Here is a 111,595-nt window from a genome sequence, read left to right as displayed (position 1 = left end):
GCCACCAAGGATAACCTCCAGGTTTCGTCGGCCACTCTGGTATTCCTGGGCCGAAACCGCCCAGTTGGCATCGGTCAGCAACAGCAAGAGACCATAGCGCTTGCCCGGCGATACATCTTTCAGCATCGGGTATAGCGAAGCGCCCATAAGCAGATGGCGGGAATTGATGGCAAAGACCACCGCGATCATCGGAAGTACAGATACCTCGGTGCCCCACATATCGACGGCGGCAAACTGGGAGGCCCCGGCAAACACCGTCGCACTCATCAGCACCGCCTGGAGCGGCTCAAGGCCTTTCTGGGTAGCTGCCAATCCAAAGGCAGCGCCAAACGCCACCACGAATAACGAGATGGGAAGCAGCCGGAAAAACTCCACCCGTACCCGGGCCGGCTGTAGCTGATAAGAATAGGAAGCGACAGACATCCGGGGAAACTAGGTCAGTTTCCCCGATCCGCGTATAGGTAGTTTCCGCAGAAAGGGGCACATCTGCGACTAATGGACCAGATCCGCGCAACGCATGAGGGCATTTAACCTCATGATTGCCTCAAATGTTTACCGGGGAGGCGCCCGAATCCGGGGATGAGCCTTGTATCGGATAGTTCACATTCGCATGTTGACGTTAACGTCAATTGCCGCTAGTTTGTTTTTCGTCCAGCCCCAAAAGGGCACTTTCGGTGGGCCACCCCCAGCGGATATACCGGACACCTGAAATCGGAACGCCGGCCACAAGCCGGCAGACAAGAACAAGATACCCGCTCATGCCGAGATCCGGCCGGTGGGAGAGGATTTCACAATGCTATTCAGCCATCCCGAGTTCGATAACCACGAACATCTTTCCTTTTTCTGCGATCCCGAAACCGGCCTGAAGGCCATCGTTGCCATACATAACACTTCCCGCGGCCCCGCATTGGGAGGCTGCCGAATGTTTCCCTATGCCTCCGATGAAGAGGCGGTTCGCGATGTCTTGCGGCTTTCGCGGGGTATGACCTACAAATCGGCCCTCGCCAACCTGGATCTGGGTGGCGGCAAGTCCGTGATTATTGGCGACCCGCGCAAACAGAAAACCGAAGCGATGATGGAGGCCATGGGCCGCCATCTGGAAAGTCTTGGCGGGCAGTACATTGCGGCAGAAGACTCGGGCACCAGCGTCCCCGACCTCAAGGTCATGGGCCGACACACCAGCCACGTTGCGGGAATTGCCTCGCGCACCGGCTTCGACGGCAACCCAAGCAACGGCGACCCGTCACCGGCGACAGCCTACGGCACCTTTATCGGCCTCAAAGCAGCGGTAAAACACAAACTTGGGCGGGACGACCTCAACGGTTTGAAAGTAGCCATTCAGGGCATCGGTAATGTCGGTTTCCGGTTGGCCAGACACCTGAAGGACGCCGGCGCTGATCTCTGGGTCTATGACATCCATGACGACAATATGCGGCGGGCCGTGGATCAGCTGGGAGCCAAGCCAGCGGCTGCCGAGGACATATTGTCACTGCCTGTGGACGTGGTAGCGCCCTGTGCCATGGGGGCAGTACTGAACGATGACAGCATTCCCCAACTGAAGGCCCGGATCGTCGCCGGCGCCGCCAACAATCTGCTGGAACACCCTGAGCACGTTGCCATGCTGCGGGACCGGGGCGTTCTCTATGCACCGGACTTTGCCATCAATGCCGGCGGCATCATCGATGTGTTCTACGAGCGCACCGGGGCCACACCGGAAACGGTTCGTGCCCATGTCGAGACCATCGGCGACACCCTGACCGAAATCTTCAACCGTTCCGACCGCTCGGGTCGCCCCACCGGGGAGATTGCCAACGAGCTTGCCGAGGAACGGTTCAAAAAGCACACCGCCGGAGCCGGACAGGCGTCCGAGCGATTGGCCCGCACCGGCTGAGCTGACACCGGCGCACCCTCAGGAAGCTGCAGACAGCTGCGGCTTCCCTCTTAAACCCTGACACAAAAACAAATACTTCGGGAGATAGTTATGTCCGTCACTTCTTCAGATTCCGCCGCTTATTCCGGGGCGCTTGAAGGTTCAAACGCCCAACGCGGGCTCTGGTCATCACGTCTGGCCTTTATTCTTGCCGCTACCGGCTCTGCCGTGGGCCTGGGCAATATCTGGAAATTTCCTTATGTCACCGGTGAGAACGGTGGCGGCGCCTTCGTGCTGGTGTATCTGCTGTGCATCGCGGTCGTCGGGATTCCTATCATGATGGCGGAAGTCATGATCGGTCGTCGCGGTGGCAGGAGCCCCGTCAAGAGTCTGAGCCTGATCGCCGAGCATGACCGACTCAAGCCGGCCTGGAAGCTGGTCGGTGCCATCGGCATTCTGGCGGGTTTTCTGATTCTGTCGTTCTACTCGGTCATCGGCGGCTGGGCCATTTCCTACGTAGGCACAACCGCCAGCGGCCAGCTTGCCGGGCAGTCTGCCGATGCCGTAGGCGCGATATTCTCGGGCCTTCTAAGCGATCCCACCAAACTGCTGGCCTGGCATACCCTGTTCATGGCTATGGTGATGGTTGTGGTAGTGCGAGGCGTTCGCTCGGGGCTTGAGCGGGCTGTCAGCATTCTCATGCCGGCCCTGTTCGTACTGCTGCTGATCGTGGTCGGCTATGCAATGACAACCGGGCACTTCGGGCAAGCCGCCGCATTCCTGTTCCAGCCCGATTTCTCCAAGCTCACAACATCCGGAATACTGGTAGCCCTGGGGCACGCGTTCTTCACCCTGAGCCTTGGTATGGCGGTCATGATGGCTTATGGCTCTTACCTGCCTAAGAACATTTCCATTGCCAAGACCTCGATCAGCGTATCGGTCATCGACACCGGCGTGGCGCTGCTCGCAGGCCTGGCCATCTTCCCGATTGTGTTCGCGAACGGCCTTGAGCCGGGAGCGGGGCCGGGGCTGATCTTCCAGACCCTGCCGCTGGCCTTCGGTCAGATGCCCATGGGTTCCCTGTTCGGCACCCTGTTCTTTGTACTTCTGATCTTTGCCGCCTGGACGTCGGGGATTTCGCTTCTGGAGCCGACTGTGGAATGGCTGGAAGAGCGTAAAGGCATGAACCGCACCGTCAGCACACTGGGCGCCGGTTTTGTCTGCTGGGGACTGGGCATTGCCTCGATTCTGTCCCTGAACCTCTGGTCCGACTTCGCACCGCTTGGCTTTGTCCCCATGCTGGAAGGCAAGACCATTTTCGACCTGCTGGACTTCTTCACCGCCAACATAATGCTGCCCCTGGGCGGACTGCTGGTGGCCCTGTTTGCGGGCTGGGTGATGTCACGTCAGGCCATGGAGCGTGAACTGGCACTGTCACCGGCCATGTTTAACCTGTGGCTGATCACCGTGCGTTTCATCACTCCGGTTGCCGTGGCAGTGGTGTTTATCTACAACCTGATGTAAGCCGCCGCTAAAGCTGATCGAGGGAGGCCTTCAGGGTCTCCCCGATCCTCGCGTTCAACTTCAAATCTACCAGATCTTCAGCCCGCGTCCGCCCCAGGTTCAGGGTGGCAATGGGCTTGTTCCATTCGTTGGCGTACCGGCAGAAACGGAACCCGGAATACACCATCAACGACGAACCGATTACCAAGAGGCCATCACTGGCCTTCAGCGTATCCAGGGCCGAATACACCCGGTCTTTTGGAACATAGTCACCAAAGAACACCACATCCGGCTTCAGAATCCCTTCGCACTTCGGACAATCCGCCAGCCGGAAATCCTCGAAATCCACATCCAGATCGGCATCGCCATCCGGCGCTGTCTCGGCGGTGTATTTCTGGAACCCCGGGTTCAGATCGGCGCAACGGTCGTGCACCTCATCCCGCGGGCAACGGTAGCCGCAACTCATGCACACCACCTGATCGGCCCGCCCGTGCAGGTCCGTCACCCCCCGGGTGCCTGCCTTCTGGTGCAACCGATCCACGTTCTGGGTAACCACCAGACTGCTGTGGTTGAGCAGTTCCAGGTCAGAGATGTAATGGTGGGAAGGATTGGGCCTGGCATTACGCATGACCGGCCAGCCAATCAGGCTCCGGCCCCAGTAGCGCTGGCGGGTGTAGACGTCTTCCATGAACGCCTTGTGCTGAACCGGCTGCTTGCGCTTCCAGGCGCCATCGCCGTCCCGGTAGTCCGGGATGCCCGAATCGGTACTGACCCCTGCGCCAGTCAGGATCAGCAAGCGAGGATGGCGCTGGATAAACTCCGCCAGCAACGCCCCGGCCTCCTCCGGCTCATGCAACACCGGCGGCTGCTCCGGCTCGGGCAGGCGCTGGCTGGAGCTGAAAGGTCGGCTGCGGTGCGTGGTTAAAGACATACAGGCTCCGGTTTCTCAGCCCGGCTTACGGGCCACATACACGGTGTTGAACGATTCCCTGTTCTGAAATGGATTGAAGAAGGATACGACATGGCAGGCCACATCGGTGAACACCTCGTTGAGAACGGCCATGAACTCGTCATCTTCGCCCTCGTTCGACCACATGGCAAACACCCCTCGGGGCTTCAGTTGCCGCGCCATCAGCCGCAGGTTGTTGGCGGTGTAGAAGCTGGCACTGGAATCGTGCAGCAGCGCCCGGGGGGAATGGTCGATATCCAGAAGAATGGCATCGAATGGCTTGCCGGGGTTCTTCGGATCGAAACCACCCTCTGCCGGATCGGCAATTGCCAGGTCGAAGAAACTGCCATGGACGTAGCGGTTCCGGGGATCGGCATTCAGATCTTTACCAAGAGGCACCAGCTCCTGCTGATGCCATCCGATAACGGGTTTCAGATACTCAACCACCAGCAGTTCGGCAACACGCTCGTGCCTGAGCGCCGCCACCGCGGTGTAACCCAGGCCCAGGCCACCAACAACTACCCGGAGATCATCGCCCTCGGTTTCGCCCAGCCCGATATCAGAGAGAGCCACTTCGGCATCCACGAACATGCTGGACATCAGGAATTCCTCGCCCAGCTTCACCTCGTAGATATCCCTGTCGCCAATCGCCGGAATCCGGCGTCTGCGAAGCGTGATCTCACCAATCACCGAAGGCTGGCTGTCAATCTGTTCGAAAAGCAGTCCCATCTGTTCAGACCTTGCGAGTGGATTCATCAAGACAGGAACGCAGAATACTCCGCATCTTCTCCGAGCCCAGCTCGTTCATCAGTTCAATGTTTCTCTGCGGGATCCCATCCACATCAGGATAACTGTCAATCGCCGCTTCCAGACTGGCTTCCCGCAAGAGGTGCAGCATGGGAAATGGCGAACGATTGGTGTAGTTCTCCGCCGCATCGGGCTCGGTGCCCGCAAACTGGTAATCCGGGTGGAAACTGGCGATTTGGTAAACGCCTTCCATATCCAGATACGCCAGCAAACCATCAGCCGCATCAAGGAATTCATTGTAGGGCCCGAAGTCCTGCAATACACCCGGATGGATCAAAAGCGTGGTTTCAATCTCCGGCTCGTCTTCAAGTCGTTGAAGCTCCGAGTGCAGGGCCTGCAGCAGCTCGTCTTCCGTTTCGGCTTCAGAAACCACAAACCGTACCCGGTTCCGCACCAGTTCCCGTTTGGCGAACGGGCACAAGTTGTAGCCGACCACGACGTCTTCAACCCATTTGCGGGTAGCACTAATGACTTCAGTCTCGCCCATTTTTCCGTATCCGTTGTTTTGTTTGAGGCTCACTCACAGGTAAGAGCGGGCGTGTGGGACTGGCTTTCCAAAACTGTGCGGAGCCAGGGGTGAAGAGCGAAAAGCTCTTCACGGGCAGGCCATGGACGGCCTGCCCAGGACCCTCTGCGCGACGCAGGAGCAATAAGCGCAGAGGGGCGGAGCCCAAGCGCCCCATGGATGGGCCGCAAGGAGCGTGTTTTGGAAAGCCAGTCCCACATGACCGCCTGCACCCAACCCTGAGCCTTAGAAGTACCCCTGGCTCCGAAGATAATCATCATAAGAGCCACTGAAATCAGTCACCCCATCAGCCTTAAGCTCAATAATTCGAGTCGCAAGGGAAGAAACAAACTCCCGATCATGGCTGACGAAAATCAGTGTACCCGGATAGTTCTCCAGCGCCAGGTTCAATGCCTCGATGGACTCCATATCCAGGTGGTTCGTGGGCTCATCCATCAGCATCACATTGGGCTTCTGCAGAATCAGCTTGCCGAACAGCATCCTGCCCTGCTCTCCGCCCGAGATCACCCGCACCGATTTCCCGATATCGTCACCGGAGAACAGCATGCGGCCCAGGGTGCCGCGCACCAGCTGTTCGCCACCCTTGGTCCACTGGGCCATCCAGTCGGTCAGGGTTTCATCCTCGGCAAAGTCCGCCGTGTGGTCCTGGGCGAAGTAGCCCACTTCCGCGCTGTCGGTCCACTTCACCTCGCCACTGTCGGGCGTGTAGGCCCCTGACATGCATTGCAGAAGCGTGGTTTTGCCGATGCCGTTGGGACCAATGATGGCGATTCGCTCACCGGCTTCGACCTGCAGGTTCAGATTCTTAAACAGGGGCTTATCATCAAAGCCCTTGGTCATGTTCTTGAGAGTCACCGCCTGACGGTGAAGTTTCTTGCCCTGTTCAAAACGGATAAACGGGCTCACCCGACTTGAGGGCTTCACCTCTTCCAGCTGGATCTTGTCGATCTGGCGGGCACGGGAGGTAGCCTGCTTGGCCTTGGAGGCGTTGGCCGAAAAGCGGCTGACAAACTGCTGCAGTTCGGCAATCTGCGCCTTTTTCTTGGCGTTGTCCGACAGCATACGCTCGCGAGCCTGGGTGGCGGCGGTCATGTATTCGTCGTAGTTGCCCGGGAACAGGCGCAGTTCGCCATAGTCCAGATCCGCCATGTGGGTGCACACGCTGTTCAGGAAGTGGCGGTCGTGGGAAATGATAATCATGGTGCTGTTGCGGGCCACCAGTATGTTTTCCAGCCAGCGGATGGTGTTGATGTCCAGGTGGTTGGTGGGCTCGTCCAACAGCAACACATCAGGATCGGAGAACAGCGCCTGGGCCAGCAACACCCGCAGCTTCCAGCCCGGTGCCAGCGCGCTCATTGGGCCGTTGTGTTGCTCCAGCGGAATATCCAGGCCAAGCAACAGCTCGCCGGCGCGGGCATCGGCGGTATAGCCGTCCATTTCAGCGAACTGGACTTCCAGGTCCGCGACCGCCATCCCGTCTTCTTCGCTCATCTCGGGCAGGGAATAGATCCGATCACGCTCTTTCTTGACGTTCCAGAGTTCCTCATGGCCCATGATCACGGTATCGATCACCGAGCAATCCTCATAGGCAAACTGGTCCTGGCGCAGTTTACCCAGACGGACATTGGGCTCCAGCATGACCTGGCCGGCGGAGGGCTCGAGATCGCCACCCAGGATTTTCATCAGTGTGGACTTGCCACAGCCATTGGCCCCGATCAGGCCATAGCGATTACCGTTACCAAATTTGGCGGAGACGTTTTCAAACAGGGGTTTAGCCCCGAATTGCATGGTGATATTGGCGGTGGAGATCAAGAAACAAACCTGTCGATGTGGGGCCGGGCATGCGCCGGCGAAAAGAAAGCCGGCATTGTACAGGTTTGCCCGGTGGACTGTGAGGCCGCAGAAACACGGATAAAAAGGGCTTGCCTCTGACGAGCTCTGCGGGCAGCATTCCGGTTCTGATGTATACATTCATCCGACACAAGGACATTGATCATGGCACAGGCTACAGCGCGTCACATTCTGGTAGACAGCGAAGCGAAATGCGAAGAACTGAAAAAGGCGATTGAAGGCGGACAGGACTTTGCCGAAGTGGCAAAGCAGCACTCCTCCTGCCCCTCCGGTCGCAACGGCGGAGATCTTGGCTCCTTTGGCCCGGGCCAGATGGTTCCCGAGTTCGACAAGGCGGTTTTCAACGGTGAACTGAACACCGTTATCGGTCCGGTCAAGACCCAGTTTGGTTATCACCTGCTGGAAGTGACCAGCCGCAGCTGATGATTCCTGGTTCCATACCGGGACTGCAAACCACCGGCCGGCGGCTACCGCTGCTGGCCGGTGCCGCTTCTCTGCTCATCGCGCCTTTCCTGTTTGTCGGCGGGCCTGACTGGGCCTCGGGGCCACTCCTCAAATCGGCCTGGAACCTTGGCCACATCCTTCTGTTTGCACTACTCACTCTGGCGGTCAGACCCTGGCAGTGGCTAAGTGGCTGGCGTCTCTGGCTCGCGGTTACCGTCGTCTTGCTGGTGCTCGGAATTGGTATCGAGTTGATCCAGGGCGGACACAATCGCGACATGGATGGGCGGGACCTCCTGCGCAACCTGATTGGCAGTTGGCTGGTTATCGCATGGCGCCCCTTGCTTACATCAGAGCGGCGAAACTCTCTCGGCGAAGGCCTGGTGGCCGCATCCGTTGCGCTGCTACTGTGTTTTGAGCTGGGAGCTACCGGCATGGTGGCTGCCCGGCAATGGCAGGTACACCAACAACTTCCTCTGCTGTACGATTTCACCCATCAGGATCCCGGCGCATTCTGGACCGGCAGGCTCACGGTCTCTGCCGACCACTCGCTGAATAATGCGCAGAGCCTGAAACTTGATCTGGGCACTGAAACCTACTCGGGGGTCTCACTCAACAATCTCCCGGCCGATTGGCATGATTACGAAACACTGAGCATCACCCTGTTCAATCCCTCAACCGCTCCCCTGACGCTGACGCTTCGAATCAATGACGTAGCCCATGACCGCAGCGATCATGCCTACAACGACCGCTACAACACCCGCCTGACACTGGGTCCTGGTTCCAATACCTTCACCCTGAAACTGGCCGACATCGAAAACGCTCCCGATGGCCGGTCCATGGATATGTCCCAAGTCAGAAGAATGGGGCTTTTTGCGGTTCGCCTGCCCGAGCCACGCACTGTTTGTCTGTTGGATCTGAGACTGGACTAACCGAGCGTCCAGGGATTATCGGTTATCGGTTCGGCGCCAGCGTCGGTGACCAGAATCGTTTCGCTACACCCAATGCCCCATTGCCCGGGAATACGCAAACAGATGGGCAGGTGGAAAACCATGCCCGGTCGAAATTCCACATTGCCACCCCTGGCGATGAACCCCGAGCCCTCAACCCAGGATGGCGGGAACTGGGCGCCCACCGTGTAGCCAAATACCCCGGAGAAAAATACCTTTCCGGCCAATGGCTGGAGCGCCTTCTCAGCGTTCTGGGCAGCCTGGTCGAAAGTAACTCCCGGGCAGATCGACGTCAGCAGGGTGTCCACAATCCGACGGCAGCCGTCATGGACCCGACGCATTTCAGTCGATGGGTCGCCACCAGCAACCACGGTCTGCATCATGGGTGCGGTGTAGCGGTTCCAGGCCGAGCCGAATTCCAGAAAAACAGGGTCGCCTTTCTGCACCACCGTACGTTTGTGATTGCAGTGGATCACGCTGCTGCGACGGCCGGTAACAACAATTGGCTGCATGCTCATGAATTCACTGCCGGCCGCCAGCAGCGCCCTCGCGCCTTCGGCGGCTATGTCATTATCAGTGACGCCCGGCTGGACCGCGGCCACGGCCGCCCTGAAACCTTCGGCTGTTATCCGGGCGCTTTCACGCAGGCAACGGATTTCGGCATCGGACTTGACGATCCGGATCTGCTTCAACAGACCGCCGTTATTCAGAAATCTTACTCCGGGCATCCGAGCTTGCAGGCCTTCCAGCACGCCCTGGCGCAGAGAGCCATGCCAGGCATCAATACCCACGGTCTCCACGCCGTCGTTCAGGGCCTGAACCAGTGGTTCCAATACCTCGCCGATGCCTTCCCACCGGTATCCGCTGACCCGGGCGACCCGGGTTGTCATCATCGCAGGCCCCATCTCGATAGACGGCACCTGCAAAAGCAGGTCCTCCTGGGTAACCACCAGGGCCACGTGAACGGATACTTCAAAAGTGCTATAGCCGGTCAGGTAAAAAATATCCGAAGGATCGGTCAACAGCAGGGCGCCAAAATCCTCCCGGGCCATCCCATCCCGGACACGAGCAAGTCGCTCGTCGAACTCCTGCTCCGGAAACGGACACTCCAGCCCCCTCAGTTGTGAGGACAAGGCTTTCTGATAGGCATTGAAATCCATAACGACACTCCTCACTCGCATATACTAGGGAGATTGGACCCTATTCTGGCTTTGCACAAACCCCGAGCAAGAAATTATTCCAGCATCACATTGACTCAGAACGGCAACCGAGGGGATTCACTGACCGCCTGGTGATTCCGGACTGAAGAACCGCGACATCTGCTTGCCTATGCTTTCCACCGGCTCGGTAATCGCCTGCTGGATGCTGTTGGTTACAACTTTCGAGAAAGCCGAGCCGGCAGAGCTCTCCAGGAACTCCAGGTAGAGATCCATCTCCTGGCCACCAATGTTCTGGTAGGTATACAGATAGCTGTCGTAAACCTGCTGACCTACCACGCCCCTGAGCATGCTGCGCTGGCTTTCAATGCGTTGGCGCAGCTGCTCGTAATTGGCCGAATCACTGCTGAACGCCGCCATTGCCGTTGCCAGGCCGAGCTGCACTGCGATCGTTGTATCCACCGCGCTTTCTGTGGCCCGCGCAGCCCGATCAAACCGATCGAACATTTCCGCTTTGCGCGTGCCCTTGTAACGGCTGTTCAATTCCATGGCACTGGACTGGATTTTCGGCCAGGCCGAGGGTTCCGAAGCTGCAATCTCGGCCGAAGAAATCTTTCTGGCCACAGGGGTTTCGTACCAGTCATGAACTGCCTGGAGCTGCGAATCCGTGAGTTTGGCTTGCAGATCTTTAATGATCTGCTGCTCGATATCCACGGAATTGAAACCGCTGCTCACGATGTTCCCGATGGTATTGGCCATCATTGGAGGAAGCTGACCATTCTGTTTGAGTCCTTCCCGGATTCCCTGGCTCATCATGGCCGGGTAACGGGCCACGATATCGTCAACAGGCGATACTTCCAGCACCTGGCGGGCATCCGGCGCTGCCTGGGCATTACCAGTAATAAGAAGTGCTGTGATTAAAAGAGGTTTAATTATGGGAAATCGCGTCATTTACCTATCATCCCGAGTGAATCATTGATTCCCTTATGCCATGGGTTCGAGGCAGGCAGCAAGCAATCCCGCGGCCCTGGAGATGACGGTTTGGTAGGAATGCGAAAGAAACGTACCCGCAAGACCAAAAGTCGGCAACTGGCTCTGGAAACCTGGAAAAGCCGGGCAAGATGGTATGGGCTTCCAATGCTGGGGCTGCTGATGGGTCTCTGGGCAACGCTCCGCTTCAGCCTGTTGGCACCGGATCCTCCGGCAAACCCGGAGAACATCTGTGAAATCTTCCGGGAACACCCGGTGTGGTATGACTACGCCAACGACTCCAGGCAACGCTGGGGCACACCCATCGCCACCCAGTTAGCGTTTGTCTATTACGAGTCGTCATTCCGCAGCCATGCGCGTCCACCACGCACACTGCTCTGGGGCTTTATTCCCTGGACCAGGCCCACAACCGCATACGGTTATGCCCAGGCCCTCGACCCGGCGTGGCGGGAATACCTGCAGGCCAATGGCGAAGGCTGGTTCACCGTTCGCACCGACATGGAACACGCGCTGGATTTCGTGGGCTGGTACAACCAGCTAAGCCACCGGCAGCTTGGCATTCCCTTCTCGGCCCCCAGAAAGCTGTACCTTGCCTACCACGAAGGCCGGGGCGGATATGCCCGCAGAAGCTTCGAAGAGAAACCGGACGTGATGGATCTGGCCGCCCGGGTACAGACCCGGGCTTTCCGATACGACAATCAGCTGAAAACCTGCGAGCAGGAATTCCAGTGCTGGCGCTGGTACCAGTTCTGGCCGTTCTGCGGCTGACGCTCGTCAGAAAGCGGAAGAAATCTCCATCTGGGACTCCAGTGACTGCAGGCGCTCCACCAGATACTCCATAACGATACGGACCCGGGCCATTTGCTGGGTATCCTGGTTGACGTGCAGCCAGAGATCCACGCTCTCACCCTCCAGCGGGTCCGACAGGCGGCGGAGTTCACGAGTGCTCTCCCCCAGGTAGCAGGGCAAAACCGCCAGGCCGGCACCGGCTTTCGCCAGCGCGTGCATGGATTGCAGGCTGTTGCAGCGAATGAAAGAGGTAACGTTCTTCAACTGTTTTCTGTACCACCGGCCCGTCGCCAGATGGCTGAAGGTTTCATCCGGTATGATCCAGAGGCAACCTTCCGGACGGTTTTCCACGTCCATGTCACGATGCCGCCGGCAATAGCGGGCCGACCCGTAAACGGCGGATTCGATGGAGGCGATTCGCTCGCCTTCCAGAGTTGCCTGCGGCTTGTTCTCGGGCCGCAAGGTGAGATCCGCTTCCCGATGGCTGAGGTTCGCCACATCGTTATCAGTAAGCGTCTCCAGCTCGATATCCGGGAACTCCCGAACCAGCTCGGCCAGGATCGGGCTAAGCAGCGCGCTCATCATTGCGTCTTCAGCCGCCAGCCTGACTTTACCCACCGGCGCCGAATCCTGCCCGACCAGTTTGCGCTCGAGATTTTCCATCTCGATGGCCAGCCGATCCGCCTCCCGGAACGCGGTCTCCCCCACGGGGGTGAGCTGTAGTCCATCCCGGCTGCGTTCAAAAAACTGTACACCCATCGACTCTTCCATCTGGTCGAGTCGCCGTAAAACTGTGGTTTGGTGCACACCCAGTAATTCGCCGGCCTTGGCTAGCGTTCCGCCTATTGCCAGCGCCCGTATATATCGAAGATAATCCCAATCCATAGTTACTGCATATTTGCAACGTGAGTACGGATTTTAACGTATTCAAACTGCAAATAAGAACCCTTAGAATCGCTTTTAAATTAAAGGTAGATCCCTAACTAACCTACCTACCAAAATCAATACACTCATTAAAAAGGAGGAAGGCGCTATGACTCAGAACCATATCGCAACCGTAAACCCGCTGCCGTCCAGTATCCTCCACAACAGTGCTGAGGTCAGGCGCCAGTATACCCGTGCTGCGGCAAAGCAGGCGGTACAGTTTTTCAGTCGCAAGATGCGGAGCTTCAACCGGAAAGCAGCAAACGTTGCTCCGGACATGAGCCAGATGCAGGGCGGCCACTAAAACGGCAGCCGAATCTGGCATGAGCGGGGAGATCGCTCAGGCTGAGAACAGAAAGAACATAAGGATTTGAAAACGCCGTTGGCTCCCAGGGAACCAACGGCGTTTTACGTTAGCGGATCAGAATTCCCAAACGACTTTTTTCTTCTGGCTGAACCAGTCGTCCATCTTCTGGTTGTAGAAATCTTCTATCACATTCCGCTTGATCTTCATGGTCGGCGTCAGCATGCCGTTTTCCATAGTCCAGGGCTCCCGAACCACCACGACAAAAGCTACCTTCTCGTGGGACTCGCACTCCGCGTTCACCGCCTCCAGTTCGGCCGCAAGTTCCTGCTCGAGCTCACCGCGATCCATTCCGGTCTCCAGTTCATCCCTGGCCTCTTCCGACAGCAGGACCATCAGGCAAGGCTGCGGCTGGTTGGCACCGGCCACACAGACCACTTCGGCCTTTGGATGATTAAACCGGTTTTCGATGGGCACCGGCACCACGTATTTGCCTTTGGAGGTTTTGAACAGATCCTTTACCCGGCCTGTGATACGGAGGGTGCCGTCCCGATCGATCTCGCCCATATCTCCGGTTTTCAGGAAGCCATCCTCGGTGAGGTCTTCCTTGGTTTTCTCCTCATTCTTGTAGTAACCCAGCATCTGGCCCGGGCTTTTCACCTGGACTTCTCCGCCCTCTCCGATGCGGTGCTCAACCCCTGGATTCGCCATACCTACCGAACCGGCGCGAGCCTGGCCTGGTCGGTTGGCGTGAGAATAGCCGAAGTTTTCCGACATCCCGTACACTTCCAGCAGCTCGAGCCCAAGGTTGCGGTACCAGTTAACGATGTCCGCTGACAGCGGCGCTGCGCCGGTCAGGGCTGCCCGACAATAATCCAGCCCCAGCTGTTTCAAGACCTTCTTCTTCACCAGGCCGCTGATAATGGGGAGACTGAAGAGCAGCTTCTGCTTTTTTGGCGGCAGTTTGGCGTTTACACCAAGATAGAACTTCATCCACAGGCGCGGGACCGAGAAAAACAGCGTCGGCCTTGCCCGCTGCAGGTCCTCCTGGAAAGTATCCAGGGAATTCGCAAAATAGAGATGAAAGCCATAGTAGAGGGACTGCGTTTCGACGGCTGCCCGCTCAGCCACGTGAGCCAGGGGCAGGTAAGAAAGCATGCGCTCGTCAGAGGAAACCGGGAACAGCTGCTGCAGGCCATCAGCTACTGAAATCATGGTCCGGAAGCTGTGCATGACGCCCTTGGGGCGACCGGTGCTGCCGGAGGTATAGACAATCGTGGCCAAGTTGTCCGGATCCGGCAACTTGGGCTGCGCAGGCGACTGTTCGGCCACAATCTCCGACCACTTGGGCGTATCGTCCCGTGGCGACAGGGGCAGGGAAATGAGCGGCAAGTCTGCCGGAATGTGGTTCTTGATGTCGTTCCAGCCGTCCGCGGTCCCGTCCAGTTTTCCGAGGAACAGGAGCTTTGCCTCACTGTGCTCGAGAACGTAGGCAGCAGTATCTCCGTTGAGCGTGGGATAAAGTGGCACCGAAACATGGCCTGCCGCCCAGATCGCCAGATCGGCCAGGATCCAGTGCGCGCTGTTTTTGCCGAGGATACTGATATTGCTGGGTTCCGGAAGCTTCAGGCTGTCCAGGTAAGCCGCCATGCGGGATACCTGATCGGCTGCTTCTCTCCAGGTAATATCTTCCACCCGGCCATCCGGGTAAGGCTGAGTAAGGTAAACGTTGTCGGGGGTTTCCTCTGCCCAGTAATACAGGCAATGGAGTGAGGTCTGCTTCCGGGGGTCTACCGCCATAAACGGCTCCTTTTTGTTATTGTCCTTCGTGTTTAGGTCATGCCATTGCGATTCATACTAGCGTCATTTCAGACCCGCTCAATAGCAATTAGTGCCCGCGCCATTGGCAAATTAATCCTCGCCCGAGAACTGTTACTCAAAATTTTTCGTAACATTTGTCAAGTTTGAGCTAGTGTGAAGGGTGTACACCCTCCTTTTCGAGCAAATTGGATGTAGCCATGAGCAAACCAAAACGTTCGTTTTTAATCTTTCCGGCCTGGGGCATCATTCTTCTGGGTTCCGGTGCCTTTTTCTACAGCGCCTATGCGGGCATGCTGGGCACCTGACCCGGGAAAACCGTTTTAACGCCGAAACCGGGTTTCGAGGACAACGGCAGAGTTGGTCCTCTCAACTCCCTCAAGGTTGCCAATGTCATCCAGTACGGCGCTCAGTTCCTCCAGGGACTGAGCTTGAACAATGGCAATTAGGTCGTACTCCCCACTGACGGAAAACAGCTGCGATACCTGGCTGATTTGCTCCAGGGCAGCATTGGTTCTGCCGGTGAGCTTCTGGAACACCTTGATCGATACGTGAGCCTCCACCTGGCTCGCCGAAAACTCACCCCCCAACTGAACCGAGTAACCACGGATGACACCGCTGGCCTCCAGCCGCGCGATACGGTTCTGCACCGTCGACCGTGACACATGCATGGCTTTGGCGAGCTCGGTGACACTGGTCCGGGCATTCTGCCGCAGCAGCATTAGCAGTTTCTGGTCCCGTGAATTGATCATATTGCCAAACCTACTTTACAATTTGCATCCATTGTAGATCATTTCGATCATTCTGCAGCTGCATTATGGCGCTGACGGCTTTCATACTGGGCCCAAAACAATTCCCAGGAAGATCGCCATGATTATTCGACCGATTACCCCCAAAGATCTTGACGCCCTGATGCAGATCGCAGTGGAATCCGGCCCCGGCTTCACCTCGCTGATGCCGGATCGCGATGCCCTGAGCCGCAAGATCGATCATTCGGTTGAGAGCTTCGCACGGACTGTGACCACTCCCGGCGATGAGCATTATCTTTTTGTGCTTGAAGACAGTGCGACCGGCCAGATTATGGGGACCACCGGCATAGAAGCTGCTGCTGGCTTATCCCGCCCGCTCGAGCATTTCCGCCGTAACGCGGTTATCCATCACGAGGAAGATCCCCGGAAACGTCACGTCGAGGAAAGCCTTACCCGATGCCAGCATTACACCGGCTGCACCGAGGTATGCTCGCTGTATCTTCGGCCCGGATTTCGCCGGGCCAATGCGGGCAAGCTCCTGTCACGGGTTCGCTTTCTGTTCATGGCACTGCACCCGGAGCGTTTTGCGGACACCGTTATTGCAGAAATGCGCGGCGTTTCAGACCATGCCGGCCAATCCCCGTTCTGGGACTGGCTCAAACATCACGTAGCAGATCTTGATTTCATGTCTGCCACACAGCTGGCCTGCTGTGGCCAGAGCGGTTTTGTTGAACGCTTTATCCCCGCAACGCCATTGTTTACCCGGCAGATGACCGATGCAGCCCGGGCGGTTATCGGCCAGGTCCATGAAGATACGCGCCCTGCCCGGCACATGCTGGAGCGCGAAGGTTTTCGCCACCGGGGCTTAGTGGATCTTCTGGACGGGGGGCCAACACTGGAGTGCGCCAGATCGGACATCGCCAGCGTGCGCGATACCCTTCTTACCCGCGCAAGGCTACAGAAAGGCAACCGGAGTTCCTGGAATATTGCTGGAAACACCGCTGGATCCGCTATAGTTGCCAATGCTGGCTGTTCAGGCTTCAGGGCTACGGTAACCGAGCAGGTCCTGCCGAACCCCGATGCCAATAGCCTGTCAGTGCCAGAGCAACTGGCGAACGAACTGAACCTTGGCGGATATAGCCTGGCCTGCTATCTGCCACTGAGCCAGTCCAGGGAAGAGTCACAGGGGCGTCAACAGCCCTGCCAAAAACCGGTTACTGAGGAGATTCGCTATGCACACTGATCCGGACACCCTGTTTGCGAGACTCTGGGAGTCGTACCGCCAGGTAACCCCTTCGGCCGATCGCATACATAAAATCCTGGGCGCCGAAGAGGGGCAGGCCATCGTCAACGACCACATTGCGCTTCGCACCTTCAACCTGGACCCTGTTCGGCTGGACGCTCTGGCAGAGCATTTTCTCAGCCTCGGCTATGAAGAAGGTGGCGAATACCACTTCGAGGCCAAAAAGCTTTATGCCCGCCACTATGAGCACCCCTCCCGGGAACTGCCCAAGGTGTTTATTTCCGAGCTGCTTGTAGAGCAATGCTCGCCGGAGCTGCAATCGGTGGTTAAAAGTCTTGTCGGCCAGGTAAAGCCGGAGGCGGTTACTGCCGATGATTTTCTCTATTCGGGTCGCCATTGGGCGGTCGACTACGACACCTACCGCCAGCTGATGAAGGAAAGCGAGTACGCCGCCTGGATGGCCGCCTGGGGCTACCGCGCAAACCATTTCACGGTCAGCATCAACCATCTGGAACAGTTCGGTTCGGTTCCGGAAATCAATCAGTTGCTGAAAGATCATGGCTATACGGTGAATTCATCCGGCGGTGAAGTAAAAGGCTCCCCGGAAGACTTGCTGGAGCAGTCCTCAACCATGGCCGACCGGGTGCCGGTTACCTTTACCGACGAGACGGTAACCATACCCAGTTGTTTCTACGAATTTGCCCTGCGTTATCCGAAACCGGATGGCCGGCTCTACTCGGGCTTCGTAGCGGCATCGGCCGACAAGATCTTCGAGAGCACGAACGCCGGCAGCTGAGTCTGCGTGCAAAGACTCGCGGTCACGACCACCCCTGTTCACCGATCAGGGGAACGAACCGGACTGCGCCGAGGTCCTCGGTCCGGAATTCGTTCTCTGTCAGCCGGGTAATACGTTCCAGCGACTGAACCGAATGCTCCGACCCCACCGGTATGACCAGGTGCCCGCCAACCGCCAGCTGATGCTTCAATGAGTCCGGCACCGCTGGCGCACCGGCAGCCACGATGATGCCATCGAAAGGCTGGTGCTCGGGCCAACCTATCGTGCCATCGCCACAGCGAACCCGGACATTGTCAAAACCCTCGGCGGCCAGCGTTCGGGCTGCGCGATCGGCCAGTTCCTGAACCCGTTCGATGCTGAACACCTCGCTTGCAATACAGCTCAGAACGGCAGCCGCATAACCCGAACCTGTGCCGATATCCAGAACCCTTTCTCCACCCTCCAGATCCAGGGCTTCCGTCATCAACGCCACGATGTAAGGCTGCGAAATGGTCTGCCCCGCGCCTATCGGAAGAGGACCATCATCGTAGGCGCAGTCCTTCATACGTTCTGGAATGAAGCGCTCACGCGGCACCCGACCCATGGCCTCCAGCACCAGCGGCGACCCGATTCCACGGGCTCGAAGCTGATAATCCACCATGGACGCTCTCTGCAACTCGAAGCCATTGTCCTGATTCATGACGCTCTTCCTTCCCCTGGTCCGGCTGCTTACCGGCCGTTACAAAGCAGTAACTTTTTTACAACGGCGCGCTTGAGATTATCTGTCTACTTTTTAGACATCGGTAATGACACATACAACCACCGAATGCCAAAAACAACAAACGGACAACGGGTCCACGAACCGGCCAACCCGTTGCCGAGGAGGAGAAATGTCGACATCCGTAAACCACCTCGACGAACGCACGCGGGACTCCGCAGAGCTGCTCGAGGAGATCATGCCCTCTGCCATTACCCTGGCCATGATGCTTCGTCACCGTAAAATGGCGGCCTGGCTACGCACCGAATTTGATGGATATCAGGATGTTGCTGCCGCCCCACCTTATCGTAGGCAGCTACACGGGCACATTGTTGCCAAATCCCCCCAGTATGGTTGGATCCCCGCTCCGGTCGATGATCAGCAAAAAGAGGAGTTCGGCTACATGGATCTGCTCGAGGGCGTGAAAGCTCTTGAGAAAACCTGTGTGAGTTGCAAAAAGGGCAACGGCAACCGGGTTTTGCTGGAAAAAGACGAGATGGCCGTGTTGCAGAAGCAGATCAACCTGACCGCCGAGCTGGCCATCAACCTGAGTCGCGACGTTTATTGCCGGCTCCTCAGGACCGTTCGGGCTGCGATCTACCTCTGGACCCAGGAACTGATGGCCGAGGGCATTGCCGGGGAGCACAACCACTACAGTCCGGACGAGCGCGCCAAAGTTGCGCATCTGGACGACCCCGAGAAGTTCTGGCGACGGGCCATGGACGAAGTCGACAGCCTGCCAATACCAGACGTGCGGGTGACCGGTTTCTTTGAACGGGTATTCGGGCGCGCAGGCTGAGCCTCGCGCCCTGGCTGCTACCAGAGCACGCTGACAATACCGACGCTGCTCACCAGCAGCAGCACGGTTCCCAGCAGACGGAAGAACACCGGAGTCTCCGCCTGGAGAATACGGTCATGGGCGTAGAGCCCGATGACGTGGCCGATGGCTGCGCATGGCAGCAGCCAGAGGTGATGGATAAGTTGCAGATCGATGCCGGCCCAGACGAAAGCGGCCATCTTGATCAGCACCAGAATGAACCAGAGCGCGAACAAGGTATCCCGCAGTTTTTCTTTGGGCAGGTGCTGGGCTGCCACGGCAATGATCAGGGGCGCACCGATCAGGGAAGTGCCACTGATGTATCCGCCCACCATGAGGAATATCGCGTCGACCGTTTTGCTGCCACTGCGAAAAGGTCGGTTGATGATGTAGGAAACAGAATAAAGCGCCACGATAACGAAAATGATGGCACTCAGGATGTCACTGGGCATGGTAATCAACCCGAATACACCAATCAGCTTGGGCACAATCATGATGGCGAGGATCCGCCACAAGTATTGCCAGTCGACAGTGCCCGAGCCCGCCTCACGTTGCTTGCCTGCCCCGGTGCGATTGTTCATCCAGATTGTCAGGGATGAAAACACCAGAAGGTGGACCGCAATAATCGGCAGAAAGACGAGCGGTTGATCAAGAACCAGCAACAGAAATGGCAGGGACAGAACGGCGCCACCGAATCCCAGCCCTGAGCGGACAAAACCACTCCAGACGAAAATCAGGGCAATCAGCAGATATTGGTAAATCGCGAGATCAGACATGGATTCCCGGTTGTCGTCAAAAGGGCCGTCGTTTATCCGGAACTGGTCTAAGCTCAGTTAGTTGCGAAGAAAAACAACATTCCCCGGAGGATGTGAATGGCCTTGTCATGGAAACAAAAGTTCCTGCTGTTGATTGTTGCAACGCTGATTGGTCTGGCGATTGCCACTCTGGCCTCCCTGAGCGGGCTCGGCAAGGTATCTGACGCTTATGAGGCCCGAAGCGAAGCAAGAGCCTATGAATCCGCGTCCCTGACCCTGCTGAACGACTGGCTGGCACTCGAGAGAACGAGTGAGAATCTGGAACCGAACCAGGTTGAGAACTATCAGGAGAGACTGGCGTCGCTCGCGGTCCAGTCGTCGGCGCTCAGTGAATCCGCCGGAACCCTGCCGGGTGACGCGGTAAAGACCACTGCACAACAAATCCAGGAGCAGGTTGCGGAGTATACCCGACTTCGCACCGAATGGCTGGCCCTGAATCAACAGCTAGGCCTCACTCCGTCCAGCGGTCTGAGAGCAACAATGTCCGAAGCCATAAACGACAGGCTTCGGCAAATCAGCATTTCCATCTTCAACGACGACATCAACACCATCGCCTCCACCTACCGCGACTACCTGTCTACCTTCGATGCGACCTACGCCGAGTCAACCCGTGAGGCCCTGGCGCGGATGCAGACCACCGTCACCGAGATGGACTGGCAGGAAATTGACATCGGCCAGGCTGTCCAGGCGTTCGCCAATGCCTTTTCCGATGCCGAATCGCTCATCGCCAACCTGTCTGCCATTGAGAACCAACTGTCAGCCACCGGCACCCGTATTCGCGATCTGATTGCCGAGCAGAACACCCTCCTCCGCCAGGACATTATTGTGGCAACCAGCCAGCAGGCCGAAGAGGCCCGCGCCGCCTCAACCTGGCTGATCATTGCAACCGCTGCTGCGGTGGTGATTATCCTTATCCTGACCCTGACGACCGCCTCAAGAACACTGGTGAAACGACTCAATGAGACCGTAAACCTGCTCACCCGGGTCGCCGGCGGTGACCTCAGTCAGCGCCTTGAGCCAGGCAGGAATCCGAACGATGAATTTAATCGCCTGGGCGAAGCGGCCAACAAGATGCTGGACGATGTCTCGGACGTTATCGGGCAAGTCGTCGAGGGTAACCGCACGCTGTCATCGCTTCAGGTTGAACTGGATGCTCTAGTAGAGCAGATGGGCAGAAACGGCGAGCAAGTTGAAGACGAGACCGAGCAGACCGCCACTGCGGTTCAGGAAATCTCCCACACGGCGGTCGATATTGCCCAGTACACCCAGTCAGTCAATGACGCTGTTCAGAGCGCCAACGGTGCCGCCCATTCCGGTGCCGAGGTGGTCAGGCAAAGCGCGAAAACCATGACCGAACTGGCTGAAAGAATCCAGAAAACCCACGATCAGGTCAGCCAGCTGAGCAAAACCGGCGAGAAGGTCAATTCCATCGTTGGCGTAATCAACGGCCTGGCTGAACAGACTAACCTGCTGGCCTTGAATGCTGCGATTGAGGCGGCAAGAGCCGGCGAGGCCGGACGCGGTTTCTCGGTTGTTGCCGACGAAGTTCGGTCCCTCGCAGAGAAGACCGTATCGGCAACCAACGGGATTGCCGAGATCGTGGAATCCCTCAACCGTGAAACCCAGGCCATTTCCAGACTGATGAAAGAGGGCCTGACTTCCGCAGGTGAGGGAGAGGAAAGCTCGAGAGAGGCGGCGCACTCGATCGAACAGATCACCGGCTCGATACAACAACTGGCTGGCGACATGAATCAGGTGGTGTCCTCTGTTGAGGGGATATCAACGACCACCGAGGAAATCGCCCAGAAGGTGGAGCAGATCCACGGGCACACCCGGGAAACCTCGGATATCCGCCAGAAGCTCAACGCCCATATCGGACGACTATCATCCCAGGTAACCACCCTGACCCAGGCATCACAGGGCTTCCGTCTGTAACAGTGGGCCCTGGACAGGTTGCACGGCAGGGTTCCAGGCGTTAGCATGCTCGATACTGTACATTTAAACAGTATCGAGCATGCCCATGAAAACTCGCGCCACGGCCCTGAATCCCCACAACCGGTTCCAGCCCATTGTCACTGACCGGGAGGCAGACCATGACTGGTATCACGACCCCGAAGACGACCTGAACCCCGATACGCTCGCTACGGAAGTCGTCCTTGAGACCGCAAAATCCATAATCAGTCGAAATACGTCACCGGACGTACCGTTCGACCAATCGATCAATCCATACCGTGGCTGCGAGCATGCCTGCATTTACTGTTTCGCCCGCCCTACCCACGCCTATTGGGACATGTCACCGGGGCTGGATTTCGAAACCCGGCTGATCGCCAAACCCAACGCCGCCGCCCGCCTGAGAGAAGAGCTCGACAGGCCCGGCTACCGGGTGTTGCCCATCGCCCTGGGCGTCAATACGGATGCCTACCAGCCACTGGAGCGGGACCAGAGGATTACCCGCCAGGTGCTGGAAGTTCTGGCCGAGTATCGCCACCCGGTGTCGATCATTACCAAGGGCGCGCTCATCCTCAGAGACCTTGATCTGCTCCGCGAAATGGCTTCTGATGGGCTCTGCTCTGTGCGGATCAGCCTCACCAGCCTGAGCAACGATCTGAAACGACGCATGGAGCCGAGGACAGCCGCACCGGGCACCCGCCTCAAGATGATCAGGCAGCTCTCGGAGGCCGGCATTCCGACCGGTATCATCCTCGGGCCGGTAATCCCCTTCATCAACGATCACGAAATCGAGTCAATTCTGGAAGCCGCGGCAGAGGCGGGCGCCACCCGTGCCAGCTGGATCATGCTGCGTTTACCCCATGAACTGGACGAGCTGTTCCAGGACTGGCTGCAGCGGCACTTCCCGCAAAGGGCCGAGCATGTGATGAACCGAATGAGCGACCTCAGGGGCGGCAAGAGTTATGACGCCACCTTCGGCCGCAGAATGACGGGCACGGGCCCTTACTCGGACCTGATTCGCCAGCGTTTCACCAAAAAAGCACGGCGTTTGGGGCTGAACCTCCATGCAGAAGAACCGCTGCGAGGTGATCTTTTCCGGCGGCCAGGTGGGGAACAAATGCCGCTGTGGTAGCATCAGACTATTGCACTTTACCACCGCGATTAACGCCTCTCAGGGAAGAGGTGGAGAACACCCATGCATGGATTCAGACGTTTTTCCCTCGCCACAACATTGTTTGCCCTGCTGGGCACCCTCTGGCACCCCGTTTGCCTGGCAGCCGATGAAGCCATTGTTGCCGGGATTGAGGCCATGGAAGCCGGCTTCCCGGTTCAGGTGCTCGGAAGCCGGTTAATGGCCCACCAGGCACTGTCAGCCTTTTACGGGGCCAACGGATACCAGCCAGCATGGAAATCGGCTGAGCTTCGCCGGCAGTTGATTGATTCGGTTGAACAAGCCAGTCATGACGGTCTGAACCCGGCTGACTATCACGCGGATATTCTCTCGGGCCTGGCACTCAGACCCATGAGCGATTTCTCTGAAGACCTGAGGGCCGATCTGGATCTGCTGTTCTCTGATGCTTTTCTGATGCTCAGCTCACACATGCTGGTCGGCAAGGTCAACCCGCAGACGGTTCACGCCGAATGGACCGCCAACAGGCGCCAGCGCCAGATGGAATCCGTTTTAAAGGATGCGTTGCAGCGCTCGGATATAACCGGCACGCTGGATTCGCTGCGTCCGGCCGATCCCGCTTACCGGAAGTTGATGGCTGCAAGGCAGGACCTGACCAGACTGCTGGGCCAGCCCTGGTTACCTCTGGCCTTGCGCCCGACCATTCGGCCCGGCGACAGGGATGAGCGGCTGAATGAGGTCCGCCGACGACTCTCTCTATTGGGAGAGCTTGCAGAATCACCGGCAACAGTCACAGATCCGCGTGACTACGACGCGGAGCTTGAATCTGCGGTCATGCGCTTCCAGGCCCGACATGGGCTTGAAGCCGATGGCCTTATCGGGAAGGACACCCTGACAGCACTGAACCTGATACCGGTGGAACGCCTGCGCCACATTGACGCCACGCTCGAACGATGGCGGTGGCTGCCGGAATCCCTCGGCGACACCTATGTCCTGGTCAATATCGCCGGATTTGAACTGAAAATGGTGGAAAACGGCGAAGAAGTACTGCGCAAACGAGTGATCGTCGGCCAGCCCTTCCGCCAAACGCCGGTGTTCTCCGATCGCATCCGGTATCTGGTGTTCAATCCCACCTGGACCGTACCGCGAACGCTGATGATTCAGGATCAATTGCCCCGGATTCTCCGCGATCCGGACTATCTCTCCCGACTCAATATCAGCGTTTACCGTGGCTGGGGCACTGACCGGGAAAGAGTGGACCCGCTGGAGGTTAACTGGCCGTCACTGAATCGGAACAACTTCCCGTACCAGTTGGTGCAGGAACCCGGCCCTCAGAATGCCCTGGGTCAGATCAAGTTCATGTTTCCGAACCAGTACGATGTTTACCTGCACGATACGCCGGGGCGCGGCCTGTTTTCCCGGGCCGAGCGTTCATTCAGCTCTGGCTGCATCCGGGTTGAGCAACCTTTTGATCTTGCAGAGCGACTTCTGGCGTCGGCGCCCGACTGGTCCCGGGAAAAGATTGACCGGGTGGTTTCCGAGGCACAACCCCAGACTGTCGTGCTCCCGGAGCCGGTGCCTGTGCACATCCAATACTGGACCTCCTGGGTAGATAACGAGGGCAGGCTGCAGTTCCGCAATGATTTATACAACCGCGATGCCCGCCTGATTGATCAGCTCCGTGGAACCGCCGAGGGGGATACGCGCTACAATACTCCGGTAGCCGGCTCGGGCCCGGCACAGGACAAGCTCTGAAACAGGATACGCGCATCAGTTGAGGAGATATCATGAAACAGACCCTGCTATTGGTTTTCGGGATACTCTTACTGCAGGGATGTCAGTCGCTGCCGCCCGCCGAAGACGAAATTGACGGAGACACGGTTTTCGTCAGCGCCAACCATTGTCTCAACGAATACCTGGATGATCTTGAAAAGGTTCACTACGGTCCCTGTCTCAAGGTCATTGCGATAAATGGCAATGAGCCGGCTGTAAGAGAAGACGGATTCATTGAACTACCGGCAGCGACAGCGCTGACCATTGGCGTGAGCTGCGTTTATCGCCACGCCGACGGCTCGCCTATTCCGGCAACCATGGAAAACGTAGACTTTGCCGTGAGCAAAAACACGTTCGCAAAAGCCGGCCAACGCTGGTATCTCCACGCTCACAAACAGGCCCGTAGAGTTGTCGGCTGTGAACCCACCCTGTCTCGCTCGGTCTATCCCACCAACGACACGGACTGATTCTTCATGACTAACAAAATCGATATCCACTATTGCACCGGTTGCCGCTGGCTTCTGCGCTCGGCCTGGATGGCGCAGGAGCTGCTGACAACCTTCGAAGGCGAGATCAGTGAATTGAGCCTGCACCCCGGCACTGGCGGTATTTTCGAGGTGTGGGTCAATGGCAAGCGGGTCTGGTCCCGCAAGCAAGACGGCGGCTTCCCGGAAATTACCAAACTCAAGCAATTGGTTCGCGACCAGGTTGCACCGGAACGCTCCCTTGGCCATTCCGACAGCAAAACCGGCACCTCAGAATAATCATTCAAAAATACTGACAGGCTGTGTCGATATTCTTCGCTTTTAGAGAAGGCGCTGCGCCCCGATAGTATCCCTCGTCCAATTCAACAACATGAAAGGGTATCTATGAGCGACGTGATGCAATCCATCAAATTCAACACCATCGAGGTACCTAATCGATTCGCCCTGGCACCAATGACACGCACCAGTGCGGAGCCGGACGGCACCCCGAATGCCCTGATGGCAGACCATTACGAACGCTACGCGAGGGGCGGCTTTGGTCTGGTGATCACCGAGGGAACCTATACCGATGGCAAGGCAAGCCAGGGCTATGCCAACCAGCCCGGCATCATCAACGAAGCGCAGATAGATGGCTGGAAGACCATTGTCGAACGGGTACACGCCGCAGGCAGCAAGATCATCGTTCAGTTGATGCACGCCGGCGCGCAGTTCCAGGCCAACCGTTTCACCGACCAGCCACAGGCGCCCAGCGAAGTTACCCCAAAAGGCGCCCCGCTTGGTTTCTATGGCGACCAGACTGAGTGGCAAACGCCCAGCGCCATGACCAGGACCGACATTCAGGCGGCGGTTGAAGGTTTTGCACATTCCGCCGCCAATGCGAAAGCCGCCGGCTTCGATGGCATTGAGATTCACGGGGCCAACGGCTATCTGTTGAATCAGTTCCTGAGCACCTACTTTAACCAACGCGACGATGAGTACGGTGGTTCACTGGAAAACCGGCTGCGCCTGGTGGTTGAAGTGGTCCGTGCGATTCGCGAGGCCGTTGGCGAGGACTTCACCGTAGGCATCCGCCTGTCTCAGGGCACGGTCACTGATCCAGACCACCAGCTGCCGGAGGGTGAAGCCGGATTCCGTCAGATTGTGGAAGCGGTCCGCGATGCAGGTGCCGATTTCGTCCATACAACCGACGGTGACGTTAACCGGAAGCATTTTGTAGAGGGTGATGAGAGCCTGGCTGGCGTGGCCGCCAGCGTTGAAGGGATCGGTCTTATCCTCAATGGCAACATTGATGAAACCAACTGCCAGGATGTGGCCAACCAGTTCCCGGACGCGTTGCTTGCGGTGGGCAAGAAGGCGCTCGCAAACCCGGACTTCGTGCAGCGCCTCAAAGACGGCAAAGAGATTGCAGACATCGATTTCGCGATGCTGCAACCGAAGGCCACCATTTCCAACGAGCTGGCCTGGCGCGAGCAGAACGCCGCCTGATCGCTTTTCTCTCCCGAGAAATGCAGCCGGAGGAACCCACAGCGGGGCCTCCGGCGTAGCTACTTCAAGCTGCTATGCTGACATTACAAGTCAACGGGAGACTGAATGACTTCTGACATCAGTATTGTCTGGCTGGGAACCATTGCCAGCCTGCTGGCGGGCCTTGCCAGTGGCGTGGGCGCCCTGGGTGTGTTTCTTGTCCGTACCCTCACCCATAAACTGCAGGACGGTATGCTGGCTTCAGCCGCAGGCGTGATGTTGGCGGCGTCATTTTTTTCTCTGTTACTACCTGGCCTCGAGTACGGCGAACAGATTACTGGCGAAACCTGGACCGCCGCGCTGATTGTCATTTTCGGCCTGCTCTCCGGTGCCGCTGCCCTCTACTTTGTGCACCAGAAGCTGCCGCATCAGCACTTCGAACTGGGCCGGGAAGGATCGGACGCTTCTTACATCCGCGGCATTTGGCTCTTTATTGTCGCTATAACCCTCCACAACTTCCCCGAAGGCATGGCGGTGGGCGTCGGTTTCGCCGGCGGCGATGTCAATAATGGCTATGTTCTTGCCACCGGTATCGGACTCCAGAACATTCCGGAGGGGCTGGCCGTCGCTTTTTCGCTATTGGCCATCAACTACTCGCGAATCAAGGCCTTCAGCATTGCCCTGATGACTGGATTGGCCGAGCCACTGGGTGGTCTCTTCGGAGCGACGCTTGTCTGGCTTGCCGAGCCAATAATGCCCTGGACCCTTGGCTTCGCAGCAGGCGCCATGCTGTTCATCATCAGCAATGAAATTATCCCCGAAACCCATCACCGGCAATGGAAAATCATGTCCACCTTCTGCCTGATGGGCGGTTTTGCCGTAATGATGTTCCTGGATGCTACGTTGGGCTAACCGCCCAGACACCCGCCAGGGCTTCCAGAGCCTCCGCGATCAGAGGCTCGCCCTGTCGGTCCTGGTGCCATACGAAACTGAGCGCGCAAGGCAACTGCAACCCCTCAACAATTTCCAGGCCGGTTTCCTGGCGCTCAGCCATCGCCAATGCATCCCGCGCGAGACTCAAACCCACACCTGCCCTGACCAGGTCCAGCATGCACGCCTCCTGATCGACCTGGGCTACGCCCCGCGGCATTAACCCCATGGGTTCCAGAGCGCCTTTAAGCAGCCGGTGATGAACGGAGTCTTCTGGGGTCACAATCCAGGGCATAGCTGCCAAGTCGGACCACTGGGCCGACCGAAGCCTCGGCCCCCAACCCGCCGGCGCAACCACATAGTAGTGAAACCGGGTCAGCTCACGGTGAACCACATCCGGCGCCAGTGCACCCGGCCCGACGCCGGGCGGCGCCAGAAAAAAACCGACATCGAGGCGGCCATCCCTGACCTGTTCCAACACGCTGCCACTCATACCCTGACGCAGCTCGGTTTCCAGTTGTGGCGCCCGTTCCACCAGGCGGTGCAGAAACGCCCCGAGACGGATAAATTCCGGATCCACGATGGTACCAATCCGCAACCGCCCTCGAAGTGTGTTATGCAATGCCCGGGCGCTCTGCGCAAACGCCGCCATGGCAGCGAGTGCTTTTTCAGCCGAAGGCAAGAGAGCCTGACCATCGGGGGTCAACACCAGACCCTGGGGCTTGCGCAGGAACAGTTTGAGTTCCAGTTCGTCCTGCAGTTGCTTGAGCTTGAGGCTGACGGCGGGCTGAGTCAGATGGAGGCGAGTGGCGGCGCGGCTTACACTGCCCTCACGGGCGACAGTAACGAACGCCCGAAGGCTCTGAAGGGGGTACATAAGCGTCTCGTTTCAGGTTCTCGATATAAGATTACCTTATATCTGGCTTTTGAAAATCTCAATTGCTTTCCCCCTTTGCCACACCTAACCTGTATGGTCAGAAATTACCCAAAGCTCCTTAAGGGCCCTTAGCAGAATGCATTTCTGCCATTTCGAGCGGCCAATCGCGAAAAGACAGAGGCATCCATGACCAACGCAACCATCCAGCATTATATCAATGGCGAAATATCTCTCGGCACATCCAGCCAGTCCCAGGACGTGTTCAATCCGGCCACCGGACAGGTCACAGGCCGCGTAGCTCTGGCCGGCCGTGAGGACGTAGACGCCGCTGTTGCTGCCGCCGATGCTGCATTCCCCGCCTGGGCCGACACACCGCCCATTCGCCGGGCCAGGGTCATGTTCAAGTTTCTGGAACTGTTGAACACTCACAAGGATGACCTGGCCCGCGCCATCACCGCGGAGCATGGCAAGGTATTCACGGACGCCCAGGGCGAAGTAGCCCGGGGCATCGACATCGTCGAGTTCGCCTGCGGCATTCCCCAGCTTCTGAAAGGCGATTACACCGAGCAGGTCAGCACGGGTATCGATAACTGGACCACCCGCCAGCCCCTGGGCGTGGTCGCCGGCGTTACCCCGTTCAACTTCCCGGCGATGGTGCCCATGTGGATGTTTCCGGTAGCCATTGCGGCAGGCAACACCTTTGTCCTGAAGCCCAGCCCGCTCGACCCGAGCGCTTCCCTGATGATTGCCGACCTGCTCAAACAGGCCGGCCTGCCCGATGGCGTATTTAACGTGGTGCAGGGCGACAAGGACGCGGTGAACGCCCTGATCGAGCATCCGGATGTCCAGGCCCTGAGTTTTGTCGGATCCACCCCGATTGCCAACCTGCTTTACGAGAAAGGCGCCAAGCACGGCAAGCGTATTCAGGCGCTGGGCGGCGCCAAGAACCACATGGTGGTGATGCCGGACGCCGATCTCGACAAAGCGGTCGATGCCCTGATCGGTGCCGCTTATGGTAGTGCCGGCGAGCGCTGCATGGCCATCAGTGTGGCGGTGCTTGTCGGGGATGTTGCGGACAAGATCGTGCCAAGACTGGCCGAGCGGGCCCGAAGCCTGAAAGTGAAAAACGGCGAACAGCTGGATGCCGAGATGGGCCCGATTGTTACCGCCGCCGCACACCAGCGCATTACCGGCTACATTGACAAGGGTATGGCAGAAGGTGCCGAGCTGGTCGTGGATGGCCGGGAGTTCGATGCCTCGAACACCGGCGATGGCTGCGCCGATGGTTTCTGGATGGGCGGTTCACTGTTTGATCACGTCACGCCCGATATGACGATCTATCGTGAAGAAATCTTCGGACCGGTTCTGGCCTGTGTCCGGGTACCCGATATCGCAACGGCGATTCGTCTGATCAACGACCACGAATTCGGCAACGGTGTCAGCTGCTTCACCGAGAGCGGCAGCGTGGCCCGGGAATTTGGCCGCCGAATCCAGGTCGGCATGGTCGGGATTAACGTACCCATTCCCGTACCCATGGCGTGGCACGGCTTTGGCGGCTGGAAGCGCTCGATGTTTGGCGACACCCACGCTTACGGCGAAGAGGGCGTGAAGTTCTACACGCGCCAGAAATCCATCATGCAGCGCTGGTCCGATTCCATTGATGCCGGTGCGGAATTTGTGATGCCGACCGCCAAGTAACTAGAAAACCAGCAGCGGAGAAAACGCCATGTCCGACAACAACAATGCGACGGGACATCAGGAGTTCGATTACATCATTATCGGCGCCGGCACTGCCGGCTGCCTGCTGGCCAACCGGCTGAGCGCAAACCCGGAGAATCGGGTGCTACTGATCGAGGCTGGCGGACGGGATAACTACCACTGGATTCATATCCCGGTGGGCTACCTGTACTGCATCGACAATCCGCGAACAGACTGGCGTTTCCGTACCGAGCCCGATCCTGGCCTGAACGGCCGATCCCTCATCTACCCCCGCGGCAAGACTCTGGGTGGCTGCTCCAGCATCAACGGGATGCTCTATATTCGTGGTCAGGCCCGTGATTACCAGCAGTGGGCCGAAATTACCGGCGAGGACGCCTGGAACTGGGACAACTGTCTTCCCGATTTCATGCGCCATGAAGATCACTACCGCCTTGATGAGGGCGGCGATGCCGATCCGGAGCACCGCAAGTACCACGGTCACGGCGGGGAATGGCGTGTGGAGCATCAGCGCCTGAAGTGGAAAGTGCTGGAGGACTTTGCCACTGCCTGCGTCGAGGCGGGCATACCCCGGACCCGGGATTTCAACCGCGGCGACAACGAGGGCGTGGATTACTTTGAGGTGAATCAGCGCTCCGGCTGGCGCTGGAATACGTCCAAAGCGTTCCTGAGGAACGCGGAAAAGCGTTCCAACCTGACCCTGTGGCACTCAACCCATGTATTAGGGCTCGAGACAGAAAACGCCGGCTCCGGACCTCGCTGTGTCGGCGTTCGGGTCGAGCGGTCTGGCGGAGATGACGTTATCGCCAGGGCAAAACGGGAAGTCATCCTGTCCGCTGGCGCCATTGGCTCCCCGCAGCTTCTGCAACTCTCGGGCATTGGTCCCGCCGACCTCCTCAAGGAACACGGAATTGATGTAGTTGCCGACCTGCCCGGCGTTGGCGAGAACCTCCAGGATCACTTGCAGATCCGGTCTGTGTACAAGGTGAAAGGGGTCACAACGCTGAACACCATGGCCAATTCCCTGATCGGCAAGGCCAGGATCGGCCTGGAATACCTGCTTACACGCTCGGGGCCGATGAGTATGGCGCCCTCACAGCTGTGTCTGTTTACCCGCAGTTCCGAGGAATACGATTACGCCAACATCGAATACCATGTGCAGCCCCTTAGCCTGGACGCCTTCGGGCAGCCGCTTCACAATTTCCCGGCCATCACCGCCAGCGTCTGCAATCTGAACCCCACCAGCCGGGGTACGGTGCGCATCCGCAGCAACGATCCAAAACAGGCACCGGCGATATCCCCCAATTACCTGAGCACGCCGGAAGACCGGAAAGTTGCGGCAGACTCGTTGCGAGTGACGCGTCGTATTGCCGAGCAGCCTGCGTTCATGCAGTACCAGCCGGAGGAATTCAAACCCGGCCTTGAGTACCAGACCGACGACGAGCTGGCGAAGCTGGCGGGCGACATCGGCACCACGATCTTTCACCCGGTGGGCACTACCCGTATGGGGCGAGCCGATGATGAACAGGCAGTAGTGGACCCGCACCTGAGGGTCCGGGGTGTGGCGGGATTGCGCGTGGTGGATGCTGGGGTAATGCCCACGATCACCAGCGGCAACACCAATTCGCCAACCCTGATGATTGCCGAGAAGGCCGCCAGGTGGATTCTGGCGGGTGATTGAGCATTGAACTGATTGCAGTTTCCAGGTTTTTACCGGCGGACAGGCTGCTAGAATCGGCAGCCTGTTTCAATTGCAAAGGACTGATCCACCATGACGCTTGCAACCTGGCTGACCGTGGTCACCATCTGCATTCTGGGCGCTATGTCCCCGGGACCCTCGCTGGCACTGGTGCTCAAGCAGACGCTCACCGGTGGTCGGCGCAATGGCATCATGACCGCTCTTAGCCATGGCATCGGTGTCGGCATCTATGCCTTTCTGAGCATCCTCGGGCTCGCCGCCATCATCACCGCCTCGCCAACGGCGTTTTCAATTCTGCAATGGGGCGGCGCCCTGTACCTGGCCTGGCTGGGCGTGAAAGGACTGATGGCAAAGCGGCAGGCGGATGACGAACTGCCCGAGCCGCCCACCACCAAAAGTGCGGCCCGTGACGGTTTTCTGATTGCCTTCTTCAACCCGAAAATCGCGGTATTCTTCCTGGCCCTGTTCAGCCAGGTCGTGGGCACCGACACCAGCCTGATGGCCAAGTTCGGCTATGCCGCAACCGCCCTTGTCATTGATACCAGCTGGTACCTGATCGTCGCCTGGCTGTTCTCCAACCCGAAATGGCTGACCCTGCTCAGACAGAAAGCCGTGTGGTTCGAGCGTATCTTCGGGGCCATTCTCATTGGACTGGCCGGCCGTCTGGTTGTCGGCATTCTGAACGGGAAATAACCGGCTCAGCCCGCCAGCTGGACAATCTCATCGTACTCGCGCGTCTGGACCACCTGCTCGGCAGCAGGCTCTGAGGCCAGCCTACACGCCTCATTGACCATGGCATTGGCCACCGTTTGCGCCTCGATGCCGCGGTACTTATCCAGGGGACCGATCAGCAGACGGTTCACCAGTGGCATCGCTTTTATGCCCAGGGCCTCGGCGGTGCGCTGTTCTTTGCGATCGCCCAACAACAGACTCGGGTGATAGATGGACAGGTAGGGATAGTCGAGATCTCTCAGGGCGTCTTCAAGCTCGCCCTTTACCCGGTTATAGAAAATAGTCGACGACGACGAGGCTCCAATCGCAGACATCAGGATGAACGCTCGTACTCCACGGGAGCGACCCAGCTCACCGGCTTTCATCGGGTAGCCCAGATCCACCTTCCGGAACTGATCCTGTGAGCCCGCTTTTTTGATGGTGGTGCCCAGGCAGCAGATAATCACATCCACATCGAACAGTTCGGCGTGATCCTCCAAGCGATCGAAATCGACTTCATGCTGTGCCAGTTTGTCATGCAGCGTCGGCAGCTTGTGTCTCACCAGCGCCACCACCTGCGAAACTTCCTCCCTTCCCAGCAAACCCTGTAGCACTTTGCCACCAGTCAGGCCGGTAGCGCCCAGCAACATCACCCTCATAATCGTCTTTCCCCCATAACCGACTTACCATCCTACCAAAGACCCGCAACAAACGCTGACAGGATGGCGTAAGTCTCCCCGACCGCGAATACTAACGATAGAATCAGAGTTTTACTTTACGGGTAACGGAGACCTGCTTGAAATCGCTTTTGCTTATCCTCGTGACTGTCATCTTCCTTACCGGCTGCCAGGAATCCCCTACCGGCCGGAACCGCCTGGCCCTGGTTCCCGAAGCTGTTCTGGCTGATATGGGCCAGGAAAGCTTCGCGCAGATAAAGCAGCAAAATGCCGTAATCAGAAGGCCTGACATCAACCGCTTAGTACAGTGTATTACGGAAGCTCTGGTCAGCGCCGCCCACACCCGATATCCGGACGCTCCAATGCCACAGTCCTGGGAGATTGCCGTCTTTGAAAATGCCACACCCAACGCTTTTGCCCTGCCCGGAGGCAAGATCGGCGTGCATTCAGGGCTACTTGAACTGGCCGAAAATCAGGCCCAGCTGGCCACGGTGATTGGTCACGAAATAGCCCATGTTCTTGCCGACCACGGCAATGAACGCCTGACCCAGGAACTGGGCCTGCAAGCAGGAATGCTGCTGGTGGGCCTGTTCACCGAAAGTGAAATTGCGGAGAACCAGATACAGCAGGCTCTGGGCATTGGCGCCCAACTGGGTATTACGCTGCCGTTCAGTCGTGCCCATGAGGAGGAGGCCGATTTGATGGGCCTGGAAATCATGGCCCGGGCCGGTTTTGAACCGGGCCAGAGTGTCAGGCTCTGGCAGAACATGGCGCAGGCTTCGGGCGCACAACCGCTGGAATTTCTATCCACCCATCCGAATCACGACACCCGCATTGCCTCCCTGCAAAATCAGCTGGAGACTGCCCGCTCGGTTTTCGAAACGGTTCCTCCAGCCAACTGTCAGATCTGATCAAGTCGCACTCACCGTATAATTGACTATCATCAAGTCTAGCGGCGCGTTAAAACTGAGGCAGATTCCATGGTGGAACGCTTGCCACATCCGGATGGTTTCCGGCTGGTCCTGACACCCAACCGTTCCCTCAGCTGGCATGGCAATGTCCGGATATGGGCCGCCCTGTTCGTGCTTTCAGCCCTTATCGCAACGGGCTTTACGCTTATGGGCGCCTGGGTGATTATTCCGTTTGCCGGGCTGGAGCTGATTGCGCTCGCTTGCGGCATCTACCTGACCTCGCGGGAGTGCCAGCGGCAGGAGGTGCTGTCCATCGACGATGAGGACATTCATCTGGAGAAAGGCAGAAAGCGCAAGCAGGCCGAGTGGACCCTTCCCACCCGTTATGCGCGGCTCAGGGTTGCCTCACCGCCGCACCCGTTCACACCGGCGAAGCTCTCTCTGACCCATCGGGATACTGAAGTATCAATTGGCGGCTTCCTGAACATCGAGGATACCGAAAAGCTCATTGGCATGCTTGAGAAGAACGGGTTGCTGATCGAACGCAAAGAGCCCGATCCGCAGATCGGGCTCTGGTTCTGAAAATTCCGCCCATCCCTGATTGCTTATTCGTAGCTGGCAGCGATTCTTTCGATCTCTCCAGCCTCACGAGCCTCGTCCAGAGCCTGCTGGAGATCCTCGATCACAGCCGGATCGGTATTGTTACTGAATGCCAGATACATGGGCGTCTCCCGGAATACCAGCACCGGCTGCAGCCCGGTGATACCGTGCTCTTCCTCTGCCATCAGGGGGCCCACCAGGCCGTCGGTAACCCACAGGTCGGCCTGGCCGAGGGTAAGGCGACGAGTGTTCACATCACCTGAAACCCCCATCACCACGTTGAATCCCTGGTCAACCAGGTACTCGGACATCACATCGCCCTTGTACCCGGCGATTCTCAGGTCTTTGGCTTCTTCCAGGGAGTCCAGAGAGATATCGGAGTCTGGCGCGGCGAACAACGTCCACTTGATTGATGCCAGGGGACCTACCCATTGAAACTGATCTTCCCGCTCGTCGGTGCGCGCGGTGCAGAACAGACCATGATTTTCGCGATCCTGTACCCAGTTGTAGGCATAGCTCCAGTCCCGCATTTTCATCACGTAGTCATAGTCGACCCGGGACAGCATCGCCTTGACCATATCCGCACAGATACCGGTTATGTCGTCTTCATTGTGGGCGAACCCTTTCCCGGTTTCAGAGGCATTATAGGGAGGGTAGTTTTCCGTAAAGATATACAGGCGCTCGGCCGCAAGGGCCGGGAGGCCAATGGCCGACAGGGTCAACGCGATGAGGCCGGTTTTAATGCCTGTGATTAACTTCGAGGAGACCGGTGCAGTTTCTGTGGGCATTCTCTAGTCCTTTTCGACGATTCAGCTGGAACGGAAGTCAGGCGGCCGCATTGAGTGGCCATAAACCAGGGACATGATTGCAAAAGCGACATACTGGCATTTAATGTCAGCCTTTCTGGTTGATTATGCCAGCAAAACCCATGATTGCGCTTCCTGCGGAAAAAGTCAGTGACAAAACGTATCTGGAAAACCTGCCATCTTTCTGTGGAGCTCAGGCGCCACCAGAGATAACGTCTCCGGCGTCACCGTCGGCAGTACTGACAATCCTGTCACTAATCACACGCAGGCAGCCGCTCTTGCAGACTACGTTGAGAGGCGTTCTGGAGACCACATCCCCGTCGGCCGTAACGGTTTTAGGTTTGCCGGTGTGTACCAGGCAGCGTTGGCTCCTGATATGGACCAGCGTGCTGGTGCGCCGAGGAGTCTGCCGGTTCAGGCGAACCATCAGAAACGTGAACAAAAGCTGAAGAATGGGGCGTGGCCGGACCGCGACAATAGCCAGCTGGCCATCGCTGACGGATGCCTCGGGAATCTCGTTGCCACCGCCAAAAAAAGCGCCATTGGCCACCGCGATGGAAAGCCACCGGCCCTTCACGACGCCCCGATCGCAACGGATGGTTGCCCTGAAGCCTCGCTTCGCATTCAGCCGGCGTAATAATTCGACCACATAGCTGAAACGCCCGAAGAGCTTTTTCCCGGTATCGCGGGATTCCCGTGCAGGGAGGGTTCCCATGCCGACATGGGCAACGTTCAAAAACATACCGTCACCATAATCCGCGACATCCACAATTTGCGTTCGGCCGCTGGCAATCGACTTACACAGCGCTCCCGGCTGGTGGGGAAGCCCCAGATTCCGGGCAAAGTCGTTGGCTGTACCAGACGGCAGGACAGCAAGGGTGGCCCCCTTCTCCAGGCAAACGGCGGCGGCCCGGCTTACCGAACCGTCTCCGCCCGCGACTATAAGCGTGTCCCGGTCGTCGATCCTGGTGCTCCAGTCGGATTCCTCAAAGTCACAGCATCGAGGATCGTGGATACCGGCAGTTGCCAGGTGCTCCAGCCAGAAGTCCCGGCCTCGCTCACCATCGCCAGCACCGGAATTGCATATCAGCCAATAAGTCATGGCGCTTGTCTCTGCTCCCCTGCTCCAGCACAATCCTGTCGACCATTCCCTCACAATAATGAACAACAAGGCAAGCTCGATGGATTTTGTCAGAACCCCGGAAAAACGCTTTGAACGACTCCTGGATTACCCGTTTGAGCCCCACTACGTGGAGGTAGACGGGCTGCGTATGCACTACTTGGACGAAGGGCCGGCCAACGAAAGTCCCGTTCTGATGATGCATGGCGAACCTTCCTGGTCTTACCTCTACCGGCATATGATTCCGATCTGCGCGGCGGCCGGCCACCGGGTTATCGCCCCGGACCTGATCGGTTTCGGCAAGTCCGACAAACCCACGTCCCTTGACGACTATTCCTACCAGCAGCACATGGACTGGATGCAATCGTTCCTCGATCAGCTCGGACTCACCAACATCACTCTGGTATGCCAGGATTGGGGCTCATTGCTTGGGCTGCGGCTGGCGGCAGAGAATCCCGAGCGGTTCCGGGCCATTGTGGTGGGCAACGGCATGTTACCTACCGGCGATCAGACAGCCCCGCCGGCCTTCAAGATCTGGAAGAATTTTGCCCTGCACAGTCCCTGGTTTCCCATTGCACGGATCATCAACACCGGCTCTTTCCGCAAGCTGGGCCCCGATGAAATGCGGGCCTACGACGCGCCCTTCCCTGGCAAAAAGTACAAAGCCGGCGCCCGGGCCTTCCCCAGACTGGTGCCGATGCACCCGGACGATCCCGCCAGTGAGGCTAACCGGAACGCCTGGAAAGTGCTCGAACGTTGGGAAAAGCCGTTTCTGACCACCTTCAGCAATGGCGATCCGATCACTCGGGGCGGCGACGCCTATATGCAGAAGCGGATTCCAGGTGCAAAAGACCAGCCCCACGTAACCCTCAAGGGCGGTCATTTTCTTCAGGAAGATTCACCCGTGCCCTTCGCCCGGGCCATCAATGATCTGCTCGCGACACTCTCCTGAGCGGTGTAGTCCTGAGGGTGGCAAACTCAATCCTGGCCCACCGGCACCCGCGGCCGGTAGTGCCAGGAAGACCAGCTGTACAGGCCCAGTGCAATCCAGATCACCACAAAGCTCGTCAGTTGGGCATCACTCAAAGGCTCGCCGAACACGAGCAGGGCAATAAAGAACTGCAGGGTGGGATTGATGTACATCAGGAAGCCGACGGTCGCCAACCGCAGGCGCCGGGCGGCACCGGCAAAAAGTAGCAGCGGAATGGCTGTCACAATGCCGCTGGCCATCAGCAGGCTGCCAATGTAGGCACTGTCGGCGAAGTGCGACATTCCCTCGCTCGCCAGCCATCCAAAGGTCAGCAGGCCGACCGGCAACAGCAGCATGGTTTCAACGAACAGGCCGGAAAGCCCATCGAGCACCACCTGTTTTCGAACGAGGCCATAAGTACCGAAACTCATGGCAAGGGCGAGTGAAATCCACGGCAGTTCACCAAGCATCGCAAGCTGGATCAGAATACCAACGCCTGCGAGCATCACCGCAGCCATCTGCCACGGCCCCATGCGTTCGCGAAGCACGAGCATGCCCAGGGCGACATTCACCAGTGGCGTCAGGAAATAGCCCAGGCTGGCCTGGAGAACATGGCGGGTTTCCACGGAATAAATGTAGATGCCCCAGTTGGCGGCAATGAGCAGCGCACAGGCAAGAACGCGCCAGAGCTGCTTCGGATTCGCCAATGCCGCTCTCACAGCAGGCCAGCGACGGAGGCCACTTATGACCACAGCGAGAAAAACACAGGACCAGATGATCCGGTGAATCAAGATTTCAAAGGCCGGCACACCCTCAAACAGGGCAAAGAACAGAGGAAAACAGCCCCAGATGGTATAGGCGCTCAAGCCATACCAGACGCCCTTGGTCACTTCCGTCATGTGTTAACCACCCCTGGGAACAGTTTTAAGCCGGTTTTTTCTGGGTAACCACCAGCGCGACACCCACGATGGCAATCAGACCACCCGTCATGGCCAGCCCACCGAGGCGCTCATCAAACAGCAGGTACGCCTCCAGTGCAGTGACCGGTGGCACCAGGTAGAACAGGCTGGCGACCTGGGAAGCCGCACCCTGGCGGATCAGCCACATCAATAGCAGGACGGCACCAGTGGATAAGCCGATGACAAGCCAGGCCATGGACAGCTGCAGTTGCAGGCTCCACTCGACCTCCCGGGTTTCCAGGGCAAAGGCGCCAATGGCAAACAGGACGGCCGCTGCCGAAAACTGAATTAACGTGCCAGCAACCAGATCCGCGCTGGCGCCGTAGCGTTTCTGATAGACGGTGCCCATTGATATGCCGGCAAGTGCAAAAACGGCCCAGAGCAGACTCCAGGGTGAGAACATTGAGTCTGAGCCGCTGACGCCGAATTTTTCAAGAAGCACCAGCGCAACACCGATGAGGCCGAGGGCGAGCCCGGCCCATTGGCGACCACTGACGGACTCCTTGAGGAAGGCAACGGCCGCAGCTGCGGTTACAAGCGGCTGCAAGCCAACGATCAGGGAAACAATCCCGGACGCCATGCCGTCCTGAATCGCGTAGTAAACGCCACCCAGGTAGCAGCCATGCACCAGCATGCCGGTGACCGCAAGATGTCCGGCACCGCGCCAGCCCGGCCAGCGGGTTTTCATGACCCAGGCCAGGGCTCCAAGCACCACCAGTGTCAGCAGCATGCGGATCAGCAGCAGCGTAAACGGCTCCGCAAAGGGCAGACCGTACTTGGCGCCGATAAAACCAGTACTCCACAGCCAGACGAACAGCGCGGGCACGAAAAACGAGTAAAACAGTGAGCGCATGAAACTCAACCGGATTCGATGTATTTGTCAGTCAGCTTACTTTATAAGTTAGCAGGCAAACAAAACAGATACAGAAATCCGGTTTCGTGACCAGTACAGTTTGTCAGGCGCGGGTCTCCGGCAGCCTTACTTCGATAGCCGGCTCGGAATCGTGCCAGTTACCCTCCCAGGTGACTTCGGGTGCTGCGCCCGGCCGGGGCGTAATGGTGACGGACACGGATCCGAAACTGGTCGGTGCCGGCCCGAAGCGGATTGGTTTGTCCTGCTCCAGCCACCGGGGAGGGATACCAGCTCCGAGAATGAGACGATCTCCCTCCTCCCGGACAAAGCAGTTGCGGACCATCAACACCCACTCGGCCGACGCCCAGACATGGTGACCATCGCCCATACAGCCGCCCTCGGTCGCCGGATGTATGGCTTCCGGCCATTGCCCGGTGGGCGATGCCAGGCCAGCCACCGCATCCACCAGATCCAGGAATCGAGCATCGCCCGCACGCAGGAGGACCTGAGCCACGTGCAGGGTGAGGTAGGCGTTAAGACCCGAGTGAATCATGTCCTGATAGAACGCCCCTTTCACAAAGCATTTTTCGAGCAGGAATTCGGCACAGTCCAGCAACCTGGGATCATCCGGCTCACACAGCTGGGTCGGATAACCCATCGCCAGTGAGCCTATGGCGCCCGCATCCAGGCGGCGATAGGGCGAGGCCGGCATTCCCGGTCGTTTGAGTCGCTGCTCGCAGGTTGCCAGGCTGCGATCCACCGTCTGGCTGAACTCCCGGGCACCGGCGCCGAAATGCTCGCCGATTTCCCGGTCAATCGTGGCAAACAGTGATTCGGCGGCCTTCAGGCCGGCGATGCCCCAGAAGTCGTCCCAGTAGTAATAGTCATTGGGCCCCAGGTGTTCGGCGCTGAATCCGGCGGGCAAAAGGCCAGCGTGAGGCCCTTCGATATTTTCACTCAGGCGTTTATTCTCGATCCAGCGAGCGCCCTTGCGCACCGGCTCCTGCCACTCCGGGTGCAGAGGTCGACCCGTAAGCTCATGGAACCGCCTCAGAATCCAGAGCACTTCTCCATTGGCATCCCATTCCCCTTCCTGGGAGCGGAAATAGCCGTTTTTCAGTTGCCGCGCCGGGAACTGGTAGAGCGCCCGCTCAGCGCGATCTGTAAGACCTGCACAGAGCAAGGCATGGATAATGAACGCGGCATCGCGAAACCAGAAACGCTTGTAGGTATAGGGCCCGGGGTACACATCTTCCGGAGAGTGCAGCACCAGGGAATTCAGGGCGGCGTCATAGAGGAACTGCCAGTTTTCGTCGGGGCACTCCAGGCGGGCATGGCCATGAAGGGCGGCCGCCCAGCCGTCAGAGCGAATAACTGGCGCCGACTCATCCTGCAGCGGCACCCTGAGCCTGAGCTCCGACTCCTCACCTGCTTCGACCCGGAACAGGGCCGCTGCGGTGACCATGCCGACGTCGCACTGCCCTTCGCACTGGTCTTCCTTGTCCTGCAGATGAATCCGAACATCACCCTCGCGATAGTTCGACACATGATGACGCTCTGCCGGGCGACTGAAAAACACCGCCTGCTTGCCATCTATGGTCCAGGCGTCTCTCTGCTCGGACAGCCGGACCTTGTTGATAAAGCTGATTCCTTCAGGATTGGCGGGGCGCAAGGATATGACCAGAGAGCCGGAAGTCTCGGCCCGGGCCTTCACGACCATTTCGCAAACCGCCCGGCCGTTTTCGACTACCACCCGGGAACGACTGGTCAGGGCCAGCCCGTCCAGTTCGGACTCTGTGACCACGCAGGGACCACCCTCAAGTTCCTGGCGTTGCCGGGCCGTTTTGCAACGAGAGGGCAGAAGGCACCGGCCATCGTCCGCCAGCAGCCACGCATCCAGTGACCAGCCGTCATGGAGCGGTGTCAGCAACCCCCGGGGATCCACCACGGGCAACTCATCCACATCCGGCTGGCCGATGGCCGTCCAGTTACGGTTACTGAGATTGATGTGGGTAATCGAGAATGCCCGGGGAATGAAGGCAATGTCTTCGGGGTCGAACTGGCGCTCCACCCAGTAAGGCCAGACCCAATCGAGGTTGTGCTGGATGACCCGACTGTTGATCAGCCCCCGCGCATGGAAAACCACGCCGGCCCGGAGCAGTTCGATGGGCTCGCCGACTTCCGAAGGCTGGGCAAAACTGTGAAGTTTCCCGAGCAGCGCGATCGGATCGAGGAAACCATGGCGGTGGGCCACGCGTTTTACCAGGTAACGCCAGGGCAGCCACTTCATCCAGCTCATTCGTTTGCCTCCTGTTCTGTTGGCTCAGTCTCGACCTTGTAACGGGCGAGTGCCCGCCGGGCGAGACGATTGAGAAACACCACGGCCATTACCGTGCCTACGAAACCGGCACCGTAAATGGCCCACTCCAGGGGTGAACGGCCGGTTTCCCGCACACCCAGAGTTGACAGGTCGGCGGCAAGCGAGCCGAGATACACGTTATGCAGGGAAAAGGGAATCACACCGAAAAAGGTGCCGACAACGAAACCGCCAAACGAGAAGTTGGTGAGACCGAACAGAAAATTGGACAGCTTGCCGGGGAAGAAAGGGATCAGACGGGTCAGGAGTACGATTTTCCAGCCGTGAGGCGCCATTTCGTTGCTGACGACAGACAATCGCGCGCGGCTGCGAATGTACACACGGGCGTGCTCACCCAGAAAATGCCGGGCAACCAGAAAGGCAATGGCCGAGCCCAACGTAGTGCCCACCACCACGTAGGCTGTGCCTTCCAACACGCCGAACACGAAACCCGCTCCGGTGGTCAACAACACCCCGGGCAGAAGCAGCACCATGGCCAGCACCATGATGCCGACAAAGAGGAGAGCCGCCCAGGCCCCCTGGGTATCAAACCAGCGCAGAAGCTCAACGACCTGCTGATGCACACCGAAGGCGTAAAGCAGACCGACTATCAGCCCAACGGCGGCAATGCTCCCGCCCATCCAGAGGACGGGCGACTTCTTCCAGTTGCTCATGGCCTCACCCTAACGCGGGAGGGCACCGGGTCTCAAAGGCCGGACAGGTCATCCGCGCTTTATGAGCTACTGAGAATCGACTGGAGCTTCTGGGTCAGATCCACTGCCTCTGCCCCCAACGGCGTGAGGTAGCCGCCATCTTTCTGGCTGATCAGCCCCTTGGCATGCAGGTTTTCGGCGGCCTTCACAGTTTCCGGAGCCGCCGAATGGGCATGAACCTTGAGCCCTTCCTGAGTCGAGGTGGAAGGAAATTGGCCCAGCAAATTGAGTTCGGCAAGGTGATCAACAGAGAATGGCATGGCATTTCCTCGTATTATTATCGGGGGTTTACATTCAGCATAGCCGATTCACACCATGAAGCTTTCACGAATTCTCAGCAACCGGAATGACATCAGTCGCCGTCAGGCCAATTTTCTGATTGCTTCCGGTCGGGTGGCCGTAAATGACGTCACCTGCCGCGATGCTGCTGCCGAGGTGGATCGGTTTTCATGCGTACGGATGGACGGCGATATCATTCAAGAGGCGGAAGCCTGCCATTACCTCATGCTCCACAAACCTGCAGGTTTTCTGAGTGCAACGCTCGACGACACCCATCGGACCGTGATGGAGCTGATCTCGCCAGAACTGCGCGAGGATCTGCACATTGCCGGACGACTCGACCGCGCCAGCACGGGCCTGCTGATTCTCACCAATGATGGCCGCTGGTCACGCCAGCTTACCGAGCCCCGAATCAAGATCCCGAAAGTCTACCGGGTCAGCACCGCCTATCCGATTTCTCCAGAGACCCCTCATCGATTCGCGGAGGGCATCTGGTTTGAGTTCGAGCAACTCACCACCTCACCTGCTGACCTGGATCTTCTGAGCCCCTGTGAAGCCAGAGTGACCATTTACGAAGGCCGTTACCATCAGGTGAAGCGCATGTTCCATGCCGTCGGTAATCGCGTAACGGCCCTGCATCGGGAACGGATGGGAAATATCCTGTTGGACGATGACCTGGCGGCCGGCGAATACCGCTCACTGACTGCCGAAGAAATCAACCTGATGCCGGATTGATCTGCCTCACAAACGCAGAGCCAGCATGGGCTATGCTTTCAGGGTAGCTCCAACAGAAACAGGGAAGATTCAAGGCAATGCCAAACCAGACGAGCGATTTTTACCCACGGCCACTGCGTCATCTCAGCAGCTACCTCTCGGGGCTGGTGCAGGGAAAGCTCTGGCTGAAGGTGCTCATTGGCATGTTCCTCGGGTTGATTACAGGCACGCTCCTGGGACCGTCGGTGGGACTCGTGGAACCGGAAACCGGGACGTTGATCGGTAACTGGCTGGCTTTCCCGGGGCAACTGTTTCTGGCCACCATCCAGATGATCGTAATCCCCCTGGTAATTGCCTCGGTGGTTCGCGGGCTCGCCGCCAGCGAAGACCTTGAACAGTTGCGAAAGCTGGGCCTGAGGGTAACCGGCTTTTTCGTAATCACGACGGCCATGGCAGCATCGATAGGTCTCTGGATCGGCGACCTGATCAACCCCGGCAGAATGATGGCAGGGCTCGGCACTCCCGTTGAGGCCGGGGAAAACAGTGTGCCTGTTGCCTCCATGCCGGGTGTGGATGAGCTGCCCAAGACCCTGATCGGGCTGCTACCGGGCAACCCGCTCGATGCCATGGTTGAAGGCCAGATGCTCCAGGTGGTGATCTTCTCCATCATTGTCGGCATTGCCCTGGTGAGCATGGCCCCGGAAAAATCCAGGCCCATGCTGGACCTGCTCGATTCCCTCTAGCAAATCTGCATGACGGTCGTACGCTGGGCAATGCGTCTTGCCCCCATTGCCGTGTTCGGCCTGATGGCCCAACTCACAACCACGCTGGGATTCCGGGCAATGCTGGGCATGGCATCCTACGTCGCAACCGTCATTGCGGGCTTGCTGGTGCTTCTGGGTGTTTACATGCTGATCCTGAAGCTGCTCGCCGGCCAATCCCCCGTCCGGTTCCTGAAAGACACCCGGGATGTACTGTTGCTGGCCTTTTCCACATCCAGCTCGGCGGCCGTCATGCCGCTTTCCATAAGAACCGCCGAAGACAAGCTCGGTGTCCGGCCGTCGGTTTCCCAGTTCGTGATTCCCCTGGGCGCCACCATCAACATGAACGGCACGGCACTCTACCAGGCCGTTGCAACCATCTTTCTGGCACAGGTCTACGGCATTGATCTCAGCATGGGCAGTATGGCGCTCGTGGTCGCCATGGCTGTGGGCGCGTCCATCGGCTCACCGGCCACGCCCGGGGTAGGCATCGTGATCCTTGCCATGGTGCTGCAAACCGTGGGCATTCCTCCCAGCGGCATCGCACTGATCATGGGTGTGGATCGAATCCTGGATATGTGCCGTACGGCCATCAACGTGACGGGCGATCTGGTGACCTGCCGGCTGATGGAGAATCTGGCGGGAAAGAGACTGCCGCCCGAACCAGTACCGGAACAAACGTCTTGATCGGGCGGAGATGACTTGACCAGCGCTGGGCCAGCTCAGATGCTGTCGGAGCGTTTTTCCGAGTCCTGCAACTCCTCCTCGGTGTTGTTCCATTGCTCTGAAAGCGCTTCATAGGCATCGGAGAATCCCTTTCGAGCCCTCTCCCAGGCGGATGCTGAGCTGTCTTTCAGTTCCTGATACCAGTTTTGGACACGAGCTCTCTGTTCCCGCAACGACTCGAGGCTCTTCTGGGACCGCTCCCGGGCGGTATCGCTCATATCGTCCCAGTTTTTCGAGAGCTGTTGCTCAAGCTCCTGGATGCGTTTATCCAGGGCCGACAATGTTTTGTTGATCGAATCCTCGGCCTGCTCTTTCTGATCAGAACCATACTCCTGAAGCGCCTCACCCAACTCACGGGTTTCCTGCTTAAGCGACTCCACGGAAGAATCCTCGGGTGATGTTTCAGCCAGAGCCGTCCCTGAAAACAGTCCGACAAATACGATCGCAAGTACGTAAGTCCAGTTCTTCATCATTAAGTCCTCCCAACACATCCTCGGACTGTAGCAGTGAGGTCTGGCTGGATGCACCTTAACTTGAGCTAATACTGGAGCTCAGTATTGCGGTGAAACAAGGCTCTCGACAACCGCCTCGCAGACCTGATCCTGATTAAGACCCTCCCCTTTCACCGTCACGTCCGCATACCGGGAATACAGCTCAAAACGCTCTTCGAACAGGGCTTCCAAAGATTGATCCGGCCTCCGGGAAATGCCCCGCATGCTGTGATCGCCGATTCGCTCGATAACCAGTTCAAGCGGGATGTCGAGAAACACGACGGTGCCGTTGCTTTTGAGGTGTTCCATGGCACGTTCACTGTAGACGGCGCTGCCTCCCGTGCTGATCACCTTGTGCCGGACATCCAGCTTGAGAAGCACCTGTTCTTCTATTCGACGCAGGGCTATGTAGCCATCCTGGTCTACAATTGCCTGGAGAGTACGACCGGCTTCTTCCTGAATGAGCAGATCGGTGTCGATAAACCCGAGGCCCAGACGTTTGGCCAGCAGCACACCCACCGTGCTCTTGCCACTGCCGGGCATGCCGATGAGAACGAGGTTGCCTGTGTCGGTCGGGTTAACCATGATGCTTTAAAGGGACCTCTCCATAGAATGAGAACTGGCCGGCATTAAACGCAGAACGTAACATTTTTACGACACAGCGCGCGCTTTATTCCGACCCGCAAGCCCGTATAATTCAGCCAACGGCGGTATTCAAAGAATACCTGAAGCCGGCCACAGACGGCATCTTTCGCGAGTGAGTAATGACCAACGGCAGAGCATTTCTGATCCCATCCATCGCAGCGCTTTTGCTCTTTCTGTCGGCACCCGCCATGGCAGACGGCATCAAGCGTATTGTGCATCCGGATGGCACCGTGGAATTCACCAACGTGAAAAACGCCAGCCAGCCCAGGGCCTCCTCCGGCACCGATACCGTCTACCGCTACACCGATAACAATGGCGTGGTGGCGTATAGCAGCGTACAACCTGCCGGTGCCGAGTTCGACGTTATCCGCTTCCACTGTTACGCCTGTGACCCGGAATCCAGCGTCGACTGGCGCAAGACGCCACTGTTCACCAAGCCATTCGATTCCGAGATCCAGACGGCGGCACAGGAATTCGGGGTTGATCCCGCGCTTGTTCGCGCTGTGATCCACGCCGAATCGGCCTTCAATGAAAAGGCCCTGTCCCCGGTGGGCGCGCAAGGGCTGATGCAACTGATGCCAGGTACTGCCGAAGAACTGGGTGTGCGCAATGCGTTGGCGGCGGCCGAGAACATCCGTGGCGGGGTGCATTATCTGGCCAAGATGCTCAACCGGTTCAATGGCGACATCCGGCTGGCCACCGCCGCCTACAACGCAGGGCCCGGTGCCGTGAGCCGCTACCAGGGCGTACCGCCCTACGCCGAAACAAAGGCCTATGTTGAACGGGTTGGCATCCTTCACGAGCGCTATGCTGCGCTGTAGGCCCCTCTGAGGTCCGGGAATCAATGAACTTCAAGCGTCTGGAGACCTTTATCTGGGTTGCGACGCTGGGTAGCTTTCGCAAGGCTGCCGAGCACCAGCACACCACCCAGCCGGCCATTTCCAACCGTATCGCAGCTCTTGAAGACGAGTTGGGCGTCAGGCTGTTCGAGCGCGAGTCCGGCCACAGCAAACTGACCAGCAAGGGCCAGGAACTCCTGCCCTACGCTGAGAAGATCGTCTTTATGGCCCAGCAGCTGCGCAAGCGCGCAGACCGTGGGGCCTCGCTGTCAGGCATCCTTCGACTGGGCGTTTCCGAAACCATCGTTCACTCCTGGCTGCCGCGTTTTTTCCGGGAACTGCATGAAACGGCCCCCAATCTGGATGTGGAAATAACGGTGGATGTCTCCGGCAACCTCCGATCCGGCTTGCTGGATCGGAGCCTGGATCTGGCTTTTTTGATGGGCCCCGTGTCGGAGCCGAAAATTGAGAATCGGGCACTGTGCAGTTTCCCGCTGATTTGGGTAGCCAGCCCGGAGCTGAATCTTCCAGACAGGCTTCTGAAACTCGAAGAGCTCGCCGAGTGGCCCGTCATTACCTATGCCAGAAACACCAAACCCTTTGCGGAAATCAGCCAGAAATTCAGTGAGCTGGATGACTTGCCGGCGCGCTTCTATTCGTCAAGCTCGCTGGCAGCCTGCCGGCAGCTGACTCTGGATGGCATTGGTATCTCCACGCTCCCGCTAAGCGTGATCAAGCACGAACTGGAAAGCGGCCGCCTGGTCCAGCTCAATACCTCATGGACGCCCTCAGAACTCGCCTTCACAGCCTCCTATTCCGGGGCACCCTTCAACCCGATTGCAGAGCTGGCAGCAAACCTTGGAGTGATGGTCTCCGACGAATACGACCGGGCAACACATCACGAAAAGTTATCACAAGGCCTAAAAAACGATAATTAGACTTTTTCACCAGCCGGTATACCCTGAAATTTAGTTGTAAAAGACAATTTCAATCAGGGGTTACCGTCATGCACACCGGTGCGTATTCCGATTTCAAGAACAACCTGCTTGATCAGGCCTCAGAATTACGCGCTCGCATTCGTTCGGGCGACCACACAGCGCCTACAAGTGGCCAGGCCAACAGCCTGCTCCAGGGGAACGTGGTCATCCTGCCGTCCGAATGGGCCGGAGATTTTCTCCTATACTGTCAGAATAACCCGGTTGCCTGCCCCCTGATCGGCATGTCTCAACCCGGGGATCCGGCCCTTCCCGACCTGGGGCACGATCTGGATATCCGGACCGATGTACCTGAATACCAGGTATTCCGGAATGGCGAGCGGGCGGAGAAAGTCACGGATCTCAAAAGCCTCTGGCAGGACGACCTGGTGACCTTTGTCCTGGGTTGCTCGTTCTCGTTTGAAGATGCCCTGATCAGGGCCGGCCTCTCAGTCCGGAACGTGGACGAAGGGCGGAACGTTTCCATGTTCCGCTCGAACATCGCTACCCGGCCCGCGGGCCGGTTCAGCGGCAACATGGTGGTTTCCATGCGCCCGTTCAACGGTGCGGATGCCATCCGCGCGATACAGATCACGACCCGCCTGCCAAAGGCCCACGGTGCACCGGTTCACATCGGCGATCCGGCGCTCATTGGCATCCAGGACGTTAACCAGCCTGATTTTGGAGATCCGGTAACGATCAGGCCGGGCGAGCTTCCGCTGTTCTGGGCCTGCGGGGTTACCCCGCAACTGGCCCTCGAGAACGCTCGCCTGCCTTTCGCAATAACCCATGTACCGGGAAAAATGCTGCTTACCGAGCGGCTGAATGAAGAACTGGCGGTACTCTGAAGCCGCCGTTCAACTGAAACGATAAAAAAACAGAAACACGGGAGATTCGTTATGTTCAAAAAACTCGCCACAGCCACCCTGGTTACCGGGGCGCTGCTGACTTCATCCGTTCAGGCTCAGCAATGGCACATGCCAACGCCTTACGGCGATGCCAACCTGCCTACCCAGATTGCCTACGGTTTTGCCGAGGACATTAAAAACGGCACCGATGGTGACCTCACCATCACCGTTCATTCCGGTGCCTCCCTGGTCAAGCACCCGGAAATTCCCCGGGCAGTAAGAACCGGTCAGGTGCAGCTGGGTGAAATCTTCATCGGCATCATGGGCAACACCCATCCGGTGTTCAAACACGACAACATTCCGTTCCTGGCAACCAGCTTCGAAGATGCCAAAAGACTCTGGGAAGCCGCCAAGCCCCAGATCGAAAAGCAGCTGGACAAGGAAGGCATGACCCTGCTTTACACCGTGCCATGGCCCGCCCAGAGCCTGTATACCAAAGCCCCGGTCAACACCCTGGAAGACCTGCAAGGCCTGAAGATGCGGGCTTACAGCCCTTCCACTTCGCGTCTCGCTGACCTGATGAACACAACCCCGACAACGGTTCAGGTGCCCGAGATCCCGCAGGCGTTCAGCACCGGCATTATTGATGCCATGATCACCTCACCGTCGACAGGCGCCAACGGGCAGGCCTGGGATTACCTTTCCCACTACACCGATATCAAGGCCTGGATTCCCAAGAACGTTGTGGTCGTCAACAAGCGTGCTTTCCGTCGCCTGAGCGATGAACAGCGCCAGGTGATCCTGGATGCGGCCGCTGCGGCCGAGGCCAAAGGCTGGGAAGGCGTTCGCAAGACCGCCGCTGAAGACACCGCCACTCTGGCGGAAAATGGCATCACGGTTTCCGAGCCGTCTGAGGAACTGATGGCCGAGCTCCAGAAGATCGGCGACATCATGGTGAAAGAGTGGGAACAGGAAGCACCGGAGGAAGTCGGCGCTATCCTGTCCAACTACCGCTAAAAGTTCACTCAACGGAAGCCTCCTGAGTGTTCAGGAGGCTGTTCCGGGAGGCATCCGTTATGAACTCTCTTCGAGAGAAATTTTATCTGGCATCCGGTTACGCTGCTGGTTTCTGCATCGCCCTGATCATGGTCGTCATCCTGGCGCAGATCGTGGGCCGCCTGTTCGGCTTTATCATTCCCTCAGCGGAAGACGTGTCCGGCTGGGCTCTTGCCGCCTCCACCTTCTTCGGTCTTGCCTACACCTTTCATAACGGCGGCCATATCCGGGTGACCCTGGTTATCCAGAAGTGGTCGGCACGGCCAAGGTTCTGGCAGGAGCTTGTCGTCCTCATTTTCGGGTTCGGGCTCGCCTGCTACATGACGTTCTATGGCTGGCACATGGTGTGGGAATCCTACATCTTCGAGGAGGTGTCCCACGGCTATATCCCGATCCCCATCTGGATACCGCAGGTTCCGGTTGCACTGGGAATGACGGCACTCAACATTGCCATCCTGGACGACCTGGTTGCCGTGATTCGCAAGCGCACTCCTTCCTACCAGCAGCATGAAGACGAGATCAATCTGGAGGAAGTGTAATGGATATCGCATTTCTCTCGATTGTCCTGGCAGTTGCGATGATCCTGATGCTCGCCGTAGGCGTGTGGGTCTCCCTGACCCTGGTTGGGGTCGGCATTCTGGGCCTGCTGCTCTCCGGCAATGATCAGATCGGCCTGTTGTTCGCCACATCGAGCTGGGGCGCAAGCACCAGTTGGTCCCTGACGGCCCTGCCCATGTTCATCTGGATGGGCGAGGTTCTGTTTCGTACCCGACTTTCCGAGGATCTGTTCAAGGGTCTGGCGCCCTGGATGGGCGGACTGCCCGGCAAGCTCCTCCATGTGAATATTCTGAGCTGTGGCATTTTTGCGGCAGTTTCCGGCTCCTCAGCTGCCACGGCCGCAACCATTGGCCGAATGACCCTGCCGGAACTGAAGGCCCAGGGTTACAGCGACAAGATGGCGGTAGGCACCCTGGCCGGCTCCGGCACGCTGGGGCTGTTGATTCCACCCTCCATTATTCTGATTGTTTATGGCGTGGCCGCGGAAGTTTCCATTGGCCGCCTGTTTATTGCCGGTGCTCTGCCCGGCCTGATGCTGGTTGCCATGTTCATGGGCTACACCATGATCTGGGCCAAGCTCAACAAAGATCAGCTGCCAACCACCAAAAAGGAAAACCTGGCGTTCTCGGTCAAGATCAAGGCCCTGAAGATGCTGCTCCCGATCGTTGGCCTGATCATTTTCGTACTCGGTTCTATCTATACCGGTTTTGCCACGCCAACCGAAGCCGCTGCACTGGGCGTGTTCGGCGCGCTGATCATCGCGGCCGCAACCGGTTCACTCAGCATCCAGAGTTTCAAGGACAGTCTGTTGGGCGCTGTGAAAAGCTCCTGCATGATCGGCCTGATTCTCGTCGGTGCCCACTTTCTGACCCTGGCCATGGGCTTCCTGGGTATTCCGCGGGAGCTGGCTGCCTGGATCGGCAGCATGTCCCTGTCACCGTTCGAGCTGCTGATCGGCCTGACAGTGCTGTTCGTCCTGCTTGGCTGTTTCCTCGACGGGATTTCGGTTGTGGTTCTGACCGTGGCGGTTGTCATGCCGATGGTTCAGCAGGCCGGCATCGACTTGCTCTGGTTCGGGATCTTTATTGTGCTGGTGGTAGAGATGGCACAGATTACGCCCCCGGTGGGCTTCAACCTGTTTGTCATCCAGGCTCTGACAGGTAAAGACATACTGTACGTGGCCCGGGCAGCCCTGCCGTTCTTCCTGCTGATCATGGCAGCACTTTTCCTGATCGGCTGGTTCCCTGAGATTGTCACCTACCTGCCCCAGACCATGAGCCAGGGATAATGCAGGACACAACGTTTTTCGGAGGTACACAATGAAACTCAACTGCGACATGGGCGAGAGCTTCGGCACCTGGACCAAGGGCATGGATGCCGAAGTCATGCCCTACATTGATATGGCCAGTATTGCCTGCGGGTTTCACGCATCCGACCCGCTGACCATGGATCACACGGTCAAGCTGGCCCTGGCCCAGAACGTTACCATCGGCGCCCACCCCGGCTACCCGGACCTGCTCGGTTTCGGCCGTCGGGACATGGACTGCCGCCCGGACGAGCTCAAGGCTATCCTGGTTTACCAGATGGCGGCGCTCAACGGCATCTGCCAGGTACATGGCACTTCCATCTCCTACGTGAAGCCCCACGGCGCCCTGTATAACCGGATGATGGTCGATAACACCACCTTGTCCGTGGTTATGTCCGCTGTTCGCTCCTACGCACCAAAGTGCCCCCTGGTGGTCATGGCAACGCCGGACTGGCAACAGGTCAAGGATCGCGCGGACGAATATGGTATCGAGGTCTGGTTCGAGGCGTTCTCTGATCGCGCCTACAGCGACGAGGGCAGACTGGTAAAACGGTCGGTTCGTGGTGCCGTGCACGAGACAACCGAAGCCATTGAGGCGCAGGTCACCCAGATTATCCGCGAAGGAACGGTCACCTCGATCTCGGGCAAACCTATTCCGATCAAGGCCGATACCATCTGTATTCACGGCGACAGCTACCATGCCGTCGACGCTGCACGGCATATGCGACAGGTCGTGGAAGCGCTATGAGGATCGAGTCGGTCAACGAAAACACCTGCATGGTGTATTTTGGCGACCAGATCGGTGCGGAATCCGCAGGCCTGGTCAAGCGGGCCACGGACCGGCTGCGGCGCGACATGTCCGACCTCATTGTTGACCTGGTCCCCTCATACACCTCAATTCTGGTGACCTGGGATCTGGAACAGGCTGACCGGTTTGCCATCGTCCGCAGGGTGCGCGCAGCGATCGACTCCGAGGATGATGGTTCCACCGAGGGCGACTCTGCCCGCATCGTCGAGCTGCCCGTCTACTATGATCGCGAAGTGGGTCTGGACCTGGAGGATGTCTGCGAGCATGCCGGCCTGTCCCGGGACGAGGTCGTTCGCATTCACAGTGAACAGCTTTATCAGGTCTACGCCATCGGCTTCGCTCCGGGGTTTGCCTACCTGGGAAGTACCGACGAACGGATTGCCATTCCGCGGAAATCCACGCCCCGACTGAAAGTCCCTACCGGCAGCGTCGGTATCGCAGGCACCCAAACCGCAATCTACCCGAGCTGCACACCGGGTGGCTGGCAAATCATTGGCCGCACGCCGCAGAAAATGGTGGATTGGGACAGCGACTCTCTGGCCCTGGTACAGGTCGGCGATCAGGTGCGCTTTCGCGCCATAAGCCGGGACGAATTCCTGGAGCTGGGAGGCAACCTCGATGAGCTTTGAAGTCCTCGAACCCGGAATGCTGGCCCTTGTTCAGGATGCCGGCCGCCACGGCTACCAGCATATGGGCGTGACCACCGGCGGCCCCATGGACGAGTTTGCATTTTTCTGGGCGAACCGCCTGCTGGGCAATGATCTCGATGCCCCACAGATCGAAATCACCTTTGGCAGGTTCAGCCTGAAGGCGAACCATGAGGCCTGCATTGCCATTACCGGCGGCGATCTGGGCGCCCGTATCAACGATCAGGCCATTGCGCCCTGGCGCACCCATCACATCAATAAGGGCGACAGACTGGACTTCACCACGCCTGTGAGCGGCTTGCGGGCCTACCTGGCGGTCAGCGGCGGATTCAAGCCAGCCATGAAGCTTGGCAGTTGCGCCACCGTGGCACGCGAGGGCCTGGGCGGCCTGGATGGCAAAGGCGCGAAACTGGCCAAGGGCGATACGCTGGAGTTTGAGAAAAACGCATCGTTTGTTGAAGCTTTTCTTCCCGAGCCGGAAGTCCCCGATTATCAACAACACCTGCGCCTGGGGGTTATTCCCGGCTATCAGTATCGGAGCTTCTCTATAGTTCAGCGGGAGAAGTTTTTCTCGTGCGATTACGAAATCAGCCAGAATATTGATCGCATGGGCTATCGCCTGAAGGGCGATGCGATTCATTCGGATCTGGACGGGATTATTTCGGAAGGGATTGCCTACGGAGCTATTCAGGTGCCTAAAGATGGCCAGCCAATCGTTCTGATGAAAGACCGGCAAACCATCGGCGGCTACCCGAAAATCGGCTGCCTGAGCGCGCTGGATGCAGGCCTTCTGGCCCAGCGTGGGCCGGGATCATCGGTGAGCTTCTTCCTCTCGGACGTTGCCGAGGCCGAAGGCCGCCGAATGCTGTTTAACCAGAGACTGAAAACAGGCGCGCCCGGCGTCAGGTAGACCTGACGCCGGGCGCGTTTTGCACCGATTGTCGCCGCTTATTCCGAGGCGGCAATCAGACTGGCGTTACCGCCCGCGGCCGTTGTGTCGACACATAGGTGGCGTTCGATCACAAATCGCTGATCCAGCGTGTGCTCAGTGATCAGCGGTAGCAACGCACCATCACGCTTGGCCAGTGCCTCGCGATAGGCTTTCAGCAGGGGCTGATCGCCACAGCTGACTACCGCCTCGAAGCCATCGATGGTTGCCAGTGCTTCCGGCTCCAACAGACCCTCGGCGCCAACAATCGGCAGCCCGGCCTTATTCGCTTGATCGACCACATCCTGGGTGCCCGGTGCAATCACCACCACCTTGTTGCCCTGTGACAACGCGGTACCCGCCTGCTCCAGAGCGGTTTCCTTGTCCGGTCCCAGACACAGCACCACGCCACGGGCATGGTTGGACAGGCGGTTGGTCTCACCCGTTGGCCCGGGTAGCGCTTCCACGTGAGCGTCCAGTGGCTCCGGAACATTGCCAAAGATGGGCCGGATTGCGTCCATACGAGCTTCAGGCCTGGACGTCTTCAGTTTGTCCAGCTGCCCGATGAGCTTCTGCAACTGCTTGGCATCCACCTTCCTGGCGTTCGAATCCGCCTCGCGCTCGACCGTTTCACCTTTCAGGAAACGACGGACGTACTGCGGACCACCGGCCTTTGGACCGGTGCCAGACAGGCCTTCACCACCGAATGGCTGGGAGCCCACGATGGCACCGATCTGGTTGCGGTTCACATAGGTGTTACCCACCTTGATCCGGCTGGTAATACGCTCGACGCGGCGATCAACACGGCTGTGGATGCCAAACGTCAGGCCGTAGCCCTTGGCGTTGATGTCGTCCACCACCTTGTCGATGTTCTTCGCCTCGAACGTGGCCACGTGCAGGACTGGCCCGAAGATTTCTTCTTCCAGCTCCTCAATACCACTGACGCTGAGAACTGCCGGCGAAACGAACAGGCCTTTCTCGGGGACTGTCATTTTCTTCAGCAACTTGCCGTTGCGCTCGAACTTCTCGCAGTGGTCCACGATCTTCTTGCGGGCGTTCTCGTCGATCACCGGGCCCACATCCGTGGACAGCAGCCAGGGATCGCCGATGCCGAGCTCTTCCATTGCACCGTAGAGCATTTCCAGAAGGCCATCGGCAATGTCTCTCTGCACATAGAGCATACGCAGGGCGGAACACCGCTGACCGGCACTCTGGAACGAAGACGCCAGCACGTCACGGACGACCTGCTCCGGCAATGCCGTGGAGTCCACGATCATCGCGTTCAGACCACCGGTCTCTGCCACCAGCGGCGCGTCCGGCGCCATGTTCTCGGTCATGACCTTGTTAATGCGCTGGGCAGTAGCGGTAGAACCGGTAAAGCACACGCCGCTCACCCGCGAATCGGAGGTCAGGGCTGCACCCACGGTTGCGCCGGTACCCGGCACCAACTGGATGGCATCCTTCGGGATACCCGCCTGATGCATCAGTTCCACGGCGCGAATAGCCAGCAAGGATGTCTGCTCAGCCGGCTTCGCCACCACGGTGTTACCTGCCGCGAGGTTGGCCAGAATCTGCCCGGAGAAGATCGCCAGCGGGAAGTTCCAGGGCGAAATACAACACATCACGCCGCGGGCATCGCCGCTGTCTTTATAGCGGATGGCCTCGTTGGCGTAGTACTGTGAGAAATCGACCGCTTCACGGATCTCAGCAACCGCATCCAGCAGGGATTTGCCCGCTTCACGGGTAGTGAGCGCGAACAACTCGGCGTAGTTCTCCTCGTACAGGTCGCCCACCTTGCGAACGCAGGCAGCACGCTCTTCAGCCGATTTGGCGGACCAGCTCTCGAACGCGGCCGCCGCTGAGGTAATCGCGGTGTCTACATCAGCATCGGAGGCCTGGGTGACGTGGCCAACCAGATCATCCGGATCGGCCGGGTTACGTACCACCTGGATTTCGGTACCGGCCACCTCACCCGCAATCAGCGGACCACCTTTCCAGCGATAGTCTTTGTAGGCTCCGCGACCTTTCTCGATCTCGTTAACCGTGACCGGATCGGTAATATCCCAGCCTTTGGAGTTGCGACGCTGATCGCCAAACAGCTTGAACGGGTGCACGATCGCCTTGCTGGAAATGTTATTGCCCATCTCCTCAACGCTGACAATCGGATCCTTGGCAATCTCTTCCGGTGTGATGCGCTTGTCCACAATCTGGTTCACGAAGGAGCTGTTGGCACCGTTCTCCAACAAACGACGCACCAGGTACGCCAGAAGATCCTTGTGCGGGCCAACCGGCGCATAAATGCGACAGGGCACACCACTGACCTTCAGAACCTCATTGTGCAGGGATTCGCCCATGCCGTGGAGGCGCTGGAATTCGTAGTTGTCCACACCCTTGGTCTTGGCCATTTCGAGAATGGCAGATACCGAATGCGCGTTGTGGGTGGCGAACTGTGGGTAAATCCGGTTCGTCATGTTCAACAGCTTGGTGGCGCAGGACAGGAAAGAGACGTCACTGCAGGCCTTGCGGGTAAACACGGGGAACCCGTTCAGACCCATAACCTGGGCACGCTTGATTTCAGCATCCCAATAGGCGCCTTTCACCAGACGCACCATGAACTTGCGGTCGTACTTCTCCGCCAGCCCGTAGAGCCAGTCGAGTACGAAAGAGGAGCGCTTGCCATACGCCTGAACAACCACGCCAAAGCCATCCCAGCCTGCAAGCTCGGGATCCGCCACCAGCTCCTCAATCACATCCAGAGACAGATCCAGACGATCCTGCTCCTCGGCATCGATATTGAAGCCCATATTCGCAGCCGCGGCCTTTTTGACCAGTTCGCGGGCCCGGGGCAGCAACTCGTTCATGACCCGCTCTTTGTTGCCGTACTCGTAACGGGCCAGCAGGGCGGAGAGCTTGACCGAGATGCCGGGGTTCTTGCGGACATCGCCCTTGCTCGCCTTGGCAATGCTGTCGATGGCGTTGGAGTAGGAGTCGTAATAACGCTTGGCGTCATCATCGGTGCGGGCAGCTTCGCCCAGCATGTCGTAGGAATAGGTGTAACCCTTGGCCATGTATTCCTTGGCCTCATCCTGGGCTTCATCGATATCGCGACCCAGAACGAACTGTCGCCCCATCTCTTTCATCGCCTGACCGGCCACAGTACGGATAACCGGCTCGCCGAAGCGCTTGAGCAGCTTGCGCAGGGTTTCACCCACGGTGTTGCGCTCGGAATCCTTGAGCAGGTTGCTGGTCATCAGCAGGGCAACGGTGGCGGTGTTGATCAGCCCAGAGGACGCCTTGCCCACGTGGGTGCCCCAGGCACCGGAGGTGATCTTGTCTTCGATCAGCTCGTGGATGGTGGTGTTGTCAGGCACGCGCAACAGCGCCTCGGCCAGACACATCAGGGCAACGCCTTCCTTGGTCGTCAGGCCATACTCCGCCAGGAATTTTTCCATGATGGTGGACTTGGCATTCTTGCGAACGCTGCGCACCAGTTCAGCCGCACGAGCGGAAATGGCGTCGCGCTCGGCCTGGGACAACTGGGCACCAGCAATCATCTCGTGGATAACCTTGTGCTCGTCAGCGAGATAATAATCACGAATCGCCTGCCGGCTATCGACAAGCTCGGGCGTCTGTGATTGCTGCGGTCTCATAGTTGTACCCTCTTAGTTGTTTGTCTCTCCGGCATTCTACCGAGATCGACAAAGACTATTTCGCTATAAATTCAAGGCAAGCGTGCCATTACGTCTTTAATACATCACAAAAAATTAATAATTTTCTCCAAAAAACGTGATTTTCAGTCACCTTGCCTGTCGTAGTCCTGCTATGCGGCTTTCAATGCCAGCTCTCTGAGCACTCCATGAGCGACTGAGAAAACGGCACAATCCACATCATTGGCGGCCTGCATGTCGTTCAGCATCCGCTCCCAGCGGGCGAGTAACATCCGCTTGTTCCCCCGCCACGCCTCAATCCGCTTCTCCGGCGTTCCATCGCCATCAACGGGCTCGGAAAACACGCTTAGCGTGAGATTCCGTAACTGATGATCCAGCTCGTCCCTGAAATGAATGGTCGCCAACACTTGCCAGTGGCCATTTGCCCGGAAGGCCCGCATTTGCCGGTCCAACCAGGTCAGGTTCAGGCTTTCACCGAGCGTGAAATACACCCAGGCCACCGACTCCAGCTTTTCGTCCAGCTGACGGGCGATCTCGACCATGTCCATCAGCCAGTAACGGCTTTCCGCGGAAGCGCACCAGGCGGAAAGATCTTCCGGAACCATCCGCTCACAGTATTCAGCATAGCGTTCATACCAGCGACTTGCAGGAATCACCGATTCAAGTCGGCTTTTTGAAGCCAGCACATCCGCCATGGGAGCCCGGTAATGGTCGATACAGGAAACCGGGTCCAGCGCCTGCCGGCGGTTCTGCAAGAGCCAGCTGGTGCTTCGGGTCACCAACCGGATGGCATCGGCGAACAGGTCTGCCTGAACGCCGACGTAAATTTTTCCATCCAGTGATTCCATACTCTCCCAATGGGCGTCTACGTCATGTATTCGCAGGGAGATCAGGTAGGCCGAGGCAATCCGTCCAGCATCAGCCCCGGTAGCGCTGCGTATCCGGTCAAACCAGGTGATCCCCATGCGATTTACCATGTCGTTGGCAATCTGGGTGGCCGAGATTTCTGCACGCAGGGGATGGGCCCCCACCGCTTCCGGGAAGGCGGCCAGCAGAGAGGCCGGGAAAGCCGAGTGCAGTGCAGAATTGAATCGCGGGTCATGGACGATCGGTGATGCGACCAGGGCCTGCTTGAGTTCAATTTTTGCGTAGGAAACCAGTACCGCCAGTTCAGGGCGTGTCAGGCCGCCGCCGTGCTCACGGCGAGCCTGCAATTCTTCATCCGACGGAAGAAATTCGAGACTGCGGTCCAGTTTGCCTTCTGTCTCCAGCCTGCGCATCAGCCGTTCGTACTGGTCTGCGGTGGCAACTGCGGGGTTCTGGGCAAGACTCAGCGCCATCGCCTGTCGGTAATTGTTGCGCAGCACCAGTTCGGCCACCTCAGACGTCATGGCCCTGAGCATCCGGTTTCGCTCCGGAAGCGACATCAGCTGTCGGTGCACCAGGTCATTCAGCAGAATCTTGATGTTCACCTCATGGTCCGAGCAGTCGACGCCACCGGCGTTATCGATAAAATCACTGTTCACGGAGCCGCCACGACGGGCGAAGTCGATGCGGGCCTTCTGGGTAACACCCAGGTTCCCGCCTTCTCCCAATGCCTTGCATCGCAGTTCGTTACTGTCGATTCGAAGCGCATCGTTGGTTTTGTCGCCAACATCCTCATGGGACTCTGAAGGCGCCTTCACATAGGTCCCGATACCACCGTTCCAGAGCATGTCTACCGGCGCTTTCAACAAAGCGCTGATCAGATCCGCAGGCGACAGGCTGCGTGCCTTGATGCCCAACACCTTGCGCATCTGCGACGACACAGGAATAGACTTCATGGACCTGGAGAAAACACCGCCCCCGTCGCTGATCAGCTGGGTATCGTAATCGGCCCAGGATGAGCCGGACAGTTTGAAAAGCCGCTCTCGCTCGCGAAACGAGGCCGCAGCATCCGGATCCGGGTCGACAAAAATATGCTGGTGATTGAATGCACCGATAAGTCGAATTCGGTCGGATAGGAGCATGCCGTTGCCGAATACATCGCCACCCATATCGCCAATACCGACCACGGTGAACTCATCGCTCTGGGTATCGGTGCCTTTTTCCAGGAAGTGCCGTTTCACCGACTCCCAGGCGCCCCGGGCGGTGATACCCATTTTCTTGTGGTCGTAGCCCTCACTGCCCCCGGAGGCAAAGGCATCGCCCAGCCAGAAGTTGTACTCTGCCGCCAGTGCGTTGGCGATATCGGAAAACGTGGCTGTGCCCTTGTCGGCGGCGACCACCAGATAGGTGTCATCACTGTCATAGCGAACGACATTGGCAGGAGGGACTACCTGGCCGTCATCAAGGTTATCAGTGATATCCAGCAGCCCCCTTATGAAGGTCTGATAGCAGGAAACCCCTTCTTCGCGAACGGCCTCCCGAGAGCCATCCCTGGGCGGCTGCTTCACCACGAAGCCACCCTTCGCGCCTGCAGGCACGATCACCGAGTTCTTGACCTGCTGGGCCTTCACCAGGCCAAGGATCTCCGTACGGTAATCCTCAATCCGGTCGGACCAGCGAAGGCCACCCCGCGCGACTGGCCCGGCACGCAGATGCACGCCTTCGATTCGGGGCGAATACACAAAAATCTCGAACTTTGGCCTTGGGCGCGGTATGTCAGGAATCGACGACGGATCCAGCTTGAGCGACAGATAGGACGGAAACCCGCCATCCTCCCGGACCTGGAAATAGTTGGTTCTCAGCGTTGCCCGAATGAGCATGAAGAAACGCCGCAGAATGCGGTCGTCATCGAGGCTCGCCACCGCTTCCAGCGAATCCCGCAGCTCTGCCTCAAGCTTTTCTGTCCTGGACTTACGTCCTTTTACCCCGGGCTCGAACCGATTGAAAAAGAACGCCACGAGCCGCGAAGTGATATCCGGATGCCGGGCCAGGGTTTCTGCAATGAACGGCTGGCTGAACCCGAATCGCAGTTGTTTCACGTAACGGGCATAGGCTCGGATCAGCGCCACTTCCCGCCAGCTCAGGCCGCAGAGCATGATCAGCTGGTTGAAATCGTCGTTTTCTGCAAAGCCGTTCCAGATCTCCCGGAACGCCGACTGGATCAGCGGCCTTGCAGCTCTCAGGTCGGCTTGCCGGCACCGGTCGTGGAGTTCGACGGTAAAATCACTGACGCCGAAATTTTCGCCATCCCGTCGACGAACCCGGTATGGGTGCTCGCCCAGAACCCGCATACCCAGGTTCTCCAGAATCGGAATCACATCTGACAGGATAACCGGCTGGCCTTCGCTGTAGAGCTTGAAGTGGAATCCGGTTTCGGAAGGATCTCTGGGTTGGTAGAACCGCATGGGCACATCGGTGCTGACGGCAATAGACTGGATCTGCTCAATATCGGCAAGTGCCTCTGACACCGGAAACCTCGCCCGGTAGGCCGAAGGGAACCCGCCACTGAACACCTGGGCATAGCGCCCGCCAATCGAGTCGCCGAAACTCCGGACCAGTTCGCCGTGGAGGTCGTCATCCCAGGATCGGGACTCCTCCACCATCCGGGCCACGATCTCCCGGAGTTCAAGGGAGTCGTCGTTATCGGACGCCTGGTTCTGGAGGACATCGGCAAGCTGTTCCAGCAGGGTTTGTTTTTGTAATGCGCGGGAATCGGTCATCGAAACTCTCCGGACTTGGTAAACGTTCTTACTGGGCTGATGAACCTACCAGTATACGCAAGGCCGGAAAGTCACTTAGACCATATAGTTTCGGATTAGAGGAGTTTCGATTATATTTGCCATATGATTTAGCCGTTAATTTAACCTGGAACAGACAACATGGCCGAATTGGATCGAATAGACCAATCCATTATTCGCGAGCTACAGAAGAACTCCCGAATCACGGTAACCGAGCTTGCGTCCCGGGTGGGCCTTTCCAAAACGCCATGTCAGGTGCGGATGCGCCGGCTTGAGGAGCACGGCTACATCACCGGTTACACGGCCCTGGTTAACCAGACCAAACTTGGTCTCAGCCACATTGCCTTCGCACAGGTTACCCTGAACGACACCAGCAGCGGCGCCCTGACCGCCTTCAACAAAGCTGTTCAGAGCGTCTCGGCGGTGGAGCAGTGCCACATGATTGCCGGGAACTTCGACTACCTGTTAAAAGTCCGAACCCGCAACATGCAGGAATACCGGCAGGTTCTTGGGGAGGAAATCTCGGCCCTGCCCCACGTGCTGCAAACCAGCACGTTTGTGGTTATGGAGAACGTCAAGGACGCCGGACTCTAAAAGCGATTTCCCGTATCCGGCGCCAAACCATCTATTCGGACTGCTCGTACTTGGGCTTGTAACCGCTGGCGTCCACCCGGGGCCGATCCGTCTCAGCTTCTGACAGTGGCTGGACCTCCTCAAGGCTTGCCAGAGAACGAAGCGTGAGTCGCTGGTACTCTTCTGTGCCCTTTCTCTTCCAGGCGATTTCCTTGTCGCTCAGCATGCGCATAACCTTGGCCGGCGAGCCAACAATCAGCGATCCCGGCTCACAGGTAAACTTCGCCTTAACAAACGCGCAGGCGCCAACAATGGAGCGGGGTGCAATGTGCGCCTCATCCATCACCACCGCATTCATGCCCACCATGGCATCTTCTCCGACAACGCAGCCGTGCAGGATTGCGCCATGGCCGACGTGTCCGTTTTTCTCGACAACCGTATCCATCCCGGGAAAGGCATGCATGACACACGTGTCCTGAACATTCGACCCCTGTTTCAGAATGATCCGCCCGAAATCTGCACGCAGCGAAGCCGCAGGCCCCACGTAGCAATCCGGTCCGATCCAGACATCCCCAATGAGAACGGCGGTTGGATGCACATAGGCGGACGGATGAACAACAGGAACAACGCCTTCTATACTGTAGCTGGGCATAACGGTCTCCTTCGCGGACGGGCCTGGCAGCGCTCCGCCAAACGACAGGCTGAACGTGGGACCCGAAAAGTCATTGTGATTCATTTTCTGTATCACATTATCCTTTTCCGGGAGATTTTTCATACCTTAGCGCCTGTTTTGAGACGAGAATCCACCCCTGCAATGGCTCAAACCTGAGAGCGCTGATGAATTTTTACCGGATATTCAGCAATATAGACAAAGCAGGCGATTACCTCCGACCAAAGTGATACAGAACCAAGCCAGAACAATCCTTGACGAGTATCAATTCTAAGATATACTCATTTTCCACATTCGATAGCAGTGTGCCGATTTAACACACCTTTCGCGCTATCCCCCCTACAACAAACAACAGGACATACCGCCATGACTCAGCCGAGCATTCTTCTTGAAATCGATCAGGGCGTGGCTCTGCTTACCCTGAACCGTCCGGACAACCTGAACAGTTTCAACGTTGAAATGCATGAGCGTATGCGCGATGCCATCAGCACCGTGCGCAAGGATGAGTCTGTCCGTGTACTGGTCATCACCGGCTCCGGCCGGGGTTTTTGTGCGGGGCAGGATCTTTCCGACCGCAGCGTCTCGCCAGATCAGGAAATGCCGGACCTGGGCGCCTCTCTGGAGAACTATTACAACCCGCTGATGCGAAGCCTCCGGGATCTGCCGATGCCCGTGCTCTGCGCGGTTAACGGGGTGGCCGCTGGCGCCGGCGCCAACATTGCCCTGGCCTGCGACATTACCCTCGCGGCCCGCTCAGCCAATTTCGTTCAGGCCTTCTGCAAACTGGGGCTGGTACCTGATTCCGGCGGCACCTGGACTCTGCCCCGGGTAGCGGGCATGGCCAGAGCCAAAGGCATGGCACTTCTGGGCGACAAGATCAGCGCCGAGCAGGCCGAGAACTGGGGCATGATCTGGCGTTGCGTTGATAACGAGCAACTCATGGAAGAGACCATGAAACTTGCCCGCCATTTCGCGACCCAACCGACCAAGGGCCTTGCACTGATCAAGCGGGCACTGCACGCCAGCGCCAGCAACACCTTTGAAGAGCAGATCAATCTGGAGCGCGATCTGCAGCGCATGGCGGGACAGACCGAAGACTACCGTGAGGGCGTTGCCGCCTTCATGGAAAAACGCACGCCGAACTTCAAGGGGAAATAAGCCATGCCGGCACTGGATACTCAAACCAAAGTTGCCGTCGTCGGCGCCGGCGCCATGGGCTCCGGCATTGCCCAGGTGGCCGCCCAGGCAGGCCACCAGGTTTACCTGCACGACCAGAGAGAGGGTGCCGCCGAGGCGGGCCGTGACGGTATCGCGAAGCAGCTTCAGCGTCGTGTCGACAAAGGCAAGATGCAGCAGCAGGAGCTGGACGATGTGATCGGCCGGATTCACCCGGTTGCAAAGCTTGATGACGTCGCAGACGCCGGGCTGGTGATCGAGGCCATCATCGAAGACCTCCAGATCAAACGTCAGCTGCTGGCGAGCCTTGAAGACCTGTGTACCGCCGATACGATCCTCGCCACCAACACCTCCTCCATCTCTGTTACCGCCCTCGGTGCTGACATGAGCAAACCGGAGCGTCTGGTGGGCATGCACTTCTTCAACCCGGCACCGCTGATGGCGCTGGTCGAAGTGGTCATGGGGCTGGCGACCAGCAAGACCGTTGCCGATACCGTCCATGCCACGGCCACCGCCTGGGGCAAGAAGCCGGTGTATGCAACGTCGACTCCGGGCTTCATCGTGAACCGCGTGGCCCGTCCGTTTTACGCGGAGAGCCTTCGCCTCCTTCAGGAGCAGGCCACCGATGCCGCCACCCTGGATGCGATTATCCGCGAAGCTGGCCAGTTCCGCATGGGCGCATTCGAGCTGACCGACCTGATCGGACACGACGTCAATTATGCGGTTACCAGCTCTGTCTTTAATTCCTATTATCAGGACCCCCGCTTTCTACCGTCGCTGATCCAGAAAGAACTGGTGGAAGCCGGTCGCCTGGGACGCAAGAGCGGCCAGGGGTTCTATCCCTATGGCGAGAGTGCGGAAAAGCCGCAGCCAAAGACCGAGCCGGCACATCAATCCGATGAGTCCGTGGTCATTGCCGAAGGCAATCCCGGCGTAGCCGCACCGTTGCTGGAGCGACTGAAGGCAGCCGGCCTGACCATTATCGAGCGCGACGGCCCGGGCCAGATTCGCTTCGGCGATGCGGTACTGGCACTTACCGACGGCCGGATGGCTACCGAGCGTGCCGCCTGTGAGGGCCTCGCCAATCTGGTGCTGTTTGACCTTGCCTTTGACTACAGCAAAGCAAGCCGGCTTGCCCTGGCGCCTGCCGATCAGGCGTCCGACGCAGCGGTTTCCTGTGCCTGTGCTTTACTGCAAAAAGCGGGTATCGAAGTCAGCCTGATCGCGGACCGGCCGGGGCTGGTCATCATGCGTACCGTCGCCATGCTGGCGAATGAAGCGGCCGATGCGGCTCTGCACGATGTTGCAACGGTCGCGGATATCGATCTGGCAATGAAAGCGGGCCTGAACTATCCCGACGGCCCCCTGAGCTGGAGCGACCGCCTGGGCGCGGGCCACGTGTTCAAGGTGCTCACCAACATCCAGACCAGCTACGCAGAGGACCGCTATCGCCCTGCCCTGCTGCTCCGGAAGAACGCATTTGCACAGAAGGGGTTTTATTCATGAGCGAGATGGATCCGCAAGTACTCGCCGAAGAATGCGCCAAGGCCATGTTCGCGCGGGACCGCGCCAGCCAGAAACTGGGCATGAACATCGAGTCCGTTGCCCCGGGCAAGGCAGTGCTCACCATGACGGTCACCTGCGACATGATCCAGGGCCACGGCTCCTGCCACGGCGGTTACCTGTTCACCCTGGCCGATTCGGCGTTTGCGTTTGCCTGTAACAGCTACGACCGCGCCACCGTGGCCTCCGGTTGCAGCATTGATTACATGTACGGCGCCAAAGAGGGCGACCTGCTGACCGCCACCGCCGAAGAACAGGCCCGCGGCGGCCGCACCGGCGTTTACGACATCACACTAACCAATCAGGACGGCCGCAAGGTTGCCCTGTTCCGGGGCCGCTCCTACGAGGTTCGTGGCACCGTTCGCAACTCGGAGGAAACTGCATGAGCACCGACAACACCTTGAAAGACGCTTACATCGTCGATGCCATTCGCACCCCCATCGGTCGTTATGGCGGCGCTCTCTCCGCAGTGCGTGCAGACGACCTGGGCGCCATCCCCATCAAGGCGCTGACCGAGCGTCATCCCGACCTGGACTGGTCGAAAGTTGACGACGTTCTCTACGGCTGTGCCAACCAGGCCGGCGAAGACAACCGCGACGTTGCCCGCATGTCCCTTCTGCTGGCAGGCCTGCCGGTAGACGTGCCGGGCAGCACCATCAACCGCCTGTGCGGTTCCGGCATGGATGCAGTGGGCAGCGCCGCCCGGGCCATCCGTACTGGCGAAACCCAGCTGATGATTGCCGGCGGCGTCGAATCCATGTCTCGGGCTCCCTTCGTTATGGGCAAGGCCGAGTCCGCGTTCAGCCGCAAGGCGGAGATTTTTGACACCACCATCGGCTGGCGTTTTGTAAACCCGGTCCTGAAAAAGCAATACGGCATCGATTCCATGCCCGAAACCGCCGAGAACGTGGCGGCCGATTTCGGCATTTCGCGGGAAGATCAGGACGCCTTTGCCCTGCGCAGCCAGCAGCGCACAGCGGCCGCCCAAAAGGATGGCCGATTCGCTACGGAGATCACACCGGTCACGATTCCCCGTCGCAAGCAAGACCCACTGGTGGTGGATACTGATGAGCACCCCCGGGAAACCAGCCTTGAAAAGCTGGCCTCGCTGCCGACCCCGTTCCGTGAAAACGGCACAGTCACCGCCGGTAACGCGTCCGGCGTGAACGACGGCGCCTGCGCACTGCTGCTGGCCGGAGCCGATGCTCTCAAGCAATACAACCTTAAACCCCGCGCTCGAATCGTTGCCATGTCAACGGCCGGCGTGGAGCCCCGGATCATGGGCTTTGGCCCGGCTCCCGCCACCCGCAAGGTTCTGGCCACGGCCGGCCTGGAACTGGCGGATATGGATGTGATCGAGCTGAACGAGGCGTTTGCCGCCCAGGCCCTGGCAGTTACCCGGGACCTCGGCCTGCCGGATGATGCCGAGCACGTGAACCCGAACGGTGGCGCCATTGCCCTGGGCCACCCCCTGGGCATGAGCGGAGCCCGGCTGGTAACCACCGCCCTTAACGAACTGGAACGTCGCCACGCTGCAGGCCAGAGAGCGCGCTATGCCCTCTGCACCATGTGCATCGGCGTTGGTCAGGGTATCGCCCTGATCATTGAGCGCACGGATACGGTGGCCTGAGGCCACCGCGGAAAACAGAACAAAGACCCTTGGCAGACAAGAACAACGCAGGACAGAACCATGACCTTACCACTACAAAAACTTGGCAAACTTGACCGCATGGAAACCGCCAGCATTGATGAGCTGCGCCATGAACAACTGCAGCGCCTGCGCTGGAGCGTTGTCCATGCCTACACCAACGTGCCCTTTTACCGTAAAGCGTTTGATGACCTCGGTCTGAAACCCATGGACATCAACTCGCTGGAAGACCTGGCCAAGGTGCCATTTACCACCAAGGCAGACCTGCGCGATAACTATCCGTTTGGCATGTTTGCCACGCCCATGTCGGATGTGGTTCGGGTGCACGCTTCCAGTGGCACCACCGGCAAGCCAACCGTGGTTGGTTACACCCAGAGCGACATCAACACCTGGGCCGACATTGTGGCGCGCTCCATCCGGGCCGGTGGCGGCTCCCGCGGTGACAAGGTACATGTGGCTTACGGTTATGGCCTGTTCACCGGTGGCCTTGGTGCCCACTATGGCGCCGAGCGTCTGGGCTGCACCGTTATTCCGATGTCTGGCGGGCAGACCGAGAAGCAGGTCCAGCTGATCAAGGATTTTGAGCCGGACATCATCATGGTCACACCGTCCTACATGCTGAACATCGCCGACGAGATGGAACGGCAGGGCATCGATCCCCACAAGCTGCCGCTGCGCCTGGGCATCTTCGGCGCGGAGCCCTGGACCAACGCCATGCGTTCCGAGATCGAAGAGCGCCTTGGCATCGAGGCACTGGATATCTACGGCCTATCGGAAGTCATGGGCCCGGGCGTGGGCATGGAATGTATTGAAACCAAAGACGGCCCGACCATCTGGGAGGATCACTTCTATCCGGAAATCATCAACCCGGAAACCGGTGAAGTGCTGCCTGATGGTGAATACGGTGAGCTGGTCTTCACGTCATTGACCAAGGTGGCCCTGCCGATTCTGCGTTACCGCACCCGAGACCTCACCCGCCTGCTTCCGGGTACAGCGCGCCCGATGCGCCGGATTGACAAAATTACCGGCCGCAGCGACGACATGCTGATCATTCGCGGCGTCAACGTGTTCCCGAGCCAGATCGAGGAGCAGGTGCTCAAGTGCGAGGCTCTGGCACCGCACTACGAGATCGAGGTTTACAAGGAAGGCAACCTGGACTGCGTGGATATCCGGACCGAACTGAAACCCGGCGTAACCGACACCCCCGAGAGTCGTGCTGCGGCGGCCAAGGAACTGGCGCACCACATCAAGTCCTACATCGGCATCAGCACCCGTGTCGAGGTGGTGGAAACCAACCGTCTGGCACGCTCGGAAGGCAAGGCCAAGCGCGTATTTGATCGCCGTAACCAGTAAATCCGACCGACCAGCAGAGAGTCAGCACGCAGCGGATGCCGCTGACTCTCGCTGCTTTTCCCACCACCAGGCCCCGCAATCACCGATTTAAAATTGCTTTCCGTTTGCTGATCTCAATAGCATTTGCTCACGTATCACTTTTTTTATTATGCAAATCAGCACTATAAGATCTCATAAGGAAGCTTTTAGATATAACATGACACACAAAGACTGTTCTTGATATTTATTCAGTATCATATAATATGGAGTCATTGACCCTCAGTTGTTATTGAGGGTTCTCTGTTCACGGACAACAGAACAACAAGCCCGATCCGGAGGTATTTGTTTATGTACGCCCAGCTCGTTGAAACCGGCGCCAAGCGCCTTAAGACCAAAGAAGAGATGTCGCCCGAAGAGCGCGACTTTCAGGAAAAGGTCGACGCCGAAACCAAAATCGAACCCAAAAACTGGATGCCGGAAGGCTACCGGAAGACCCTGATTCGCCAGATTTCCCAGCACGCCCACTCTGAAGTGGTCGGCATGCTGCCGGAAGGCAACTGGGTTACCCGCGCGCCTACGCTCAAGCGTAAGCTCCAGCTGATGGCCAAGATTCAGGACGAAGCGGGCCACGGCCTGTACCTGTATAGCGCCATGGAAACCCTGGGTGCTGACCGTGACGAAGAGATCGAAAAGCTGCACCAGGGAAAAGCCAAGTATTCCAGCATCTTCAACTACCCGACCCTGAACTGGGCGGACATGGGTGCTGTTGGCTGGCTGGTAGACGGCGCCGCCATTGTTAACCAGGTGGTGCTGCAGCGTACCTCCTATGGTCCCTATTCCCGCGCCATGATCCGCATCTGCAAGGAAGAAAGCTTCCACCAGCGTCAGGGTTACCAGATCCTGCTGGACATGATGCGCGAAGGCACCGAGGAACAGAAAGCCATGGTGCAGGACGCCATTAACCGTCTGTGGTGGCCGGCACTGATGATGTTCGGACCGCATGACGACGAGTCCCCGAACTCCCAGCAGTCCATGGCCTGGAAGATCAAGCGCAAGAGCAACGACGAACTGCGCCAGATGTTTATTGACCAGACCGTGCCGCAGCTCGAATTCCTTGGCTGCACTGCACCGGATCCGGACCTGAAGTGGAACGAAGAAACCGGCCATTACGATTTCGGCGAAATCAACTGGCAGGAGTTCTACGACGTCCTCAAGGGCAACGGTCCCTGCAACCGCGAGCGCATCAAGACTCGCAAGAACGCTATTGACGAAGGTGCCTGGGTCCGTGAAGCGGCCGTCGCCTACGCCGAAAAACAAAAACAGCGCGCACAAGCCGCCTGATACCGGAGGAATACAACATGTCTGAATGGCGCCTTTACGAAGTCTTTGTACGGTCCAAGCACGGCCTGAACCACAAACACGTGGGCAGCGTTCACGCTGCTGACGCCGAGATGGCTATGGAGAACGCCCGTGACCTGTACACACGCCGCAACGAAGGCGTGAGCATCTGGGTTGTGCCCTCCGACACCATCACGGCGTCCGCGTCCGACGAGAAGGAAGTGCTTTTCGATCCGTCGGAAGACAAGGTTTACCGGCACGCTTCCTTCTACAAGCTGCCCGATGAAGTCGGACACATGTAAGGAGCGGTACCCATGACACAAACAGAAGCATTAAAGGAATACCTGCTGCGCCTGGCAGATTCCGACATGATCCTCGGCCAGCGCCTTTGCGAGCTGTGTGGCAAGGCCCCGGCGCTTGAGGAAGAGATGGCACTGATGAACGTTGCCCTCGACCTCGTCGGCCAGGCTCGCAACTGGTACGAGTATGCAGCCGAGCTGATCGACGATGGCCGCGATGCTGACAAGCTGGCCTTCCGCCGGGACGCTCACGAGTATCGCAACCTGCTGATGACCGAGCAGCCCAACGAGGACTACGCCGTCACCATGGGCCGTCAGTTCTTCTTCGACGTGTACCACTACTTCACGCTCAAGAGCCTGACCGAATCCAGCGACGAGCGCATTGCCGGCATCGCTGCCAAGGCGCTGAAAGAGGTGACCTACCACCTGCGCCGCTCCTCGGAGTGGGTGAAGCGTTTTGGTGATGGCACTGAAGAAAGCCACCGCCGCATGCAGGACGCCGTCGACATCCTCTGGCGTTTTACCGGCGAGCTTATCACGCCGGACGACACCGATCGTGTGATGGCCGAGGCGGGCATTGGCCCGGATACTGACCAGCTGGCCAAAGACTGGCGCGGCATGGTCAACGAGGTGCTCACCCAGGCAACCCTGACTCCTGGCGCGGAAGACGCCTGGATGTACATGGGTGGCAAGCACGGCGAGCACACCGAACACCTCGGTTTCATCCTGGCAGAAATGCAGTTCCTGCAGAGGGCCTATCCCGATGCCACAACATGGTGATTCAGACAGCCGGTCAGCTGTCGACATTCTGATTGCCAGTGATCGGGTGCCGGCCAACGCCCGCCCCGATCTGCTGACAGAGGACGACATCTGGGCACTTCTTGAAGAGGTCAAAGACCCTGAAGTGCCGGCAGTCAGTGTCGTGGAGCTCGGCATTGTCCGGGCGGTTCACTGGGACGGTAAAGAACTGTCCATTGACGTGACCCCGACCTACTCCGGGTGCCCGGCAACCGAACTGATTGAGGAGCTGATCGCCGAGGCGCTGCGCGCCGCTGGCTTCCGCGATCCGAAAATCAAACAGGTTCTGACCCCTGCCTGGACCACCGACTGGATCACAGACGAAGGCAAAGAAAAGCTTCGGGCGTTCGGTATCGCGCCACCCGAGGGCAGCTCCAGCAAAATGAGCCTGCTCGGAGAACCGGAGGTCATTGCCTGCCCTCATTGCGGCAGCAAAGACACCGAACGGGTCAGCGAGTTCGGATCCACCGCCTGCAAAGCCCTTTATCGTTGCAAGGAATGCCTCGAGCCCTTCGACTATTTCAAATGCATCTAGAGCCGATACGATCATGAACAAATTTTACTCACTGACCCTCAAAGAGGTCAGACCTGAAACAAGAAACGCCGTATCACTTGCTTTTGACGTGCCGGAAGATCTGGCAGACAAGTTTCACTACCAGCAGGGCCAGCACCTGATCGTGCGCACCAAGCTGGATGGCGAGGAAGTTCGCCGCTCCTACTCGATCTGCCGCAGTGTCAACGACCAGGAGCTTCGCATCGCCGTCAAACAGGTTCCGGGCGGTCGCTTCTCCACCTTTGCCAACGAGCAACTCAAGCCCGGCCAGACTCTGGAAGTCATGCCGCCGCAGGGCCATTTCTCCATTGATCTGGACCCGGAACGTGAAGGCAATTACCTGGCCGTTGCGGCCGGCAGTGGTATTACTCCGATCCTCTCGATCGTGAAGACCACCCTGGAAACCGAGCCCAAGAGCGAGGTCACCCTGTTCTACGGCAACAAGGCCACCAGCAGCACCATGTTCCGTGACGAGCTGCAGGACCTGAAAAACGAGTACATGTCCCGCCTTAACCTGGTGTACATCTTCACCCGTGAAGAACAGGACATAGACCTTTACAACGGTCGTATCGACCACGAGAAGTGCGACAAGCTGTTCGATCACTGGATCAATGCCAAGGAGCTCACGGCGGCCTTTATCTGCGGCCCGCAGATGATGACCGAGACCGTGCGCGACTCACTGCGGAACCACGGCATGGAAAAGAGCAGGATCCACTTCGAACTGTTTACCCCGGCTGGTGGGGTTCCCCAGGCCCGGAAAGACCGGGATCCGGCACACGTCGATCCCCAGTCAATCAGTGAAGTAACGGTGATCGCTGATGGCCGCTCGCTGACTTTCCCGCTGGTGCGCGACACCAAGAGCATTCTGGATGCCGGCAACGAAGAAGGCGCGGACCTGCCCTATTCCTGCAAGGCTGGCGTCTGCTCCACATGCCGAGCCAAGGTCGTGGAAGGCGAGGTAGAGATGGACCAGAACTTTGCTCTGGAAGACTACGAGGTGGAAGCCGGTTACGTGCTTTCCTGCCAGTGCTACCCGATCAGCGACAAGGTGGTTCTGGACTACGACGAAATGTAGTTTCCGCCCCCAAAACAAGACAAGAGCAAGGCAAGTCCCGCAGCAACGGGGCTTGCCTTCGCGTTTCAGAAACGAATGGAGTTTCCCATGTCAGTCCTGAAAAGTTTCATTGCCGGCCAGTGGGTCGGCGAAAAGCCCGCCAAGGCTCTGCCAAGCGCCGTTAACGGCGAGATCGTCGCCCATACCCACGACGACACCCTCGATTTCAAGAACGCTGTTGAGTATGGCCGCAGGGTTGGCGGCAAAAACCTCATGGCGATGGATTTCCAGGAGCGCGCCCTGGCCCTGAAGGCCATGGCCCTGTACCTCCAGGAGCACAAAAAAGAACTCTACGCCCTGTCGATGCATACCGGTTCCACCAAGGGCGACAACGGCATCGATATCGACGGTGGTTTCGGTACGCTGTTTTCCTACGCCAGCATGGGCCGCCGCGAACTTCCCTCGGGCAACGTGGTTCACGAAGGCCCGGTGACTCCGCTGGGCAAGAACAACCACTTTGCAGGCACCCATATCCTGGTGCCCCGCGGCGGCGTTGCGGTTCACATTGACGCCTACAACTTCCCGGTATGGGGCATGCTCGAAAAGTTTGCACCCACCTTCCTGGCAGGCATGCCGTCCATCGTGAAGCCGGCCACCTCAACCTGCTACGTGACCGAACTCGCCGTCCGCCTGATGCAGGAATCCGGCGCGCTTCCGGAAGGCAGCCTGCAGTTGATCATTGGCAGCACCGGCGACCTGTTTGACCATCTGGAAGAGCAGGATGTGGTGACCTTCACAGGCTCGGCCGCAACGGCACGGAAGCTCAGGAACCACCCGAACATCATCAATCGTTCGATTCCGTTCAACGCCGAGGCCGATTCACTGAACAGTGCCATTCTGGCGCCGGACGTGACCCCGGAGCACGAAGAATTCGACGTCTTCGTAAAGGAAATCCGGCGCGAGATGACCGCCAAGGCCGGTCAGAAATGTACCGCCATTCGTCGTATCTTCGTTCCGAAAGATCAGGTAAACGCGGTCTGCGACAAGCTGAAAGAGCAGCTTTCCAAGATCACCGTGGGTGATCCCTCTGTCGAAGGCGTCCGCATGGGTGCACTGGCCTCCATCGACCAGCTGGAGGATGTGAAAGCCAACATCCAGGAATTGCTCAAGACCAGTGAGCTGGTTGTGGGTGGCGAAGGCAACTTCAAGGCTACCGGCGATGGCACCGAGAAGGGCGCGTTCATCGAGCCGCACCTGCTGCTGTGCCGGAACCCGGAAAGCGGCTGTGGTGCCCACGATATCGAGGCATTCGGCCCGGTTGCTACCGTCATTCCTTACGACACCGTTGAAGACGCCGTTGAACTTTGCTCGAAAGGCCGTGGTTCCCTGGTCACTACCCTGACCACCCGGGACCCTGCCATTGCTGGCAGGGTCGCCCCGCTGCTGGCCGCGTTCCATGGCCGCCTGCACCTGCTGGATGCCGAAGCCGCAAAAGAATCCACAGGCCACGGTTCTCCTCTGCCCATGCTGAAGCATGGCGGCCCCGGTCGCGCCGGTGGTGGTGAGGAACTGGGCGGTATCCGTGCGGTTCACCACTACCTGCAGCGCACCGCAATCCAGGGCTCTCCGAGCATGCTGGCTGCGGTTACCCGCGAGTACGTACGCGGTGCTGATCTGATCGAAACCGACGTGCATCCGTTCCGTCGCCACTTCGAAGACCTGCAGATCAACGAGTCTCTGCTGACGCATCGACGCACCGTCACCGAAGCCGACATCGTCAACTTTGGTTGCCTGTCCGGTGATCACTTCTATATGCACTTCGATGAAATCGCGGCGCGGGACTCCCAGTTCGGCAAGCGCATTGCTCACGGCTACTTCGTGCTTTCCGCTGCGGCCGGCCTGTTCGTCTATCCGGGTGAAGGTCCGGTGCTGGCGAACTACGGTCTGGACACCCTGCGTTTCATTGAGCCGGTTGCCCCGGGTGACACAATCCGGGCGCGCCTGACCTGCAAGCGCAAGATCGATCAGGGTCGGACATCTCCGGACGGACACCCCCAGGGTGTTGTGGTCTGGGATGTTCAGGTTCACAACCAGAACGACGAGATGGTTGCGAGCTACGACATCCTGACACTGGTTGCCAAGAAGCCCGAGTAACACCGGGCTTCCCTGCTTTCTCCCTGTCTTGGACCCCAGGGAGAAAGCGTCAGGCAAATAAAAGGGGGACAGGTCGCAAGACCTGTCCCCCTTTTATTTGCGCAAGGAAAGTTCCGGGCGATTACATGCCCAGGTAGGCCTCACGAACCTTCTCATTGCTGAGCAGTTCACGGCCGGTCCCTTCAATCACCACCTTGCCGGTCTCCAGCACATAGCCGCGATCAGCCAGTGCCAATGCCTGAGAGGCGTTCTGCTCTACCAGGAAGATGGTAATGCCCTCTTCCTTCAGTTCTTTGACGATGTTGAAGATCTCTTCGATGATCAACGGGGCCAGACCCATACTTGGCTCGTCCATAAGCAGCAGCCTGGGCTTGGCCATCAGGGCCCGGCCCATTGCCAGCATCTGCTGCTGGCCACCGGAGAGCTCACCCGCCAGGTTATGGCGCTTCTGACGCAGAATCGGGAACTTGGTGTACATCCGTTCCAGGTCGTCCATTACCTCGGGCGTTTTGCCCCGGGTATAGGCGCCCAACAGCAGGTTGTCGTGCACACTGAGGTCCTTGAACACCTGCCGGCCCTCGGGCACCTGGACAATGCCATTAGCCACCCGCTGATCGGCGCTGATCTTGGAAAGATCCTTGCCTTCGAAGGTTATGGCACCCCGGTCAGTGGGCTGCAAACCGGAAATGGTCATCAGCAGGGTGGATTTGCCGGCACCGTTGGCGCCTACCAGTGACACGATCTCACCGCTGTTGATATGGATATCCACATCATGCAGAACTTCGATCTGACCGTAGGAAGTAACCAGCCCCTTGATGGACAGCATCTCTTCTTTGGCATGAGGCGCAGTCACCCGGTCTGCGTGCTTCAGGCCGAGACCACCGAATTTCTCGGGGGTATAACTGACAATCTGGTGCCGCAGTTCCCGGAACTCTTCCCGGACGCGCTCACCGAACAGCGGATCGTTTTCCACGTCCCGGGCTTCAATAATCTGCTGCCAGTCTTCTTCCGTCAGCAGTTTCCGGGCCCGAGGAATAACCACGCCCTCTTCCTTGCGGATGTGCTTGCGCAGGGCCTCCGTGAAACGCGCCAGGGCGTGACTGAATTCCTCGCGACCTTCCGGCCAGCCTTCCTCGCACTCGGCCAGGAGCCGGCGCAACTCCACCAGCTTTTCATGACCGATGACATAGCCCTTCGCCAGCTTCTCAAGAAGAGGCGCCGTCTCAGGGGACTTCTCGCTGAGCCGTTTGTACAGCTCAATGTCCGTGGGGGTGCTATGCACCCGCTGGGAGAAGTGCTGAATGTAATCAAAAATGGTCTTCAGCAGCCGCTCATCCGGGCGCTGATCGTTGAGGTTCATATCACTAAGCAGCTGGTCCAGCAGATCCAGAATCCGCCACAGTGCCTGGTGTTCATGAACAATAATCCGTACGGCCTGCTCACTGCGTGACTGGGCAGGCGCCATTTCAGTGTTTTGCTCGCTCATGTGAAATGTCTCCTTGCTCAGCCACCCAGATAGGCGGCGATAACATCCGGGTTCTGGCGGATTTCCTCAGGGGTTCCCTCTGCCAGAACACGGCCGTAGTTAAGCACCAGCAACCGGTCGGATATACCCATAACCAGCTTCATGTCGTGCTCAACCAGCATAACGGTGGTGCCCTGATCCGCAATTTTCCGGATCAGATCCTCCAGGGCAGCGGTTTCAACCGCGTTCAAACCGGCGGCGGGCTCGTCCAGGAGGATTACCTTTGGTTCAGCGGCCAATGCCCGGGCAATCTCCAGGCGCTTCAGCGCACCATAGGACATCGCCGATGCTTCGGCATCCAGGTAGTCACCGCATCCCACATACTCCATCAGCTCGGCGGCGCGCTTACGGGCCGCGGCCTCGTTGCGGCGCAAAGAAGGCAAACGGAACAGGGTCGTAAACAGGCTGCTTTTGAGCTGCAGATGCCGACCCAGCATCACGTTTTCGATGGCGGTCATGTTCATGCAGATCTGCATCTGCTGGAACGTGCGGCACATGCCCCGCTCTGCCAGCTCATTGGGCTCCAGCTTGGCGGTGCTCTCACCGTTCAGCAGGATCTCGCCTTTGGTCGGCGTATAGAGCCCTGTGATCAGGTTAAACAGCGTTGTCTTGCCGGCACCATTGGGGCCGATAACAGAATAGACCTGTCCGGCTTCAACCGAAAAGCTGACGCCTTCCACCGCATGGACACCACCAAAGGCTTTATCCAGCCCCTTTACTTCGACCAGTGCTGTCATGCCTCACCTCCCGCTTTCTTGCGCATTTTCTTGGAAACAAACGCGGTCAGTGTGGGCAACAGCCCTTTTGGCATAAAAATCATGGTGAGCATCAGGATCAGGCCGAACATGACATGTTCCAGCTCCTGGAAATCTGCCAGAACCTGGGGCAAAAGCTTCAGCACCACGGCGCCAAGAATGACACCGAAGGTCGAGCCCATACCACCCAGAACAACCATGGTGATGAACAGGATGGAGAATTCGAAGCTTGCTACCGCAGGCGTAATGAAGCCCTGGAAGTGGGCATAAAGACTGCCCATCAGGCTGGCGTAGATCGCCGAGATCACGAACACCAGGCTTTTGTATTTCGCGGTGTTCACACCGACAACGCTGGCAGCCACTTCCGAGCCGTGAACCGAACGCAGCGCCCGGCCAATCGGCGATTCAATCAGGTTCAGGGCAAACCACACCGCTACCAGAAGCACCACGCTGGCGAAGATATACCAGGCCTGGAAGCCTTCGATCGTGATACCGAACAGCGAATAGCGACCAAACGCGCTCAGCTCCCAGCCAAATATTTCGAAGGCCGGCACCGGCATACCGTCTGGCCCGCCGGTCAGTGCACGCTCGTTGTTCAGGATGATGGCAATAATAAAACCAACGGCGAGGGTCGCCATGGACAGATAGTGGCCCTTCAGGCGCAGAATCGGTCGCCCGACAATCCAGGCAATAAAGCCCACAACAATTGCTCCGACCACCAACGCGGGCACTGAAGGCCAGCCGTAGGTGCCGGTCGCGATGCCGGTAAAGTAGGCGCCAAGACCGAAGAAGCCAGCGTGGCCAAGACTGATCTGGCCAGCAAAACCCACCAGGAGATTAAGGCCAACCACCGTGGCAGCAATGATCGCCATCTGGGTAACCAGCTCATAATGGAACGGGTTGCCGAGAAAAGCGGGAAGAATGATGAGAATCAGGGCGAGAACAATCAGCCCCCGGAGACGCGACTGCATAAACGTGTTCAACATCAGACGCGCTCCACTACCTTGGCACCGAACAATCCGCGGGGCATGAAGAACAGCACCAGCAGGATCATGGAGAATGCCACGGCATCCTTGTAGTCCGATGAAATGTAGCCGGCCGCCATGGCCTCAACGATGCCCAGCGAGAGACCACCAACCACCGCGCCAACGCCGCTACCCAGGCCGCCAATGGCAGCCGCCACAAAGCCTTTCAGTCCGAGAATGATACCGATGTCGTAGGACGTGAACGTGATCGGGGCAACAACAATACCGGCCACAGAGCCCAGTAATGCCGAAACCATGAATGCCAGCATCAGAACCATCTGAGTCCGGATACCGACAAGGCGCGCAGCCTCCTTGTTCATGGATGTCGCCAGGATAGCCTTGCCAATCAGTGTCTTGGTAAAGAACAGCACCAGGCCGACCACCAGGATCGCGCCAATACCGAGAACCCAGAGGCTCTGGCTATTCAATACCGCTCCGAAAACTTCAATAGGCTGGTCCGAGCTGAAATTCTGCATCACGTGGTATTCCTTGCCCCAGACTACCTGGGCAATACCGCGAATAAAGATCGACGCACCGATGGTGATAATAATCAGGGTAACAACATCGGCCTGTTTGGCAGGCGCAATCGCGAAGCGCTGCAGGGCGATGCCGAGGATACCGGCCAGGACTACGGCCAGCACGACCGCCAGGATCATGGGTACACCCATGGCCGTAAGCGAAACCGTCGCCATGCCTCCAATCATCAGGAACTCGCCCTGGGCGAAGTTGATGACGTGACTGGCGTTATAGATCAGGGTAAAACCGAGGGCTATCAGGGCGTAGGTCGCACCGATAGTAATCCCGGTGAACAGGTACTGTAAGAATTCTGCGAGCATAGCGGTGGTTCCGGTCGAACATCGGCTGGCGACTTGCCCTGAAAAGGGGTCGTCGCCAGCCGCGAGACAGGTTAAAGGGGTATCAGTCGATTAGTTTCCATTCGCCGTTCTGGACTTCCAGAATGCGGAAGGATTCCGGATCAAGGCCGTTGTGGTCTTCCGGGGACATGTTGAACACGCCCGTTACACCGACATAGCCCTGGATGTTTTCCAGTGCGTTACGAACTGCTTCCGGATCGGTAGAGCCAGCTTCTTCCATGGCGCGAACTGCCAGCATCAGGCCGTCGTAGGCATAGGCACCGAAAGTGGACACCTTGGAATCCCAGCGGGCTTCGTATTCAGCCTTGTAGTTCTGGACCACTTCTTTCTGGGGATCGTCGTCCGGCAGGGAATCCGGCACCAGCAGCGGAGAGGCGGGCAGACGCAGGCCATTAGCCGCGGAGCCAGCGAGCTCCAGGAAGCTGTCGGATGCGACACCGTGGGACTGGTAGAACGGAAGCTCCATACCCAGCTGGGCATAGTTGCGAGTTACGATGGCCGGACCCTGACCAAAACCGAAGTTCAGAACCGCTTCCACACCACTTGTGTTACGGATATTGGTCAGCTGGGCGGTCATGTCTGTATCAGATCCGCTGTAGGTAACGTCGGCTACAACCTCCATTCCCATCGCTTCGGCCACTTCCAGAGTCTGGGTACGACCCGAGCTTCCGAAACCACCGGTACCGGAAATCAGACCAAACTTGGTAATGCCGCGATCCTTCATGTCGGTCAGAATACGCTCTGCCGCCATGCGGTCGGTTTGAGGAGTCTTGAATACCCACTTTTTGACCGGGTTGGTGATAACCACAGCACCGGCCAGGGAGATGAACGGCACTTCTGCCTGCTCAATCAGCGGTACCGCCGCCATGGTAGCGCCGGTAGTACTGCCGCCAACGATGATATCAACCTGGTCCGAGCGGATCAGGCGACTGGCAAAGTTACGGGCAGAGGAAGCGTTGCCAACGTCGTCATAGTGGATCAGCTCCAGTTGACGACCAAGGACACCACCTTCTTCATTAATTTTTTCAACGTACATCTCGAGCGTTTTCAGCTCGGGATCACCAAGGAACGATGCCGGGCCTGTCACTGACAGGAACGAACCGATCTTGATGGGTTCAGCTGCCTGAGCGCTCATCATCATGAGACCGGCGGCTGCAACGGCTGCGCATTTGCCTGCGCGACGAATCACTGTTTTAAACATTGTTTTTGTTCTCCCGTTTTTTGCAGGGGCTTGAGTTTTTGTTTCTTCGCTCCCGGTATGATTCGATACCATTGACGAATATCAAATGAAGTTATTGTATCATAACGCTCGTGTCAACTGATTTCCGGGAGTGCCAACGCGGCTCTGTCAGTAAAGCCGACACTGGCAGAACACGCCAGCACCGCTGATCGAAAGACAAACCTTTACCTGACACGTAAGAACCGCATAATACGTACAACGTGTTTCATTGATTCTTATTTGCGAACTCAGGCCATGACTGCAAAAAGCCAGCTAGAACTGCTCGTCAAGAACTTCCAGAAAAAGCGACCCCTTCGGGCCGGCTCACTCATCATCACCATCTATGGCGATGCCATCGTTCCCCGCGGCGGCAATGTCTGGCTGGGAAGCCTGATGAAACTGGTAGAGCCCATGGGCATCAGCCAGCGACTGGTTCGCACCTCGGTGTATCGTCTGGTTCAGGAATCCTGGCTGCAGACCGAAAAGGTGGGCCGTTGCAGTTATTACAGCCTCACCGGCCCGGGCCTGCGGCGGTTCGAGCAGGCTTTTCAGCACGTCTATAACCTGGGCGCCGAAGAATGGAGTGGAAGCTGGTGCCTGGTCTACCTGAACCAGCTTTCCCCGGAACTCAGGCAAAAAGTCCGGGAGGAACTCAAGTGGCTCAGTTTTGGCAGCATGGCACCCGGGCTGATGGAACACCCACGCTTCACTCGCAGCGAACTGATTCCAATGCTTCAGGAATGGGGTGCTCTCGAAGACACCATCGTGATGCAGACCATGCCCATGGAGCAGAAGAGCCCAAGAGCCCTGAGACTGCAGGTTCGCGAAAGCTGGAACCTTGAGGAACTGGGCGGCCGCTACCGACGCTTCCTGACCCAGTTCCGGCCCCTGTGGCGTGAACTCCAGTCTGAGGACACTCTCAGCCCCGCGGAGTGCCTGATACTCCGGATCCTGCTGATCCACGAGTACCGCAAAATTCTTCTGAGGGACCCGCTGCTGCCCGATGAACTGCTACCCGGTGACTGGGAAGGCCGCAGCGCCAAACAGCTGTGTCGGAACCTGTATCGTCAAATCTATGTGCGGGCCGAGCAGTGGCTGGACGAGAACCTCGAAAACGCCTCCGGCCCCCTTCCAGGTCCGGGTGAGAAGTTTTACAAGCGGTTCGGTGGATTGCGGGATACTGCCATCCAGACAGATCCGACAACAGAACCAGAGGTTCTCTAGGCACCCGCTCAGTCAGTTGCCGAGCGGGACGAGGATGCCAGTTGTTCCCGGGTTTTCAGGCGCCCTTCCCGGCGAATCTCGGCATTGTCGTACCGGCGCTGTTGCTCGTCCGTTTCCGGTATCACTTCCGGGACATCCACCGGCCGGTCATTCTCGTCCAGAGCAACAAAGGTGAAAAAGGCCGAGAGAATGTGCCGCGTATCGCCGGTGTAACTGTTTTCGGCCTCTACCCTGGCACCGATTTCCATGGACGAGCCCCAGCTCCGGTTCAGCGACAGGCTGAACAGCAGCGTATCGTTACCCTTCGCCGGTGCCCTGAAATGGATTGAATCCACGGCAGCCGTCACACAAACATGGGCGGAATGCCGCTCTGCCACGACCAGCGCCAGCCGGTCGCATTTTGCCATGATCATGCCGCCGAACACGGTATTGTGGGAATTCATGTCGTTTGGAAACACCTTGTAGACGTGCTTCTCAATCGCAGATGCTGATACGGGTTTTGAAGGCTTTCCTGGCATGATCTGCTTTCCTCTTCGAGTGACATTCGATTGCGGAATCAATTCAACCCGCTGTCGCGGCTTCGCCCTGACGCTGCTGCGCCAGCCTTGCCAGGTGAAGCATCAAAACGCCTAACGCCATCACCACCAGGGTCAGCCAGAGGCCGTTGGTGTAATTACCTTCCACATCCGCGAGATAGCCAACCACCGCGGGTGCGATCATCTGGGCGATACCGTAGCTGAAGGTCAACCGGCTCATGGGCCGGGAAGGGTTCTCGGGGAAAACCCGCCCTACCATTGCCAGCATCATGCTGACGATACCGATAAAGCTGGCGCCATAAATCACGGAGCTGAGCATCACGCTGGCGAAGCTGGTGTTCACGATCAGCATCAGGATGCTCACGGAGTTCAGGGTGTAGGCCAGATAAAGCGCCAGCCACTGGCCCCAACGCCGGGAAAACACATCCCACAGCCAGCAGGCCGGCGTTGCAGCAAGACCTGCAATCAGCCAGACCAGCCAGCCCTGCCCCTGAAGCTCGGGCATGGATTCCGCAATTGCTACGAGGAAGGTGGCTGTCACCACATAGCCCACACCGGCGCAGAAATACGCCAGCTGGAGGATCCGTATGAACCGGCTTCGCTCGTCACCTGCCTTGGCCGCACCTGTTTTCGGCAAGGCACAGGCCCGGTAGTCCGGCATCCAACGCCAGGCGGGCAACAGAAGCCCAAGGGCCACCAGCCCGTAAATCACCCATTGCTGATCCCAGGTGAACGGATCCTTGATCAGCTCCGCCACCACAGCGGTGAGTACAATCCCGAGCCCGATACCGGAAAAGAACACGCCGAGCTCGGACTTCTGGTTGTTCTTGATCAACCAGCTCATCAAAAGACCGGCACCCAGCAACATACCCGCTGAGGTGCTCAGACCTGAGATAAAACGCAGAATGGACCACACCCACACATTGGTGGTGTACCCCATGAGAACCGTTGAAACCACGGCAACCACCAGGCCAAGCTGGTAGAGCCTTACCTTGAGACCAAGATCGCTGATGCGGGTAATCAGCACTGCGCCGGTCAGGTAGCCGGCGTAGTTCACGGTTGCCAGCATGCCGACGACGGATTTGCTCAGCCCCAGTGCCGCGACCATTTCCGGGATCATCGGCGTGTAGGAAAACCGGGCAATACCCACCATGACCATAACAGCAATCACGCTGGCGACCAGCACTTTTATCGTTTCTATCGGCTTCACAGGGTGTCCTTACTTCGGAACGACGTTAACTCAGGCGCGGCCCAGGAACTTGCGCTCCTCCACGTTAATGCGAATGCGGTCGCCGGTGGAGATGTGCTCGGGAACCTGAACAACCAGGCCAGTGGCAAACCGGGCGGGCTTGGTTCTAGCCGTCGCAGAGCCACCCTTTACAGACGGGTCCGTCTCCTCAATTACCAGCTCCACCGTAGGCGGAAGAGCCAGCGAAACCGGCGAATCCTTCAACAGGATGACCATGACACCCTGAGTATCTTCGGAAATGAACAGCAGCTCTTCGGCAATGGCCTCGCGGTTCAGGCTGTACTGAGTAAAGTCCTCGGTATCCATGAACACGTACTCATCGCCATCGGCGTAGGAAAAGGTGGCTTCCCGGCGGGTAAGGTCGGCCAGGTTGAGCATGTCCGAATCCTTGAAGGTCTCGTCCAGCTTCTGATTGGTCACCACATCGTACATGCGCATGCGGTAAAGACTGCCGCCCGCGCGGCCCTGGGGCACGGAACGCTCGATGTCCTTTACAAAATACACCCGACCATCGTATTCAACGGCGGAATTCTTTTTGATTTCACTGGCTCTGGGCATGTCTTCTGTTTCCGAAAAAATTGGGGTTTTGGGGCTGCTGATATACCACGACTTCGCCCCGGAATCGATAGCTCTTAACCTATCAGGGCTCTAACATCAGCAAGAAAGCGGTCCACCTGCTCATTGGTCGTCGCCCAGGAACACATCAAACGGGCACTGCCTCCAATAAAGTTATAAAAGCGCCAGCCTTTGGCCCGCAGTGCCGCCTGCAAAGGCTCCGGCATCTCCACGAAAACACCGTTCACCTGTCTGGGGTAGCGTAGCTGGATACCTGGAAGACCTTCCAGCCCCTCGACAAGACGCTGGGCACAGGCATTGGCATGGCGGGCATTCTCCAACCACACATCGCCTTCCAGAAGCCCGCACCAGGGTGCCGAGATATAACGCATCTTGGAGGCCAGCTGACCAGCCTGCTTACACCGCCACTCGAAGTCCTCCGCCAGAGACCGGTTGAAGAACACCACCGCCTCGCCAAGCGCCAGGCCATTCTTGGTGCCGGAAAAGCACAGAACATCGACACCGGCCTTCCAGGTAATTTCCGACGGATGTACATCCAGCGCAGCCACCGCATTGGCAAAGCGGGCGCCGTCCATATGGATATTGAGCTTATGGTGATCGGCGACCGCCCGAATAACCCTGAGCTCCTCGGATGTATAGACCGTCCCGACCTCTGTGGCCTGGGTCAGGCTGAGCGCCTTGGGCTTGGGGTAGTGAATATCGGTCCGCTTGGTCACCAGGTGTTCGATACTCTCCGGTGTCAGCTTGCCGTTCTCGCCCTGCCCCAGAAGCAGCTTGGCGCCGTTGGAGGCGTACTCCGGGCCGCCGCATTCATCGGTTTCAATGTGGGCCAGCTCATGGCAGATCACGCTGTGAAACGACTGACCGATCGAAGCCAGGGCCAGAGAGTTGGCGGCGGTGCCATTGAACACGAAGTAAACGTCACAGTCGGTATCGAACAGCGTCCTCAGGCCATCCGCCGCCTTTTGCGTCCAGCTGTCCTCGCCGTAGGCTGGTTCATCCATCCGGTTGGCCGCCTCCATGGCTTTCCAGGCCTGCGGGCACACACCGCTGTAGTTGTCGCTGGCAAATTGCTCGGACTGGGACACAACGCGCTCCTGAATTCTGAAAGGAAAGCCTTTAACGTTATAGGAACCACCCATCATTGCCAACTTGCGTTCCATCCCAATTCGGGTGAGGCCGGGGGAATGACAAAGCCCGATACTTTATACTCTTGCCCCTGAAAGCCAGCAGACCAAGGACTCTCCCGCCATGGGGCGCTTCAATATCGCCAGTATTCCCGGCCGGATTATCACCGCCATTATCGCAGTCGCCTGCCTGGCAGGCAGCTACTATGCGATGACGACCGGGCTCAGCCAGCTCACCGAAGCACGGCAACTGGAACGCCTACCAGAAATGCCCGTCGGCGCTTTGACCACAGGCCCCTATGTGATCGCAGGCAAGGTCACGGATCAGTTGGGAACTCTCGAAACGCCCTATTCCAACACCGAGGCGGTCTACTATCGCTACAAACTCGAGGAGGAATATCGCGACTCCGACGGTGATCTGCGTATCCGCACCCTGGATTCCGGCGCCCGCGGCGGCGACTTCCAGCTCAGGGACCAGACCGGCTCAGTCATTGTAGCTCCGGGCAGCGATCTGGAAGAGGTCGAATGGAATCTGGAGCGAACCTATCGCAATCAGTCCGGCCGCAGAATCTACTCGGAGTGGGCGCTCATTCCCGGACACACGGCGCGGGTAATCGGCCAGTACAGCAGCGAAATCGGGGCAGTTACCTTTTATGGCCTCGAAGACTTCAGCCTTCCGGCCATGGTTTCCCGGAACACGCTGACCGTGGACAGTGGCGACCGGTTCTTCGAGGCAGCCATCCGCATTTCCATCGCAACTGGCTTTCTGGCTCTGGGTATCGCGCTGTCCCTTCCGTTGATCAAAGTTCACCGGTTCTGGGTCTATGTTCTGGTAATGGCCATTGCGGTGTCCGGTACGCTCTCGGTGCTTGGCATCAACAAGCTCCGTCAGGAATGGTCTGCCATCGCCGATTTGTATGAGGGCCGATACCAGCACGCCTGGACCAGCCGCCGACTCGCCGCAGCCAGCATTATTGCTGCCCTGTTGCTCTTGTGGTTGTCGATCCGGACCGTCAAGTTCAAGCGCCTGATCGAAGCGGTACCTACCAGCAGCACCCGGGGACTCAGTTTTGGCGTCTCGGAGCTCAAGGCAATTGTGGATGTCGATGAAGACCATCCCCCGCTCAGGGATCCACTAAAAAACGAGAAATGCGTGGCCTTCGACTACAAGGTTGAAGAAAAGCGGGGTTCCGGAAAAAACGAAAAATGGCGGGTTATTGAGCATCGGGAAGAACTAGCGCCTTTCTGGCTGGAGGACAGCGAGGGAAAGGTTCTCGTCCAGCCAGACGGTGCGAAGATCGAATACCCGCAGTACCATTCGGAGCGCCGGGGCGACAGGCGTTACACCGTCCGCTTTCTCGAAACCTTCGTGAACGTCTACTGCCTGGGTTTTGCCGGCCTGGATCGGGGGCAAGGGGCTTTGCGGGCATCGGCCAATATCGACACCATTCTCCAGCAACGCCATGAGCTGTGGCCCAACCTGGAGAAAATCGTAAAGGCGTCTCTGGCCCACGAAAAACAGCTGCTGAAAGCCATTGCCCAGCTACGCAGTGCGGACCCTGTCGAGATGAGTTCGAAGGGCCAGGCCGACAAGCTTATCCAGTTTGAACAGAACGTAACCAATGCCCTCCAGGCCCGGATCGAGGGATATCCGGACCTGAAGAACAATGAGGACATTCAGAAGTTCATGTCGATCATGGCAGAGACGGAAAACTACCTTTCGCTCTTGCGAAACAGCTACACCGAGAGCGCCATGATCTACAACACCCGGATCCAGTCTTTCCCTGACGTGATCCTGGCAAAACTGTTCCGTTTCCGCGAAGCACCGCAGTTCAGTTCGGAAACGTGAGCTAGCCGTTCAGGCCAAGGTGCTCGGCATCCTGCTCGATGCAACGATCCAGCAGCGCCAGATAGTCCGCTTTGGCCTTCAGCTTGGTTTCACGATGGGCGCGCATGTTCAGGGTTTTGAAATGCTGCGCCAGCTCGGTGGCCCGCTCAACCAGCTTGTCCTGGGCAACCACCTCATCCAGGAACCCCGCCTCTACTGCCCCTTCCGGGTTGTATATCTCAGCGTTCACGACCGAACGGTAAAAGTGGGCGGGCGCCAGTCGATGGCGGGCAATTTCAATCCCGGCGTGGTGCATGGTCATGCCGATTGCCACCTCGTTCAAGCCAAGCTTGAAGGGCCCCTCAATACCAATGCGGTGATCCACTGACAGCAGAATGAACGCGCCCTTGGCAATGGCATGGCCGCTACAGGCACCAATAATCGGCAACGGGAATGCGGCCAGACGCCGGGTAAAGCTGGAGCCGGTTTTTACCAGCGCGGCTGCTTCTTTCGGCCCCTTCTGCATTTCTTTCAAGTCGTACCCGGCAGAGAACACGCCTGGCTGGCCGGTCAGAATCACAACCGCCTTGCCCTGCTCCGCCCGATCCAGCGCCGCGTTGAGCCCCTCGAACACTTCCTGGCTCAGGGCGTTGGCCTTGCCATTGCTGATGGCAATCGTTGCTACACCATCTTTCAATTCATAACTAACCAGCTCAGTCACCTGTTCTACCTCTCTACCGCAATTAAAGTGAGCGTTTGTTTACTTCGCTGGACATGATTGTGGGTTAGGCGCGTCAGAGATTCAATATCCATTGGTCATGTCGCCCAAACCTGGTCGAAATTTGAGATCACCATCGCTTATCTACCAAAACACTGCCTTCAGCATCTTTCTGGACAAGTGTTTGCGTTCTTTTAAAGCCTTTGATGGCTGTGTGATCGGAGTGCACAACTGAACCTACAACTTCTCCTGCCTTGTTGATGACGGAGTATGTGTCGATTTCTGTTTCACCCAAAGGTCCTTTAGTTCTGCTGCCCTCGAGTTTCAGCTCTTCACCCGGATTAAGTCTTACTCTATCTCTCATGGACGGGTATTTCCTTTACAACGCCCGGCTCACGCGCCGGTTTGTAGCCGCGGAGGCGGCGGAAAATCGGTCGCTGTGCAGCCGATTGTTATGTTCTCCTTGAGATGCTAGATTGTGTATAAAAGTCGAAAAGCATACACATAGGTGCATCATGAGAACTAACATAGTCATTGACGACCAGTTAATGGCCGAAGCCCTCAAAGCCTCCGGTTACGAAACCAAAAAAGAGGCCGTCGAGCAAGGCCTTAGACTTCTAGTCCAGCTTAGCAAGCAGCAGGAAATTCGAAAGTTACGTGGCAAGATCAAGTGGGAAGGCGATTTGGGCGAAATGCGAGCTGCCCGATGATCCTGGTAGACACCAGCGTCTGGATCGACTATTTCAATGGGGTCGACAACCCGCAAACTGATCTGCTGGATGCCTCGATAGTTCAAGGTTCGGTTGCTATTGGAGACCTCATATTTTTGGAAATCCTCCAAGGCATCCGCAACGACAAACAGTATCGCCAAACCAAGCAAAGCCTGCTCGCTCTGGATCAGTATGAAATGTTTGGCAAAGAAATGGCAATTAAGTGCGCCGACAACTATCGGGCACTACGAAAAAAAGGCATCACGATCAGAAAAACTGCCGACGTGATCATCGCGACATTCTGTATAGAGAAAGAGTTGCCCCTGCTGTTTTTGGATCGCGACTTCATCCCCTTTGTTGATCACCTTGGACTTGAGCCTGCTCTGAGAGAAACATAACAGCAATTAGGCAGCGCGCTTTATCATTGCAGAAATTTGACTGTGTCACTATTACTGACTTTGAAACATCAATAACGCTGCACTTAAATCGATAAAACAGGAGCTTAGCCGAGCATGGTCATCTCTGCCACGTAATCATTCAGCGTCTGCAATTTGCTCCGCCAATCATACTGGATGAAATGGCTGTGATTTGCTTGGAGGCTCTGACGTAAATCCCTCACTCGAACGTTCGCTTTTGTTTACGACTGGAGAAACCTGATCGAAACCCCAGGGTGATCCTCGACTGGAGCTGACAGCGTCTGCGGCATCCAGGAACCAAGGAGTCTAGTTACGCATCTAACCCGAACATTTCATAAACACCCCAAGCAGCAGCCACGAAATTTTCTCGGTTAGCCCATTACGCCCAGATATGAGAATTATTAGTGTAGTATGCGCGCCAATGTCGCTCTGATGTCATCCAGTCACCGGCCTTAAGTGTTTATTATTTGATCAATTCCAGCGTCCGGGCGAGGGAAGGCCTCCCGAGCCCGAGATGGAGGTGGCCACGAGCGCCGACGGCGGCTCAGCCGGTGTTTAACCTGGGCCGAGGCAGGCGATATAACCGTTCGGTGACTGTGTGCAGAAGGGCCTTGACCGGGCAGCTACCTGGCAGGTGGAGCTTGATGCGGTCTTTGTACTGCACCACCCGTACGGCCAGCTTGAACAGCTTGATGATGACCGTCGAGGGCTGGGCCTGGGACAACTCGGTGCCTTGCAACAGTTCGGCGCGCAAGGCGTGATGCAGCACATAGGCGGCGCAGGAGAAAAACAGGCGCAGGTGGTTGGCCGCAAAGCGGCAATCCGAGGTGCGGTCGCTGGCCAGGTCGTTTTTCATCATCTTGATGAAATTCTCGTCCTGGCCCCGGGCGCAATACAGCTCGGCGTACAGTATTTCCGGGGTTGACTCTTCCAGGGAGGTGACGACGAAGCGGGGGTTATCGCCGAGGGCCATGGTTTCGGCTTTCAGGACAGTGCGAAACGCCTGTGGCCAGGAACGGGCCTGATAATCGATCTCGTGGAAGGTGCGCGAGCGTTGCGGCGGGGCCTGTTCCGCGAGGCGAGCGTTATGGCAGCGGGTATCGTGCAGCCGCCGGGTGGATTGCAGGTGTGGCTCGGCCAGTTTTTTCAGACGGCTGTTGCCGGCCAGGCCGAACAGGAAATCGGTGTACGGATCGTCGAGCGCCAGTTGCATCAATTCCACGTTGGCGAAATGAGCATCACCACGCAGCAGGATGCGGGTCTCGGGATATCCCGTGGCAACTGGCGGGAAAACAGACTGACGGCAAAGCCCCAGCCACTGAGAATCAGACTCCATAACAGCACCGAGCCTTCATGAGAGCCCCAGACGGCGGTGAACTTGTAGTACCAGGGCAGCATCGAGTTGGAATTACGGGCCACATAATCCACGCTGAAATCATCCAGAAGAAAACTGGCGGTCAGGCTGGCATAAGAAATCAGTAGAAAAACAAATTGCCCCCATGCCATAGGCTCTGCAAATGCCATCCACAACGGGCGCCGGGTGGCGGCTCCCAGCAAGGGCACGGTCGCCTGAAGCAGCGACAGGCAAAGTGCAATCAACAACGCGAAGAGACCAACTTCAGGGATTGTCAGGGTAAGCATTTCGGGGCCGTGTTCGGTTAAGGGTTCGGCGATGACCGAACCTATCGGTGAGGGGTTCTCAGGTATCGCTTCGTCAGCCAGCCGCCCGGCTGGCTGACGAACTCCCTGTTACTTCCGACCAGGTTGGCGGGTAACGCGCAGATACGGTGTCTGCTCATCCCATCCGTCAGGGAAACGCTCTTTGGCCTCTTCGTTGGAGAGCGACGGAACGATGATCACATCCTCGCCATTCTTCCAGTCCACCGGCGTGGCCACTTTGTGGTTGTCGGTCAGCTGGAGCGAATCAATGACGCGCAGGATCTCGTCCAGATTGCGCCCGGTACTAGGGGGATACGTCAGCATCAGACGGATTTTCTTCGCGGAATCGATAATAAATACCGTTCGAACAGTCACCTTGGGGTCGGCTTTTGGATGGATCATTCCGTACAGGTCGGCAACCACCTGATCCTTGTCTGCCAGCAGGGGAAAATTGAGCCCGGTGCCCTGGGTTTTCTCGATATCCTTCACCCAGTCGTTATGAGAGTCGAGCGGGTCGACAGATACCCCGATCAGCTTCACACCGCGACTGGCGAACTCGTCCTTACGCTTCGCGAAGGCACCGAGCTCTGTGGTACAGACGGGGTGTAGTCGGCGGGGTGTGAAAACAGCACGGCCCAGTCGTCTCCCAGCCACTCATGAAACTGAATGTTTCCCTCGGTGGATGCGACGGTGAAATCGGGAGCGGTTTCTCCAAGTTGCAATGTCATCGTTTCATTCTCCTTTGCTTTGGCTGTCGTTCTCGGTTTGTCAGTACAGACGGTATCCTTAAAGTCAACTTTAAGGTCAAGGCGTTTGTCAGATGTTTTTTAGCCTGATCCATCGAGCTCGACGTTCGTGCCCGATTTTTCGGGTATGAAACTGACATAGAGGAAAAGCACGGTGCCCAGCACAATGGCGATATCGGCAAGGTTAAAGGCTGGCCAGTGCCAGGATTGCCAATAGACATCAAAGGAATCCACAACATAGCCACGAAATATACGGTCAATCAGGTTGCCCATGGCACCGCCAAGAATAAGGCTGTACGCGATGGCTTCTCCCCTGCGGCGGCACTGAACAATCAGCCCGATCAGTACAATCGAGACAACTACCGCGACTGTGATAAGAAAGTATCGCTGCCAACCTCCGCCATCGGCAAACAGGCTGAATGCGGCGCCGGTGTTCCAGACATGCACCCAGTTAAAGAACGGGGTCACCGGAATCGACTCGCCATACGCCATTGACTGCTGGACCAGCCATTTTACAACCTGATCAGACGCCGCAATCAGGCCCGAAATCGCCAGCAGGCCATACGGCAAGTGTTTTTTGGCAACGATGGACATTATTTAACCCTTAAGCGCCAGGATGCGCCTGGCACCGTTGAGTACGATAATCCCCGCAATGCTGCCGATGATCAGGTCCGGGTAATTGGAGCCAGTCCACGCGACCAGGGCGCCAGCGGTAATGACCCCCAGATTGATGACCACATCGTTGGCTGAGAATATCCAGCTCGCCTTCATGTGGGCACCGCCCTCCCGATGTTTGGATATCAGCAGCAGACAGGTGGTATTGGCGATCAATGCGATGAACGCAATCCCCATCATTACCAGCGACTCAGGCTCACTGCCGAAGACAAAGCGCCTCACCACCTCTGCAAGTACGCCCACAGCCAGTATCAGTTGGAGTACGCCCGCAAGATGCGCCGCACGCACCTGCATTTTCACGCTGTGCCCAACCGCATACAGGGCGAGCCCATACACGGCCGCGTCGGCAAAATTGTCCAGGGATTCTGCAATCAAACCGGTGGAGTGCGCGATCAGGCCGGCCGTCATTTCCACCACAAACAGGACGGCATTGATACCGAGCAACCAACGCAGGGTGCCGGACTCCTGCTCGGCCGAGATAGCCGTACCCCCGAGCGCCTTGATTGACTCAGGGTCGGCAGCGGCCGTTTCCTGAAGCGAAGCTCCCAGCCCGAGGGTTGCCAGCTTCGCGGTGATAGGCTCAGCCTCGCCATCGTGCACAACCTTCAACCGCCGATCAGACAGGTCGAAGGACAGCCCGCGAATGTCTTCAAAACCGTTCAGGGCCAGTCGAATCATCCGTTCCTCCGAAGGACAATCCATCTTCGGTACGGTATACACACTGATCCAGTTGCCGGACGCTTCAGAGGCCCCCGACCCGGCATTACCCTCGGCGGGTGTTGCTTCGCAGCCACAGGCGTCTTCACAGGGTTTACTCATGATACGGCTCCACTTGAGTATTGTCGGACTATGATTTAAAACCATATAGCCACTATAAGGTCAATAAAGCAGATACCATCTGTTGAGGAGAAACCCGATGCGCATTGGTCAGTTGGCACGGTCCGTAGGGGTCGACACCCAGACCATCCGTTTCTATGAGCGAGAGGGCTTGTTACCGCCGCCGGATCGTCAGGACAACGGCTACCGTATTTACACTGAACGGCATGTTGAGCGACTGGCCTTCATCCGGCGCTGCAGAATACTCGAGCTGTCACTCGCTGAAATTCACGAGTTACAGCGTTATCAGGGCGCGCCCCATCAGCCTTGCAGGGCCATCAACACCTTGCTTGATGATCACATCGCTCAAGTACGGTCTCAGATAACCGATCTGCAGGTACTGGAGAAACAACTTGTGTCGCTGCGAGCGAGTTGTAACGATGATCGGGAAATTGAGGCCTGCGGGGTTCTCGAAGGGCTCAGCGAAGGAAGCATGCAGTAGTAGCTTGAAGCATTACGCACCTGCCTTTTCAATTGCGTAAATCCAGTCAGTCCGGAACCCCTTCAATGGTGCGGGTCATCAAATCCACCATGGCCGGGCTGTCCCATTCCGCGGCACCGACCAGACGGCCAATTTCGCGACCGTCGTGATCAATCAGCAGCGTTGTAGGAACACCTTCTATGCCCAGTGTTGAGGTCGCCAGTGTCGACGGATCAATATACTGGCGTAGATGTTGGATGCCGGTTTTCCGGTAGAATTTTTCAACAACGCTGATGCCTGAGTGGTCAACGGACAGCGCGACCACTTCAAATTGCTCGCCGCCCAGTTGAGCCTGAAGTGAGTCCAGCGTCGGCATTTCCTCACGGCAAGGCAGGCACCAGGTCGCCCAGATATTGAGCAATATCGCCTTACCCTTAAAGTCAGCCAGTGTCAGCGGCCTGCCGTCTTCGTCCTCAAAAGCCAGCTCGGGCAGAGTGCGAGGGGACTCCCAGATCAGGAAACCCTGGGGCCCCACCGACTTCGGAACCTTCCCTGCAGCCATAACTGGGGCGGCTATGGAAATAGCAAGCGCGAAAAGGACTACGGCGATTCCACGGGCGGCGGATATGCGCTGGTGACTCATTAGACATTTCTCCTGATTAAAGTGGTCGGTTTGCTGCCCGCATGGCGCCCCACGCGTTACTCGCTCTGTAGCAACGCTTCAATGCGCCCATGCAGCCGGCCCCAGAACCCATCACCGGCTGCCGCGTTGGGGCCTTTGGCAATGGCCGTCAGGTAGGTCACCAGATGCTCAGGCTTGAATTTCAATCCATGGAACCGGGCCCGCATCTGCCCTTCCGGGTCAATCACGTGGGTTACCACACCATGGACCTGTACCCCCTCGCCCGTATCCCTGAACTGAACGCCGTAGGCTTTGGCGAGCTCCGACGTCAACCCGGGCGGTTCACCTTCGCCCCGGTACAGAAAGTGCCAATTATCGGGGTTCAGGTCGAAATTGTCGCCATACGCGCGCATGTTGTCCCGGGTCCCGGCAACATCTTCCCGGTCCGTGGCAATGGTGATGAACACCACCTCTTCACTCAGCCCTTCTTCTTCAACCCCGGTTTGCAACTGTCGTATCAGGTTCATATGAAAAGGGCAGGCCTCGGTACAGCGCGTGTAGAGAAAATTGAGCACAACGGTTTTGCCGTTTAAGTCGGCAAGGGAAAGGGTATTGCCATCAACGCCTGTAAGATCAAATTCAGGGGCCGGCTGATCCACAAACTGGGCATACCGCTCTTTCTCATTCAACGAGGCCTCCACATCCTCCATGGAATGGGCCATGGCATTGGTGCTACCCAGGGCAACCATGGCAATCAGCAATACTCTGAATACACTGTTCACAGTCACTCTCCATTTGAGTTGTTTTCCGAAGGGAATCCCGGGTTATTGTGGCTTGGTATCGTCCAGATTCAGCGAAACGGGCAGGTCAGCCGGTGCCAGGCAAACGCCCTCGTCACTGCAGGCTTGCACCCGTACTGTCATGTCAAGCTTGCCTGCCTCTTTCAGCGCGGTGGTCTGTTTTTCATCTGGCAGCAGCCGGATGCTCGCACCGTCGTCGTACACCTCCAGGGCGGTGTCACCCAGCACAATGTCACTGACCCGGCCGCGCGGGTACTCCGTCGGAATATCGAGCGACTGGCCGCCAGCCGAAGACTTGGCGACGGTGGGGATCAGAAACTCCATGGAGGCTGGATTCGCATTCACGTGCCAGCCCGGTTCAATGTCCAGTGTCAGAACGATTTCACCGGTCTCCCCTATCAGGGCTTTGCCGCCTTCCGCAAGATTGAGGCGGACCTTATCGGAAGAATCTGCCAACCCCGTGCGGGCAACTGGCGCCTGGGGGTCGGAACTGGCTTGTTCAGGCTGGGCTGAGCCAGGGGCCTTTCCGGAATTGGTACCGATCAACATGAACGCCGCGATCGCGATCAGAAAAACCGCTATGCCGGTCAGCAATACTTTGGCTTGGGTTGTCATGGTTCATCTCCAGTATCTAGGGTTGTGAATTCTCGGTGCGGTTGATCGCCTCGACCAGGCTGTCGGTATCAAAGAGCCCAGTGAAACGGGCGACAACGGTGCCGTCAGCGTCAAAAATCGCCGCAAAAGGCAAAGCTTGCCCACCCGTCGCGGTTAACAATGCGTCTTTTTCGGGATCGCTTGCTGTCACATCCACCTGAATCGGCACCATGCCGGCCCGCGCTACGGCTTCAGCCACAGCGGGCTCTTTATACACGGTGCGCTCCAGGACCTTGCAGTTGATGCACCAATCGGCAGTGAACTCCAGCAAATACGGCGTGCCACGGGCTTTTGTGTCCGCCAGGAGTTCTGCTGAGTAGGGTTGCCAGACAAGCTCGTCTTCGCCGCTGCCCAACGGAGATGCGAATACCACTGTCACCACCAAGGCAAGGCCTGTCGCCGTTGCAGTGATCACGCGCACGGCACCGTTCCCCTGAACGAAGCGGCGGAGACCCCAGACCAGCACCAGCGCCAGCCAGGCCCACCACAGCCAGGGGTATACCGCTTTGGGCACCAGGCTCGCGCTGAAAAACACGGCGGCGGCCAGCAATATCAGCGCGAGCACTTCACGAATGGCTACGGTCCAGGGGCCCGCCTTGGGCAAACGACTCAGCCACTCGGGCCTGAGCATCAGTACCGCATAGGGCAACGACAGCCCCAGCCCGATACTGCCGAATATCCCCATGATGACCGGCGCCGGCTGGGTAACGGCAAAGGCCAGTACGCCCCCCAGGAAAGGGCCTGCGCAGGGCGCGGCCAGGATCGCACTCAACAGCCCGGATACATAGGCTTCAAAGTAACGCCGGCCATGCGCCGAGGCGGCGAATGTCGGGACGGGGATGGGCAGATCGAGCCAGGTAATCACCGCAAACCCGACCATCAACGCAACCAGGACGGCCACGAATAGCGTTGACTGGAACAACGTGCCCCAGTTCCACTGCAGCAGTGCGGTCAGGCCGCCCAGCGTCAGGAAAAAGGTGAGTGTTCCGGCCGTGAATGCCAGCGCGGCCAGCACCCGATGGGACCTCTGGCCGCCCGCCTCCCGCAGGATGGTCCGGACCTTGATGGGGATCGCGGGCAGCACGCAGGGCGTCAGGTTCAGCAGTAGACCTGCCATAACCGCCATCATGATCTGGCCGGCAATGAGTAATGAGGGCAACTGATCCATTACTCCGTGACTCCCAGCATCCTGCCGAGCGCTTCCTGGCTGGGCACACCAGTCTGGCCCCGCCATTGTCCGCTCGAATCCTTGTACAGCAGCCCTGGCGTCCCGCTGAAACCCGAAAGCTTATGGCAGAGCACGGTCATGCCGCGCACCAGGTATTCCAGATAGAATGACATCACAGATACGTTCCCGTTTTCATGTATTCATCAGTCGATAAAATCACCAGCAAAGCTGCCTACGTGGTGGTCTACCGCGCAAGGCCAAACGACAGGCACTCGAAGCGAAAGCCTCTGGTAATCAAAGGTTCAGGACACTGTTGAATACTTGGGAGGAAAAGGGTCTGGGCCAGAAAGTACACGGCCGGAATGAGAATAATAGCCTTTCGGGCAGGGGGAAGATAACAGCACTACCGAGTCTCTAATTGCAGATTTCCCGACATGGGACGTTGAACACGGGCTACTGCAGCTGCCCTCGGCATTGAGCCCGGCGCAGTCATGCATCACCTGGGTGTCTGGCAACATGACACAAGCCTCGGCCATGGGTTCCGCCTCAAAAGAGGTCGCGGCAACTCCCTGTGCAACGGGGAGAAGAGCCACGAGCAGTAGTACTGCCAGTCCCATAAGCCGTGTGGTCATCGCACTGATATCCTGATTACAGAACAGCTAAAACATCTTCCGCGTGGGAAGATAATCGTCCACTTTAACCTACATTGACGGAGGTGCAAACAGACACGCTCCATCACCGTATCCGCCAATGCGGCTACCAGAGCAAGATGTTGGCGGCGCACATAAGTTCCTCAGAAGCTTGGGTGTGGGGACTATCCGGGGATAAAACATCCGCTCTCCCTCGAGCCCTCAGTCGAGTGAAAATCATGTTCTTTCACGTTGATCGTTTCCCCCATTGCCCCCCTCATGCAATGATGCAATCAATGGGCACGTAATATTGTCCGGATGGGCATGGCACTGCTCAACCATCTCGCCCAGTACCTTCTCGATTCTCCCCAGTTGGTCGATTTTCTCACGCACGTCCCGCAACTTGTGCTCGGCCAGAGCGCTGGCCTCCTGGCAGTGAGCGCCATCTTCAAGTTGTAGCAGGTCACTGATTTCGACAAGACTGAAGCCCAGCTGCTGAGCCGTTTTCACGAACATTAACCGCTCGATATCAGCTGGACCATAGCGCCTAATACCACCTGGAGGACGTTCCGGCTCCGGTACTAGACGTCGCCGCTGGTAATAGCGGATTGTCTCGACATGGACGTTGGCAGCCTTCGCCAGGCCACCGATGGTCAATGAATTCGCTTTATCCGGCATACCCCTTGACTCCGTAGCTGACTACGGAAGTAATCTTATCTCATCGAATGAAACCATGAAAGGTGTCAGCGTTATGTCGAATTCCAAATCGGGGCGTGTCCCCTTGGCTGCGGGAGGTATTGCGGGCCTTTTGGCTTCGGCCTGCTGCCTCGGACCGCTGGTACTTGTCGCGCTGGGTGTCTCCGGTGCCTGGATGGGCAACCTCACGGCTCTTGAACCTTACCGCCCGATTTTCATCGGCGTTGCATTGGTGGCCATGTTCTTCGCCTGGCGTCGAATCTTCCGGCCAGTGGAACAGTGTCAAACCGGTGAAGTGTGTGCCGTACCACGGGTGCGAACGGCTTATAAGGTGATCTTTTGGGCAGTAACGGCACTGATACTGGTCGCCCTGTTGTTTCCCTATGCTCTTCCTCTGTTTTATTGAAAGGAGATTGTCCCATGAAAATGCGCTTTGCCATGACGTTGCTTTTCGCCCTGCTCAGCATGCCCTCTTGGGCCGCCATGCAGACAGTGACGCTTTCGGTTCCGGGGATGACCTGTTCCGCATGCCCCATTACCATCAAGCTGGCCTTGAACAAGGTGGACGGTGTTTCACAAGTCGACGTGAGCTATCCGGATCGAGAAGCCATGATTACCTTTGACGACACACGAACATCGGTGGAAGCCTTAACCCAGGCAACGGGCGATGTCGGCTATCCCTCCACCCTGAAATCCCTGGAAACGGACAGTAAGTGAGTTGTGATAAAGGACTCCAGGCGCCCTCTGTTACACGCGACTCGGCGCCTGCCGTGACAATGCCCCAGTAATTCAAGGAACTCGGAATGAATAGTGACAAAAACCTGCATATCGCTGTGATTGGTAGCGGCGGCGCAGCCATGGCGGCTGCCCTGAAGGCCGCGGAGCGTGGCGCCCGCATCACCCTGATCGAGCGCGGCATTATTGGTGGTACCTGCGTGAATACCGGCTGCGTGCCGTCGAAAATCATGATTCGTGCCGCGCATATCGCGCATCTGCGCACGGAGAGCCCATTTGACGGGGGCGTCAGCGCCCAGATACCGAAGGTGGACCGGGCGAAACTGCTTCAGCAACAGCAGACGCGTGTCGAGGAACTGCGCGACGCCAAGTACGAAGGGATTCTGCGCGACCAGACGGCAATCACGGTCCTGAACGGTGAAGCCCGGTTTGTCGATGGCAATAACCTGGTGGTCCAGTTGAACGAGGGCGGCGAGCAGAACGTCCATTTCGATCGCGCCTTTATTGGCACTGGCGCCCGCCCCGCAGAGCCGTCGATACCGGGGCTGGCTGAGACGCCTTATCTCACCTCCACCAGTGCGCTGGCATTAATTACTGTGCCTGAACGGCTGATCGTTATCGGCGCCGGTTTTGTTGCCCTGGAATTGGCTCAGGCGTTCGCCCGGCTGGATAGCAAGGTCACCGTGTTGGCCCGCAGCCGCCTGCTATCCGGTGAAGAACCCGCCGTCGGTGAGGCCATAGAGGCGGCGTTCAGGCGCGAGGGCATCGAGGTGCTCAAGCAGACCCAGGCCAGCCGTGTGGACTATACCGACAATGAATTCGTTATCGAGACCAATGCCGGTACCTTACGAGCTGATCAACTGCTGGTGGCGACCGGCCGGATACCCAATACCGAAAACCTGAACCTGGCGGGCATCGGTGTGGAAACCTCCCGTGGCGCGATTCAGGTGGATGGGCAACTGCAAACCACGGTCCCCGGTGTCTATGCCGCCGGTGACTGCACCGATCAGCCGCAGTTTGTCTACGTCGCCGCTGCCGGGGGCAGCCGGGCTGCGGTCAACATGACGGGAGGCGAGGCCACCCTGGATCTCAGCGCCATGCCGGGGGTGATGTTTACCGACCCTCAGGTCGCCACAGTTGGCCTGACAGAGGCCGAAGCGCTCAAGCAGGGCTACAATGTGGACACCCGTCTGCTGGATCTGGAAAACGTGCCGCGAGCGCTGGTGAATTTCGACACCCATGGCTTTATTAAGATGGTGGCCGAGCGCGATTCGGGACGCTTGCTGGGGGTGCAGGCGGTAGCCGGGGAAGCCGGTGAACTGATCCAGACGGCAGTCATTGCACTTCGGTCACGGATGACCGTGCAGGACATCGGCGATGAACTGTTTCCTTATCTGACCATGGTGGAAGGCCTCAAGCTCTGCGCGCAAACCTTCACCAAAGACGTGAAACAGCTGTCCTGCTGTGCGGGATGAGTATTTGCCAAGGCGCCTTCAACCCAACCTCTATCATGCAAGTTCGGACGCTTTCTGGTGCCTTAGGCGAGCCATGAGCAGCTTGGCAACAATCGGTAACAGGGTAATGCCACTGACCAGGATCAGAAGCCCGGTCACCACCCCGGACTCAGATGCCATGAGCAAGCCACCAAACGCTGTGATCAAATACGCTGTCGGAATAACACCGGCCAGAGTTGCGACCACGAATCGCCAGAACGCGATCGGTGTCAGGCCGGCTGCATAGCTGACGGCATCGAAGGAGATAAAGGGCACCAATCGCGACGCAAAAATGACAAGCATCAACCCGCCCTGGGAGCGGTCCTTGCCCAGCCAATTCAATACCGGACGTACCCGCCTCCAGCGATGGATAACGTCGTACCCCAAGGATCGAGCAATGGCGAAAGCGATCAGTGCGCCGGCCTCAGCACCGATAACTACGATGACTGTTCCCCATAGCGATCCATAGGCCGTACCGGCAACCATGGCGATCGGGGCGCTGGGGATCGGGCTCAGGACAATGGCCGTGATCATCAGGCCAATGATACCCACCGGCCCCCAATACCCCAGTTGGTCAATCCATTCCGACAAGGCCGCCTTGTTGGTCACGGTGGTCAATGCTCCGGTCTCCAGCATGACCCAATAGATCGCAGCCAGTGCAACCAGCAAGAGCAGAACCCCGACTACTTTTGCTTTTGCGTTCGGTCTAACTCCCATGCCTGCCATGGGTACCCGATGAAATTCATGGTTCAGGGTGGTAGTCATAGTCTCCTCTGGCGTTCTTACTCGCGCGTCCAGAATCGTCCCTGTTTTTCGAAAACAGGTACTTGCCGAGGGCTGCGACGCCAAGTACCAAGGCGACGATGAGCAAAAGGGATATCAACCCCCTTCCCGCCATTCCAAACATGCATGCCTCATTCGTCATCATGTCAATCTCCTGATTCTGTGTGTGCCAGGCCTCTTACGAGACACTGGCCTGTGCGGCTCCGCTTTCGCTGATACTGCTCTCCACGGAGCTTCCGCTATCGGATTTGAACCGGCCCAGTCGGAGGGAATTGGTCACCACAAACACACTGGAAAGGCTCATGGCACCCGCAGCCAGCATGGGGTTGAGCAGATAACCGGTAAACGGGAACAGAACACCTGCGGCCACGGGGATCAGTGCCAGGTTGTATCCGTAGGCCCAGACAAAATTGCCAAGAATCGTTTTGCGGGTGCGCCGGGAGAGCGCTGCAGCATCCACGATGCCCCGGAGGTCGCCGCGCATCAGAACCACGTCGCCGGCCTCGATGGCAATGTCGGTACCGGTGCCGATGGCGATACCCACATCGGCTTGCGCCAGGGCCGGTGCGTCATTGATACCGTCACCCACAAAAGCAACCCGGGCACCTTCCTCTTGCAGGCGCTTCACTTCGGACGCTTTCTGGTCCGGCAATACCTCCGCAAGCACCCGTTCGATACCGGCTTGCCGCGCAATCGCCTCGGCGGTGGCGCGGTTGTCACCGGTGAGCATGGCCACGCTGAGCCCTGATGACTTGAGCGCAGCAATCGCTTCCACCGAGCCGTTCTTGAGCGGATCGGCCACGGCAATCAGCGCGGCGAGGCGTCCGTCGACGGCAACATACAGCGGGGATTTGGCTTTTTCAGCAAGTGACACCGCATCGTCGGCGACGCTGGCCAGGTCGATACCGAGGCGGCGCATATAACGGTCCGCGCCCACATTGATCCGGCGTCCGGCCACCTGTGCCTGGATGCCGTAGCCCGGCTCCGCCTGGAATTCACTGATCGCGGGTAACGTGAGGCCCCGATCCCTTGCGCCCTTGACGATGGCTTCCCCGATGGGATGTTCACTTTCGGTCTCCACAGCCGCAACCCAGGCCAGGACCTCATCCTCGCGGCCTTCCACCAGTATGAAATCTGTCAGCTCAGGCTGGCCCCGAGTCAGGGTGCCGGTTTTATCGAGGACGATGGTGTCCATCCGAGACAGTGTCTCCAGGGCCGCGCCTTTGCGGAACAGCACGCCCATTTCGGCGCCCTTACCGGTTCCGACCATAATGGCTGTTGGCGTAGCCAGTCCCATCGCGCAGGGACAAGCAATCAGCAGTACGCTGACCGTCGTGACGAAGGCAAAGGACAGGGCCGGCTCGGGCCCGAAGCTGAACCAGGTGATGAACGTCAGAATCGCGAGCACAATCACAATGGGAACGAAAATTCCCGCTATCTTGTCGGCCAGCGCCTGAATCGGGGGTTTATCAGCCTGGGCCGATTCCACCATTCTGATGATCTGTGCCAGAACGGTGTCCGCACCGACCCTCGTAGCCCGGAACGTCAGGGAACCGTTCTTATTAATGGTTCCACCCACCAGCTCGGCGTCTTTCTGTTTGGCCACGGGAACGGGCTCGCCGCTGATCATGGACTCGTCCACGTAGGATTGGCCTTCCTCCACCACGCCATCAACAGGAACCCGCTCTCCCGGGCGCACCTGGATACGGTCACCAGGTACCACGGCTTCGATGGGCACTTCGACGGCTTCCCCATCCCGAATGACACGGGCGGTCTTGGCCTGCAATTGCAGAAGTTTTTTGATTGCCTCCGACGTTCGGCCTTTGGCGACGTGCTCAAAGTAGCGTCCCAGCAGAATGAGCGTCACGATTACTGCCGCTGCCTCGAAATAGCTTTCGGCGGTACCGGCGGGAAAGAATCCTGGAACCAGCAGTGCTGCGACGGAGTAGAAATAGGCAGCGCTGGTGCCGATCATAACCAGGCTGTTCATGCCAGGATTGGCATGGCGCAATTCAGTGTACCCGGACCGGAAAAACCTCAGTCCGGCATAAAACAACACCGGCGTGGTTAGTAGCCACTCAATTGCCATCCATCCCCGATGGGGTAAGACACTGACATATAGAGCCTCAAGAGCAGGGATCATTTTACCCATGGCAATCAGAACAATCGGGATAGTCAGCGCCGCAGCGAAGAGCACTTTCCGGCGGAGGTCGATGCCCTCCCTGTCCTGCTCTTCCGTTTCGCTATTGGCGTCCGGCTCCTGAGGTTCATACCCTGCGTCGCGGATAGCCTGATGAATTCGCGGCACTGACAAGGTGTCAGACAGGAACTCCACAAACGCTTTCTGGGTAGTCAGATTGACACTGGCCTTGACCATGCCGGGTTGCTTGTTCAATGCCCGCTCAACCCGGGATACGCAGGAGCCACAGGTCATTCCGATGACCGGAATTTCAGCCGACTGTACTCGTGGCTGATAACCCGCCTCCTTAATCAAGTCGATTAGCGTGGCCGGCGTGGCCGGCTGGTCAAATTTCACGGTGGCTTTTCCGGTCGCCAGATTCACCTGGGATTCCGCAACGCCGCGCTGACCCATGAGCGCCTTTTCAATCCGTCCGACGCACGAAGCGCAAGACATTCCATCAACACGAATCTCTATTCGTTGCATACCCGTTTGGCTCCTCGGCACAGATAACTGTGTGCCTCTAAATCAATGCATCCGCAGGCGATTGCCAGCTTCACCCTTGCTGGGCTATAGCTTCAACAATCGGGCAGCCATCCATCGGCCCCTCACCGGAGCATTCCTTCAGTGTTTCAGACAGGACGGCCTCGATGCGGGACAGACTCTGAATCTGATGCCGGATTTTTTCCAGTTGCTTCTTTGCAATTTGCCTGGCCTCGGCACGGTCGCCATTGGCGTCCTGAAGCATCAGGAGTTCGCGAATCTCATCAAGGGTGAAACCCCATTGCTTGGCGTGGATGATGAATTGCAGCCTGGCGATCGCATCCTCGGGGTAACGACGATAATTCGATTGGTTTCGGGCAGGCTCGGGCATGAGATTTTCCCGCTCGTAAAAGCGAATGGCATGGCTGGCCACGCCGCTTTTATCAGAGAGTTCGCCAATATTGAACGTTTTCATTCTTGCACCTCAAAACAAGTGATCAATGACTGATGCCAACCATAACCTTAAAGTGAACTTTAAGGTCAAGGCATTTTTTCATGCTTTGTCAGACCGGTGGCGGTACACCAAACTGACCCAAGGTCCCCCGTTTTGAGTCAAGTGGGGCGAAAAGACGGAGACACTGTAATGAAGGGTTTTGAAAGGCTGGTTACGCTGATGTTAGGACTTTTCCCGTCCCTTTTCGCATTCGCTGATGGGCCCGGGCGCCCCCAGTGAAGTGTGGCGCTACAGGGCGGAATTGCTGAAAGGTCCAAAAAACACAGTCTCCGAAAATCCGGACAGTTACCTCGGCCCAACGATCCGGCTACGCCGCGGCCAAACCGTCAAAATCCATATTCACAATGAGCTGCCAGAGGACACCACCGTCCACTGGCACGGACTTCACGTGCCGTCCGACGTAGACGGACAGCCAAGACTACCGATCCGCCCAGGCGAGACAATGACTGTTGGCTTCGAGGTATTGGACCGGGCCGGACTGTTCTGGTACCACTCTCATGCCCACGGCAAGCAAGGTGGTCGCGTAGGATTTCAAAGTTACGCAGGGTTGGCCGGACTCCTGATCGTTGAAGACGAGGAAGAAGCGGACCTCAAATTGCCGTCGGGCGATAACGAGCTGCTGCTGGTGCTTCAGGACCGCACCTTTGCTGGTAACAATGAACTGGTTTACATGGGCCGTGGCATGGGGTCCATGATGGACCGTATGCACGGTTTTCTGGGGGATAGAGTGCTGGCTAACGGGGCGCCTCCAACCACCCGCAAGGTTGCCACCCGCCCCTACAGAATTCGAGTCCTCAATGGGTCCAACGCCCGCATCTACAAACTGGCCTGGAGCGACGGGCGACCTGTCACCGTTATCGGTGCAGACGGCGGCCTTCTTCAGGAACCGGAAGACAGGCCTTACGCCGTGCTGGCTCCGGCTCAGCGGCTTGATATATGGGTCGATCTTTCCGAGTTCCAGCCGGGTGATACGCTGGAGCTTATCAGTGACCGTTTCCGGGCAGGCATGATGAGCGGAGGTATGATGGACGGAATGGGCATGATGGGCAGCAACGCCCTGCCCCTTGGCAGCCGATTCCCCTTGGCCAGGCTGGAGGTGTCCAAGTCATTAAAGGCCAGCGAACCTTTACCGGCACAGCTAGGTGTGCAGCGGCAAAAAATACCGGTAAACAGCAATACGCGAATCCGGTCGTTCGAGTTAAGCCCGGTGATGATGCGGGGATTTGCCATGAATGGCCGGCGGTTTGACGGAACGAATGTTGCTGATGACGAAAAAGTCCGCCTTGGTGACACGGAAATCTGGGAATTCCACAACAGCACACCGATGCCTCACCCGATGCATATTCATGGCTTGCAATTCAACGTTGTAGGGCGACGAGGCGGCAACTCGGACAGTCTACAGCAGGGCCTGGTAGACAGTGGCTGGCACGACACGGTTCTGGTTATGCCTCGTGAAACGGTTCAGGTGGCGATGAAATTCGAGCGCTTTGACGGCCTTTACATCTACCACTGTCATAACATGGAACATGAGGATGCAGGGATGATGCGCTATTTTCAGGTGCAAAGCTAAGCGCTACCAGTCTCCTTGGTCTGCTCAACCGTTGTCACCGAGCCCGAATATCACCAGCTGTTCCCAGCCAAAGGTGAGTCCCGCGATGACCCCGAAGGCGCCAAACAACCACCAACGCCGTGGCCCTGTCAGCAAACCCACCGGTCCTCCTCTCATTATCGTCCCTCATTTTTACCGTGGTTGTTGGTTGCTCATTTTCACCGCTTATGCGGTAAACAGTTGCAGTTGAGCATTTTTGAGAAAATAACGTTGAAGCACGGTTTAAGGTCAAGACTTTTGTCAGAATGGTCAAAGTGAATTCACCTTGAGCCTTTGGATATCGATGGCGTTGTGTCATTGAAATAAAAACTGCTAGGATTTGGTGAACTGAAAGTCGAGCTGTGTGTCACAGCGTTGAACCTTTACAGCTTGGTGCTTGGAATCAGGATGACCGCAACAACCCGCCAATTTATTTCCGCGCTGCTATCACTGCTTCTGGTGATAAGCGGACCGGCATTGGCTATGTCCAAAATAGCGGACAGCGACGCGGACACTGCGATGCCGGATTGTGGTTCCATGATGATGGCTCAGGCTGAGAGCGCCGGCTCCTCAACAGACACTGAAGCGGATTGTGCCTCAGCCCCTGACATGGCCTGCCCGAGCGCCAGTGGGCTGATCAAATGCGGGGTCAGCGTCAGCGTTGCCCTGTTACCGGGGGATTCCATCGGTTTTACCGATACGGGCTCCCACCCGGTATTGACCGCACGATCAACCTTCTACCAGGATCCGTTCCTGGCTTCTATTACGCCCCCTCCAGAACACCACTCCTGAGTTTTAACCCGGATTTTTGCCTCTAGGAGGCAAGCTCTTTAACGTTAATTCTTACAACAAAGTCTCGTACTTCCGTCCATCCGTAACGAGACTTTAACTGGAGTAAATCAAATGCGTAATTCAAAAATCAACCTCACCGTAACCGCCGCCGTTCTGGCAGGCAGTGTTGCCCTCTTCTCTGCCGTTGCCCACGGCGAAGGAGCCGGCATGATGGCCGGACATTCCGAGCAAAATGGCATGATGTCCTCGCAAGGCATGGAGGGTATGGGCGGCATGATGGGGATGATGTCCGATATGTCCCCAGAAGACCGCAAAGCCATGACCGAAGCGTGCATGAAGATGATGCAGGCTCATGGTGGCGATGGCATGAAAGACAAAGACACCGGCACCAAATAACCATTTGGACACCCTCATGAACTGAAGCTATGGGCCGGGGACGCATGTGCATCCCCGCGCCCTGCACTACATGTAAGCGATTCCAACCGAGGATTTTCCATGAAGACCATGAAACTCGCCCTTTATACGGGTATAGCCGCTGTCGTTATCGGCGCTGGCACCACCTTGGCCATCCAGACCAACGAATCTGACCAGTCATCGGTTGCGCAAGCCGAGAGTGGAAAGACAGGTCAGGCCATCACCATTTACAAAAGCCCCAATTGCGGTTGCTGCCAGGACTGGGCCGAGCACCTCGCGGCCAATGGCTTTGAGACCCGCATCGTTGAAACCAACAACCTTAATGAAATCAAGCAAAAGTACGACGTACCCCGAGATATGGCGTCCTGCCACACTGCGCTGATCGGAAACCTGGTGATTGAGGGCCATGTGCCGGCCAATGACATCGTCGCCTACCTTGAGGACCCGCAGTTCAATACGATTGGGCTATCAGTGCCGGGCATGCCCCATGGCACCCCCGGCATGGAAACCGGCCGGAAGGACGATTATCAGGTCATCGCTTTTAACGCCAATGGCAAGCAGGGTGTTTTCCGTGAACACAAGGATTACTGAGGTCAGCCCCATGAAAGCGAAGGTTTACCGCCTGAATTCTGGCGTTTCCAGGCTTTTCCTGTTCGCGTTGATTGCCGTCATGCCGGGCCTGGTTCAAGCCCAGTCTGCGACTGATGGCCAAGCAGTGAAGGCGCTGACGACTGACGCCTCCGGCGCCCTACTGGTGCTTCGGAATAGCGGCCTGCTTGCCGTGGAAGGCCAGAGCACTACCGAGATCCCGCTGCCACCGTCCGATTCCGGCGCTCCCCCTCGGTCCATGGCAAAGGGCGCGGACGAAAGTCTGTACCTGGCAGGGCCTGGCCTTGGTATCTGGCGCTATGACAACGCCAGCAAGCGCTGGCAATCCCTCAATGACACCCTGCCGGATCTCGGAATCACGGCGATTGCCGCCCACGCCACCCAAGCCGAAACGCTTTACGTCTATCTCGGTGACGGTGGCATGTTCCGATCCAGGGACGGCGGTGCCGAATGGGTGAAGGTAGACAGTGGCCCCCGGGAGCCGGTGCAGGCATTCCTGCACTCGGATATGCCGGGCAGTATGGAAAGTGGCTGGCTGTTCGCTGGCACCACCCGCGGCGTTGCCCGCTCCATGGACTGTTTCTGCTTCTGGGGCGATGCCGGCGAATTACGAGGGACTGTGACTGCTATTGATTACGATCCTTCTGCCCCGGAGAACGTCTACGCCGTGATCGAGGGGCAACTTCACCACAGTTCGGACGGTGGCGAAACCTGGGCTGGCCTTAAGATACCCGAGCCAGTCACCGCTCTGACATTCTCACTCAAGGAAGGACTCGTGGTGGGCACAGAGGATGGAGATCTGCTTTCGCAGAACGCCTCTGGCGAATGGGTACCTGTTCATGAATAAGTGGTCTTTCCCGCTGGTCTTGCTCGTTGCCCCGGCCCTTGTGGTGGCGGGGGGCGCGCCACCAAACAGTGACAGTGGGCCGACCGAGGTGGCCGAGGGTCGCCAGATTTACGAGCAATACTGCGCCGCCTGCCACGGATGGCAGGGCGAGGGTGCTGCCGACTGGACCAAACCGGATGAGAAAGGCGAAATGCCCCCGCCACCGCACGATGAGACAGGCCACACCTGGCGCCACAGCGATGCCATGTTGTTCAGGATGATTGCCGAGGGCTGGCGACATCCCTTCAATAAAACGGATAGGCTGACGATGCCGGCGTTCAAGGACATCCTCACCGACCAGGAAATTCAGTTGGTGATCGAGTACCTGAAAACGCTATGGACGGAAGACCAGCGCCGTTATCAACGGAGCGAAAGTCAGGACGTTAATTAGGCTGAGGGTCCTTCCTGATTTCTCACGGACACCAGACAACACTCACGCTAGATCTCGGGTAACTCGAAAATGTCGTTGAATCAGCACTTCAAGAAATGGTCATGGTTATTCGGTATCGCCGGTTTCAGTCTGATGGTCGCTGCAATTTTCGTGCTGCCGCAGTACCTGAAGCCAGATCTGGATGCCGGTGTCACTTTTTACGCCACCGAGGGATGCGCACCTTTCAAGGGTCAGTGTATCGGGCGAAAGGACAATCAAGCCATCACAGTCGGTTTAGGTAATGAAGCCATCGAATCTATGACAGAAATTCCCATTCGTGTGCATCTCGCTAACATGACAGCAGACTCCCTAATCGTCGATTTTGAAGGGCTTGAAATGTACATGGGCGTGGTCCGCACCCAGCTGGTACCGAATGCCCAGGGCGTCTACCAGGGAACCTTTACCCTGCCGGAGTGCGGTACAGGCAAAATGCTATGGCGGGCACGGGCCATTATCAATAACGGCAGGTCCAGGGAAGGCATCAAATTCGATTTCTGGGCAATTTGACAGACTCACCGAACTTGGAGGGCTAAATGCCTGATCTTGCAACTTGGGGAATTGCCGCCGCGTTTGCCGGTGGTCTCATATCGTTTTTTTCACCCTGCACGCTACCTCTGGTTCCCGGCTACCTGTCGGTCGTGACTGGAGGTGCCCTGACCGAGGCTTCGAATCGGTTGAAGGCCCTTTGGCTGAGCCTGTGTTTTGTGATGGGGTTCAGTCTGATCTTTATTGCCCTGGGAGCAAGCGCAAGTGCTTTAGGGCAATGGTTGATGGCCTATCGTGAAGAGGCCAACCTGGTGGCCGGCGTGCTCATCATTCTAATGGGTCTGTTTATGCTGGGTTGGTGGAGCATGCCGGCGTTGCAGCGCGAATGGCGCATTGGACAGTCACTAGAAGGCGGACGTCCCACTGCCGCCTTTCTTCTGGGGATAGCATTTGCCATCGGCTGGACACCCTGTATAGGTCCCATACTCGGGGCTATATTGGCGCTCAGCTCCACCCATGCCAACGCCGAGGCAGGTATGTTGTATCTTGCTGCCTATTCGTTAGGGCTGGCTCTTCCCTTCCTGGGAACTGCCCTATTCATTGAGCACTTTCGCCGACGAGTGCGCTGGTTCAGTCGCTGGAGTCGACTGCTGAGAGTGTTTGCAGGCCTGGTACTCGTTGTCATGGGCGTGTTGGTGCTCACCGGTCAGATGACTCTATTCGCGTCATGGATGTTGTCGACGTTTCCAGTTCTTGGAAGGCTTGGCTGAGCTTCCTACAACCAAACTAACGAGAACGGTTCACGGATTCATACTCAAATACTGCGTATGAACAGCTTTCATGAACAAATGGGGCTGCCTTTTCGTTAATGGTTTTGCATTGCCGAACCATTGAAGCGGTTCATCGTTCTTCAAGACTGGATCAAAAACCGGCTCGCAGTGGAGAGTCGCGAATGTCCGCTTTTGTTTAACAGCGGGAACAAGCGCCACCACATCCCGTAAGCAACGGTCAAAACCGACCTTTCTATATTGCCCAAGAAACTGACAGTGTTCCAAAGCTGAAGTTGTCTTTATGGCGCTCGTCTTCGCTGGTCGAGGCACGCAATGTGACCGCGGCCAGCAGGTGATCCCACTGCCAGATAGCGCCCAGACCAAGCCGACCAATCAGCGGCCCTTCGTCGAAACGATAAGCCCCGGCATTGTCGTCGATGTAGGAATAGCCTACATACTCCACACCCAGCCCCACATATACTGACCAGCTACTGCCTGAATCCTTGAACGAGCCCGGCAAAGCGATGGTTGAGGATGTACCAGCGTAGTCCGGATCCGATCACAGACAAACGCTATTCAATGTTGCCGCCCTGCCCGAGTTGCAGGAGTTTTCGGCCATGCGCAGCCTGTATGCCACCCACCACATCGGTTCCAAGCTGATTCCCCCACCCTTGCGGCTTGTCGCTTCCCGTGGCTTTGTGCACCCATTTCTGAACCGACTCGGCACCGCTTTCGGGCCCAATAACACCAATGTGAGCACCAAAGCCGGTAATCGTATCGGCGTTCCAGCTCCATAGTGTGCCGCTGAGCGACAGGTGGCCGGCATAGGGAATGTCGTCGAACTGCGGATCTTCAACCGTAATATCTTCAGGCGTAACCATGAATTGCCGCAAACTCAGGCTTACCGCCTGCTTTGAATCAGCAGTTCCAATACCTGGCAGAAAGCGCAGCTCATCACGCAGAATCCGGGCAAATCTTGCCGACTTTCCATCGTTCTCGTCAGCGGTGTCTGTCAGATACGAAAAGCGTACCCCGTTTGTATAGCCGCGATCGGTTCCGGTAAGCAGGTCGTTATCCCAGGACAGGTTCACGACTTCAGCCTTCAGGCTGGTTGGGAAAACACTAATGACGAAAAACAGCAGGAGGGCACATCCGCAGCGACAACTCAAATCCAGTCTCTCCGGTTGATACAAGAGTTAACAAGCATGGCCTATGTCGAGTCATACCGTTACAACGGCCACTCAATCAGATGTGCAGACTAAGTCGCTTTCCCTCGCTTTTCTAGCTCCCTCCCATCGACGCAGTCAGCTCTTCCGGATTAACGTGCCGCCGGACGAGATAAGAACACCCGATTACTTGGAAAAGTTCAGCTGTAGTCAATCGACCTGACAGATACTGGCTCTTTAGCTATTGGTAGTCTGAACTCTACACTAATCGCCCCGAGTGTCAGCTGTGGTTGCCGAATCCCGCCCGTTACTCTTGATAACCTCTGATGCGGCCAACCCTTGACTGTTAACGAGTGCCGATGGGTGATACTCTCTCGCAAAATATAGCTTTCTACAGGCGGACTCTCGGACTATCCCGCTCGACAACTGTCCAATTTCGGACAGTTAAAACCAGACATTTTTTCTGAGCTTGAAGTTCGCATAGTAAACTGTAAAGCTAGAAATTAAGCAGCTGGGGCAGTGGTCATTCTGTCCAGGTAGAGCCATCTCCAACCTGACAAATGCGTGCCCAAACTTGGGATAAAACGTGTAACTAGCGGTGTTAACAGAACTTTTTTGAACTTCCGTCCAGCCTGCAAGTTACTGACGAACAACGATTTAGACCCACCGACCTCACTCCAAACCGACCCCAATCGGCGCCCTCCGGAGGCAGAGGTCAGAGGTTCGAATCCTC

At 57.8% G+C, this 111,595-nt stretch carries 111 protein-coding genes and 5 pseudogenes (1 of these 116 cut by a window edge); 61 read left to right on the top strand and 55 right to left on the bottom strand.

All coding sequences use genetic code 11. The features are described from left to right. Window positions 1-423, bottom strand: the 5' portion of a protein-coding gene (locus tag KYE_RS12570) for an AzlC family ABC transporter permease (protein WP_008173926.1). 324 nt of this gene lie to the left of the window's left edge; 423 of the gene's 747 nt are visible here — the first part of the coding sequence; its start codon is at window positions 421-423; its stop codon lies off the left edge, out of view. A 370-nt stretch (window positions 424-793) separates the two neighbouring features. Between KYE_RS12570 and KYE_RS12565 the strand changes: the two genes are divergently transcribed. Continuing rightward, the gene (locus tag KYE_RS12565) at window positions 794-1,891 is read left to right on the top strand and encodes a Glu/Leu/Phe/Val family dehydrogenase (protein WP_008173924.1); all 1,098 of its coding nucleotides are present in this window, start codon (window positions 794-796) and stop codon (window positions 1,889-1,891) included. A 90-nt stretch (window positions 1,892-1,981) separates the two neighbouring features. After that, the gene (locus KYE_RS12560) at window positions 1,982-3,394 is read left to right on the top strand and encodes a sodium-dependent transporter (RefSeq protein WP_008173922.1); all 1,413 of its coding nucleotides are present in this window, start codon (window positions 1,982-1,984) and stop codon (window positions 3,392-3,394) included. 7 nt (window positions 3,395-3,401) lie between these two features. On the opposite strand, the gene KYE_RS12555 is transcribed toward KYE_RS12560, so the two are convergent. The 4 genes from KYE_RS12555 to KYE_RS12540 form a co-directional block, all read right to left on the bottom strand. Then, on the bottom strand, window positions 3,402-4,304 hold the full coding sequence (locus KYE_RS12555) for an NAD-dependent protein deacetylase (protein ID WP_008173920.1): 903 nt from the start codon (window positions 4,302-4,304) through the stop codon (window positions 3,402-3,404). 15 nt (window positions 4,305-4,319) lie between these two features. Next, entirely contained in the window at window positions 4,320-5,051 is a 732-nt protein-coding gene (locus KYE_RS12550) for a hypothetical protein (RefSeq protein WP_008173917.1), read from the bottom strand. A gap of 4 nt (window positions 5,052-5,055) precedes the next feature. After that, a complete protein-coding gene (locus KYE_RS12545; RefSeq protein WP_008173916.1) occupies window positions 5,056-5,616 on the bottom strand; it encodes a DUF1415 domain-containing protein in 561 nt (186 codons plus the stop codon). Between the two features lie 264 nt (window positions 5,617-5,880). Next, complete coding sequence (locus tag KYE_RS12540; RefSeq protein WP_008173914.1) at window positions 5,881-7,467, bottom strand: ABC-F family ATPase; 1,587 nt, start codon at window positions 7,465-7,467, stop codon at window positions 5,881-5,883. 183 nt (window positions 7,468-7,650) lie between these two features. On the opposite strand from KYE_RS12540, the gene KYE_RS12535 reads away from it, so the two are divergent. Both KYE_RS12535 and KYE_RS12530 read left to right on the top strand, forming a co-directional pair. Beyond that, window positions 7,651-7,929, top strand: a complete 279-nt coding sequence (locus tag KYE_RS12535; protein ID WP_008173912.1) for a peptidylprolyl isomerase — start codon at window positions 7,651-7,653, stop codon at window positions 7,927-7,929. After that, window positions 7,929-8,879 carry a hypothetical protein gene (locus KYE_RS12530; protein WP_008173910.1) on the top strand — a complete coding sequence of 317 codons (951 nt, stop codon included), beginning with the start codon at window positions 7,929-7,931 and terminating at the stop codon, window positions 8,877-8,879. The genes KYE_RS12535 and KYE_RS12530 overlap by 1 nt, the downstream gene beginning before the upstream one ends. On the opposite strand, the gene KYE_RS12525 is transcribed toward KYE_RS12530, so the two are convergent. Then, window positions 8,876-10,057 carry a M24 family metallopeptidase gene (locus KYE_RS12525; protein WP_008173909.1) on the bottom strand — a complete coding sequence of 394 codons (1,182 nt, stop codon included), beginning with the start codon at window positions 10,055-10,057 and terminating at the stop codon, window positions 8,876-8,878. The genes KYE_RS12530 and KYE_RS12525 overlap by 4 nt on opposite strands. 117 nt (window positions 10,058-10,174) lie before the next feature. Then, a complete protein-coding gene (locus tag KYE_RS12520) occupies window positions 10,175-11,005 on the bottom strand; it encodes a DUF2059 domain-containing protein (RefSeq protein WP_008173908.1) in 831 nt (276 codons plus the stop codon). A 99-nt stretch (window positions 11,006-11,104) separates the two neighbouring features. On the opposite strand from KYE_RS12520, the gene KYE_RS12515 reads away from it, so the two are divergent. Then, window positions 11,105-11,812, top strand: coding sequence for a hypothetical protein (locus KYE_RS12515; protein WP_008173907.1), 708 nt, complete (start codon window positions 11,105-11,107; stop codon window positions 11,810-11,812). Between the two features lie 6 nt (window positions 11,813-11,818). Here the strand turns inward: KYE_RS12515 and KYE_RS12510 are convergent, their stop codons facing one another. Then, window positions 11,819-12,718, bottom strand: coding sequence for a LysR family transcriptional regulator (locus KYE_RS12510; RefSeq protein WP_014577912.1), 900 nt, complete (start codon window positions 12,716-12,718; stop codon window positions 11,819-11,821). Between the two features lie 148 nt (window positions 12,719-12,866). Here KYE_RS12510 and KYE_RS12505 point away from each other — a divergent pair, with 148 nt between their 5' ends. Continuing rightward, entirely contained in the window at window positions 12,867-13,061 is a 195-nt protein-coding gene (locus KYE_RS12505) for a hypothetical protein (RefSeq protein WP_039882018.1), read from the top strand. Window positions 13,062-13,178: 117 nt separating this feature from the next. On the opposite strand, the gene KYE_RS12500 is transcribed toward KYE_RS12505, so the two are convergent. Together KYE_RS12500 and KYE_RS12495 are read right to left on the bottom strand one after the other, a co-directional pair. Next, a complete protein-coding gene (locus KYE_RS12500; RefSeq protein WP_008173905.1) occupies window positions 13,179-14,861 on the bottom strand; it encodes an AMP-binding protein in 1,683 nt (560 codons plus the stop codon). Between the two features lie 341 nt (window positions 14,862-15,202). Next, window positions 15,203-15,631, bottom strand: a complete 429-nt coding sequence (locus KYE_RS12495) for an Lrp/AsnC family transcriptional regulator (RefSeq protein ID WP_008173902.1) — start codon at window positions 15,629-15,631, stop codon at window positions 15,203-15,205. Between the two features lie 118 nt (window positions 15,632-15,749). Between KYE_RS12495 and KYE_RS12490 the strand changes: the two genes are divergently transcribed. Together KYE_RS12490 and KYE_RS12485 are read left to right on the top strand one after the other, a co-directional pair. Then, on the top strand, window positions 15,750-16,871 hold the full coding sequence (locus tag KYE_RS12490) for an arginine N-succinyltransferase (RefSeq protein WP_008173901.1): 1,122 nt from the start codon (window positions 15,750-15,752) through the stop codon (window positions 16,869-16,871). After that, window positions 16,861-17,667, top strand: a complete 807-nt coding sequence (locus KYE_RS12485; RefSeq protein ID WP_008173898.1) for a DUF1338 domain-containing protein — start codon at window positions 16,861-16,863, stop codon at window positions 17,665-17,667. Before KYE_RS12490 ends, KYE_RS12485 begins: the two co-directional genes overlap by 11 nt. Window positions 17,668-17,689: 22 nt before the next feature. On the opposite strand, the gene KYE_RS12480 is transcribed toward KYE_RS12485, so the two are convergent. Continuing rightward, on the bottom strand, window positions 17,690-18,346 hold the full coding sequence (locus KYE_RS12480; RefSeq protein ID WP_008173895.1) for a protein-L-isoaspartate(D-aspartate) O-methyltransferase: 657 nt from the start codon (window positions 18,344-18,346) through the stop codon (window positions 17,690-17,692). A 190-nt stretch (window positions 18,347-18,536) separates the two neighbouring features. Between KYE_RS12480 and KYE_RS12475 the strand changes: the two genes are divergently transcribed. Continuing rightward, window positions 18,537-19,202: a hypothetical protein gene (locus KYE_RS12475; protein WP_008173893.1), complete on the top strand. Its 666-nt coding sequence runs from the start codon at window positions 18,537-18,539 to the stop codon at window positions 19,200-19,202. Between the two features lie 17 nt (window positions 19,203-19,219). Here KYE_RS12475 and KYE_RS12470 read toward each other — a convergent pair whose 3' ends face one another. Beyond that, window positions 19,220-19,996, bottom strand: coding sequence for a TSUP family transporter (locus KYE_RS12470; RefSeq protein ID WP_008173891.1), 777 nt, complete (start codon window positions 19,994-19,996; stop codon window positions 19,220-19,222). A gap of 96 nt (window positions 19,997-20,092) precedes the next feature. Between KYE_RS12470 and KYE_RS12465 the strand changes: the two genes are divergently transcribed. The 7 genes from KYE_RS12465 to KYE_RS12435 all read left to right on the top strand — a co-directional run bounded on the left by KYE_RS12465 (window position 20,093) and on the right by KYE_RS12435 (window position 27,748). Further along, window positions 20,093-21,970, top strand: coding sequence for a methyl-accepting chemotaxis protein (locus KYE_RS12465; protein WP_008173889.1), 1,878 nt, complete (start codon window positions 20,093-20,095; stop codon window positions 21,968-21,970). Window positions 21,971-22,055: 85 nt separating this feature from the next. Continuing rightward, on the top strand, window positions 22,056-23,117 hold the full coding sequence (locus KYE_RS12460; RefSeq protein WP_008173887.1) for a PA0069 family radical SAM protein: 1,062 nt from the start codon (window positions 22,056-22,058) through the stop codon (window positions 23,115-23,117). 63 nt (window positions 23,118-23,180) lie between these two features. Then, on the top strand, window positions 23,181-24,869 hold the full coding sequence (locus KYE_RS12455; RefSeq protein WP_008173884.1) for a L,D-transpeptidase family protein: 1,689 nt from the start codon (window positions 23,181-23,183) through the stop codon (window positions 24,867-24,869). Between the two features lie 32 nt (window positions 24,870-24,901). Continuing rightward, window positions 24,902-25,354, top strand: coding sequence for a hypothetical protein (locus KYE_RS12450; RefSeq protein ID WP_008173883.1), 453 nt, complete (start codon window positions 24,902-24,904; stop codon window positions 25,352-25,354). A 6-nt stretch (window positions 25,355-25,360) separates the two neighbouring features. After that, the gene (locus tag KYE_RS12445; RefSeq protein ID WP_008173882.1) at window positions 25,361-25,651 is read left to right on the top strand and encodes a SelT/SelW/SelH family protein; all 291 of its coding nucleotides are present in this window, start codon (window positions 25,361-25,363) and stop codon (window positions 25,649-25,651) included. 105 nt (window positions 25,652-25,756) lie between these two features. After that, the gene (locus KYE_RS12440; RefSeq protein ID WP_008173879.1) at window positions 25,757-26,857 is read left to right on the top strand and encodes an NADH:flavin oxidoreductase; all 1,101 of its coding nucleotides are present in this window, start codon (window positions 25,757-25,759) and stop codon (window positions 26,855-26,857) included. Between the two features lie 105 nt (window positions 26,858-26,962). Beyond that, window positions 26,963-27,748 (top strand): ZIP family metal transporter, encoded by a 786-nt coding sequence (locus tag KYE_RS12435; protein ID WP_008173877.1) that lies wholly within the window; start codon window positions 26,963-26,965, stop codon window positions 27,746-27,748. Here the strand turns inward: KYE_RS12435 and KYE_RS12430 are convergent. Further along, window positions 27,735-28,643, bottom strand: coding sequence for a LysR family transcriptional regulator (locus tag KYE_RS12430; protein ID WP_008173875.1), 909 nt, complete (start codon window positions 28,641-28,643; stop codon window positions 27,735-27,737). The two genes, KYE_RS12435 and KYE_RS12430, sit on opposite strands and share 14 nt — an antisense overlap. Window positions 28,644-28,829: 186 nt before the next feature. Between KYE_RS12430 and KYE_RS12425 the strand changes: the two genes are divergently transcribed. The 3 genes from KYE_RS12425 (at window position 28,830) to KYE_RS12415 (ending at window position 32,751) form a co-directional block, all read left to right on the top strand. Then, the gene (locus KYE_RS12425) at window positions 28,830-30,341 is read left to right on the top strand and encodes a CoA-acylating methylmalonate-semialdehyde dehydrogenase (RefSeq protein ID WP_008173873.1); all 1,512 of its coding nucleotides are present in this window, start codon (window positions 28,830-28,832) and stop codon (window positions 30,339-30,341) included. Between the two features lie 28 nt (window positions 30,342-30,369). Then, window positions 30,370-32,040, top strand: a complete 1,671-nt coding sequence (locus KYE_RS12420) for a GMC family oxidoreductase (protein ID WP_008173871.1) — start codon at window positions 30,370-30,372, stop codon at window positions 32,038-32,040. 90 nt (window positions 32,041-32,130) lie between these two features. After that, entirely contained in the window at window positions 32,131-32,751 is a 621-nt protein-coding gene (locus KYE_RS12415) for a LysE family translocator (RefSeq protein ID WP_008173869.1), read from the top strand. 5 nt (window positions 32,752-32,756) lie between these two features. Here KYE_RS12415 and KYE_RS12410 read toward each other — a convergent pair whose 3' ends face one another. Further along, the gene (locus tag KYE_RS12410) at window positions 32,757-33,428 is read right to left on the bottom strand and encodes an NAD(P)H-binding protein (protein WP_008173867.1); all 672 of its coding nucleotides are present in this window, start codon (window positions 33,426-33,428) and stop codon (window positions 32,757-32,759) included. Window positions 33,429-33,565: 137 nt separating this feature from the next. Here KYE_RS12410 and KYE_RS12405 point away from each other — a divergent pair, with 137 nt between their 5' ends. Both KYE_RS12405 and KYE_RS12400 read left to right on the top strand, forming a co-directional pair. Continuing rightward, on the top strand, window positions 33,566-34,357 hold the full coding sequence (locus KYE_RS12405; RefSeq protein ID WP_008173865.1) for a M48 family metallopeptidase: 792 nt from the start codon (window positions 33,566-33,568) through the stop codon (window positions 34,355-34,357). A gap of 69 nt (window positions 34,358-34,426) precedes the next feature. Beyond that, on the top strand, window positions 34,427-34,939 hold the full coding sequence (locus tag KYE_RS12400; RefSeq protein ID WP_008173864.1) for a DUF2244 domain-containing protein: 513 nt from the start codon (window positions 34,427-34,429) through the stop codon (window positions 34,937-34,939). Between the two features lie 23 nt (window positions 34,940-34,962). Here the strand turns inward: KYE_RS12400 and KYE_RS12395 are convergent, their stop codons facing one another. Then, on the bottom strand, window positions 34,963-35,745 hold the full coding sequence (locus KYE_RS12395; RefSeq protein ID WP_008173862.1) for a substrate-binding periplasmic protein: 783 nt from the start codon (window positions 35,743-35,745) through the stop codon (window positions 34,963-34,965). Window positions 35,746-35,956: 211 nt separating this feature from the next. Next, on the bottom strand, window positions 35,957-36,865 hold the full coding sequence (locus KYE_RS12390) for a diacylglycerol/lipid kinase family protein (RefSeq protein ID WP_008173860.1): 909 nt from the start codon (window positions 36,863-36,865) through the stop codon (window positions 35,957-35,959). A 79-nt stretch (window positions 36,866-36,944) separates the two neighbouring features. Between KYE_RS12390 and KYE_RS12385 the strand changes: the two genes are divergently transcribed. After that, window positions 36,945-37,835, top strand: coding sequence for a haloalkane dehalogenase (locus tag KYE_RS12385; protein WP_039882028.1), 891 nt, complete (start codon window positions 36,945-36,947; stop codon window positions 37,833-37,835). A gap of 26 nt (window positions 37,836-37,861) precedes the next feature. Here KYE_RS12385 and rarD read toward each other — a convergent pair whose 3' ends face one another. From rarD to KYE_RS12360, 5 genes are all read right to left on the bottom strand, one after another. After that, entirely contained in the window at window positions 37,862-38,752 is an 891-nt protein-coding gene (rarD, locus tag KYE_RS12380) for an EamA family transporter RarD (protein WP_008173857.1), read from the bottom strand. A 25-nt stretch (window positions 38,753-38,777) separates the two neighbouring features. Continuing rightward, complete coding sequence (locus tag KYE_RS12375; protein WP_008173855.1) at window positions 38,778-39,665, bottom strand: DMT family transporter; 888 nt, start codon at window positions 39,663-39,665, stop codon at window positions 38,778-38,780. A gap of 103 nt (window positions 39,666-39,768) precedes the next feature. Further along, on the bottom strand, window positions 39,769-41,964 hold the full coding sequence (locus tag KYE_RS12370; protein WP_008173854.1) for a hypothetical protein: 2,196 nt from the start codon (window positions 41,962-41,964) through the stop codon (window positions 39,769-39,771). Then, window positions 41,961-42,695, bottom strand: a complete 735-nt coding sequence (locus tag KYE_RS12365) for a TVP38/TMEM64 family protein (RefSeq protein ID WP_008173851.1) — start codon at window positions 42,693-42,695, stop codon at window positions 41,961-41,963. Before KYE_RS12365 ends, KYE_RS12370 begins: the two co-directional genes overlap by 4 nt. A gap of 59 nt (window positions 42,696-42,754) precedes the next feature. Beyond that, complete coding sequence (locus tag KYE_RS12360) at window positions 42,755-42,994, bottom strand: TIGR02647 family protein (RefSeq protein WP_008173849.1); 240 nt, start codon at window positions 42,992-42,994, stop codon at window positions 42,755-42,757. A gap of 55 nt (window positions 42,995-43,049) precedes the next feature. Here KYE_RS12360 and KYE_RS12355 point away from each other — a divergent pair, with 55 nt between their 5' ends. Then, window positions 43,050-43,748, top strand: coding sequence for a pseudouridine synthase (locus KYE_RS12355; RefSeq protein ID WP_008173846.1), 699 nt, complete (start codon window positions 43,050-43,052; stop codon window positions 43,746-43,748). 77 nt (window positions 43,749-43,825) lie between these two features. Then, a pseudogene (locus KYE_RS12350) lies at window positions 43,826-45,175 on the top strand (dicarboxylate/amino acid:cation symporter). A 35-nt stretch (window positions 45,176-45,210) separates the two neighbouring features. Here KYE_RS12350 and KYE_RS12345 read toward each other — a convergent pair. Next, entirely contained in the window at window positions 45,211-45,687 is a 477-nt protein-coding gene (locus KYE_RS12345) for a hypothetical protein (protein ID WP_008173843.1), read from the bottom strand. Between the two features lie 78 nt (window positions 45,688-45,765). After that, window positions 45,766-46,290: a shikimate kinase gene (locus tag KYE_RS12340; RefSeq protein ID WP_008173840.1), complete on the bottom strand. Its 525-nt coding sequence runs from the start codon at window positions 46,288-46,290 to the stop codon at window positions 45,766-45,768. 179 nt (window positions 46,291-46,469) lie between these two features. Here KYE_RS12340 and KYE_RS12335 point away from each other — a divergent pair, with 179 nt between their 5' ends. The 9 genes from KYE_RS12335 to KYE_RS12295 all read left to right on the top strand — a co-directional run bounded on the left by KYE_RS12335 (window position 46,470) and on the right by KYE_RS12295 (window position 54,296). Continuing rightward, the gene (locus KYE_RS12335) at window positions 46,470-47,171 is read left to right on the top strand and encodes a lytic transglycosylase domain-containing protein (protein ID WP_008173838.1); all 702 of its coding nucleotides are present in this window, start codon (window positions 46,470-46,472) and stop codon (window positions 47,169-47,171) included. Window positions 47,172-47,194: 23 nt separating this feature from the next. Next, window positions 47,195-48,127: a LysR family transcriptional regulator gene (locus KYE_RS12330; protein WP_008173837.1), complete on the top strand. Its 933-nt coding sequence runs from the start codon at window positions 47,195-47,197 to the stop codon at window positions 48,125-48,127. A 68-nt stretch (window positions 48,128-48,195) separates the two neighbouring features. Then, a complete protein-coding gene (locus KYE_RS12325) occupies window positions 48,196-49,011 on the top strand; it encodes a putative hydro-lyase (protein WP_008173834.1) in 816 nt (271 codons plus the stop codon). Between the two features lie 51 nt (window positions 49,012-49,062). Next, the gene (locus tag KYE_RS12320) at window positions 49,063-50,028 is read left to right on the top strand and encodes a TRAP transporter substrate-binding protein (protein WP_008173832.1); all 966 of its coding nucleotides are present in this window, start codon (window positions 49,063-49,065) and stop codon (window positions 50,026-50,028) included. A 59-nt stretch (window positions 50,029-50,087) separates the two neighbouring features. Then, on the top strand, window positions 50,088-50,606 hold the full coding sequence (locus tag KYE_RS12315) for a TRAP transporter small permease (protein WP_008173829.1): 519 nt from the start codon (window positions 50,088-50,090) through the stop codon (window positions 50,604-50,606). Next, entirely contained in the window at window positions 50,606-51,913 is a 1,308-nt protein-coding gene (locus KYE_RS12310; RefSeq protein ID WP_008173827.1) for a TRAP transporter large permease, read from the top strand. The genes KYE_RS12315 and KYE_RS12310 overlap by 1 nt, the downstream gene beginning before the upstream one ends. A 31-nt stretch (window positions 51,914-51,944) precedes the next feature. Then, window positions 51,945-52,679 carry a 5-oxoprolinase subunit PxpA gene (locus KYE_RS12305; RefSeq protein WP_008173825.1) on the top strand — a complete coding sequence of 245 codons (735 nt, stop codon included), beginning with the start codon at window positions 51,945-51,947 and terminating at the stop codon, window positions 52,677-52,679. Continuing rightward, window positions 52,676-53,368, top strand: a complete 693-nt coding sequence (gene pxpB / locus KYE_RS12300; protein WP_008173822.1) for a 5-oxoprolinase subunit PxpB — start codon at window positions 52,676-52,678, stop codon at window positions 53,366-53,368. Before KYE_RS12305 ends, pxpB begins: the two co-directional genes overlap by 4 nt. Continuing rightward, entirely contained in the window at window positions 53,358-54,296 is a 939-nt protein-coding gene (locus tag KYE_RS12295; protein ID WP_008173820.1) for a biotin-dependent carboxyltransferase family protein, read from the top strand. Before pxpB ends, KYE_RS12295 begins: the two co-directional genes overlap by 11 nt. A gap of 38 nt (window positions 54,297-54,334) precedes the next feature. Here the strand turns inward: KYE_RS12295 and putA are convergent, their stop codons facing one another. Both putA and KYE_RS12285 read right to left on the bottom strand, forming a co-directional pair. Then, window positions 54,335-57,964, bottom strand: a complete 3,630-nt coding sequence (gene putA, locus KYE_RS12290) for a bifunctional proline dehydrogenase/L-glutamate gamma-semialdehyde dehydrogenase PutA (protein ID WP_008173818.1) — start codon at window positions 57,962-57,964, stop codon at window positions 54,335-54,337. Window positions 57,965-58,134: 170 nt separating this feature from the next. After that, window positions 58,135-61,629 carry an NAD-glutamate dehydrogenase gene (locus KYE_RS12285; protein ID WP_008173817.1) on the bottom strand — a complete coding sequence of 1,165 codons (3,495 nt, stop codon included), beginning with the start codon at window positions 61,627-61,629 and terminating at the stop codon, window positions 58,135-58,137. 159 nt (window positions 61,630-61,788) lie between these two features. On the opposite strand from KYE_RS12285, the gene KYE_RS12280 reads away from it, so the two are divergent. After that, entirely contained in the window at window positions 61,789-62,241 is a 453-nt protein-coding gene (locus tag KYE_RS12280; RefSeq protein WP_008173814.1) for an Lrp/AsnC ligand binding domain-containing protein, read from the top strand. Between the two features lie 31 nt (window positions 62,242-62,272). Here KYE_RS12280 and paaY read toward each other — a convergent pair whose 3' ends face one another. Next, window positions 62,273-62,872 carry a phenylacetic acid degradation protein PaaY gene (paaY, locus tag KYE_RS12275; RefSeq protein WP_008173812.1) on the bottom strand — a complete coding sequence of 200 codons (600 nt, stop codon included), beginning with the start codon at window positions 62,870-62,872 and terminating at the stop codon, window positions 62,273-62,275. A 384-nt stretch (window positions 62,873-63,256) separates the two neighbouring features. Between paaY and paaG the strand changes: the two genes are divergently transcribed. The 11 genes from paaG (at window position 63,257) to paaZ (ending at window position 74,805) form a co-directional block, all read left to right on the top strand. Then, complete coding sequence (gene paaG, locus KYE_RS12270) at window positions 63,257-64,048, top strand: 2-(1,2-epoxy-1,2-dihydrophenyl)acetyl-CoA isomerase PaaG (RefSeq protein ID WP_008173811.1); 792 nt, start codon at window positions 63,257-63,259, stop codon at window positions 64,046-64,048. 3 nt (window positions 64,049-64,051) lie between these two features. After that, a complete protein-coding gene (gene paaH, locus KYE_RS12265) occupies window positions 64,052-65,572 on the top strand; it encodes a 3-hydroxyacyl-CoA dehydrogenase PaaH (protein WP_008173809.1) in 1,521 nt (506 codons plus the stop codon). Next, entirely contained in the window at window positions 65,569-66,015 is a 447-nt protein-coding gene (gene paaI / locus KYE_RS12260; RefSeq protein WP_008173807.1) for a hydroxyphenylacetyl-CoA thioesterase PaaI, read from the top strand. Before paaH ends, paaI begins: the two co-directional genes overlap by 4 nt. Then, window positions 66,012-67,259, top strand: coding sequence for a 3-oxoadipyl-CoA thiolase (gene pcaF, locus KYE_RS12255; RefSeq protein WP_176443055.1), 1,248 nt, complete (start codon window positions 66,012-66,014; stop codon window positions 67,257-67,259). Before paaI ends, pcaF begins: the two co-directional genes overlap by 4 nt. Before the next feature lie 60 nt (window positions 67,260-67,319). After that, window positions 67,320-68,630: a phenylacetate--CoA ligase PaaK gene (gene paaK, locus KYE_RS12250; protein ID WP_008173803.1), complete on the top strand. Its 1,311-nt coding sequence runs from the start codon at window positions 67,320-67,322 to the stop codon at window positions 68,628-68,630. A 327-nt stretch (window positions 68,631-68,957) separates the two neighbouring features. Beyond that, window positions 68,958-69,950, top strand: coding sequence for a 1,2-phenylacetyl-CoA epoxidase subunit PaaA (paaA, locus tag KYE_RS12245; protein ID WP_008173802.1), 993 nt, complete (start codon window positions 68,958-68,960; stop codon window positions 69,948-69,950). Window positions 69,951-69,967: 17 nt separating this feature from the next. Further along, the gene (paaB, locus tag KYE_RS12240) at window positions 69,968-70,249 is read left to right on the top strand and encodes a 1,2-phenylacetyl-CoA epoxidase subunit PaaB (RefSeq protein ID WP_008173800.1); all 282 of its coding nucleotides are present in this window, start codon (window positions 69,968-69,970) and stop codon (window positions 70,247-70,249) included. 12 nt (window positions 70,250-70,261) lie between these two features. Beyond that, window positions 70,262-71,026, top strand: a complete 765-nt coding sequence (paaC, locus tag KYE_RS12235) for a 1,2-phenylacetyl-CoA epoxidase subunit PaaC (RefSeq protein WP_008173798.1) — start codon at window positions 70,262-70,264, stop codon at window positions 71,024-71,026. Next, window positions 71,010-71,579 carry a 1,2-phenylacetyl-CoA epoxidase subunit PaaD gene (gene paaD, locus KYE_RS12230; RefSeq protein ID WP_008173796.1) on the top strand — a complete coding sequence of 190 codons (570 nt, stop codon included), beginning with the start codon at window positions 71,010-71,012 and terminating at the stop codon, window positions 71,577-71,579. Before paaC ends, paaD begins: the two co-directional genes overlap by 17 nt. A gap of 13 nt (window positions 71,580-71,592) precedes the next feature. Beyond that, window positions 71,593-72,672 (top strand): 1,2-phenylacetyl-CoA epoxidase subunit PaaE, encoded by a 1,080-nt coding sequence (paaE, locus tag KYE_RS12225; protein WP_008173794.1) that lies wholly within the window; start codon window positions 71,593-71,595, stop codon window positions 72,670-72,672. Window positions 72,673-72,759: 87 nt separating this feature from the next. Next, window positions 72,760-74,805: a phenylacetic acid degradation bifunctional protein PaaZ gene (paaZ, locus tag KYE_RS12220; protein WP_008173792.1), complete on the top strand. Its 2,046-nt coding sequence runs from the start codon at window positions 72,760-72,762 to the stop codon at window positions 74,803-74,805. Between the two features lie 121 nt (window positions 74,806-74,926). On the opposite strand, the gene KYE_RS22360 is transcribed toward paaZ, so the two are convergent. The 6 genes and pseudogenes from KYE_RS22360 to KYE_RS12195 form a co-directional block, all read right to left on the bottom strand. Continuing rightward, window positions 74,927-75,631, bottom strand: coding sequence for an ABC transporter ATP-binding protein (locus tag KYE_RS22360; RefSeq protein WP_008173790.1), 705 nt, complete (start codon window positions 75,629-75,631; stop codon window positions 74,927-74,929). 210 nt (window positions 75,632-75,841) lie between these two features. After that, window positions 75,842-76,270 (bottom strand): annotated as a pseudogene (locus KYE_RS22355) (hemerythrin domain-containing protein); the annotation flags it as partial. A 38-nt stretch (window positions 76,271-76,308) separates the two neighbouring features. Continuing rightward, window positions 76,309-77,067, bottom strand: coding sequence for an ABC transporter ATP-binding protein (locus KYE_RS12210; protein WP_008173788.1), 759 nt, complete (start codon window positions 77,065-77,067; stop codon window positions 76,309-76,311). Beyond that, on the bottom strand, window positions 77,064-78,071 hold the full coding sequence (locus KYE_RS12205; protein ID WP_008173786.1) for a branched-chain amino acid ABC transporter permease: 1,008 nt from the start codon (window positions 78,069-78,071) through the stop codon (window positions 77,064-77,066). Before KYE_RS12205 ends, KYE_RS12210 begins: the two co-directional genes overlap by 4 nt. Beyond that, the gene (locus tag KYE_RS12200) at window positions 78,071-78,946 is read right to left on the bottom strand and encodes a branched-chain amino acid ABC transporter permease (RefSeq protein WP_008173784.1); all 876 of its coding nucleotides are present in this window, start codon (window positions 78,944-78,946) and stop codon (window positions 78,071-78,073) included. The genes KYE_RS12205 and KYE_RS12200 overlap by 1 nt, the downstream gene beginning before the upstream one ends. An 82-nt stretch (window positions 78,947-79,028) precedes the next feature. Continuing rightward, the gene (locus KYE_RS12195) at window positions 79,029-80,186 is read right to left on the bottom strand and encodes an ABC transporter substrate-binding protein (RefSeq protein ID WP_008173783.1); all 1,158 of its coding nucleotides are present in this window, start codon (window positions 80,184-80,186) and stop codon (window positions 79,029-79,031) included. 273 nt (window positions 80,187-80,459) lie between these two features. On the opposite strand from KYE_RS12195, the gene paaX reads away from it, so the two are divergent. Continuing rightward, window positions 80,460-81,428: a phenylacetic acid degradation operon negative regulatory protein PaaX gene (paaX, locus tag KYE_RS12190; RefSeq protein ID WP_008173782.1), complete on the top strand. Its 969-nt coding sequence runs from the start codon at window positions 80,460-80,462 to the stop codon at window positions 81,426-81,428. Window positions 81,429-81,436: 8 nt separating this feature from the next. Here the strand turns inward: paaX and KYE_RS12185 are convergent, their stop codons facing one another. The 4 genes from KYE_RS12185 to KYE_RS12170 all read right to left on the bottom strand — a co-directional run bounded on the left by KYE_RS12185 (window position 81,437) and on the right by KYE_RS12170 (window position 84,931). Beyond that, entirely contained in the window at window positions 81,437-81,946 is a 510-nt protein-coding gene (locus KYE_RS12185; RefSeq protein WP_008173781.1) for an acyl-CoA thioesterase, read from the bottom strand. A gap of 43 nt (window positions 81,947-81,989) precedes the next feature. Beyond that, on the bottom strand, window positions 81,990-83,174 hold the full coding sequence (locus KYE_RS12180; RefSeq protein ID WP_008173779.1) for a YbfB/YjiJ family MFS transporter: 1,185 nt from the start codon (window positions 83,172-83,174) through the stop codon (window positions 81,990-81,992). A 30-nt stretch (window positions 83,175-83,204) separates the two neighbouring features. Next, entirely contained in the window at window positions 83,205-83,771 is a 567-nt protein-coding gene (yeiP, locus tag KYE_RS12175) for an elongation factor P-like protein YeiP (protein WP_008173777.1), read from the bottom strand. A 74-nt stretch (window positions 83,772-83,845) separates the two neighbouring features. Further along, on the bottom strand, window positions 83,846-84,931 hold the full coding sequence (locus KYE_RS12170; RefSeq protein ID WP_050898318.1) for a threonine aldolase family protein: 1,086 nt from the start codon (window positions 84,929-84,931) through the stop codon (window positions 83,846-83,848). 109 nt (window positions 84,932-85,040) lie between these two features. Here KYE_RS12170 and KYE_RS12165 point away from each other — a divergent pair, with 109 nt between their 5' ends. Further along, a complete protein-coding gene (locus KYE_RS12165; RefSeq protein WP_008173772.1) occupies window positions 85,041-86,765 on the top strand; it encodes a LemA family protein in 1,725 nt (574 codons plus the stop codon). A gap of 1 nt (window position 86,766) precedes the next feature. Here the strand turns inward: KYE_RS12165 and KYE_RS12160 are convergent, their stop codons facing one another. Both KYE_RS12160 and KYE_RS12155 read right to left on the bottom strand, forming a co-directional pair. Continuing rightward, window positions 86,767-87,465 carry a crotonase/enoyl-CoA hydratase family protein gene (locus tag KYE_RS12160; protein ID WP_008173771.1) on the bottom strand — a complete coding sequence of 233 codons (699 nt, stop codon included), beginning with the start codon at window positions 87,463-87,465 and terminating at the stop codon, window positions 86,767-86,769. A gap of 127 nt (window positions 87,466-87,592) precedes the next feature. Then, window positions 87,593-87,826 carry a hypothetical protein gene (locus KYE_RS12155; RefSeq protein WP_008173769.1) on the bottom strand — a complete coding sequence of 78 codons (234 nt, stop codon included), beginning with the start codon at window positions 87,824-87,826 and terminating at the stop codon, window positions 87,593-87,595. A gap of 151 nt (window positions 87,827-87,977) precedes the next feature. Between KYE_RS12155 and KYE_RS12150 the strand changes: the two genes are divergently transcribed. Both KYE_RS12150 and KYE_RS12145 read left to right on the top strand, forming a co-directional pair. Further along, window positions 87,978-88,172 (top strand): type II toxin-antitoxin system VapB family antitoxin, encoded by a 195-nt coding sequence (locus KYE_RS12150; protein WP_008173767.1) that lies wholly within the window; start codon window positions 87,978-87,980, stop codon window positions 88,170-88,172. After that, window positions 88,169-88,570 carry a PIN domain nuclease gene (locus KYE_RS12145; protein WP_008173765.1) on the top strand — a complete coding sequence of 134 codons (402 nt, stop codon included), beginning with the start codon at window positions 88,169-88,171 and terminating at the stop codon, window positions 88,568-88,570. Before KYE_RS12150 ends, KYE_RS12145 begins: the two co-directional genes overlap by 4 nt. Before the next feature lie 562 nt (window positions 88,571-89,132). Here KYE_RS12145 and KYE_RS12140 read toward each other — a convergent pair. From KYE_RS12140 to KYE_RS12125, 5 genes and pseudogenes are all read right to left on the bottom strand, one after another. Continuing rightward, window positions 89,133-89,855: pseudogene (locus tag KYE_RS12140) on the bottom strand (IS1380 family transposase); the annotation flags it as partial. A 5-nt stretch (window positions 89,856-89,860) separates the two neighbouring features. Continuing rightward, window positions 89,861-90,229, bottom strand: a pseudogene (locus KYE_RS21980) (heme lyase NrfEFG subunit NrfE); the annotation flags it as partial. Window positions 90,230-90,337: 108 nt separating this feature from the next. After that, window positions 90,338-90,975: pseudogene (locus KYE_RS12135) on the bottom strand (peroxiredoxin). Window positions 90,976-91,074: 99 nt separating this feature from the next. Further along, entirely contained in the window at window positions 91,075-91,587 is a 513-nt protein-coding gene (gene lspA, locus KYE_RS12130) for a signal peptidase II (protein ID WP_008173757.1), read from the bottom strand. Between the two features lie 3 nt (window positions 91,588-91,590). Continuing rightward, window positions 91,591-92,487, bottom strand: a complete 897-nt coding sequence (locus KYE_RS12125) for a cation transporter (protein WP_008173756.1) — start codon at window positions 92,485-92,487, stop codon at window positions 91,591-91,593. Window positions 92,488-92,584: 97 nt separating this feature from the next. Between KYE_RS12125 and cadR the strand changes: the two genes are divergently transcribed. Then, the gene (cadR, locus tag KYE_RS12120; RefSeq protein WP_008173755.1) at window positions 92,585-92,986 is read left to right on the top strand and encodes a Cd(II)/Pb(II)-responsive transcriptional regulator; all 402 of its coding nucleotides are present in this window, start codon (window positions 92,585-92,587) and stop codon (window positions 92,984-92,986) included. Window positions 92,987-93,032: 46 nt separating this feature from the next. Here the strand turns inward: cadR and KYE_RS12115 are convergent, their stop codons facing one another. The 6 genes from KYE_RS12115 to merR all read right to left on the bottom strand — a co-directional run bounded on the left by KYE_RS12115 (window position 93,033) and on the right by merR (window position 97,516). Continuing rightward, a complete protein-coding gene (locus KYE_RS12115) occupies window positions 93,033-93,608 on the bottom strand; it encodes a TlpA family protein disulfide reductase (protein ID WP_008173754.1) in 576 nt (191 codons plus the stop codon). A gap of 56 nt (window positions 93,609-93,664) precedes the next feature. After that, window positions 93,665-94,369 carry an SCO family protein gene (locus KYE_RS12110; RefSeq protein WP_008173753.1) on the bottom strand — a complete coding sequence of 235 codons (705 nt, stop codon included), beginning with the start codon at window positions 94,367-94,369 and terminating at the stop codon, window positions 93,665-93,667. A gap of 42 nt (window positions 94,370-94,411) precedes the next feature. Then, window positions 94,412-95,002: a protein-disulfide reductase DsbD domain-containing protein gene (locus tag KYE_RS12105; protein WP_008173752.1), complete on the bottom strand. Its 591-nt coding sequence runs from the start codon at window positions 95,000-95,002 to the stop codon at window positions 94,412-94,414. A gap of 16 nt (window positions 95,003-95,018) precedes the next feature. Further along, window positions 95,019-96,209 (bottom strand): protein-disulfide reductase DsbD family protein, encoded by a 1,191-nt coding sequence (locus KYE_RS12100; RefSeq protein WP_008173751.1) that lies wholly within the window; start codon window positions 96,207-96,209, stop codon window positions 95,019-95,021. Beyond that, window positions 96,209-96,382, bottom strand: coding sequence for a hypothetical protein (locus KYE_RS21380; RefSeq protein ID WP_008173750.1), 174 nt, complete (start codon window positions 96,380-96,382; stop codon window positions 96,209-96,211). Before KYE_RS21380 ends, KYE_RS12100 begins: the two co-directional genes overlap by 1 nt. A gap of 693 nt (window positions 96,383-97,075) precedes the next feature. After that, window positions 97,076-97,516: an Hg(II)-responsive transcriptional regulator gene (gene merR, locus KYE_RS12095; RefSeq protein WP_008173749.1), complete on the bottom strand. Its 441-nt coding sequence runs from the start codon at window positions 97,514-97,516 to the stop codon at window positions 97,076-97,078. A gap of 73 nt (window positions 97,517-97,589) precedes the next feature. Here merR and merT point away from each other — a divergent pair, with 73 nt between their 5' ends. From merT to merA, 3 genes are all read left to right on the top strand, one after another. Beyond that, a complete protein-coding gene (gene merT / locus KYE_RS12090; protein WP_008173743.1) occupies window positions 97,590-97,940 on the top strand; it encodes a mercuric ion transporter MerT in 351 nt (116 codons plus the stop codon). A 14-nt stretch (window positions 97,941-97,954) separates the two neighbouring features. Next, on the top strand, window positions 97,955-98,251 hold the full coding sequence (gene merP / locus KYE_RS12085) for a mercury resistance system periplasmic binding protein MerP (RefSeq protein WP_008173740.1): 297 nt from the start codon (window positions 97,955-97,957) through the stop codon (window positions 98,249-98,251). Between the two features lie 86 nt (window positions 98,252-98,337). After that, a complete protein-coding gene (gene merA / locus KYE_RS12080) occupies window positions 98,338-99,744 on the top strand; it encodes a mercury(II) reductase (protein WP_008173739.1) in 1,407 nt (468 codons plus the stop codon). Window positions 99,745-99,777: 33 nt separating this feature from the next. On the opposite strand, the gene KYE_RS12075 is transcribed toward merA, so the two are convergent. The 4 genes from KYE_RS12075 to KYE_RS12060 all read right to left on the bottom strand — a co-directional run bounded on the left by KYE_RS12075 (window position 99,778) and on the right by KYE_RS12060 (window position 103,682). Continuing rightward, on the bottom strand, window positions 99,778-100,527 hold the full coding sequence (locus tag KYE_RS12075; RefSeq protein ID WP_008173737.1) for a TVP38/TMEM64 family protein: 750 nt from the start codon (window positions 100,525-100,527) through the stop codon (window positions 99,778-99,780). Continuing rightward, window positions 100,505-100,690, bottom strand: coding sequence for a hypothetical protein (locus KYE_RS12070; RefSeq protein WP_008173735.1), 186 nt, complete (start codon window positions 100,688-100,690; stop codon window positions 100,505-100,507). The genes KYE_RS12075 and KYE_RS12070 overlap by 23 nt, the downstream gene beginning before the upstream one ends. A 33-nt stretch (window positions 100,691-100,723) precedes the next feature. Beyond that, window positions 100,724-103,210, bottom strand: a complete 2,487-nt coding sequence (locus tag KYE_RS12065) for a heavy metal translocating P-type ATPase (RefSeq protein ID WP_039882017.1) — start codon at window positions 103,208-103,210, stop codon at window positions 100,724-100,726. A 70-nt stretch (window positions 103,211-103,280) separates the two neighbouring features. Continuing rightward, on the bottom strand, window positions 103,281-103,682 hold the full coding sequence (locus KYE_RS12060) for a MerR family transcriptional regulator (RefSeq protein ID WP_008173731.1): 402 nt from the start codon (window positions 103,680-103,682) through the stop codon (window positions 103,281-103,283). Between the two features lie 235 nt (window positions 103,683-103,917). On the opposite strand from KYE_RS12060, the gene KYE_RS12055 reads away from it, so the two are divergent. The 8 genes from KYE_RS12055 to KYE_RS12020 all read left to right on the top strand — a co-directional run bounded on the left by KYE_RS12055 (window position 103,918) and on the right by KYE_RS12020 (window position 109,696). Beyond that, window positions 103,918-105,291: a multicopper oxidase family protein gene (locus tag KYE_RS12055; protein WP_081467537.1), complete on the top strand. Its 1,374-nt coding sequence runs from the start codon at window positions 103,918-103,920 to the stop codon at window positions 105,289-105,291. 426 nt (window positions 105,292-105,717) lie between these two features. Continuing rightward, window positions 105,718-106,101, top strand: a complete 384-nt coding sequence (locus tag KYE_RS12050; protein WP_008173725.1) for a hypothetical protein — start codon at window positions 105,718-105,720, stop codon at window positions 106,099-106,101. Window positions 106,102-106,212: 111 nt separating this feature from the next. After that, window positions 106,213-106,497, top strand: a complete 285-nt coding sequence (locus KYE_RS12045; protein ID WP_008173724.1) for a hypothetical protein — start codon at window positions 106,213-106,215, stop codon at window positions 106,495-106,497. A gap of 99 nt (window positions 106,498-106,596) precedes the next feature. Beyond that, on the top strand, window positions 106,597-107,106 hold the full coding sequence (locus KYE_RS12040; RefSeq protein WP_008173723.1) for a DUF411 domain-containing protein: 510 nt from the start codon (window positions 106,597-106,599) through the stop codon (window positions 107,104-107,106). A gap of 10 nt (window positions 107,107-107,116) precedes the next feature. Next, a complete protein-coding gene (locus KYE_RS12035) occupies window positions 107,117-107,971 on the top strand; it encodes a WD40/YVTN/BNR-like repeat-containing protein (RefSeq protein ID WP_008173722.1) in 855 nt (284 codons plus the stop codon). Continuing rightward, window positions 107,964-108,401: a c-type cytochrome gene (locus KYE_RS12030; RefSeq protein ID WP_008173721.1), complete on the top strand. Its 438-nt coding sequence runs from the start codon at window positions 107,964-107,966 to the stop codon at window positions 108,399-108,401. Before KYE_RS12035 ends, KYE_RS12030 begins: the two co-directional genes overlap by 8 nt. A 69-nt stretch (window positions 108,402-108,470) precedes the next feature. Further along, on the top strand, window positions 108,471-108,947 hold the full coding sequence (locus KYE_RS12025) for a hypothetical protein (RefSeq protein WP_008173720.1): 477 nt from the start codon (window positions 108,471-108,473) through the stop codon (window positions 108,945-108,947). 26 nt (window positions 108,948-108,973) lie between these two features. Further along, window positions 108,974-109,696 carry a cytochrome c biogenesis CcdA family protein gene (locus KYE_RS12020; protein WP_008173719.1) on the top strand — a complete coding sequence of 241 codons (723 nt, stop codon included), beginning with the start codon at window positions 108,974-108,976 and terminating at the stop codon, window positions 109,694-109,696. Window positions 109,697-109,949: 253 nt separating this feature from the next. Here the strand turns inward: KYE_RS12020 and KYE_RS22165 are convergent, their stop codons facing one another. Both KYE_RS22165 and KYE_RS22160 read right to left on the bottom strand, forming a co-directional pair. Further along, window positions 109,950-110,159 carry a hypothetical protein gene (locus tag KYE_RS22165; RefSeq protein ID WP_413540227.1) on the bottom strand — a complete coding sequence of 70 codons (210 nt, stop codon included), beginning with the start codon at window positions 110,157-110,159 and terminating at the stop codon, window positions 109,950-109,952. 109 nt (window positions 110,160-110,268) lie between these two features. Then, on the bottom strand, window positions 110,269-110,787 hold the full coding sequence (locus tag KYE_RS22160; RefSeq protein ID WP_254775559.1) for a lipid A deacylase LpxR family protein: 519 nt from the start codon (window positions 110,785-110,787) through the stop codon (window positions 110,269-110,271). Between the last annotated feature and the right edge of the window lie 808 nt (window positions 110,788-111,595).

The organism is Marinobacter manganoxydans MnI7-9, from assembly GCF_000235625.1.
Taxonomy (GTDB): Bacteria; Pseudomonadota; Gammaproteobacteria; order Pseudomonadales; family Oleiphilaceae; genus Marinobacter; species Marinobacter manganoxydans.
The sequence above is the reverse complement of the archived record's forward strand: the minus strand, read 5'-3'. Positions and strand labels throughout refer to the sequence as shown.

What these genes read in the sequence shown, in the direction of transcription:
- KYE_RS12330 (WP_008173837.1), top strand. Translation starts at nt 47,195, where the DNA reads ATGAACTTCAAGCGTCTGGAGACCTTTATCTGGGTTGCGACGCTGGGT.
- KYE_RS12365 (WP_008173851.1), bottom strand. Translation starts at nt 42,695, where the DNA reads ATGAGCAACTGGAAGAAGTCGCCCGTCCTCTGGATGGGCGGGAGCATT.
- KYE_RS12490 (WP_008173901.1), top strand. Translation starts at nt 15,750, where the DNA reads ATGATTATTCGACCGATTACCCCCAAAGATCTTGACGCCCTGATGCAG.
- KYE_RS12390 (WP_008173860.1), bottom strand. Translation starts at nt 36,865, where the DNA reads ATGACTTATTGGCTGATATGCAATTCCGGTGCTGGCGATGGTGAGCGA.
- KYE_RS12035 (WP_008173722.1), top strand. Translation starts at nt 107,117, where the DNA reads ATGAAAGCGAAGGTTTACCGCCTGAATTCTGGCGTTTCCAGGCTTTTC.
- paaH (WP_008173809.1), top strand. Translation starts at nt 64,052, where the DNA reads ATGCCGGCACTGGATACTCAAACCAAAGTTGCCGTCGTCGGCGCCGGC.
- KYE_RS12155 (WP_008173769.1), bottom strand. Translation starts at nt 87,826, where the DNA reads ATGAGAGATAGAGTAAGACTTAATCCGGGTGAAGAGCTGAAACTCGAG.
- KYE_RS12200 (WP_008173784.1), bottom strand. Translation starts at nt 78,946, where the DNA reads ATGCTCGCAGAATTCTTACAGTACCTGTTCACCGGGATTACTATCGGT.
- KYE_RS12400 (WP_008173864.1), top strand. Translation starts at nt 34,427, where the DNA reads ATGGTGGAACGCTTGCCACATCCGGATGGTTTCCGGCTGGTCCTGACA.
- KYE_RS12075 (WP_008173737.1), bottom strand. Translation starts at nt 100,527, where the DNA reads ATGACTACCACCCTGAACCATGAATTTCATCGGGTACCCATGGCAGGC.
- KYE_RS12325 (WP_008173834.1), top strand. Translation starts at nt 48,196, where the DNA reads ATGCACACCGGTGCGTATTCCGATTTCAAGAACAACCTGCTTGATCAG.
- merP (WP_008173740.1), top strand. Translation starts at nt 97,955, where the DNA reads ATGAAAATGCGCTTTGCCATGACGTTGCTTTTCGCCCTGCTCAGCATG.
- KYE_RS12355 (WP_008173846.1), top strand. Translation starts at nt 43,050, where the DNA reads ATGAAGCTTTCACGAATTCTCAGCAACCGGAATGACATCAGTCGCCGT.
- KYE_RS12340 (WP_008173840.1), bottom strand. Translation starts at nt 46,290, where the DNA reads ATGGTTAACCCGACCGACACAGGCAACCTCGTTCTCATCGGCATGCCC.
- KYE_RS12210 (WP_008173788.1), bottom strand. Translation starts at nt 77,067, where the DNA reads ATGACAGCACTGGTCGAAGTAAAGGGGCTGGATAAAGCCTTTGGTGGT.
- KYE_RS12055 (WP_081467537.1), top strand. Translation starts at nt 103,918, where the DNA reads ATGGGCCCGGGCGCCCCCAGTGAAGTGTGGCGCTACAGGGCGGAATTG.
- KYE_RS12435 (WP_008173877.1), top strand. Translation starts at nt 26,963, where the DNA reads ATGACTTCTGACATCAGTATTGTCTGGCTGGGAACCATTGCCAGCCTG.
- KYE_RS12030 (WP_008173721.1), top strand. Translation starts at nt 107,964, where the DNA reads ATGAATAAGTGGTCTTTCCCGCTGGTCTTGCTCGTTGCCCCGGCCCTT.
- KYE_RS12165 (WP_008173772.1), top strand. Translation starts at nt 85,041, where the DNA reads ATGGGGCGCTTCAATATCGCCAGTATTCCCGGCCGGATTATCACCGCC.
- KYE_RS12545 (WP_008173916.1), bottom strand. Translation starts at nt 5,616, where the DNA reads ATGGGCGAGACTGAAGTCATTAGTGCTACCCGCAAATGGGTTGAAGAC.
- KYE_RS12480 (WP_008173895.1), bottom strand. Translation starts at nt 18,346, where the DNA reads ATGAATCAGGACAATGGCTTCGAGTTGCAGAGAGCGTCCATGGTGGAT.
- KYE_RS12040 (WP_008173723.1), top strand. Translation starts at nt 106,597, where the DNA reads ATGAAGACCATGAAACTCGCCCTTTATACGGGTATAGCCGCTGTCGTT.
- KYE_RS12335 (WP_008173838.1), top strand. Translation starts at nt 46,470, where the DNA reads ATGACCAACGGCAGAGCATTTCTGATCCCATCCATCGCAGCGCTTTTG.
- KYE_RS12195 (WP_008173783.1), bottom strand. Translation starts at nt 80,186, where the DNA reads ATGTTTAAAACAGTGATTCGTCGCGCAGGCAAATGCGCAGCCGTTGCA.
- KYE_RS12050 (WP_008173725.1), top strand. Translation starts at nt 105,718, where the DNA reads ATGACCGCAACAACCCGCCAATTTATTTCCGCGCTGCTATCACTGCTT.
- KYE_RS12280 (WP_008173814.1), top strand. Translation starts at nt 61,789, where the DNA reads ATGGCCGAATTGGATCGAATAGACCAATCCATTATTCGCGAGCTACAG.
- KYE_RS21380 (WP_008173750.1), bottom strand. Translation starts at nt 96,382, where the DNA reads ATGTCATTCTATCTGGAATACCTGGTGCGCGGCATGACCGTGCTCTGC.
- paaY (WP_008173812.1), bottom strand. Translation starts at nt 62,872, where the DNA reads ATGCCCAGCTACAGTATAGAAGGCGTTGTTCCTGTTGTTCATCCGTCC.
- KYE_RS12470 (WP_008173891.1), bottom strand. Translation starts at nt 19,996, where the DNA reads ATGTCTGATCTCGCGATTTACCAATATCTGCTGATTGCCCTGATTTTC.
- paaZ (WP_008173792.1), top strand. Translation starts at nt 72,760, where the DNA reads ATGTCAGTCCTGAAAAGTTTCATTGCCGGCCAGTGGGTCGGCGAAAAG.
- KYE_RS12315 (WP_008173829.1), top strand. Translation starts at nt 50,088, where the DNA reads ATGAACTCTCTTCGAGAGAAATTTTATCTGGCATCCGGTTACGCTGCT.
- KYE_RS12060 (WP_008173731.1), bottom strand. Translation starts at nt 103,682, where the DNA reads ATGAAAACGTTCAATATTGGCGAACTCTCTGATAAAAGCGGCGTGGCC.
- KYE_RS12370 (WP_008173854.1), bottom strand. Translation starts at nt 41,964, where the DNA reads ATGAGCTGGATGAAGTGGCTGCCCTGGCGTTACCTGGTAAAACGCGTG.
- KYE_RS12065 (WP_039882017.1), bottom strand. Translation starts at nt 103,210, where the DNA reads ATGCAACGAATAGAGATTCGTGTTGATGGAATGTCTTGCGCTTCGTGC.
- pxpB (WP_008173822.1), top strand. Translation starts at nt 52,676, where the DNA reads ATGAGGATCGAGTCGGTCAACGAAAACACCTGCATGGTGTATTTTGGC.
- KYE_RS12410 (WP_008173867.1), bottom strand. Translation starts at nt 33,428, where the DNA reads ATGAGGGTGATGTTGCTGGGCGCTACCGGCCTGACTGGTGGCAAAGTG.
- KYE_RS12185 (WP_008173781.1), bottom strand. Translation starts at nt 81,946, where the DNA reads ATGCCAGGAAAGCCTTCAAAACCCGTATCAGCATCTGCGATTGAGAAG.
- KYE_RS12530 (WP_008173910.1), top strand. Translation starts at nt 7,929, where the DNA reads ATGATTCCTGGTTCCATACCGGGACTGCAAACCACCGGCCGGCGGCTA.
- putA (WP_008173818.1), bottom strand. Translation starts at nt 57,964, where the DNA reads ATGAGACCGCAGCAATCACAGACGCCCGAGCTTGTCGATAGCCGGCAG.
- KYE_RS12375 (WP_008173855.1), bottom strand. Translation starts at nt 39,665, where the DNA reads ATGCGCTCACTGTTTTACTCGTTTTTCGTGCCCGCGCTGTTCGTCTGG.
- paaD (WP_008173796.1), top strand. Translation starts at nt 71,010, where the DNA reads ATGCCACAACATGGTGATTCAGACAGCCGGTCAGCTGTCGACATTCTG.
- lspA (WP_008173757.1), bottom strand. Translation starts at nt 91,587, where the DNA reads ATGTCCATCGTTGCCAAAAAACACTTGCCGTATGGCCTGCTGGCGATT.
- paaG (WP_008173811.1), top strand. Translation starts at nt 63,257, where the DNA reads ATGACTCAGCCGAGCATTCTTCTTGAAATCGATCAGGGCGTGGCTCTG.
- KYE_RS12070 (WP_008173735.1), bottom strand. Translation starts at nt 100,690, where the DNA reads ATGATGACGAATGAGGCATGCATGTTTGGAATGGCGGGAAGGGGGTTG.
- KYE_RS12115 (WP_008173754.1), bottom strand. Translation starts at nt 93,608, where the DNA reads ATGAGTCACCAGCGCATATCCGCCGCCCGTGGAATCGCCGTAGTCCTT.
- KYE_RS12385 (WP_039882028.1), top strand. Translation starts at nt 36,945, where the DNA reads ATGGATTTTGTCAGAACCCCGGAAAAACGCTTTGAACGACTCCTGGAT.
- KYE_RS12520 (WP_008173908.1), bottom strand. Translation starts at nt 11,005, where the DNA reads ATGACGCGATTTCCCATAATTAAACCTCTTTTAATCACAGCACTTCTT.
- KYE_RS12510 (WP_014577912.1), bottom strand. Translation starts at nt 12,718, where the DNA reads ATGGATTGGGATTATCTTCGATATATACGGGCGCTGGCAATAGGCGGA.
- KYE_RS12395 (WP_008173862.1), bottom strand. Translation starts at nt 35,745, where the DNA reads ATGCCCACAGAAACTGCACCGGTCTCCTCGAAGTTAATCACAGGCATT.
- paaB (WP_008173800.1), top strand. Translation starts at nt 69,968, where the DNA reads ATGTCTGAATGGCGCCTTTACGAAGTCTTTGTACGGTCCAAGCACGGC.
- pcaF (WP_176443055.1), top strand. Translation starts at nt 66,012, where the DNA reads ATGAGCACCGACAACACCTTGAAAGACGCTTACATCGTCGATGCCATT.
- KYE_RS12550 (WP_008173917.1), bottom strand. Translation starts at nt 5,051, where the DNA reads ATGGGACTGCTTTTCGAACAGATTGACAGCCAGCCTTCGGTGATTGGT.
- KYE_RS12535 (WP_008173912.1), top strand. Translation starts at nt 7,651, where the DNA reads ATGGCACAGGCTACAGCGCGTCACATTCTGGTAGACAGCGAAGCGAAA.
- KYE_RS12020 (WP_008173719.1), top strand. Translation starts at nt 108,974, where the DNA reads ATGCCTGATCTTGCAACTTGGGGAATTGCCGCCGCGTTTGCCGGTGGT.
- KYE_RS12320 (WP_008173832.1), top strand. Translation starts at nt 49,063, where the DNA reads ATGTTCAAAAAACTCGCCACAGCCACCCTGGTTACCGGGGCGCTGCTG.
- KYE_RS12150 (WP_008173767.1), top strand. Translation starts at nt 87,978, where the DNA reads ATGAGAACTAACATAGTCATTGACGACCAGTTAATGGCCGAAGCCCTC.
- paaK (WP_008173803.1), top strand. Translation starts at nt 67,320, where the DNA reads ATGACCTTACCACTACAAAAACTTGGCAAACTTGACCGCATGGAAACC.
- KYE_RS12345 (WP_008173843.1), bottom strand. Translation starts at nt 45,687, where the DNA reads ATGATGAAGAACTGGACTTACGTACTTGCGATCGTATTTGTCGGACTG.
- KYE_RS12310 (WP_008173827.1), top strand. Translation starts at nt 50,606, where the DNA reads ATGGATATCGCATTTCTCTCGATTGTCCTGGCAGTTGCGATGATCCTG.
- KYE_RS12105 (WP_008173752.1), bottom strand. Translation starts at nt 95,002, where the DNA reads ATGACAACCCAAGCCAAAGTATTGCTGACCGGCATAGCGGTTTTTCTG.
- merR (WP_008173749.1), bottom strand. Translation starts at nt 97,516, where the DNA reads ATGCCGGATAAAGCGAATTCATTGACCATCGGTGGCCTGGCGAAGGCT.
- KYE_RS12445 (WP_008173882.1), top strand. Translation starts at nt 25,361, where the DNA reads ATGACTAACAAAATCGATATCCACTATTGCACCGGTTGCCGCTGGCTT.
- KYE_RS12100 (WP_008173751.1), bottom strand. Translation starts at nt 96,209, where the DNA reads ATGGATCAGTTGCCCTCATTACTCATTGCCGGCCAGATCATGATGGCG.
- paaX (WP_008173782.1), top strand. Translation starts at nt 80,460, where the DNA reads ATGACTGCAAAAAGCCAGCTAGAACTGCTCGTCAAGAACTTCCAGAAA.
- KYE_RS12455 (WP_008173884.1), top strand. Translation starts at nt 23,181, where the DNA reads ATGCATGGATTCAGACGTTTTTCCCTCGCCACAACATTGTTTGCCCTG.
- KYE_RS12420 (WP_008173871.1), top strand. Translation starts at nt 30,370, where the DNA reads ATGTCCGACAACAACAATGCGACGGGACATCAGGAGTTCGATTACATC.
- KYE_RS12305 (WP_008173825.1), top strand. Translation starts at nt 51,945, where the DNA reads ATGAAACTCAACTGCGACATGGGCGAGAGCTTCGGCACCTGGACCAAG.
- KYE_RS12555 (WP_008173920.1), bottom strand. Translation starts at nt 4,304, where the DNA reads ATGTCTTTAACCACGCACCGCAGCCGACCTTTCAGCTCCAGCCAGCGC.
- KYE_RS12295 (WP_008173820.1), top strand. Translation starts at nt 53,358, where the DNA reads ATGAGCTTTGAAGTCCTCGAACCCGGAATGCTGGCCCTTGTTCAGGAT.
- merT (WP_008173743.1), top strand. Translation starts at nt 97,590, where the DNA reads ATGTCGAATTCCAAATCGGGGCGTGTCCCCTTGGCTGCGGGAGGTATT.
- KYE_RS22360 (WP_008173790.1), bottom strand. Translation starts at nt 75,631, where the DNA reads ATGCTGTCCATCAAGGGGCTGGTTACTTCCTACGGTCAGATCGAAGTT.
- KYE_RS12460 (WP_008173887.1), top strand. Translation starts at nt 22,056, where the DNA reads ATGAAAACTCGCGCCACGGCCCTGAATCCCCACAACCGGTTCCAGCCC.
- KYE_RS12450 (WP_008173883.1), top strand. Translation starts at nt 24,902, where the DNA reads ATGAAACAGACCCTGCTATTGGTTTTCGGGATACTCTTACTGCAGGGA.
- KYE_RS12560 (WP_008173922.1), top strand. Translation starts at nt 1,982, where the DNA reads ATGTCCGTCACTTCTTCAGATTCCGCCGCTTATTCCGGGGCGCTTGAA.
- KYE_RS12360 (WP_008173849.1), bottom strand. Translation starts at nt 42,994, where the DNA reads ATGCCATTCTCTGTTGATCACCTTGCCGAACTCAATTTGCTGGGCCAA.
- KYE_RS12425 (WP_008173873.1), top strand. Translation starts at nt 28,830, where the DNA reads ATGACCAACGCAACCATCCAGCATTATATCAATGGCGAAATATCTCTC.
- KYE_RS12505 (WP_039882018.1), top strand. Translation starts at nt 12,867, where the DNA reads ATGACTCAGAACCATATCGCAACCGTAAACCCGCTGCCGTCCAGTATC.
- KYE_RS12515 (WP_008173907.1), top strand. Translation starts at nt 11,105, where the DNA reads ATGCGAAAGAAACGTACCCGCAAGACCAAAAGTCGGCAACTGGCTCTG.
- KYE_RS12025 (WP_008173720.1), top strand. Translation starts at nt 108,471, where the DNA reads ATGTCGTTGAATCAGCACTTCAAGAAATGGTCATGGTTATTCGGTATC.
- merA (WP_008173739.1), top strand. Translation starts at nt 98,338, where the DNA reads ATGAATAGTGACAAAAACCTGCATATCGCTGTGATTGGTAGCGGCGGC.
- KYE_RS12285 (WP_008173817.1), bottom strand. Translation starts at nt 61,629, where the DNA reads ATGACCGATTCCCGCGCATTACAAAAACAAACCCTGCTGGAACAGCTT.
- paaI (WP_008173807.1), top strand. Translation starts at nt 65,569, where the DNA reads ATGAGCGAGATGGATCCGCAAGTACTCGCCGAAGAATGCGCCAAGGCC.
- KYE_RS12205 (WP_008173786.1), bottom strand. Translation starts at nt 78,071, where the DNA reads ATGTTGAACACGTTTATGCAGTCGCGTCTCCGGGGGCTGATTGTTCTC.
- rarD (WP_008173857.1), bottom strand. Translation starts at nt 38,752, where the DNA reads ATGACGGAAGTGACCAAGGGCGTCTGGTATGGCTTGAGCGCCTATACC.
- KYE_RS12430 (WP_008173875.1), bottom strand. Translation starts at nt 28,643, where the DNA reads ATGTACCCCCTTCAGAGCCTTCGGGCGTTCGTTACTGTCGCCCGTGAG.
- KYE_RS12465 (WP_008173889.1), top strand. Translation starts at nt 20,093, where the DNA reads ATGGCCTTGTCATGGAAACAAAAGTTCCTGCTGTTGATTGTTGCAACG.
- KYE_RS12170 (WP_050898318.1), bottom strand. Translation starts at nt 84,931, where the DNA reads ATGGGTGGTTCCTATAACGTTAAAGGCTTTCCTTTCAGAATTCAGGAG.
- paaA (WP_008173802.1), top strand. Translation starts at nt 68,958, where the DNA reads ATGTACGCCCAGCTCGTTGAAACCGGCGCCAAGCGCCTTAAGACCAAA.
- KYE_RS12145 (WP_008173765.1), top strand. Translation starts at nt 88,169, where the DNA reads ATGATCCTGGTAGACACCAGCGTCTGGATCGACTATTTCAATGGGGTC.
- paaC (WP_008173798.1), top strand. Translation starts at nt 70,262, where the DNA reads ATGACACAAACAGAAGCATTAAAGGAATACCTGCTGCGCCTGGCAGAT.
- KYE_RS12415 (WP_008173869.1), top strand. Translation starts at nt 32,131, where the DNA reads ATGACGCTTGCAACCTGGCTGACCGTGGTCACCATCTGCATTCTGGGC.
- KYE_RS12500 (WP_008173905.1), bottom strand. Translation starts at nt 14,861, where the DNA reads ATGGCGGTAGACCCCCGGAAGCAGACCTCACTCCATTGCCTGTATTAC.
- KYE_RS12565 (WP_008173924.1), top strand. Translation starts at nt 794, where the DNA reads ATGCTATTCAGCCATCCCGAGTTCGATAACCACGAACATCTTTCCTTT.
- KYE_RS12485 (WP_008173898.1), top strand. Translation starts at nt 16,861, where the DNA reads ATGCACACTGATCCGGACACCCTGTTTGCGAGACTCTGGGAGTCGTAC.
- paaE (WP_008173794.1), top strand. Translation starts at nt 71,593, where the DNA reads ATGAACAAATTTTACTCACTGACCCTCAAAGAGGTCAGACCTGAAACA.
- KYE_RS12045 (WP_008173724.1), top strand. Translation starts at nt 106,213, where the DNA reads ATGCGTAATTCAAAAATCAACCTCACCGTAACCGCCGCCGTTCTGGCA.
- KYE_RS12495 (WP_008173902.1), bottom strand. Translation starts at nt 15,631, where the DNA reads ATGATCAATTCACGGGACCAGAAACTGCTAATGCTGCTGCGGCAGAAT.
- yeiP (WP_008173777.1), bottom strand. Translation starts at nt 83,771, where the DNA reads ATGCCCAGAGCCAGTGAAATCAAAAAGAATTCCGCCGTTGAATACGAT.
- KYE_RS12125 (WP_008173756.1), bottom strand. Translation starts at nt 92,487, where the DNA reads ATGAGTAAACCCTGTGAAGACGCCTGTGGCTGCGAAGCAACACCCGCC.
- KYE_RS12525 (WP_008173909.1), bottom strand. Translation starts at nt 10,057, where the DNA reads ATGGATTTCAATGCCTATCAGAAAGCCTTGTCCTCACAACTGAGGGGG.
- KYE_RS12440 (WP_008173879.1), top strand. Translation starts at nt 25,757, where the DNA reads ATGAGCGACGTGATGCAATCCATCAAATTCAACACCATCGAGGTACCT.
- cadR (WP_008173755.1), top strand. Translation starts at nt 92,585, where the DNA reads ATGCGCATTGGTCAGTTGGCACGGTCCGTAGGGGTCGACACCCAGACC.
- KYE_RS12475 (WP_008173893.1), top strand. Translation starts at nt 18,537, where the DNA reads ATGTCGACATCCGTAAACCACCTCGACGAACGCACGCGGGACTCCGCA.